At 68.4% G+C, this 114,267-nt stretch carries 96 protein-coding genes, 1 tRNA gene and 4 pseudogenes (2 of these 101 only partly in view); 53 read left to right on the plus strand and 48 right to left on the minus strand.

The genetic code is table 11. The annotated features are described in order from the left end of the window. Positions 1-252, minus strand: partial view of a redox-regulated ATPase YchF gene (ychF, locus tag IEW34_RS21385; protein WP_188611262.1) — the 5' portion only. It extends 846 nt beyond the left edge of the window; 252 of the gene's 1,098 nt are visible here — the first part of the coding sequence; the start codon lies at positions 250-252; its stop codon lies off the left edge, out of view. Positions 253-560: 308 nt separating this feature from the next. Here ychF and IEW34_RS21390 point away from each other — a divergent pair, with 308 nt between their 5' ends. Next, complete coding sequence (locus IEW34_RS21390; protein ID WP_188611263.1) at positions 561-980, plus strand: response regulator; 420 nt, start codon at positions 561-563, stop codon at positions 978-980. A gap of 13 nt (positions 981-993) precedes the next feature. After that, positions 994-1,683 (plus strand): MBL fold metallo-hydrolase, encoded by a 690-nt coding sequence (locus IEW34_RS21395; protein ID WP_188611264.1) that lies wholly within the window; start codon positions 994-996, stop codon positions 1,681-1,683. A gap of 173 nt (positions 1,684-1,856) precedes the next feature. On the opposite strand, the gene IEW34_RS21400 is transcribed toward IEW34_RS21395, so the two are convergent. Beyond that, positions 1,857-2,672: a uroporphyrinogen-III synthase gene (locus IEW34_RS21400; RefSeq protein ID WP_188611265.1), complete on the minus strand. Its 816-nt coding sequence runs from the start codon at positions 2,670-2,672 to the stop codon at positions 1,857-1,859. Between the two features lie 214 nt (positions 2,673-2,886). Between IEW34_RS21400 and IEW34_RS21405 the strand changes: the two genes are divergently transcribed. After that, positions 2,887-3,147: a DUF3297 family protein gene (locus IEW34_RS21405; protein WP_244642125.1), complete on the plus strand. Its 261-nt coding sequence runs from the start codon at positions 2,887-2,889 to the stop codon at positions 3,145-3,147. An 88-nt stretch (positions 3,148-3,235) separates the two neighbouring features. Continuing rightward, positions 3,236-4,480 carry a YbfB/YjiJ family MFS transporter gene (locus tag IEW34_RS21410; RefSeq protein WP_188611266.1) on the plus strand — a complete coding sequence of 415 codons (1,245 nt, stop codon included), beginning with the start codon at positions 3,236-3,238 and terminating at the stop codon, positions 4,478-4,480. A 122-nt stretch (positions 4,481-4,602) separates the two neighbouring features. On the opposite strand, the gene mutS is transcribed toward IEW34_RS21410, so the two are convergent. After that, positions 4,603-7,365: a DNA mismatch repair protein MutS gene (mutS, locus tag IEW34_RS21415; protein WP_188611267.1), complete on the minus strand. Its 2,763-nt coding sequence runs from the start codon at positions 7,363-7,365 to the stop codon at positions 4,603-4,605. A gap of 255 nt (positions 7,366-7,620) precedes the next feature. Between mutS and IEW34_RS21420 the strand changes: the two genes are divergently transcribed. Beyond that, complete coding sequence (locus tag IEW34_RS21420) at positions 7,621-9,909, plus strand: NADP-dependent malic enzyme (protein WP_188611268.1); 2,289 nt, start codon at positions 7,621-7,623, stop codon at positions 9,907-9,909. A 95-nt stretch (positions 9,910-10,004) separates the two neighbouring features. Here the strand turns inward: IEW34_RS21420 and IEW34_RS21425 are convergent, their stop codons facing one another. Further along, a complete protein-coding gene (locus tag IEW34_RS21425) occupies positions 10,005-10,331 on the minus strand; it encodes a DUF1236 domain-containing protein (RefSeq protein WP_188611269.1) in 327 nt (108 codons plus the stop codon). A gap of 723 nt (positions 10,332-11,054) precedes the next feature. Beyond that, positions 11,055-11,654 carry a tetratricopeptide repeat protein gene (locus IEW34_RS21430; RefSeq protein ID WP_210324554.1) on the minus strand — a complete coding sequence of 200 codons (600 nt, stop codon included), beginning with the start codon at positions 11,652-11,654 and terminating at the stop codon, positions 11,055-11,057. 301 nt (positions 11,655-11,955) lie between these two features. On the opposite strand from IEW34_RS21430, the gene IEW34_RS21435 reads away from it, so the two are divergent. Next, positions 11,956-12,309, plus strand: a complete 354-nt coding sequence (locus IEW34_RS21435; protein ID WP_188611270.1) for a DUF1428 domain-containing protein — start codon at positions 11,956-11,958, stop codon at positions 12,307-12,309. Between the two features lie 171 nt (positions 12,310-12,480). Here IEW34_RS21435 and IEW34_RS21440 read toward each other — a convergent pair whose 3' ends face one another. Both IEW34_RS21440 and IEW34_RS21445 read right to left on the minus strand, forming a co-directional pair. Then, positions 12,481-12,822, minus strand: a complete 342-nt coding sequence (locus IEW34_RS21440; protein WP_188611271.1) for an MmcQ/YjbR family DNA-binding protein — start codon at positions 12,820-12,822, stop codon at positions 12,481-12,483. A gap of 136 nt (positions 12,823-12,958) precedes the next feature. Beyond that, the gene (locus tag IEW34_RS21445) at positions 12,959-13,966 is read right to left on the minus strand and encodes a GntR family transcriptional regulator (protein ID WP_188611272.1); all 1,008 of its coding nucleotides are present in this window, start codon (positions 13,964-13,966) and stop codon (positions 12,959-12,961) included. A gap of 541 nt (positions 13,967-14,507) precedes the next feature. Here IEW34_RS21445 and IEW34_RS21450 point away from each other — a divergent pair. The 10 genes from IEW34_RS21450 to IEW34_RS21495 all read left to right on the plus strand — a co-directional run bounded on the left by IEW34_RS21450 (position 14,508) and on the right by IEW34_RS21495 (position 26,736). Continuing rightward, on the plus strand, positions 14,508-15,587 hold the full coding sequence (locus tag IEW34_RS21450) for an ABC transporter ATP-binding protein (RefSeq protein ID WP_188611273.1): 1,080 nt from the start codon (positions 14,508-14,510) through the stop codon (positions 15,585-15,587). 46 nt (positions 15,588-15,633) lie between these two features. Continuing rightward, positions 15,634-16,533: an ABC transporter permease gene (locus IEW34_RS21455; protein ID WP_188611274.1), complete on the plus strand. Its 900-nt coding sequence runs from the start codon at positions 15,634-15,636 to the stop codon at positions 16,531-16,533. 3 nt (positions 16,534-16,536) lie between these two features. Continuing rightward, complete coding sequence (locus IEW34_RS21460; RefSeq protein ID WP_188611275.1) at positions 16,537-17,385, plus strand: ABC transporter permease; 849 nt, start codon at positions 16,537-16,539, stop codon at positions 17,383-17,385. Positions 17,386-17,396: 11 nt separating this feature from the next. Further along, a complete protein-coding gene (locus tag IEW34_RS21465) occupies positions 17,397-18,161 on the plus strand; it encodes an SDR family NAD(P)-dependent oxidoreductase (protein WP_188611276.1) in 765 nt (254 codons plus the stop codon). 31 nt (positions 18,162-18,192) lie between these two features. Further along, on the plus strand, positions 18,193-19,425 hold the full coding sequence (locus IEW34_RS21470) for an ABC transporter substrate-binding protein (protein ID WP_188611277.1): 1,233 nt from the start codon (positions 18,193-18,195) through the stop codon (positions 19,423-19,425). Positions 19,426-19,515: 90 nt separating this feature from the next. Continuing rightward, positions 19,516-20,616: an ABC transporter ATP-binding protein gene (locus IEW34_RS21475; protein WP_188611278.1), complete on the plus strand. Its 1,101-nt coding sequence runs from the start codon at positions 19,516-19,518 to the stop codon at positions 20,614-20,616. Between the two features lie 93 nt (positions 20,617-20,709). Then, positions 20,710-21,933, plus strand: a complete 1,224-nt coding sequence (locus IEW34_RS21480; protein ID WP_188611511.1) for an ABC transporter substrate-binding protein — start codon at positions 20,710-20,712, stop codon at positions 21,931-21,933. A 121-nt stretch (positions 21,934-22,054) separates the two neighbouring features. Next, a complete protein-coding gene (locus IEW34_RS21485; RefSeq protein WP_188611279.1) occupies positions 22,055-24,160 on the plus strand; it encodes a hydantoinase/oxoprolinase family protein in 2,106 nt (701 codons plus the stop codon). Between the two features lie 21 nt (positions 24,161-24,181). Continuing rightward, complete coding sequence (locus IEW34_RS21490) at positions 24,182-25,975, plus strand: hydantoinase B/oxoprolinase family protein (protein ID WP_188611280.1); 1,794 nt, start codon at positions 24,182-24,184, stop codon at positions 25,973-25,975. Positions 25,976-25,989: 14 nt separating this feature from the next. After that, entirely contained in the window at positions 25,990-26,736 is a 747-nt protein-coding gene (locus IEW34_RS21495) for an SDR family NAD(P)-dependent oxidoreductase (protein WP_188611281.1), read from the plus strand. Between the two features lie 195 nt (positions 26,737-26,931). Here the strand turns inward: IEW34_RS21495 and IEW34_RS21500 are convergent, their stop codons facing one another. Continuing rightward, entirely contained in the window at positions 26,932-27,987 is a 1,056-nt protein-coding gene (locus IEW34_RS21500) for a DMT family transporter (RefSeq protein WP_244642126.1), read from the minus strand. 238 nt (positions 27,988-28,225) lie between these two features. Between IEW34_RS21500 and IEW34_RS21505 the strand changes: the two genes are divergently transcribed. The 4 genes from IEW34_RS21505 to IEW34_RS21520 all read left to right on the plus strand — a co-directional run bounded on the left by IEW34_RS21505 (position 28,226) and on the right by IEW34_RS21520 (position 33,128). Continuing rightward, positions 28,226-30,706 (plus strand): esterase-like activity of phytase family protein, encoded by a 2,481-nt coding sequence (locus IEW34_RS21505; RefSeq protein ID WP_210324555.1) that lies wholly within the window; start codon positions 28,226-28,228, stop codon positions 30,704-30,706. 205 nt (positions 30,707-30,911) lie between these two features. Next, entirely contained in the window at positions 30,912-32,084 is a 1,173-nt protein-coding gene (locus tag IEW34_RS21510) for a winged helix-turn-helix domain-containing protein (RefSeq protein ID WP_188611283.1), read from the plus strand. A gap of 150 nt (positions 32,085-32,234) precedes the next feature. Further along, entirely contained in the window at positions 32,235-32,618 is a 384-nt protein-coding gene (locus IEW34_RS21515; protein WP_188611284.1) for a PRC-barrel domain-containing protein, read from the plus strand. A 99-nt stretch (positions 32,619-32,717) separates the two neighbouring features. Further along, positions 32,718-33,128, plus strand: a complete 411-nt coding sequence (locus IEW34_RS21520) for a hypothetical protein (protein WP_188611285.1) — start codon at positions 32,718-32,720, stop codon at positions 33,126-33,128. Between the two features lie 54 nt (positions 33,129-33,182). Here IEW34_RS21520 and IEW34_RS21525 read toward each other — a convergent pair whose 3' ends face one another. The 5 genes from IEW34_RS21525 to pxpA are packed head-to-tail and all read right to left on the minus strand — an operon-like array spanning position 33,183 to position 37,471. Then, positions 33,183-34,154, minus strand: coding sequence for a 5-oxoprolinase subunit C family protein (locus IEW34_RS21525; RefSeq protein WP_188611286.1), 972 nt, complete (start codon positions 34,152-34,154; stop codon positions 33,183-33,185). Next, positions 34,144-35,019 carry a 5-oxoprolinase subunit B family protein gene (locus IEW34_RS21530; RefSeq protein ID WP_188611287.1) on the minus strand — a complete coding sequence of 292 codons (876 nt, stop codon included), beginning with the start codon at positions 35,017-35,019 and terminating at the stop codon, positions 34,144-34,146. The genes IEW34_RS21525 and IEW34_RS21530 overlap by 11 nt, the downstream gene beginning before the upstream one ends. Positions 35,020-35,078: 59 nt before the next feature. After that, positions 35,079-36,437 carry an acetyl-CoA carboxylase biotin carboxylase subunit gene (locus IEW34_RS21535; RefSeq protein WP_188611288.1) on the minus strand — a complete coding sequence of 453 codons (1,359 nt, stop codon included), beginning with the start codon at positions 36,435-36,437 and terminating at the stop codon, positions 35,079-35,081. A 28-nt stretch (positions 36,438-36,465) separates the two neighbouring features. Beyond that, the gene (locus IEW34_RS21540) at positions 36,466-36,708 is read right to left on the minus strand and encodes an acetyl-CoA carboxylase (protein WP_188611289.1); all 243 of its coding nucleotides are present in this window, start codon (positions 36,706-36,708) and stop codon (positions 36,466-36,468) included. Positions 36,709-36,733: 25 nt separating this feature from the next. Further along, positions 36,734-37,471 carry a 5-oxoprolinase subunit PxpA gene (pxpA, locus tag IEW34_RS21545; protein WP_188611290.1) on the minus strand — a complete coding sequence of 246 codons (738 nt, stop codon included), beginning with the start codon at positions 37,469-37,471 and terminating at the stop codon, positions 36,734-36,736. Positions 37,472-37,807: 336 nt separating this feature from the next. Between pxpA and IEW34_RS21550 the strand changes: the two genes are divergently transcribed. From IEW34_RS21550 to IEW34_RS21565, 4 genes are all read left to right on the plus strand, one after another. After that, entirely contained in the window at positions 37,808-38,719 is a 912-nt protein-coding gene (locus IEW34_RS21550) for a LysR family transcriptional regulator (RefSeq protein ID WP_188611291.1), read from the plus strand. Between the two features lie 47 nt (positions 38,720-38,766). Then, positions 38,767-40,131 carry an amidase gene (locus tag IEW34_RS21555; protein ID WP_188611292.1) on the plus strand — a complete coding sequence of 455 codons (1,365 nt, stop codon included), beginning with the start codon at positions 38,767-38,769 and terminating at the stop codon, positions 40,129-40,131. A 94-nt stretch (positions 40,132-40,225) separates the two neighbouring features. Then, the gene (locus IEW34_RS21560; protein WP_188611293.1) at positions 40,226-40,771 is read left to right on the plus strand and encodes a TetR/AcrR family transcriptional regulator; all 546 of its coding nucleotides are present in this window, start codon (positions 40,226-40,228) and stop codon (positions 40,769-40,771) included. Between the two features lie 284 nt (positions 40,772-41,055). Then, entirely contained in the window at positions 41,056-42,474 is a 1,419-nt protein-coding gene (locus IEW34_RS21565) for a dicarboxylate/amino acid:cation symporter (protein WP_188611294.1), read from the plus strand. 121 nt (positions 42,475-42,595) lie between these two features. Here IEW34_RS21565 and IEW34_RS21570 read toward each other — a convergent pair whose 3' ends face one another. Continuing rightward, positions 42,596-43,930: an MFS transporter gene (locus IEW34_RS21570; protein ID WP_188611295.1), complete on the minus strand. Its 1,335-nt coding sequence runs from the start codon at positions 43,928-43,930 to the stop codon at positions 42,596-42,598. Positions 43,931-44,055: 125 nt separating this feature from the next. On the opposite strand from IEW34_RS21570, the gene IEW34_RS21575 reads away from it, so the two are divergent. Then, complete coding sequence (locus IEW34_RS21575; protein ID WP_188611296.1) at positions 44,056-44,700, plus strand: TetR/AcrR family transcriptional regulator; 645 nt, start codon at positions 44,056-44,058, stop codon at positions 44,698-44,700. Between the two features lie 51 nt (positions 44,701-44,751). Here IEW34_RS21575 and IEW34_RS21580 read toward each other — a convergent pair whose 3' ends face one another. Both IEW34_RS21580 and IEW34_RS21585 read right to left on the minus strand, forming a co-directional pair. Next, positions 44,752-44,925 carry a DUF1328 domain-containing protein gene (locus tag IEW34_RS21580; RefSeq protein WP_188611297.1) on the minus strand — a complete coding sequence of 58 codons (174 nt, stop codon included), beginning with the start codon at positions 44,923-44,925 and terminating at the stop codon, positions 44,752-44,754. A 129-nt stretch (positions 44,926-45,054) separates the two neighbouring features. After that, complete coding sequence (locus tag IEW34_RS21585) at positions 45,055-46,146, minus strand: ATP-dependent DNA helicase (protein WP_188611298.1); 1,092 nt, start codon at positions 46,144-46,146, stop codon at positions 45,055-45,057. A 317-nt stretch (positions 46,147-46,463) separates the two neighbouring features. Here IEW34_RS21585 and IEW34_RS21590 point away from each other — a divergent pair, with 317 nt between their 5' ends. Then, positions 46,464-46,778: a hypothetical protein gene (locus tag IEW34_RS21590; protein WP_188611299.1), complete on the plus strand. Its 315-nt coding sequence runs from the start codon at positions 46,464-46,466 to the stop codon at positions 46,776-46,778. A gap of 33 nt (positions 46,779-46,811) precedes the next feature. Here IEW34_RS21590 and mepA read toward each other — a convergent pair whose 3' ends face one another. Continuing rightward, positions 46,812-47,714 carry a penicillin-insensitive murein endopeptidase gene (gene mepA, locus IEW34_RS21595; RefSeq protein WP_188611300.1) on the minus strand — a complete coding sequence of 301 codons (903 nt, stop codon included), beginning with the start codon at positions 47,712-47,714 and terminating at the stop codon, positions 46,812-46,814. Between the two features lie 427 nt (positions 47,715-48,141). On the opposite strand from mepA, the gene IEW34_RS21600 reads away from it, so the two are divergent. Next, positions 48,142-48,231, plus strand: a tRNA-Ser gene (locus tag IEW34_RS21600). On the opposite strand, the pseudogene IEW34_RS21605 reads toward IEW34_RS21600, so the two are convergent. The 8 genes and pseudogenes from IEW34_RS21605 to IEW34_RS21645 all read right to left on the minus strand — a co-directional run. Then, positions 48,202-49,830 (minus strand): annotated as a pseudogene (locus tag IEW34_RS21605) (recombinase family protein); the annotation flags it as partial. The gene IEW34_RS21600 and the pseudogene IEW34_RS21605 sit on opposite strands and share 30 nt — an antisense overlap. Before the next feature lie 43 nt (positions 49,831-49,873). Beyond that, complete coding sequence (locus IEW34_RS30685) at positions 49,874-50,206, minus strand: type II toxin-antitoxin system HicB family antitoxin (RefSeq protein WP_188611301.1); 333 nt, start codon at positions 50,204-50,206, stop codon at positions 49,874-49,876. Continuing rightward, positions 50,203-50,457 carry a type II toxin-antitoxin system HicA family toxin gene (locus IEW34_RS21615; RefSeq protein ID WP_113490294.1) on the minus strand — a complete coding sequence of 85 codons (255 nt, stop codon included), beginning with the start codon at positions 50,455-50,457 and terminating at the stop codon, positions 50,203-50,205. Before IEW34_RS21615 ends, IEW34_RS30685 begins: the two co-directional genes overlap by 4 nt. Before the next feature lie 16 nt (positions 50,458-50,473). Next, complete coding sequence (locus IEW34_RS21620) at positions 50,474-50,788, minus strand: hypothetical protein (RefSeq protein ID WP_244642127.1); 315 nt, start codon at positions 50,786-50,788, stop codon at positions 50,474-50,476. Further along, entirely contained in the window at positions 50,778-51,005 is a 228-nt protein-coding gene (locus IEW34_RS21625) for a helix-turn-helix transcriptional regulator (protein ID WP_188611302.1), read from the minus strand. Before IEW34_RS21625 ends, IEW34_RS21620 begins: the two co-directional genes overlap by 11 nt. 137 nt (positions 51,006-51,142) lie before the next feature. Then, positions 51,143-53,828 (minus strand): annotated as a pseudogene (gene traA / locus IEW34_RS21630) (Ti-type conjugative transfer relaxase TraA); the annotation flags it as partial. Positions 53,829-53,879: 51 nt separating this feature from the next. Then, a pseudogene (locus tag IEW34_RS30690) lies at positions 53,880-54,488 on the minus strand (MBL fold metallo-hydrolase); the annotation flags it as partial. 514 nt (positions 54,489-55,002) lie between these two features. Next, a complete protein-coding gene (locus IEW34_RS21645; RefSeq protein ID WP_210324556.1) occupies positions 55,003-55,896 on the minus strand; it encodes an IclR family transcriptional regulator in 894 nt (297 codons plus the stop codon). 598 nt (positions 55,897-56,494) lie between these two features. Between IEW34_RS21645 and IEW34_RS21650 the strand changes: the two genes are divergently transcribed. The 4 genes from IEW34_RS21650 to IEW34_RS21665 all read left to right on the plus strand — a co-directional run bounded on the left by IEW34_RS21650 (position 56,495) and on the right by IEW34_RS21665 (position 60,842). Then, positions 56,495-57,751, plus strand: a complete 1,257-nt coding sequence (locus IEW34_RS21650; protein WP_188611304.1) for a thiolase C-terminal domain-containing protein — start codon at positions 56,495-56,497, stop codon at positions 57,749-57,751. Between the two features lie 11 nt (positions 57,752-57,762). Further along, positions 57,763-58,281: a Zn-ribbon domain-containing OB-fold protein gene (locus tag IEW34_RS21655; RefSeq protein WP_188611305.1), complete on the plus strand. Its 519-nt coding sequence runs from the start codon at positions 57,763-57,765 to the stop codon at positions 58,279-58,281. Between the two features lie 68 nt (positions 58,282-58,349). Continuing rightward, positions 58,350-59,147: a VOC family protein gene (locus tag IEW34_RS21660; RefSeq protein WP_188611306.1), complete on the plus strand. Its 798-nt coding sequence runs from the start codon at positions 58,350-58,352 to the stop codon at positions 59,145-59,147. A gap of 492 nt (positions 59,148-59,639) precedes the next feature. Then, entirely contained in the window at positions 59,640-60,842 is a 1,203-nt protein-coding gene (locus IEW34_RS21665) for a M14 family metallopeptidase (protein ID WP_188611307.1), read from the plus strand. A gap of 225 nt (positions 60,843-61,067) precedes the next feature. On the opposite strand, the gene IEW34_RS21670 is transcribed toward IEW34_RS21665, so the two are convergent. Then, the gene (locus tag IEW34_RS21670) at positions 61,068-62,747 is read right to left on the minus strand and encodes an MFS transporter (RefSeq protein ID WP_244642153.1); all 1,680 of its coding nucleotides are present in this window, start codon (positions 62,745-62,747) and stop codon (positions 61,068-61,070) included. Here IEW34_RS21670 and IEW34_RS21675 point away from each other — a divergent pair. Then, the gene (locus tag IEW34_RS21675) at positions 62,631-64,061 is read left to right on the plus strand and encodes a helix-turn-helix domain-containing protein (RefSeq protein WP_244642128.1); all 1,431 of its coding nucleotides are present in this window, start codon (positions 62,631-62,633) and stop codon (positions 64,059-64,061) included. The two genes, IEW34_RS21670 and IEW34_RS21675, sit on opposite strands and share 117 nt — an antisense overlap. A 103-nt stretch (positions 64,062-64,164) precedes the next feature. Here IEW34_RS21675 and IEW34_RS21680 read toward each other — a convergent pair whose 3' ends face one another. Both IEW34_RS21680 and IEW34_RS21685 read right to left on the minus strand, forming a co-directional pair. Further along, positions 64,165-64,980 carry an MBL fold metallo-hydrolase gene (locus IEW34_RS21680; RefSeq protein WP_188611310.1) on the minus strand — a complete coding sequence of 272 codons (816 nt, stop codon included), beginning with the start codon at positions 64,978-64,980 and terminating at the stop codon, positions 64,165-64,167. 75 nt (positions 64,981-65,055) lie between these two features. Further along, the gene (locus IEW34_RS21685; protein ID WP_188611311.1) at positions 65,056-66,138 is read right to left on the minus strand and encodes an LLM class flavin-dependent oxidoreductase; all 1,083 of its coding nucleotides are present in this window, start codon (positions 66,136-66,138) and stop codon (positions 65,056-65,058) included. Positions 66,139-66,525: 387 nt separating this feature from the next. On the opposite strand from IEW34_RS21685, the pseudogene IEW34_RS21690 reads away from it, so the two are divergent. Continuing rightward, positions 66,526-67,423, plus strand: a pseudogene (locus IEW34_RS21690) (cation diffusion facilitator family transporter). A gap of 290 nt (positions 67,424-67,713) precedes the next feature. Here IEW34_RS21690 and IEW34_RS21695 read toward each other — a convergent pair. Together IEW34_RS21695 and IEW34_RS21700 are read right to left on the minus strand one after the other, a co-directional pair. Beyond that, positions 67,714-68,838 carry a patatin-like phospholipase family protein gene (locus IEW34_RS21695; RefSeq protein WP_244642129.1) on the minus strand — a complete coding sequence of 375 codons (1,125 nt, stop codon included), beginning with the start codon at positions 68,836-68,838 and terminating at the stop codon, positions 67,714-67,716. A 54-nt stretch (positions 68,839-68,892) separates the two neighbouring features. Beyond that, complete coding sequence (locus tag IEW34_RS21700; protein ID WP_188611313.1) at positions 68,893-69,633, minus strand: acetoacetate decarboxylase; 741 nt, start codon at positions 69,631-69,633, stop codon at positions 68,893-68,895. A 359-nt stretch (positions 69,634-69,992) separates the two neighbouring features. Here IEW34_RS21700 and IEW34_RS21705 point away from each other — a divergent pair, with 359 nt between their 5' ends. Next, positions 69,993-70,991: a DUF808 domain-containing protein gene (locus IEW34_RS21705; protein ID WP_188611314.1), complete on the plus strand. Its 999-nt coding sequence runs from the start codon at positions 69,993-69,995 to the stop codon at positions 70,989-70,991. A 97-nt stretch (positions 70,992-71,088) separates the two neighbouring features. Here IEW34_RS21705 and IEW34_RS21710 read toward each other — a convergent pair whose 3' ends face one another. After that, positions 71,089-71,868 (minus strand): SDR family oxidoreductase, encoded by a 780-nt coding sequence (locus IEW34_RS21710; protein WP_188611315.1) that lies wholly within the window; start codon positions 71,866-71,868, stop codon positions 71,089-71,091. After that, positions 71,865-72,191: a nuclear transport factor 2 family protein gene (locus IEW34_RS21715; protein ID WP_188611316.1), complete on the minus strand. Its 327-nt coding sequence runs from the start codon at positions 72,189-72,191 to the stop codon at positions 71,865-71,867. The genes IEW34_RS21710 and IEW34_RS21715 overlap by 4 nt, the downstream gene beginning before the upstream one ends. 187 nt (positions 72,192-72,378) lie before the next feature. On the opposite strand from IEW34_RS21715, the gene IEW34_RS21720 reads away from it, so the two are divergent. Beyond that, positions 72,379-72,654, plus strand: a complete 276-nt coding sequence (locus tag IEW34_RS21720) for a winged helix-turn-helix transcriptional regulator (RefSeq protein WP_188611514.1) — start codon at positions 72,379-72,381, stop codon at positions 72,652-72,654. Between the two features lies 1 nt (position 72,655). Here the strand turns inward: IEW34_RS21720 and IEW34_RS21725 are convergent, their stop codons facing one another. The 3 genes from IEW34_RS21725 to IEW34_RS21735 form a co-directional block, all read right to left on the minus strand. Next, positions 72,656-72,892, minus strand: coding sequence for a hypothetical protein (locus tag IEW34_RS21725; RefSeq protein WP_188611317.1), 237 nt, complete (start codon positions 72,890-72,892; stop codon positions 72,656-72,658). Between the two features lie 135 nt (positions 72,893-73,027). Beyond that, the gene (locus IEW34_RS21730; protein WP_188611318.1) at positions 73,028-73,654 is read right to left on the minus strand and encodes a hypothetical protein; all 627 of its coding nucleotides are present in this window, start codon (positions 73,652-73,654) and stop codon (positions 73,028-73,030) included. A 34-nt stretch (positions 73,655-73,688) separates the two neighbouring features. Next, positions 73,689-74,522 carry a TIGR00282 family metallophosphoesterase gene (locus tag IEW34_RS21735; RefSeq protein WP_188611319.1) on the minus strand — a complete coding sequence of 278 codons (834 nt, stop codon included), beginning with the start codon at positions 74,520-74,522 and terminating at the stop codon, positions 73,689-73,691. Positions 74,523-75,054: 532 nt separating this feature from the next. Between IEW34_RS21735 and IEW34_RS21740 the strand changes: the two genes are divergently transcribed. From IEW34_RS21740 to IEW34_RS21750, 3 genes are all read left to right on the plus strand, one after another. After that, positions 75,055-76,332: a metallophosphoesterase family protein gene (locus IEW34_RS21740; protein ID WP_188611515.1), complete on the plus strand. Its 1,278-nt coding sequence runs from the start codon at positions 75,055-75,057 to the stop codon at positions 76,330-76,332. Then, positions 76,332-79,853 (plus strand): ATP-binding protein, encoded by a 3,522-nt coding sequence (locus IEW34_RS21745; RefSeq protein WP_188611320.1) that lies wholly within the window; start codon positions 76,332-76,334, stop codon positions 79,851-79,853. The genes IEW34_RS21740 and IEW34_RS21745 overlap by 1 nt, the downstream gene beginning before the upstream one ends. A 129-nt stretch (positions 79,854-79,982) precedes the next feature. Next, the gene (locus IEW34_RS21750) at positions 79,983-80,564 is read left to right on the plus strand and encodes an AAA family ATPase (RefSeq protein WP_188611321.1); all 582 of its coding nucleotides are present in this window, start codon (positions 79,983-79,985) and stop codon (positions 80,562-80,564) included. 34 nt (positions 80,565-80,598) lie between these two features. Here the strand turns inward: IEW34_RS21750 and IEW34_RS21755 are convergent, their stop codons facing one another. After that, the gene (locus IEW34_RS21755) at positions 80,599-81,510 is read right to left on the minus strand and encodes a LysR family transcriptional regulator (RefSeq protein ID WP_188611322.1); all 912 of its coding nucleotides are present in this window, start codon (positions 81,508-81,510) and stop codon (positions 80,599-80,601) included. Positions 81,511-82,048: 538 nt separating this feature from the next. Here IEW34_RS21755 and IEW34_RS21760 point away from each other — a divergent pair. The 4 genes from IEW34_RS21760 to IEW34_RS21775 all read left to right on the plus strand — a co-directional run bounded on the left by IEW34_RS21760 (position 82,049) and on the right by IEW34_RS21775 (position 86,437). Beyond that, positions 82,049-83,533: a sodium:solute symporter family transporter gene (locus IEW34_RS21760; RefSeq protein ID WP_188611323.1), complete on the plus strand. Its 1,485-nt coding sequence runs from the start codon at positions 82,049-82,051 to the stop codon at positions 83,531-83,533. 78 nt (positions 83,534-83,611) lie between these two features. Then, positions 83,612-83,923, plus strand: coding sequence for a hypothetical protein (locus tag IEW34_RS21765; protein WP_188611324.1), 312 nt, complete (start codon positions 83,612-83,614; stop codon positions 83,921-83,923). A 43-nt stretch (positions 83,924-83,966) separates the two neighbouring features. Further along, the gene (locus tag IEW34_RS21770) at positions 83,967-85,049 is read left to right on the plus strand and encodes an LLM class flavin-dependent oxidoreductase (protein ID WP_188611325.1); all 1,083 of its coding nucleotides are present in this window, start codon (positions 83,967-83,969) and stop codon (positions 85,047-85,049) included. Positions 85,050-85,096: 47 nt separating this feature from the next. Next, positions 85,097-86,437 (plus strand): LLM class flavin-dependent oxidoreductase, encoded by a 1,341-nt coding sequence (locus IEW34_RS21775; RefSeq protein ID WP_188611326.1) that lies wholly within the window; start codon positions 85,097-85,099, stop codon positions 86,435-86,437. A 111-nt stretch (positions 86,438-86,548) separates the two neighbouring features. Here IEW34_RS21775 and IEW34_RS21780 read toward each other — a convergent pair whose 3' ends face one another. Both IEW34_RS21780 and IEW34_RS21785 read right to left on the minus strand, forming a co-directional pair. After that, complete coding sequence (locus IEW34_RS21780) at positions 86,549-86,926, minus strand: VOC family protein (RefSeq protein ID WP_188611327.1); 378 nt, start codon at positions 86,924-86,926, stop codon at positions 86,549-86,551. 25 nt (positions 86,927-86,951) lie between these two features. Then, positions 86,952-87,488, minus strand: a complete 537-nt coding sequence (locus tag IEW34_RS21785) for a hypothetical protein (RefSeq protein WP_244642131.1) — start codon at positions 87,486-87,488, stop codon at positions 86,952-86,954. 85 nt (positions 87,489-87,573) lie between these two features. Here IEW34_RS21785 and IEW34_RS21790 point away from each other — a divergent pair, with 85 nt between their 5' ends. Next, a complete protein-coding gene (locus IEW34_RS21790) occupies positions 87,574-88,446 on the plus strand; it encodes a helix-turn-helix domain-containing protein (protein WP_188611328.1) in 873 nt (290 codons plus the stop codon). Here IEW34_RS21790 and IEW34_RS21795 read toward each other — a convergent pair. Next, positions 88,408-89,640, minus strand: coding sequence for an NAD(P)/FAD-dependent oxidoreductase (locus IEW34_RS21795; RefSeq protein ID WP_188611329.1), 1,233 nt, complete (start codon positions 89,638-89,640; stop codon positions 88,408-88,410). The genes IEW34_RS21790 and IEW34_RS21795 overlap by 39 nt on opposite strands. Before the next feature lie 613 nt (positions 89,641-90,253). Between IEW34_RS21795 and IEW34_RS21805 the strand changes: the two genes are divergently transcribed. After that, positions 90,254-91,084, plus strand: coding sequence for a hypothetical protein (locus IEW34_RS21805; protein WP_188611331.1), 831 nt, complete (start codon positions 90,254-90,256; stop codon positions 91,082-91,084). Positions 91,085-91,347: 263 nt separating this feature from the next. On the opposite strand, the gene IEW34_RS21810 is transcribed toward IEW34_RS21805, so the two are convergent. Next, positions 91,348-92,004 (minus strand): ChrR family anti-sigma-E factor, encoded by a 657-nt coding sequence (locus IEW34_RS21810; RefSeq protein ID WP_188611332.1) that lies wholly within the window; start codon positions 92,002-92,004, stop codon positions 91,348-91,350. Then, positions 92,001-92,648 carry a sigma-70 family RNA polymerase sigma factor gene (locus tag IEW34_RS21815; protein ID WP_188611517.1) on the minus strand — a complete coding sequence of 216 codons (648 nt, stop codon included), beginning with the start codon at positions 92,646-92,648 and terminating at the stop codon, positions 92,001-92,003. The genes IEW34_RS21810 and IEW34_RS21815 overlap by 4 nt, the downstream gene beginning before the upstream one ends. A gap of 425 nt (positions 92,649-93,073) precedes the next feature. Between IEW34_RS21815 and IEW34_RS21820 the strand changes: the two genes are divergently transcribed. The 3 genes from IEW34_RS21820 to IEW34_RS21830 all read left to right on the plus strand — a co-directional run bounded on the left by IEW34_RS21820 (position 93,074) and on the right by IEW34_RS21830 (position 98,392). Then, on the plus strand, positions 93,074-94,333 hold the full coding sequence (locus IEW34_RS21820) for an MFS transporter (protein ID WP_244642132.1): 1,260 nt from the start codon (positions 93,074-93,076) through the stop codon (positions 94,331-94,333). A gap of 154 nt (positions 94,334-94,487) precedes the next feature. Then, positions 94,488-95,774 (plus strand): adenylate/guanylate cyclase domain-containing protein, encoded by a 1,287-nt coding sequence (locus IEW34_RS21825; protein ID WP_244642133.1) that lies wholly within the window; start codon positions 94,488-94,490, stop codon positions 95,772-95,774. 158 nt (positions 95,775-95,932) lie between these two features. Next, positions 95,933-98,392: a cellulase family glycosylhydrolase gene (locus tag IEW34_RS21830; RefSeq protein ID WP_188611334.1), complete on the plus strand. Its 2,460-nt coding sequence runs from the start codon at positions 95,933-95,935 to the stop codon at positions 98,390-98,392. A 60-nt stretch (positions 98,393-98,452) separates the two neighbouring features. Here IEW34_RS21830 and IEW34_RS21835 read toward each other — a convergent pair whose 3' ends face one another. Next, positions 98,453-98,956, minus strand: coding sequence for a hypothetical protein (locus IEW34_RS21835; protein WP_188611335.1), 504 nt, complete (start codon positions 98,954-98,956; stop codon positions 98,453-98,455). 648 nt (positions 98,957-99,604) lie between these two features. On the opposite strand from IEW34_RS21835, the gene IEW34_RS21840 reads away from it, so the two are divergent. The 6 genes from IEW34_RS21840 to IEW34_RS21865 all read left to right on the plus strand — a co-directional run bounded on the left by IEW34_RS21840 (position 99,605) and on the right by IEW34_RS21865 (position 106,893). Continuing rightward, positions 99,605-100,525 carry an AAA family ATPase gene (locus IEW34_RS21840; protein WP_244642154.1) on the plus strand — a complete coding sequence of 307 codons (921 nt, stop codon included), beginning with the start codon at positions 99,605-99,607 and terminating at the stop codon, positions 100,523-100,525. A 25-nt stretch (positions 100,526-100,550) separates the two neighbouring features. Continuing rightward, positions 100,551-101,513 (plus strand): DUF58 domain-containing protein, encoded by a 963-nt coding sequence (locus IEW34_RS21845; protein ID WP_188611337.1) that lies wholly within the window; start codon positions 100,551-100,553, stop codon positions 101,511-101,513. Next, a complete protein-coding gene (locus IEW34_RS21850) occupies positions 101,510-102,067 on the plus strand; it encodes a DUF4381 domain-containing protein (protein WP_188611338.1) in 558 nt (185 codons plus the stop codon). The genes IEW34_RS21845 and IEW34_RS21850 overlap by 4 nt, the downstream gene beginning before the upstream one ends. Beyond that, positions 102,064-103,101 (plus strand): vWA domain-containing protein, encoded by a 1,038-nt coding sequence (locus tag IEW34_RS21855; RefSeq protein ID WP_188611339.1) that lies wholly within the window; start codon positions 102,064-102,066, stop codon positions 103,099-103,101. Before IEW34_RS21850 ends, IEW34_RS21855 begins: the two co-directional genes overlap by 4 nt. Positions 103,102-103,250: 149 nt before the next feature. Beyond that, positions 103,251-105,056: a VWA domain-containing protein gene (locus IEW34_RS21860; protein WP_188611340.1), complete on the plus strand. Its 1,806-nt coding sequence runs from the start codon at positions 103,251-103,253 to the stop codon at positions 105,054-105,056. Between the two features lie 7 nt (positions 105,057-105,063). After that, positions 105,064-106,893, plus strand: coding sequence for a BatD family protein (locus tag IEW34_RS21865; RefSeq protein ID WP_188611341.1), 1,830 nt, complete (start codon positions 105,064-105,066; stop codon positions 106,891-106,893). A gap of 23 nt (positions 106,894-106,916) precedes the next feature. Here the strand turns inward: IEW34_RS21865 and IEW34_RS21870 are convergent, their stop codons facing one another. The 6 genes from IEW34_RS21870 to IEW34_RS21895 form a co-directional block, all read right to left on the minus strand. Then, positions 106,917-107,765 carry an amidohydrolase family protein gene (locus IEW34_RS21870; RefSeq protein ID WP_188611342.1) on the minus strand — a complete coding sequence of 283 codons (849 nt, stop codon included), beginning with the start codon at positions 107,763-107,765 and terminating at the stop codon, positions 106,917-106,919. A 177-nt stretch (positions 107,766-107,942) separates the two neighbouring features. Continuing rightward, positions 107,943-108,716: an enoyl-CoA hydratase/isomerase family protein gene (locus IEW34_RS21875; protein ID WP_188611343.1), complete on the minus strand. Its 774-nt coding sequence runs from the start codon at positions 108,714-108,716 to the stop codon at positions 107,943-107,945. A 32-nt stretch (positions 108,717-108,748) separates the two neighbouring features. After that, complete coding sequence (locus tag IEW34_RS21880; RefSeq protein WP_188611344.1) at positions 108,749-109,906, minus strand: acyl-CoA dehydrogenase family protein; 1,158 nt, start codon at positions 109,904-109,906, stop codon at positions 108,749-108,751. A gap of 13 nt (positions 109,907-109,919) precedes the next feature. Next, entirely contained in the window at positions 109,920-110,978 is a 1,059-nt protein-coding gene (locus IEW34_RS21885) for an acyl-CoA dehydrogenase family protein (protein ID WP_188611345.1), read from the minus strand. A 38-nt stretch (positions 110,979-111,016) separates the two neighbouring features. Beyond that, positions 111,017-113,179 carry an acetate--CoA ligase family protein gene (locus IEW34_RS21890; protein ID WP_244642134.1) on the minus strand — a complete coding sequence of 721 codons (2,163 nt, stop codon included), beginning with the start codon at positions 113,177-113,179 and terminating at the stop codon, positions 111,017-111,019. A gap of 88 nt (positions 113,180-113,267) precedes the next feature. Then, on the minus strand, positions 113,268-114,267 hold the 3' portion of the coding sequence (locus tag IEW34_RS21895) for a CaiB/BaiF CoA transferase family protein (protein ID WP_188611347.1). It continues 215 nt past the right edge of the window; 1,000 of the gene's 1,215 nt are visible here — the last part of the coding sequence; its start codon lies beyond the right edge, outside the window — the gene reads right to left on this strand; the stop codon is at positions 113,268-113,270.

Consider the following 114,267-nt stretch of genomic DNA (forward strand, 5'->3'; position numbering starts at 1 on the left):
GCCCTTGGAGGCGCCGCGCACCAGCCCGGCGATGTCGACGAACGTGAGCCGGGTCGGGATGATCTGCGCCGATGCGGCAATGCCGGCGAGGCTGTCGAGACGGGCATCCGGCACGGCCACGTCGCCGACGTTCGGCTCGATGGTGCAAAACGGGTAGTTGGCCGCCTGGGCGGCGGCCGTCTGCGTCAGCGCATTGAACAAGGTCGACTTGCCGACATTCGGCAGGCCGACGATCCCGCATTTGAAACCCATGGAAACTCCAGCGCTCCGCTCGACAGACGGCGGCGTTCAGTCCGGTGGCGCAGCCCCGGCGCCCCGAGGAACGGGGTGTCCCGCAGCCATCCGCATTTTGCAATAGCCAGGATGGCCGAAGGAGGCTACCCATAGGACGAGCGCGGCGGTGCCGGGCGATGCCGAGCCCGGTTCGCGTGGCCTGCCCCCGAACGGCGCAGCGCAAGAGTGCCGCTGATGGCCTTTTCGAGCCGTGCGCGCTCGCGGCAGTGGAGCCGTGCACCGACAACTCGAAGGTTTCGGCTCCCGGAACCGATTGCTGGACGAACATGGGCCGTTGGCGCCAATTGAGCATCCTGATCGTCGAGGATGATCCGGTCTTCGCGTTGGAGATGACCTACGCGGTCGAGGACGCCGGCCATCGCGTCGTCCGCCACGAATCACGCTTCGCCGACGCCATCGAGGCGGCCCATCGCCTCAAGCCGGACGTCGCCTTCGTCGATCTCAACCTGTATGAGGGCCTGATCGGCCCGACCCTGGCGCGCCGCTTCGCGCGCGAGGGTCGGCCTCTGGTCATCTTCGTGACTGGGCATCCCGAGCACCTGCCGCCGGACCTCGCCGGTGCCTACGGCGTGCTGCGCAAGCCGGTCTCGCCGGCCGACCTCAAGGCCACCCTCGCCTTCCTTGCGGCCAAGCTCGACGGAGGCGCGGGGGCCAAACCCAACCAGCTGCGGCTCGCCGCCGAATGAGCCAGGAGACTCCATGACCGCCCCATCGACCGAGAGCGCTACGGCCACCGCAGCGCCCGCCGCCGATGTCGTGCTGCGCGCCGCCATCGTGCCGGTCACGCCGTTTCAGCAGAACTGCTCGATCGTCTGGAACGACGCGACCAAGCGGGGCGCCGTGGTCGACCCGGGGGGCGATTTGCCCCGCGTCAGGAAGGCGCTTGAACACTCCGGCGTCAGTGTCGAGAAGATCATTCTCACCCACGGCCATATCGACCACGCTGGCGGCGCCGCGGAACTCGCCGAGGAATTCGGCGTGCCGATCGAGGGGCCGCACCGGGAGGATCAGTTTCTGCTCGATCAACTCGTCGCCAGCGGCGCCGGCTACGGCATGACTGGGGTGCGCAACGTGACGCCGAATCGCTGGCTCGAGGAGGGCGACGTCGTGACCATCGGCGGCGCGCCTTTCGACGTGCTGCATTGCCCCGGCCATTCGCCCGGCAGCGTCGTGCTGGCGAACAAGGCCCAGCGCTTCGCCCTGGTGGGTGACGTGCTGTTCCAGGGCTCGGTCGGCCGCACCGATTTGCCGCGCGGCAGCCACGAGACGCTGATCGCCGGCATCATCGAGAAGCTGCTGCCGCTCGGCGACGATATTGCCTTCATCTGCGGCCATGGGCCGATGAGCACCTTCGGCCAGGAGCGCCAGTTCAACCCGTTCCTGACCTGACCTGGCCCCTCATCCACCACGCCGCAACTCGCGCGTCTCTCTGATCAGATGCTTCCATCCGATCGCATTGCCTAGAGCATTTCCGCGTTTCTTCGAATCGCCGAAACGCTCTATCTGTTTGATTTGTCGCGTTTTCTTCACGCGAACCGGCGTCCACTTCGCTCGAAAACGCTCTACCCCACGGCCACGAAGGCCTGGGCGATCTCGCCGACGAACGGCTTGAGGTGGAAGTTCTCCTCCGGCATCGCCCGCACGCGCCAGCCGGCCTTCTCGACCGCGACCGCGGTGACCGGCCCGACGGCGGCGACGAGCGTGCGCTCGAACGCGCTGGTCAGGGCGTTCCGCCGGCCGCGCCGGTCGGCGACCTCGGCCAGACGGCGCACCTGCGGGGCGCTGGTGAAGGCGATCATGTCGACGGCGCCCGCCACGATCTGCTCGATCGTCGCGGCCACGAGTTCCTCCTCCGCGTCCGACGCGTAGCGGTAGCAGAGGATCGAATCGACCTCGGCGCCCGCCTCCTTCAGCCAGGTGACGAGGGTATCGGGCTGTTCGGGATAGAGCTGAACGCCCACGCGCCGACCGCGCAGGTCGAGATCGGCCGCCGCGGCGAGCACGCCGTCCGTGGTGGCGGGCTCCGCGATGATCTGCGCCGACAGGCCGACCTCGCGCAGGGCGCGCTGCGGCTTGGGCCCGCGGCAGACGATGCGGGCGCGGGCGAAGCCCGCCAGCACCTCGGGCTGCACGCCGGCCCGGCTGGCGAAGCCGATCAGCCGACGCACCCCCTCGCCCGTCGACAGGAAGAGGTCGTCCATGGCACCCTCGGCCAGGCGGCGGAGCCAGGCGACGACGGGCGCCGGGTCCTGGGCATCGTGGATCGACACCAACGGACAGCGCACCGCCTGCGCGCCCTCCCGCTCCAGCATGGCGCAGAAGAGATCGAGTGACCGGCTTTCCGGCACCACGATGCGCCGTCCATCCAGTTTGCCCATGGCGTCCATCCTGTGCGAGGCCGGGGCTTGGGATCCCCGGCGGCGATCCGGTCTTGACGTCATCATGCCCATGGGCGGCGCGGGACGCCAGCACCCGCGCCTTTCCATCCGGCCGCCGGGCCGCTATGGAGCGCTGCCGATCGCCCTCGCTCCCCGGGGTCTCGACGGGCCCGACTCAAGGAGTGAAAGCTCTGGCGAACGAAAGGTTTGGCGCATGAGTACCGATGCCGCATCCATGGCGACGCCGCCCGACCGCCTGGCGGTCGATCCCGAAAGCCCCTACCACGACGAGGCGATTTTGCAGCGGGGCGTCGGCGTGCGCTTCAAGGGCGCCGACAAGACCAATGTCGAGGAATACTGCGTGAGCGAGGGCTGGGTCCGACTGACCGTCGGCAACACCGTCGACCGCAAAGGCAAGCCCATGACGGTGAAGCTGCGCGGCACGGTCGAACCGTATTTTCACGATCAGGCGTAGGGGCCGCGCCCCGGCCATCGTCTAACGGAAAGGCAGCCATCGCCAGAATGCGGGTACCGCCGCGCTCACCTTGCGCCTAAGTCGGCGCATGGACGATCCCGCGCCCACCTCCTCATCGTTCGTCTCGGGCACCAACACCGCCGCCGGCCCGAAGCCGTGGCGCATGACGTTATCGGCGCTCTGCTGCTACCTAATCGCCGTCGGCCTGGCGCGCTTTGCCTATACGCCGCTGATCCCAGCGCTCGTGCACGACCAGTGGTTCTCGGCCGCGCAGGCCGCCTATCTCGGGGCGGCCAATCTGGCCGGCTATCTCATCGGCGCCGTCCTGTCGCGGCGGCTCGCCGCCCTGGCGCCGACGGCGGCTCTGCTGCGCATCGCCATGGTGATCGCCGCCCTGAGCTTCTTTGCCTGCGCGGCACCGGCCCCCTTCACTTGGTTCCTTGTCTGGCGCGCCACCGCGGGCTTCGTCGGCGCGGTGCTGATCATCCTCGCCGCCCCGTTCGTGCTGCCCCACATCGCGGCGGAGCGCAGAGGTCTTGCCGCCGGCATGATGTTCGTCGGGCCGGGCAGCGGTATCGTGCTGGCCGGACTGGTCGTGCCCGAGTTGCTGACCGTCAGCCTGACGGCAACCTGGATCGGCCTCGGCCTGATCTGCGCGGTGCTGGTCGCCGTCGCCTGGTCGGGCTGGCCGGCCGAGCACCGCGCTCCGCCTACCCCGACCCGCGCGACCGACGGGCCCGGTGCCGACGCCGCCGAACCAGCACTCTGGCTGCTTGCCGCCGTGTACGCGATCTACGCCTTGAGCTCGGTGGGCCTCGTGCCGCACATGCTGTTCCTGGTCGACTATGTGGCGCGCGGGCTGGGCCGTGGCATTGTCGTGGGATCCTACCATTGGGCGCTGTTCGGCCTCGGCGCCATGATCGGGCCGCTGGTGGCGGGCGGCATGGGCGACCGTTTCGGCTTTCGCCTCACCCTGCGGCTGTCGCTCCTGATCCAGGCCACGGGCGTCGGGGTGCTGGCGCTAACGCCCCATCCGCTGGCGCTGATCGGCTCGAGCTTGCTCATCGGCGCGTTCATTCCAGCCATCTCGGTGCTCACCCTCGGCCGGATCCAGGAGATCACGACGGGAGCCACCGCCGCCAACGCCTGGCGGGTCGCAACGATCGGCTTCGCCGTCGGGCAAGCGGCGGCGGCCTACGGCCTCTCCTATATCTTCAGCGCAACCGAGAGCTATCGGCTGCTCTACGGCCTCGGCGCGGCGACGATCCTCGTCGCATTCGCCGTCGATCTGCTCATGGACGCGCTGGCGCAGCGCCGCGCCACGCGGGCCTGATGCGCTGGAGCATTTCCCGACCAGATGGGTTCATCTGATCCGTTAGAGATGATCGAAGTCTTTGAATCTGAATCGCTTTTCCATGATGGGGTGGTTCCATCCGGTCAGGAAGCGCTCTCGGGTCAGCCCTCACGCGCCAGCGCCTGGAGGCGGTAGAGTGTATCCAGCGCCGCACGCGGCGTAAGATCGTCGACGTCGAGCCCCTCCAGCGCCTCGCGCAACGGGTCGGGGCCGGGAGCGGCCGGCGCGGCCGCGGGGCGGCTGGCGACGGCCGCGAACAGAGGCAGATCATCGATCAGCGCGGCGACCGGCTTCTCGCGCTCGCCCTTCTCGAGCTCTGCCAGGATCAGCTTCGCCCGCTCGATCACCGCCGGAGGCAGCCCGGCGAGCCGCGCCACCTGGATGCCGTAGCTGCGATCGGCGGCGCCGGCCACTACCTCGTGCAGGAACACCACCTCGCCCTGCCAGTCGGTGACCCGCATGGTGACGTTGGCGAGCCGCGCCAGCCGCTCGGAGAGCGCCGTCAGCTCGTGGTAGTGGGTGGCAAAGAGCGCCCGGCAGCGGTTGCCGTGGTGCAGATGCTCGATGGCGGCCCAGGCGATGGACAGCCCGTCGAAGGTCGCCGTGCCGCGGCCGATCTCGTCGAGGATGACGAGGGAGCGCGGCCCGGCCTGGTTGAGGATTGCCGCCGTCTCGATCATCTCCACCATGAAGGTGGAGCGCCCGCGGGCCAGGTCGTCGGCGGCGCCGACGCGGCTGAACAGGCGGTCGACGAGGCCGATATGGGCGGACCGGGCGGGCACGTAGGCGCCCATCTGCGCCAGCACCACGGCGAGTGCGTTTTGGCGCAGGTACGTGGACTTGCCCGCCATGTTCGGGCCGGTGACGAGAAGGATGCGGCCCGCTTCGGTCCCGGCGGGCGGCGACAGGTCGGCGTCGTTGCCCACGAATGGCTGGCCGCCGCGGGCGAGGGCCGCCTCCACCACCGGGTGGCGTGCCCCGTCGAGCACGAAGGCCAAGCTGGCATCGACCACCGGGCGCACCCAGCGCCGCTCGACGGCGAGATGGGCGAGCGCCGCCGCCACGTCGAGAGCGGCGAGCGCGTCGGCGGCCGCCTGGATCGCCGGCGCCGCCCCTGTCAACTGGGCGGTCAGCGCCTCGAAGACGGCGAGCTCGATCTTCAGCGACCGATCGGCGGCCGAGGCGATCTTGGCCTCCAGCTCGCCGAGTTCCAGGGTCGAGAAGCGCATGGCGCCGGCCATGGTCTGGCGATGCACGAAGGTGGCGTTGAGCGGCGGCTTGACGAATTCCTCGCCGGCCGTCTGCGGCACCTCGACGAAGTAGCCGATCAGGTTGTTGTGCTTGATGCGCAGCGTGCGACAGCCGGTGTCGGCGCCGTAGCGCGCCTGCAGCCCCGCGATGAACTTGCGGCTGTCGGCTTGCAGCAGCCGCGCCTCGTCGAGCCCGGCGTCGTAGCCCGGCCGCACGAAGCCGCCGTCGCGCTTCAGCAGCGGCAGTTCGTCGGCGAGGGCCGCGTCGAGCGCATCGGCGAGGGCCGGATCGAGCCGGCGGAGCGCGTCGGCCGCCTCCGTCAGTTCCACGGCGATCTCGGTCTCCGCCCCCAGCAGCGCGGCGATCTCGCCGGCCGCCGCCAGTCCCTGGCGCAGCGAGGCCAGATCGCGCGGACCACCGCGCCCGAGCGTCAGCCGCGACAGCGCGCGCGCCATGTCGGGCGTCGCCTTGAGGGCCGCGCGCAGGCGCTCGCGCAGGATCGTGTCATCGACCAGGCAGGCGACCGCCGCATGGCGGCGGGTGATCAGTGCGAGGTCCGTCGACGGGCCGGCCAGACGCTCGGCGAGCAGGCGGCCGCCGCCGGGGGTAAGCGTGCAGTCGATGGTGGCGAGCAGGCTCCCTGCCCGCTCGCCGCCGAGCGTGCGGGCGAGCTCCAGGTTAGCGCGCGTGGCCGCGTCGATGGCGAGCGTGGATCCGGCGGCGGCCCGCCTTGGCGGCGCCAGCGACGGCCGGGCGTCGAGCTGGGTGCGCGCCACATAGGCGAGCGCAGTGGCGGCCGCCACGATCTCGGCGCGGGAGAACGCGCCGAAGGCGTCGAGGGAGGCGATGCCGAAATAGTCCTTCAGCCGCCGCTCGGCGGAGGCGGGGTCGAGCCCGTCTCGGGCGATCGGCGTCACCAGCACCTTGAGGTCGCGCCACAGCCCGGCAAGCTCGGGATCATCATAGATGGTGTCGGCGACGACGACCTCGCGCGGATCGAGCCGGGCAAGCTCTGCCCCGAGCCCGGCGGCCAGCGCTTCGATGACGCTGAACCGCCCGGTCGAGATATCGACCGCGGCCAGCGCGTAGACGTGCGCATCGTCCGAGACCCGCCGCCGCGCCACGGCGACGAACAGGCTGGCGCGGGCCGGATCGAGTAGGCGGTCCTCGGTCACCGTGCCCGGCGTCACCAGCCGCACCACGTCGCGCTTCACCACCGACTTGCCGCCACGCCGCTTGGCCTCGGCGGGATCCTCGGTCTGCTCGCAGACCGCGACACGGTGGCCGGCGGCGATGAGACGTTCCAGGTATTCGTCGGCGCGGTCGACCGGCACGCCGCACATGGGGATGTCCTCGCCCAGGTGCTTACCGCGCTTGGTCAGCACGATGCCGAGGGTGCGCGACGCCTGTTCGGCATCACCGAAAAACAGCTCGTAGAAGTCGCCCATGCGGTAGAAGAGGAGCGACTGCGGATGGCCCGCCTTGATCTCAAGGTACTGCGCCATCATCGGCGTGACCCGCACGTCGGCGGCTGCCGCGGCGCCGACGGCGGGCGACTGAGGGTCCGCCTCTTGGCGGGTGGGAGCGGAGATCCTTGCGGTTGAGCTGGCCATGGCGCGACGACGCTAAAGCCGAGGCCGGCGCAGTGGCTACCCTCTTCGTGGGGCTCCGCGGCCGCCATCAACAGGCGCGTGCGGCCGGGATTTCTGTTGCAGTGCGCAACAAATTCATTGGTGCCGCCGCTTGAGGGCATTGCATCGCCTGCGTAAGGTCCGCGGCTCGCAGTCAGAGGGGCGCCGCCGGCGCCCGCTCTCCCCGTCCGCCCCCGCTCGCACCATCGACCGCGACAACGAGCACAGAACCGAGCCATGACCGATCAGCCCACGCGCCGACCGACACGCGCTACCTTCACCGACCAGGAAGCGCTGCTGTTCCACTCCCAGGGCCGGCCGGGCAAGCTCGAGATCATTGCCACCAAGCCGATGGCGACGCAGCGCGACCTGTCGCTCGCCTATTCGCCGGGCGTCGCGGTGCCGGTGCTGGCGATCGCCGCCGATTCGAGCAAGGCGTTCGACTACACCGCCCGCGGCAATCTGGTCGCGGTGATCTCGAACGGCACCGCGATTTTGGGGCTGGGCAACCTGGGGGCGCTCGCCTCCAAGCCGGTGATGGAAGGCAAGGCGGTGCTGTTCAAGCGCTTTGCCGACGTCGATTCGATCGACCTCGAGGTGTCCACCGAGGACCCCGACGAGTTCATCAACTGCGTGCGCTACCTGGGTGCCTCCTTCGGCGGCATCAACCTGGAGGACATCAAGGCGCCGGAGTGCTTCATCATCGAAGAGCGCCTGCGCGAATTGATGGACATCCCGGTCTTCCACGACGACCAGCACGGCACCGCGATCATCGCGGCGGCCGGCCTGATCAACGCCTTGCACCTGACCGGGCGCGACGTGAAGAGCACCAAGCTGCTGGTCAACGGCGCGGGCGCGGCCGGCATCGCCTGCGTCGAGTTGATCAAGGCGATGGGCTTCGCCCCCGACAACGTCATCCTGTGCGACACCAAGGGCGTCATCTACCGTGGCCGCACCGAGGGCATGAACCAGTGGAAGTCGGCGCACGCGGCGGAGACCGATGCGCGCACCCTGGAGGACGCCTTCGTCGGCGCCGATGCGGTCATGGGCCTGTCGGTCAAGGGTGCCTTCAGCGCCGACATGATTCGCTCGATGGCGCCGAACCCGATCATCTTCGCCATGGCCAACCCGGACCCGGAGGTGACGCCGGAGGAGGTCGCCGGCATTCGCGACGACGCCATCGTCGCCACCGGCCGTTCGGACTATCCGAACCAGGTCAACAACGTGCTCGGCTTCCCCTACATCTTCCGCGGGGCCCTGGACGTGCGCGCCACCGCCATCAACATGGAGATGAAGATCGCCGCGGCGGAGGCCCTGGCGGCCTTGGCGCGCGAGGACGTGCCCGACGAGGTGGCGGCGGCCTACAAGGGGGCCCGGCCGCGCTTCGGCCGCGACTACATCATCCCGGTGCCGTTCGATCCGCGCCTCATCCACACCGTGCCGCCGGCGGTCGCCAAGGCCGCCATGGAAACCGGCGTCGCCCGCCGGCCCATCGTCGACACCACCGCCTACAAGAACCAGCTCTCGGCCCGCCGCGACCCCGTCGCGGGCACCTTGCAGCGCATCTTCGAGCGCGTGCGCCGCTATCCCAAGCGGGTCGTCTTCGCCGAGGGCGAAGAGGAGCAGGTCATCCGCGCCGCCATCTCCTTCGTCAACCAGGGTCTCGGCACGGCCGTCCTGGTCGGCCGCGAGGACCGCGTGCAGGCGACCGCGCGCGCCGCGGGCATCGAGCTCGACGGCCGCGAGGGCCTCGAGATTCACAACGCGCGGCTATCCAAGCGCAACACGGCCTACGCCCAGTTTCTCTACGACCGGCTCCAGCGTCGCGGCTTCCTGCTGCGCGACTGCCAGCGGCTCATCAACCAGGACCGCAACCACTTCGCCGCGGCCATGGTGGCGCTCGGCGACGCGGATGCGGTGGTCACCGGCGTTACCCGCAACTATTCGCTGGCGCTCGAGGACGTTCGCCGCGTCATCGATCCCAAGCCTGGCCACCGCGTCATCGGCGTCTCGCTGGTGCTGACGCGGGGCCGCACCGTGCTCGTTGCCGACACGGCCATCACCGAGATGCCGGACGAGCGGGAGCTGGCGGAGATCTCGATCGAAGCGGCCAACGTGGCCCGCCGTCTGGGCTACGAGCCGCGCGTCGCCATGCTCGCCTTCTCCACCTTCGGCCAGCCGGAGGGCGAGCGCTCGGAGCGCGTGCGCGAGGCGGTGAAGATCCTCGACGGCATGCGCGTCGACTTCGAATACGACGGCGAGATGGGCGCCGACGTGGCCCTCAACCGCGAGTTCATGGCTCAGTATCCGTTCTGCCGGCTCACCGGTCCGGCCAACGTGCTGGTCATGCCGGCGTTCCACTCGGCTTCGATCTCGACCAAGATGCTGCAGGAACTCGGCGGCTCGACGGTCATCGGCCCGCTCATCGTCGGCCTCGACAAGCCCGTGCAGATCGTCTCGCTCGGCGCCCGCGACAGCGACATCGTCAACATGGCTGCGTTGGCGGCGTTCAACATCGGCGGCTGAAGCGTTCCCTGACGGCATGGAGCGGGGGCCGACGCTCCTGGCTCTCGCGTTGCCCACGGGATGGCGGGCGAGCATGCCCGCCATCCCTGAGCACATCAGCCGGTCCGCTCGATGATCGTGATGATCTTGCGCGTGCCGGGCTCGATGATGACGATCTGGTCCCGCACCACGATGTAGCGGTAGCGGCGCCATTCCGGCACGATGCGCACGATCTCGGCGGGGACCGCATGCAGCTCGATGGTCGTCGGCACGACTGTGCCGGTGGAGACCGTGAAGTTCACGTTCGTGGTCGGCTCGACCTTCACGCTCGAGAACGAACGTGTGATCTGGGTGCGCTGCTCGGTCGTGATGTTGACATCCCGTCCGATGCTGCCCGTCTGATCGCGAGGGCCCATTTGCCCGCGAGCACCCGGCTCGTCCATCGCCCCTCTCCTGTCGCCCCGACCGGCGTCACCCGATTGGCCCGGTCGCGTCTCGGCGCTCGAGGCCGGAGGACGACCAGGTTGCCCCCGGGCGGGCGTATCGGCGGATTTGGAGCCCGTTGCGCCAGTGTCGGCGCCCGGCTGCGCCGAACGCGGTGCGGGCGAGGCCGGATTGCTCCGCTCAGTGCCGGCGCCCATGCCGGGCGACCGTTCCTGGGCTGGGCCGCCCGGCCCGCCCATGGCAGGTGACTTCGGGCCTGAGCCACCGCCCACCCCTGACGATGCGGGGCTGCCGGGTGAAGCTGCCGGACCACCCGTGCCGGCGCCGCCGGCGCCTTATCCAAAACTCCCGGCCACGCTCAAAGATAAAGCCGCCAAAGCGACTGTCGAGAGAAGACCGTAACGCATATCGCTCCTCCTCTTGCCTATTTCGGCTGACCAAGGAGATGGCGGAAGATACAGGCACCAACTTAAGCCTGGCGTAGCAATCCCATATCTACCCCATCCAGGCGATGAACGCTGTCCAAATACATCTGTTCCGATTCTATCCCCTAAATGTGAAGATGAATTTGAGCTAAACAACAACGTTACATTCCATTTAGTAATGTTTGGCGATAGAGCATCGGGCCGTCTCTCGGACATTGGCCGGCACACCTCCGGAAGCTTCGGCCGAACGGCGAAGCTTCCGACCCCTGGTCCCGCTCATAGGCAACGGTGCTCCAGCTATAACTTCGCGGGCGCCCCGACAGCCTTCGCCTCTGCCGCCGCAAGGGCTGCGGCGAGGTCCTCGTATTCCTCGCTGTCCCTGCCACCGATCGCCTCGATCGCCGCCAGTTGCTCGCGTGCGAGGTCGATCTTGCCCTGGCTGACGTAGGCTTCGCCCAGGTATTCGCGCACCTGCGCGTAGCGGGGATCCAGCGCCACCGACTTGAGATAGTAGCCGATGCCCTCGTCGACCCGGCCCAGCTTGCGGGTGGCATACCCGCGGTAGTTCAGCACCTTGGGCGTGTTCTGATCCTTTACGAGCGCGAGCACCTCGAGCGCCTCGTCATAACGCTCGGCCTTCTTGGCGAGCACATAGGCGTAGTCGGCGAGCGCATCGTCACTCATGACCCCGGCCCGCGCCTTGACGCACTGGCGCGCGCCGGCGCTGTACACCTCGCCGCGCGGGCAGGTCTCCGCGTCACCGCCGCCACCTCCGCCTCCCCCGCCGGCCGCCAGGGCGGTGCCGCCCGCCAAGGCAAGTGCCAGGGCAGCTGGCCAGACGGCCGTGGCGCGCCAACCGGGGGCGCGCCGATACATCCCGTGCAAGGTCCTGCTCATTGTGTCCTCCATTGGAAGCTGTCGCTGGCGGAAGCCGCCGCGGGCGGCCTCGGGCCGCCGCGTTCCCGTCGGCCGCCCCGGGGGACAGACAGCGCCCGACCGCCCTCTATTCCATCGATAGCGACATCGTGAGCGGCGGGCGGCCGACGGGTGCGCTGGCGGCCCTTGCAGGGCGGTGACCGGCCACGATGCGCGCGCAAGCGCCTGCGGGCGACAAACGGGCGACAGAAATTGCGCGGCGCTTGTCGGATGCAGCCGGGGCCGCTCGTCCTTAGCTCAGCGATCAGGAGAGGAGACCTAGATGCCTTACGTCGACGGATTCGTGCTGGCGGTGCCGAAGGAGAAGCTGGAGGCCTACAAGGAGCTCGCACGGCGGGCCGGAGATGTCTGGAAGGATCACGGCGCCATCGCCTATGTGGAGTGCATCGGTGACGACGTGCCCTACGGCGAGTTGACGTCGTTCCCGCGGGCCGTGCAGGCCAAGGACGACGAGGTCGTCGTTTTCGCCTGGATCGTCTACGAGTCCCGCGAACAGCGCGACGCCATCAATGCCAAGGTCATGGCCGACCCACGGCTCAAGTCCGACCCTGCAGCCATGCCCTTCGACGGCAAGCGCATGATCTTCGGCGGGTTCAAGAGCTTCGTGGAGCTGTGAGCCGCTGGACGCCCGCTCTCCGGCTCTGACGAGCCGGGCGGCGTCAGCGCAGCGGGCCGGATGCCAGGCTGCGCTTGTTCTCTTCGTCGGCGCGAGCGCCGTGGCCCCGAACGGGCGCCGGCGCTCGTGGGGGCTCCCGGCACCGTAGGCGATGGCAAAGGTCCCTGCGCCCTACCGCCGCTTCTTGGACGGCTTGTTGGACGGCTTGGCGAGCGCGTGGACATGGGCTGTGCGCAGGGCTGCCTCGAGTTCCGCTTCGCTTAGTTCGGCCAGTTGCGCCGTCGTCCAGCCACGCCGTCCCCAGGCGTTCGGAATGGCCGAGAACGCCTCGGGCGCCACTAGGCACTTGAACTCCTGCTCGTCGGGCGAAAAGTTGAAGTTGGCGCTGCGGCCGTCGCCCGCAAGCGTCGCATAAATGCGGGCGACCTTGAATGCGGTCCGATCGAAATGCGGCGCGGCGGTCGTCCCGTCGAGCGCCAATGCCAGACGCCGCAAATCCTCGCCCGTCGCCACGTGATCCGCTCCCTGTCCGGACGCCTCGCGGACCATCGGCCCGCGAAGCGCAAGCGGAGGCGCCGCACGCAGACGGAGGGACCTTCGCTCCCGCGCTTGATCTTAGCATCGATTTGCCCGCCTTCGGGCCGGATGTCTATTCGTCGACGCGCGTCAGGTAGGACGCGACCGACTGCGGCTCGGAGATCATGGCGACGATCTTCATCTGGGCGATGTTGCGGTGGAGCGCTGCGCCAAGATGGGCCTCCAGCATGGCGGCTGCGGCGTCGATGGAGCCGCGGAGCAGCAGTTCGACGATCAGGCGGTGCTCGGTCAGCGCCGTGCGGTCGCCGGGAAGGCCCAGCCGCCGCAGCAGCCGCTCGGACGCCAGCACCGGCAGCAGGTTGTTGCGGATCAACTCGTTGAGCTTCTCGTTCGGCGTCGCCAGCACGCAGGTCTCGATCAGCAGCACGTCGAGCTCGGTGGCGGCGGCGCCTCGCGAGGGACCGGCGGCGGCCTCGGCCGCACGCAGCTCGTCGAACAGCACCGACAGGCGGCCGCGGTCGAGCCGCGGCGCGGCTGCGCGCAGGGCCGGGGGCTCGAGCATGTGCCGGATGGCGTAGTGATCCTTGATCGTCTGCGCCGTCAGCGGCCCGGCGATCCAGTGCGAGCTCCGGTTCTTGCGGACGAGGCCCCGCTCCTGGAGACGCCCGAGCACCTCGCGCACCACCGTGCGACTGACGCGGAAGTGCTCGGCCAGTTCGGTTTCGATGATGCGGTACTTGCCGAATACTACGCAGCCGGCGACATCCGCTTCCACGGTATTGTAGATGCGCGACCAGGAGGTGCGGCTGGCGAGCGCCTCGCCCGCACCGTGCGGCAGAACCAGACCGAGCGCCTTGATGTCGCGCCGGATCGGCGCGATGGCCTGGCCCGGCGCCCCGACGAGGTAGCCCCGCCCGTCGAAGCGATGCACCAGGCCGTCGGCGCTGAGGCGTTGCAAGGCGCGCTGCACCGGCGCGCGCGAGGTACGCATGATGGCGGCGATCGGCCCTTCCAGCAGCACCAGTCCGCGGGGCAGCCGCTGCTCCATGATGTTGGCGCGGAGCACCTGCTCGATGACCTCGTGGCGCGCCGGCGCCTTCGATGTTCTTGCCTGCGCCATCCCGCCTGAACCTGACCGATCGTGTCCCGCTAGGCCGTTCTGCGCGCCAACAGCCAAAAATGAATATTGCATACTATATGCTGTTTGGCGGCGGCCGTTCAAGCAAGCCGGGCCGCGGCTCCAGCGCCGCCTCCAGCGAGCACCAAGGGCTCTCCCGTATCCAACTCTTCGATAGCTTCTATTTGCTAAACAGAAGAGAGCCGGTGTCATCGCAGCGCGGATGGCACGAGCTGCCCCGGCCGGTCCCACGCCGCGCGTCCCGCCGGCGGCTTTGCTCGCGGATTGAGCGGGATGGTCGCTTTTTGTCGAGCGATGCCAAAACAAAGTCCATTGAATACAAAATGCACTCGTATTACGCTTTCCTCAGGTGAGGTCCAGAGCCTCGCAGCTGCACCAAAGGGTCGCCTGCCGGCGAATCTCCGGCGCGATTGCACGACAGTTCGTCGTCTGTCGATCCGCGACTGACGACTTGAATTTGCTTATCTGTGCGCATCGAAAGCTTGTTGATCGCTGACAACACCCGATCGACCAGGAGAGCCGCGTGGCGACAATCCTCAAGCTCGACAATGTCTCCAAGCTCTACGGCAGCTTGCGCGCCCTGGACGGCGTGACGCTGAGCCTGCCTGACAACGCCTATATCTCCCTGCTCGGTCCGAGCGGTTCGGGCAAGACCACGCTGCTGCGCGTCATCGCCGGCTTCGAGCGCCAGGACGGCGGCGGGGTCCTTCTGGCCGGCGAGAGCCTTGATGGCGTGCCGGCTCACCGGCGCAATATCGGGTTCGTCTTCCAGAACTTCGCGCTTTTCCCCCACCTGAGCGTCGCCAGGAACATCAGCTTTGGGCTGGAGAACAGCGAGGGCACAGCTCGGCCCTCGGCCGGCGTCATCGCCGCCAAGGTCCGCGACATCGTCGCGCTGACCGGCCTCGGCGGGCTGGAGGAACGCGGCGTTGCCCAAATTTCCGGCGGCCAGCGCCAGCGCGTGGCGCTGGCCCGCACCCTCGTCACAGAGCCTGGGTTGGTGCTACTGGACGAGCCCCTGGGCGCACTCGACGCCAACCTGCGCACCCGCATGCGCGACGAGCTCCGCGCCATCCGCGAACGCCTCGGCGTCACCTTTCTGCATGTGACCGGCAGTGAGACCGAAGCGCTGGCCATGGGCGACAGCCTGATCGTGCTGGACCGCGGCCGCATCGGCCAGATCGACGCCCCGGATACCGTCTACAACCGCCCCGCATCGCCCGCCGTCGCCCGCTTCCTCAACTGCTACAACCTGTTCGAGGGCAGCCTCGGCGAGGGCGCCTTCGTCGGCCCCGCCGGCCGCTTTGCGCTCGACGCGGCGGCAGCGGCGTCCAAGGGCGGCGGACCGGCCTATGCGGTGCGCCACGACCGTATCGAGGTGCGCCCGCCAGCGGCGCCCGCGGGCGCCGACGAGGTGCGCATCGAGGGCGCCTTCGTCGCCAGCGAATACACCGGCGCCACGCAGCTGTCGTTCTTCCGGCTCGACGACGGGCGCCTTGTCGAAGTCGAGGCCCACCTGAGCCACCGCAGCCCCGCCGCCTATGGCGCGGACGAGCGCTACGGCCTGGTCTGGAAGCGCCGCGACGCGCTCGTCTACGCCTGATGCTGCCTCGCCCTTGGCCGCGCGCCGGCAAGAGGAGCCCGACTGGATGACGATGACGGCCCTATCGGACGGACTGGCAGAGGCGCGGATCGAACAGCCGAAGCCGCAGCGCACGACGCTGTGGCTGGTGCTGCCGGGCGTCCTCTGGATGACGCTGTTCCTCGTCTTGCCGATGCTGATGATGGTCTACGTATCGTTCTGGACCCAGACGACGTTTGCCATCACGCCGGTGCTGACGACCAAGAGCTGGGTCAATTTCTTCTCCAGCGATACCTATCTCACGGCGCTCTGGACCACGATCCGCATCTGGTTGACGGTGCTGGCGGCCACCTTGCTCGTCGGCTACCCGACGGCGCTGTTCGTGGGCCTGTTCGTCAGGAACAAGACGCTGCAGACGGTCCTGCTGGTGCTCTGCGTCATTCCCTTCTGGACCTCGTTCCTGATCCGCGTGCTGGCGTGGCGGCCCATGCTCGGCAAGGAGGGCGCCATCAACCTCGTGCTGCAGGGGCTGCATCTGACATCGGCGCCGATCGAGGCGCTCCTGTTCTCCGAGCTCTCCGTCGTGATCGGCATGACGCAGATCTACTGCGTGTTCATGGTCGGGCCGATCGCCTTCATGCTCGGCCGCATCGATCCCAACGTGCTGGAGGCGGCGCGCGATCTCGGCGCCGGCTTCGGTCGCATCTTCCGCACCATCATCCTGCCGTTGTCGATGCCCGGCGTCGTCGTCGGCGCAATCTTCGTCTCGGTGATGGTGCTCGGCGAGTTCGCCACCTCGGCCGCACTGTCCGGCCGCAAGGTCAACCTGCTCGGCAACATCATCGTCACCCAGGTCGGCTCGCTGAAATGGGCCTTCGCCGCCGTCGTCGGCGTGGTGCTGACCGTAATCATGGGCGTGGTGGTGGCGGCGCTGCTGCGCGTCGTCGATCTCCGCAAGGAGCTCTGAGCCGTGCAGTCCACCCTCATCAAGCCGGCGCTCGCCACCTACACCGCGCTGTTCCTGCTGTTCCTCTACGCGCCCTTCGTGGTGCTGGCGATCCTGTCGTTCCAGACAGGGCCGGAGGGCGGGCCGCAGTTTCCAATCATCGAGTGGTCGACCTACTGGTACCGCCACCTGCTCGGCCTGGTGCCGCCGTCGCGGATCGCACCGCTGCCGATCGACGAGAGCCTGCTGCGCTCGCTCGGCCTCGCCTTCATGACCATGGTGGTGTCCACGGTGCTCGGCGTCGCCAGCGCCCAGGCGTTCCGCACCCGCTTCGCGGGCTCGGGCATCGTCTTCTACCTGATCGTGCTCGGCATGATGGTGCCGGGCGTGCTGGTCGGCCTCGGCATGTCGCTCGTCGCCAACGCGCTCGGCATCGACCGGCACTGGTGGAGCACCGCCTTTGTGCTCCATGTGGTCTACACCTTTCCCTTCGCCTTCCTGGTGATGCTGGCGATCTTCAACCGCTTCGACGAGAGCGTGGAGGAGGCGTCGTGGTCGCTCGGGGTGCCGCCGGGGCGCACGTTCCGCAAGGTCACGTTCCCGCTGATCTTCCCCGGCGTGCTCTCGGCCATGCTGTTTGCCTTCACGCTGAGCTACGACGAGTTCTCGCGCACGCTGTTCGCCTCGGGCCGCGACCTCACGCTGCCGCTCGCGATCTACGGCACCTTCTCGGTCGAAATCCATCCCAACGTCTTCGCCTTCGGCGTGCTGACGACGCTGTTCTCGTTCGCGCTGCTCGCCGTCTACGCCGCGCTGATGACGCTCTCGATCCGGCGCGCCAAACGCGTCGCCCTGCAGGAGGAAGCCGCGTGAGGAGCCCAGCCATGGCTGACCAAGCCCGTACCGTCCTGATCACCGGCGCCGGCATCGGCATCGGCCGCGCGACCGCGAAGTCCTTTGCCGCCGCCGGTGACCACGTGGTCGTCACCGACGTGCTCGAAGCGGAAGGTCGGTCGGTCGCCGCCGAGATCGTCGCGGCGGGCGGATCGGCCGAGTTCATGGCGCTCGACGTGCGCTCCACCGAGCAGGCCGATGCGGTCGTCGCCGCGCTCGAAGCGCGGTGCGGCGCCGTCGACGTGGTCGTCGCCAACGCCGGGATCGCCCACCGGGTGCCGCTGGCATCGCTCAGCGACGAGAAGTGGGATGTCACGCTCGACATCGACCTCAAGGGCGTCCTGCGCGTGGTGCGCGCCGCCACGCCGGCCATGCGCGCCCGGCGGTCGGGGGCGATCGTTGCCGTCTCGTCGATCATGGGCGTCGCCTACGGCTGGGACGAGCACGTGCACTATTCCGCCGCCAAGTCCGGCGTCGTCGGCCTCGTCCGCGGCCTCGCGGTCGAGCTCGCCGGGGACGGGGTGCGCGTCAACGGCATCGCCCCCGGCTACATCCGCACCGCTCAATTGCTTTCGGAGGAGCACTCGCTCGGGCCCAAGGGTGCCGAGGCGGCGGGCGCCTTCATTCCCATGGGGCGCATCGGCGAGCCTGAGGAGATCGCCGACGTCATCGCGTTCCTGGCGTCGGCCGGCGCCCGCTACATGACCGGCCAGGTGGTGGTGGTGGATGGCGGCCTGCTCGTGGGTCGCTACTGAGCCCAAGCAAGTACAAGACGGAGGTGGGACAATGTCGAAGGAAGATCTGACGCGGCGGTCGATGCTGAAACGTTCCGCCGGCATGATGGCGCTGGCGATGGGCGGCGGTACGCCGTTCCTCGGCTCGAGCCAGGCCTATGCCAAGGCCGGCGACCTCGCCAAGGAGCAACTGCGCACGATCGGCCTGTCGGTCACCGTGCAGGAGCGGATTCTCGCCGACTTCAAGAAGGAGTCCGGCGTCGGCTCCACCTCGGGCACGGCGGCGACCTTCCCCGATGCGCAGACCAAGATCATCTCGGGATCCAAGGACTTCGATTGCTGGGAGACCATCGGCGAGCGCCTCCCCGCGGTGATCCAGACCAAGAACATCGAGCCGATCGCGGCCGCATCGCTGAAGAACTGGGCCAACATTCGCGACACCTTCACCAAGCCCGATCCCAAATGGGACCCGAAGGCGCAGATCACCGGCCAGATCTGGGACGATGATGCCCACACCAAGCTCTGGCTGGTGCCCGCGGTCTACAATTATGATTCCGTCGGCTACAATCCGGATGTGCTGTCGGCGGAGGAAGCGAATACCTGGACGGCGCTGTTCGACCCCAAGTGGAAGGGCAAGTCGGGGCTGAACACCGACCCGCTGATCGCCTTCGGACAGGCCATCATGGCGATGAACACGCTCGGCATGAGCGCCGTGAAGAACCCGGGCAACCCGACCTTGAAGGAGATCGACGAGGCCAACAAGTTCCTCATCTCGAAGAAGAAGGACGGACAGTTCCGGGCGCTGTGGGGCGACTTCGGCGAGCTCGTCAATCTGCTCGCCTCCGGAGAAATGGTGGTCTGCGACGCCTGGCAGCCGGCGGTGATGGCCGTCAAGGCGCAAGGCAAGCCCTGCAAGTATGCGGTTCCCAAGGAAGGCTACCGTGCCTGGGCCATCGGCCCGTCGCTGATCACCGGCTCGCCCAACAGGGACGCGGTGGCCGCTTATGCCGACTACTGGCTGTCCGGCCCGCCCGGCATCACCGTGTCCGAGCAGGGTTACTACTCGCCGACGACCAACATCCAGAAGGTCATGCCGCCGGCCAAGTATGCCTTCTGGTACGAGGGCAAGCCGTGGGTGGGGGCCGCCGAGCGCGGCATCAAGGAGGGCGACCTGCGCGACGGCGGCTCGCTCGCGGAGCGCGCCAGCCACGTCGCCTACTGGCACCAGTGGCCCGACGAGTACGACCATCTGATCCAGAAGTGGGACGAGTTCCTCAGCGCTTGAGGCAGGCGAAGCGTCCTGCATGGCCGGAGCGGCGCCGCCGCTCCGGCCGCCCCCTCGAAATGTCCTAGCGCAGTCACTCGGGCGAACCCCATGCTCTACGATCTCGAGCTGATCAAGGTCGGCAAGATCTACGACAACGGCACACCGGCGGTCGTCGACTTCGACCTGGCAGTGGTCAAGGGCGAATTCATCGCGTTCCTGGGCCCCTCGGGCTGCGGCAAGACCACGACGCTGCGGATGATCGCCGGCTTCGAGCAGATCAGTTCCGGCACCATCCGCGTGCGTGGCTCGGCCATCAACGACCTGCCGCCCGAACGGCGGCCGACGTCGATGATCTTCCAGAACTACGCGCTGTTTCCGCACATGACGGTGCGCCGCAATATCGGCTACGGGCTGGAGGTGAAGGGGCTTTCGGCCAAGCAGCGCGCCGCGAAGGTCGATCATCTCTTGGCGACGCTCAGTCTGGAGGACGTCGCCGACAAGCGCCCCGACAAGCTCTCGGGCGGCCAGCGCCAGCGCATCGCGCTGGCGCGCGGGCTCGCCGTCGAGCCCGAGATCCTGCTCCTCGACGAGCCGCTCGGCGCGCTCGACGCCAACCTGCGCAAGACGATCCAGGCCGAGCTCAAGATCCTGCAGAAGACGCTCGGCATTACCTTCGTCTTCGTCACCCACGCCCAGTCGGAGGCGTTGTCGCTGTCCGACCGCATCGTGGTGATGAACCAGGGTCGCATCGAGCAGATCAGCCCGCCCCACCAGCTGTATACGCGGCCCGACACGCCGTTCGTGGCGCGCTTCATCGGCCGCAACACCATCCTGGACGGCACGGTCAAAGGCGTGGTCGGCGACCAGGTCCTGCTGGAGACGGCGCTCGGCAGCCTCAGTGGCCGCGCCAACGGGCCGCTGGTGGGCGGCCAGGCAGCGAAGATCGTCATTCCGGCGGAGGCGATGGAGGCGCGGGCCGCCGGCCCCGCCGGCCCCGTGTCCCGGTCCAGCGTCAACGTGGTCGGCGCCACCGTGCGTCGCTCGGACGTGGTCGGCCACGTCTCCCATATCGCCGTCGCCCTGCCGACCGGGACGCCGGTCGCGCTGGAGGGGCACGTGGACAAATACCCGCCCGACGCCTTTCCGGCAGGCGGCGACATCGTGCTGACCTGGAAGGCCGCCGAAGCCACCGTCATCCCGGCCGCATGATGCGGACCAACGACAACGGCGATGGGAGGAGCAGATGAGAGCGATGTGGGAGACCCGTGGCCGGACGGCGGGCACGGGCGTGCCGCCGCGACGGTGAGGCCGGTGGCGTCGGCAGAGGCCGGACCGTCGGCCCCGGCGGTGCGGACCAGCGGGCGGCCCAGGCTGCGCGTGCTCGGCACCGAGATCACGTTGCTCGACGAGATCCGCCGTCGGGCCGAGGCCGACCTCGGCATCGACATCGTTTTCGAGACGCACGAGTTTCTGACGGCGCAGCATCGGGCGGCGACCAGCCCGGAGAGCTACGACGTCTACGATCAGTGCTTCCACAACCTCGACATCGTCTGGTACTGGCGTGCCATCCAGCCGATCGACCTCAAGCGGATCGCGCGCTGGGACGAGGTGTCCGACCTCTCCAAGACCGGCCGGATCAATCCAAGCGCACGGATCGGGCGCGGCGACGCCCCGGTCACCAAGCTGTTCGTGCAGCCGGGCCAGGCCTTGGGGCCGACGCCCTCCCGCTGGATCTCGATGCTGCCGACGGTGCACAACCTCGACAGCTTCGCCTTCCGCCCCGACATCGTGAACGGCGACACGGCCCAGATCGCCTCGTGGGGCGCGCTGCTCGATGTGCGCTGGCATGGCCGCGCCGCCCTCGTCGATGAGCCGGCGATCGGCATTTTCGACGCAGCGCTGGCCGCCCAAGCGCTCGGCGAGGTCCGGTTCGACGACATCGGCAACCTGTCGATCGCCGAGATCGACCGGCTCATCCACGTGCTGGCCCAGCGCCGCAAAGCCGGTCATTTCCAGGGGTTCTGGCGCACGACCATCGAGGCCGCCGATCTCATGGCGAACGGCGGCACGGTGATCCAGAGCATGTGGTCGCCGGGGATCACGGCGCTGGGGCGCATGGGCGTCGCCGTGGCGGAGGCGGTGCCCAAGGAGGGCTACCGCGCCTGGCATGGCGGCCTGTGCGTGTCCAACCGGCTCAGCGGCCGGGCGCTGGATATCGCCTACACCTACCTCAACTGGTGGCTCGACGGCTGGGCCGGTGCCGTGGTCTCGCGCCACGGCTACTACATGTCGGTGCCGGGCCGGGTGAAGGACCATCTGACGCCGGCCGAGTGGGCCTATTGGTACGACGGCGAGCCGACCCCGGTCGACCTGCCCGGGCCGGACGGCGCGGTCACGGTCAAGGCCGGCGCCAGCCGCAGCGGCGGCTCCTACTGGCAGCGCGCCAGCTCCATTGCCGTATGGAACACCACGATGGACGAGCACAACTATCTCGTCCGCCGCTGGACCCAGCTGGTGGGACGCTAGTCATGGGCGCCGCAGCGGCCTCCAACCCCCTTACGCGCCGGCCCGCAGGGGTCGGCGGCCGCGCCGCCGGCCCCTCCAGGGACCGCCGGCCCACGTAAATCCGAACCTAGGGAGCGAGCTCATGTTGCGGGTGGGAGTCGACGTCGGCGGCACGTTCACGGACATCGTCCTCGAGCGCACCGACAGCAGCGGCCAGCAGGTCGTCGTCCACAAGGTGCCGAGCACGCCGGCCGACCAGTCCGAAGGCGTCGTGCGCGGCATCGTCGAGATCTGCGGCCTGGCGGGCGTCGCGCCGAGCCAGGTCGACGCGGTCTTCCACGGCACCACGGTCGCGACCAACATGGTCATCGAGCGCAACGGCGCGGAGGTCGGCATGCTGACCACCCGCGGCTTCCGCGACATCCTGCACATGGCCCGCCACAAGCGGCCGCACAATTTCTCGCTGCAGTTCGACGTGCCCTGGCAGTCGAAGCCCCTGGTCAAGCGCCGAAACCGCCTGCCGATCACCGAGCGGCTGATGCCGCCGACGGGCGCCATAGAGGTGCCGCTCGCCCTCGACGAGGTGAAGGCGGCGGCCGAGCTGTTGGCCAAGCGCAAGCTCGACGCCGTCATCGTCGCCTTCCTGTTCTCCTTCCTCAACGACGAGCACGAGCAGACGGCCAGGGAGATTCTCGCCGCGGCGATGCCCGACGCCTACATCTGCACCTCCTCCGAGGTGGTGAACGTCATGCGCGAGTACGAGCGCTTCTCGACCTGCGCCATGAACGCCTACATCGGCCCTAAGACGGCGCTCTACCTCAATCGGCTCGAGGCGCGCCTGCGCCAGAGCGGCATCAGCGCCGACGTGCGCATCATGCAGTCGAACGGCGGCATCTCGACGGTGGAGAAGTCGAGCAAGCTGCCCGTCGGGCTCCTGCTGTCGGGGCCGGCCGGAGGCGTCATCGGCGGCCGCTGGACCGGTCAGGCCAGCGACACCGGCAACGTCATCACCATCGATATCGGCGGCACCTCGGCCGACATCAGCGTCATCCAGGGCGGCGAGTTGCGCATCAAGAACCCGCGCGACACCGAAGTGGCGCATCTGCCGGTGCTGGTGCCGATGATCGACATCGACGCCATCGGCGCTGGCGGCGGCTCGATCGCCTACCTCGATCCGGGCGGCGCCTTCCGCGTCGGCCCGCGTTCGGCCGGCGCGGTGCCCGGCCCCGCCTGCTACGGCAACGGCGGCACGGAACCGACGGTCACCGACGCGCAGGTCGTGCTCGGCCGGCTCGACCCCGAGCAGTTCCTCGGCGGCGACCTGAAGCTCGACCGCGCGCTGGCCGAGCGGGCGATCAAGACCCACATCGCCGACAAGCTCGGCCTTCCGGTCGTCGAGGCGGCGCTCGGCATCCTCAAGATCATCAACAACAACATGGCGCTGGCCATCAACGCCAACTCCGTCGCCAAGGGCATCGACCCGCGCAATTTCACGCTGATGGGCTTCGGCGGCGCCGGTCCCCTGCATGCCAACGCGCTCGCCGACCTCATCTCCGCCAAGGATGTCGTGGCGCCCCTGCACCCCGGCATCACGGCGGCCATGGGCCTGCTCGTGACCGAACTCAAATATGAATACACCCGCTCGGTGCTGCTGGCCCTCGACAAGCTCGGCGAGGCCGAGTTCGCGGCGGTGAACGCCCAACTCGAGGCGCTGATGGCAGAGGCCGCGGCGCAGTTCGACCGCGACGGCATCGTCGCCGACAAACGCCATTTCGCCCGCATCGCCGAATGCCGCTATGTCGGCCAGGGTTTCGAGCTGCGTGCCGCCATGCCCGACGAGCCGCTGACCGCGGCCAACTGGCGGGCTGTCGCCAAGAGCTTCTTCGCCGTTCACAAACAGGTCTACGGCCACGCCTTCGAAGACCAGTCGATCGAGGTGGTGACCTTGCGCGTCGTCGCCACCGCCACGGTCGAGACACTCAAGCTGCCGGACCTGCCGCGGGGCGGTCGCACCAACCCGGACGCGGCGCTGATGTATGAGCGCGAAACGATCTTCGACGACGGCCACGCCGTCGACACGCCGCGCTACCAGCGCGCCAAGCTGCTCGCCGACGATGTCATCGTAGGCCCGGCGCTGATCGCGCAGCACAATTCCACCGTGCTGGTGCCGCCCGGCCGCAAGGCCGTCGTGCTCGGCCACGGCGATATCCGCATCACCCGGGCGCCGGCTTCGCCGGGCGCGCTCTGAACCGTTCGGCAGGAGAGCTCCATGACCACGCCGTCCGACAGCAAGACCGTCGACCCCATCACGCTCCAGGTCATCTCCGGCGCCCTGCACTCGATCGCCGAGCAGATGGGCAGCGTGCTCTACCGCATGTCCTATTCGTCGATCATCCGCGAGAGCCAGGACCTCGGCGCCGGCCTGTTCGACACGCGCTTCAACACCTTGTGCGAGTCGGATTCGACGCCGATGCACATCGGCTCGCTGCCCGGCTATCTCCGCGGGATCGAGAAATCGATCCCGTTCGACGCCTGGAAGCCGGGCGACTGCGCCATCCACAACCACCCCTATTTCGGCGCGAGCCACTCGCCCGACATCGCCATCGTCATGCCGGTGTTCTTCGACGGCGACCTCGTCGGCTTCGCCGCCAACACCGCCCACCACGTGGACATCGGCTCGGCGACGCCGGGCCTCATCATCGACGTGCCCGACGTCTTCGCCGAAGGCATGCTGCTCAACGGCGTCAAGCTGTACGAGGAGGGCAAGCGCAACGAGGCGCTGTGGAAGTACATCCGCGACAACACGCGGGTGCCCGACCTGGTGATGGGCGACCTGGAGGCGCAGATCGCCTCGGCCGAACTCGGCGTGCGCCGCTTCGGCGAACTGCTCGCCAGCTATGGCAAGTCCACCGTGCTCACCGCCTGCGACCAGCTGATGGACTATTCCGAAGCGATGCTGCGGCGGGAGATCGCCAAGATCCCCGACGGCGAGTACACGGCCGAAGGCTTCCTGGATGACGATGGCCGCAATCGCGGCAAGACTCTGCCGGTCAAGGTGACCGTGCGCGTCGCCGGCGACGGCGTCGAGGTCGACCTGACCGGCTCCTCGCCGCAGGTGCCGACCGCCTTCAACGTGCCCTTCGAGGGCTCCACCAAGGTTGCCTGCTACTTCATCTTCCGGGCCCTGCTGCTCGACACCTACACCAACCACGAGCACATCCCGCAGAACGAGGGCTCGTTCCGGCCGGTGAAGGTGACGGCGCCGGAAGGCACCATCTTCAACCCGATCATGCCCGCGGCGGCGGAGGCCCGCTTCTGCCAGATTCAGCGTGTGGCCGATCTGGTGATCAAGGCGCTGGCACCGGTGCTGCCGGACAAGGTGACGGCGGGCAACAGCGCCACGCTCTCCTTCGCCGCCTATTCCGGCGTGCGCCCGTCCGGCGACTATTGGGTGTTCCTGGAGGTGAACGAGGCGGCCATGGGCGGCCGGCCGCGCTCCGACGGCCCGGACACGGTCGAGGAACTGATGCGCAACACCCGCAACAACCCGCTCGAGGATCTCGGCATGCACCTGCCGCTGATCTGCGACCGCTACGAGGTGCGCGACGACGTCATGCCCGGCGCCGGCAAGTTCCGGGGCGGCTGCGGCGTGGTGAAGTCCCAACGCTTCCTGACGCCGGGCTTCATGACCCACGAGTCGGATCGCCACGAGGACGTGCCGTGGGGCATCTTCGGCGGCGGCCCCGGCTCGGTCGGGGCGCTCACCATCCACAACGCCGGCGCGCCGGCGGATGTCCACCACCACCCCGCCAAGTTCTCCGGCCTGCGCGTCGAGGCGGGCGACGTCGCCACCTACATCTCGCCGGGCGGCGGCGGCTACGGCGACCCGCTGGAGCGCGACCCGGGCAAGGTGCTGGACGACCTGCTCGACGACTTCATCACGGTGGAGCATGCCCATGACGTCTACGGCGTCGTCTTCGACGCGGTCGACGACGGCTACGGCTTCACGGTCAACGGCGCCGCGACGGTCGCGCGCCGCGCCGCGTTGAGCGCAGAGCGCTGAGACGGGGGCGCACCATGGGCAAGCTCAGCGGCCGAGTCGCCGTCATCACCGGCGGCGCCAGCGGCATCGGCAAAGCGATCGCCCTGCTGTTCGCCGCCGAAGGGGCTGCGGTGGGCATCATCGACCTGACCCTCGAGCGGGCCCGGGCGGCGGCGGCCGAAATCGCCGCGGGGGGCGCCACGACGGCGGCGGCCGGCGCCGACGTCGCCGACGAGGGGGCGGTCAGGGCCGCCTTCGCGGCGCTGATCGAAGCGCTCGGCCCCGTGGACATCCTCGTCAACAACGCCGGCATGGACACCACCTCGCCGGTCGATGGCATGGCGACCGAGATGTTCGACCGCATGATGGCGGTGCACATGCGCGGCACCTTCCTGTGCACGCGCGAGGTGCTGCCGGCGATGAAGGCGGGCCGCTGGGGCCGGATCATCAACATCTCGTCCCAGCTCGCCCACAAGGGCAGCGCCGGCATGGCCCACTACTGCGCCGCCAAGGCGGCGATCATGGGCTTCACCCGGGCGCTGGCCTACGAGGTGGCCCGCGACGGCATCACCGCCAACACCATCAACCCCGGGCCGATTCGGACGCCGCTGCTGGACGCGCTGCCGGCCGACTGGCTCGCGGCCAAGAAGGCGGAGCTGCCCATCGGCCGCTTCGGCGAGGTGGGGGAGATCGCTCCGGTGGCGCTGCTGCTCGCCTGCGACGAGGGCTCCTACTTCGTCGGCGCCAGCCTCAACCCGAACGGCGGCGACTACATGATCTAGGGTTTTCGAGCGAAGTGGACGTCGGTTTGCATGAATAAAACACGACAAATCAACAGATAGAGGCTTTCGGAGACGCGAAGAACGCGGAAATTACCTCAAATATATATGGCCTTGGCTGAATTCATCCAGATGCAGATAAAATACTCCCGCCCGTGACGCTGGAGCGCTTCGCCCTCATCGAGTGGTTCCACCCGATCAAGATGCGCTCCAGGGCGAGGAGCGAGCGGATGTGCGCCGCGCCGCGGGCTGACGCGTTGCGGCGCCGCCCGCATCCCGGCGCAGCAGCAGGGCGACCGCCACCATCACGAGCAACGCACCGGGCAGCCAATGCCAGGATATGCGCGCCGGCTCGGCCGCGAACAGCAGCAGCATCGCGATGAACGGCGTCAGGTACGTGTAGGCGGTCACCGTGGCGGGCGTCAGCGCGGCGGTCGCGCGCTGCATCAGCCAGAAGCTCACGCCGCTGGAAACGACGCCGAGATGGGCGAGCAGCAGCAGGTCGGACACCGTCGCTCCAGCGAGTGCGCGCGGGGTTTCCTCTATCAGGCCCAAGACACTGACGAGGAGCGCACCGATGACGAGGCTCCAGAAGGTGCGCAGCGCGGCATGCTCGGAAAGCCACCGCCGCGCCAGTCCCCACTTGCTCAGCACGGGATAGAGCGCAGACGCGAGGCACCCCGCGAAGTACACGGCCTCGCCGACGCCGAACTGCAATCCGTCGAGCCGGCCGCCGGTCTCCGCCCAGGCCAGGCCCAGGGCTCCGGCCGCGCCGAGCGTCAGGATGACTAGCAGGCGCCCACCCGGAGGCTCCACCCGCAAGCCCAGGCCCAGGCAATAGGCGAGCAGCGGCACGCTGACATAGAGCACGGCCATCGACAGCGCCGTGGTGCGATGAGCGGCCCAGAACATCGCTCCGAAGAACGCCGCCTGACACGCACCCATGATCGCGTAGAGCGCGAGCCCCGGCCCGCCGGGCCATCGATCGGGCGCGCGCCACACCAGGGGCAGCAGCGCCATCGCGGCGATGGCAAAACGGAGCGCCGTCAGGAGGAGCGGCGGCAGCCCTTCGCTCACCAGGCCCACGAGCGGGAAAGACAGACCCACGATCAACGCCCAGAGCAGCATTCCCAGGTGGGCGCGCGTCACGTCCCGGTTCATGTCCGTCATCACCTGTGGCAGGTCGCCCGCAGCGGGCGAGGCGCGAGCTCGCGACGCTCGGTTCGCACCATCCTGATCGCACAGATAGTTCATCGCCGCCCGCGGCGCAGCGTGTGAGCGGATGCTCCCGATGTGGCGGCAGCATGCGGGATCGCTGCAAGGGGAGCCGCCTGGCCCCGGCAGACGTAACTGTGGCCGGAATGTGACGAGACCGCCGCAAGTTGAACGGCGGCCGCTCCTGTCATGGAGCTGTTACCGACAGGGCCGAACAGTCCGCCATCTTCCTGACTCGGGGCTGATGATGTTTTGCCGTGCACTTCTCTTCGCATCCGTGTCGTCGCTTGCCATCTGCGGCGCCGCGCGGGCGCAGACCTATACGACGCCGCATGTCGCGATCACTGATCTGCCCGCGTCTATCAGCGTCGGCGGCATCACCTTTACGAACCAGGGCCTGGTCGGCGCCGGCCGGTTTCCGGCCACGGCGCGCGATTTTCTGGGCGATACGCTCGGCTCTTTCTCGGGCCTTGCCGTCGACCCCTATTCGTGGCGGATGACGCCCGGCGGCGCCTACACGGCGACGCTGCTCGCCCTGCCCGATCGCGGCCGCAACGACCCGGCCGCCAATCCGCCCATCTATTCGGATTATGCGGCGCGGCTGTTCAAGTTCCAGATGGCGTTCTCCCCTTACGCAGGGGCCAATCTTCCCGCTGCGACCAGTTCGCAGAGCCAGGTTCAGCTCACGGCAAACGGCGGCGTGGTGCTTCTGGACAACCAGGGCCGGCCCTTCACCGGCGCCGACCCGGGCGGCGGGACCACGCTCCTCTACGGCCGCCCGGCGCCGAGCCCGGCACCCGGAAGCCTCGGAGGCGGGCGGATCGCGGTCGATGCGGAGGCGGTCGCGTTCAAGACCGACCGGTCCTTCTATGTCAGCGACGAGTACGGGCCCTCGATCTTTTATTTCGATGCCAACGGCAATCTGAAGGGCTCCATCCCCGTCCCCGAGGCGCTGATCCCGCGCACCAACGGCACCGTGAACTTCAACTCCATCAACGCTCCCACGACCGGGCGCCGCAACAACCAGGGCCTCGAGGCGATCGCTCTCAGCCCCGATGGCAACAAGCTGATCACCATCCTGCAAAGCGGGGCCATGCAGGACCTGACCGACGCCCAGCAGCAGACCCGCCTCAATACGCGCATCCTCGTTTATGACGTCTCCAAGACCGCCACGCCCACCGCCCCGGTCGAGTCCTACGTCCTGCAGCTGCCGACCTTCACGCTGTCCGGCAACGGCAGCGCGGCCAACCGGACGGCGGCGCAGAGCGAGATGGTCGCGCTCAACGACCGGCAGTTCCTCGTGCTGGCGCGCGACGGCACCGGCCAGGGGGTCGCCCCCGGCACGCCGATCATGACCAAGTCGGTCTATCTCGTCGATGTGAGCCAGGCCTCGAACATCGCGGGCACAGCCGCGGAAACCTCGCCCTCGGGCCAGATCGCGACGGGGGGCAAGCTCAGTCCCACGATCACGCCCGCGCGCTCGGTCGAGCTCGTCAACATGGTCAACTCGACCCAGCTGGCGCGCTTTGGCCTCAGCCTCAACAACGGCGCGCCGGGGCAAGGCGCGCAGTCCAACCTGACGATATCGGAGAAGTGGGAAGGCATGGCGCTCGTGCCGACCCTCGTCGAAAGCCGGCCGAACGATTTCTTCCTGTTCGTCTCCAACGACAACGACTTCGCGACGACGGATGGCTCCATGCAGGGCCAGCCCTACAATTCGGGCCAGAACAACGACAACATGGTCCTAGTATACAAGCTTACCCTGCCGACGGCGGTCGACCCGCTGTTCCTCAAATCGATGCGTGAGACCGCTCCGCTCATCCTGGGTCGGGTCAGCGCCGGCGCTCTCGGCCTCGGTCAGGGGGCGGCGGCGGCCGTCGGAGACCAACTGCGGGCGATCCGTCGGGCGGAGAGCGCGGCCTGGGCCAGCCAGGGCCTGTCGGCATGGGTCGGCGGCCGCGCCGAATTCGGCGCCGGCCTGATCCAGCCGGAGTCTATGGGCGCGGACCGGACACTCTTCGGCGGCACCGTGGGCTTCGACTACGGCTGGAACGAGTTCCGCGCCGGCGTCGCCGCGACGGTCCAGGGCGGCCAGCTCGGCGACGGCGCGCGCGGCCAATACGATATCTCGGCGTCGATCGCGCCTTCGCTCTACGCCGGCTACTTCGGCGACCCCTTCTACATCTATGCCTCGGCCAGCGCCGCACCGAACGTGAGCTTCTCGGACATCCGGCGCCTGGGCGCCTACGACCTGGTCGGCGTCGGCCGGACCCGTGTGGATGCCTACGCCATCGACGCGGAGGCCGGCTTCAAGCTGAAGATGGGCGCCCTGCGGCTCACGCCGTTCCTCGGCCTGACCTATGCCGCCGCGAACATCCGGGGCTTCACGGAAGTCGGCGCGGCCGGCGGCAACGTTGTCTATCCCAACCAGAGGGTGAACGCGACCACGGTGCGCTTTGGCGGCGAGCTCGCGACGACGTTCCATGGGCTGATCCCGTCGCTGCGCGTGGCCTACAACTACCTCGTGGACGGCGACACGAAGCTCGCCTCGGTCCGGCTCGCCGGCGTGCTGAGCCCGATGGCGACGCAGGCGGTGGCCATCCCGGCATTTGATACGAGCTCGGTGTCGGTGGGGCTCGGCCTGCAGGGCGACATCGCGCCGAACGTCGGCTGGCGTGTCGGCTACGACGCCAACATCGCGACGACGGGCGGCAATGTCGCCCACGCCGTGACCGCCGGCCTGCGCATCGGCTTCTGAGACGGCCGGACAGACAAACAGACAGACCGCCGGTGCTTCACAATCGGGCTCTGCCCCAATCGCAAGCTTCGCGCGCGCCCCGCGATCGTGCGGACATGGCGACGGGCCAGAGACCCATGCTGCCGACCGGCTGGATGCCCCACAAGCCCCAACGGCCTCGACGGCGGCGCCCCAACCCGTCAAAACGGGTTCAGCCTGCCGAATCATGGGGCGATCTTTGCCGCAGAGGCCCGTTTCACTCACATCGGCGCAAGCCCGTGCGCTCTGGCTTCGGGCCCAGCGGCTCGACGATCCGGCTCCCTTCGGCGATGGGCCGCAGGCCACCGCGCGCGCCGTCGCGCATCTCGGCTACGTGCAGATCGATACGATCAACGTGATCGAGCGCAGCCACCACCACATCCTCTACACCCGCATTCCGACCTATGCCCGAGGCGACCTGGAGCAGGCGCAATCGGCAGAGAAATCGGTGTTCGAGTATTGGACGCATGCGCTCGCCTACATCCCGACGGCCGACTATCGCTTCTTCGTGGCAGCCATGGATCGCTTCCGCGAGACGCCGCGCAGTTGGTTCGCCCCGGTCAATGCGGACGACTACGGGGCGTTGCTGAAGCGAATCCGCCGGGAGGGGGCGCTCTCGATCCGCGATATCGAGGATGAGGTGCTTGTCGAGAAGACCCACCCGTGGGCCAGCCGCAAGCCGTCGAAGCGCGTGCTCGGCCTCGCCTTCTTTGTCGGCGATCTGACCATCGCCAAGCGCGATGGCATGCTGAAGAGCTACGAGCTCACCAACCGCCATTTCGGCTGGCGCCGCCGGCCGAAGGCCGCCACGGACGATCAATTTGCCGGCTACCTGGCAGCCCGCGCCCTGCGCGCACAAGGCATCGTCAGCCTCGATTCCATCTGCTTCGGCAATCTGTCCGCGAAGAATGCGGTGTCGGCCACGATCGCCGCGGCCGTGCGGCGCAGGCGGCTCGTGCCGGTGAAGGTCGAGGGCCACGACAAGGTGTCGTATTGGGCCGAGCCGGCGGCCTTGGATTCCATGCCCGCGGCGCCGTCCGGCACACTCGTCCACATCCTTTCGCCCTTCGATCCGCTGGCGATCCAGCGCAAGCGCCTGAGCCAATTCTTCGACTACGAGCATCGCTTCGAGGCCTACGTGCCGCCCGCCAGGCGCATTCTCGGGTATTTCGCCCTACCCGTGCTGGTGGGCGATGAGATCGTGGCCGCAATCGATCTCAAGACCGACCGCGCGGCCCGCAAGCTGCTGGTTCAGCGATGGACCTGGATGACCGAGGAGCGCCCCGAGCTGAAGGTGGCGATCGAGGCGGCGCTTCACCGCTTCGAGCAGTTCCAGCTGGCCGTGACGGCCTCGCCCTGACAAGGCAGCCGGCGCGGCCCGGGAGGCGCACCCGGGATTGCGGACCGCTATGTCGGGCGGCGAACACAGGGAACAACGGTATTCGGCCCTGGTTGAAGTCGTGATTGGCCGGGCAGCACCGCCTGGCGTACCGATCCCAGGAGAGCCGACATGGTCGAGCATCAACACGTCGCGACCGACGAGACGCGCAGCCTCATCGCTGCCAGCAAAGTCGAGGGCACCGACCTCTACAACAGCCAAGGCGAGAGTATGGGGTCGATCTACGACGTCATGCTCGACAAGCGCTCCGGCCGCGTGGCCTACGCGATCGCTTCGATCGGTGGATTCCTTGGCATGGGCGCGGACTATCATCCGGTGCCGTGGGAGCGGCTTCGCTACGACACGCAGCTCGGCGGCTACCAGCTCGACGAGACGATCGATCGCCTGAAGGCCGCGCCAACCATCCCAAGCGATTATGCCAGCGATTCCGATTGGGGGTCGACGGATCTGGGCTGGCGCGGACGCGTGGACGACTACTACCGGCCTGTCATCTGAGCAGCCCCGGTGGCGCGCACGAGCGGGCCTTGTGATCGGGCTGAAGCCCGAACACGGGCGCGGCGATGGGCCATCGATAGCCGGAGCGCTATCACCGGATTGGATGCCATTTCCCAATCCGGTCATGCGCCGGTTGACAGGGGGCCGGGCGGCGGACACCGATGTCTCGTCAAGTGCCAGCGGCACGCGTGGGTCATCGCGGCGGCAGCGTCGTTCGGCTGCCTCGCGACCGCGCCAGTCCGCGCGCAGGTTCCGCCCGAGGTCGAGGCGTGCCGGCTCGCCGGTCAGGCCACGCTGAAGAAGCGGTCGCCCAGCCTGGACCAGATCACCGTCGCGCCGGACACGCTCGCCGTCTCCAAGGCGGAGTCCCAGGTGGGCGACACTTCGATCAAGGGCGTGGTCATGGGAGAGGCCTATCTGCGGCGCGACACGACCGACAAGCCGGTGCGCTTCGTCTGTCTGCTGGGCAGCGACAACGCGGTCGTATTCACGTTCTTTACCGAACAGTGAGCGCGACTCAGCCTGTGCCGGCGCCCCCGAAGGGCGCCGGCACAGGTCAGCTCATCACACCGCAGCCTTGAGTTTCGCCAGCGCCGCCGCCCGCTCCCGGCGCGCAGCCAGGGCCTCGGCCATCTCGACCGCGCGAAAGCGCGCCTGCTGATGCGGCTGCAGCTGGCCGATGAGGTCCAGATCCGCCGAGACCACCGTCCCGATCATGAAATAGCCGCCGCCCGACACCGCATCCCGGTGCAGCACGATCGGCTCGGTGCCGCCGGGCACCTGGACCGAGCCATAGGGGTAGCAGCTGTCGACGATGTTGGATGGGTCCGAGCCGGCCCCGAAGGGCTGCTCGCGCGGCAGGAAGTCGAGTGGCCGGCCGCCGCGGAAGCGATAGCCGATGCGGTCGGCCTCCGGCGCCACCTTCCAGACGTCGTCGAAGAAATGCCGGCCGGCCGCCTCGGTGATGCGGTGCCAGTAGAGACCGGGGAGCATGCGCAGTTCCACGTCGCGGCCGCCGGGGCGGCGCAGCCCCGGGGGAACGAGTGCGCCGGGCTTCGGCTTGCGCCTGGCCGGACCGAGGGGGAGCACGTCGCCGGCCTTGAGCGCCCGGCCCTCGTGGCCGCCCAGCGCGCCGAGCGGATAGGTCGAGCGCGAGCCGAGCACCATCGGCACATCGATACCCCCAGCCACGGCGATATAGGCGCGGGCGCCGGCCTTGAGGAAGCCGAAGCTCAGCACCTGCCCCGCCTTGATCAGGAACGCCTGCCACGTCGGCTGCTCGACGCCGTCGACCTTTGGCGGCAGCTCGGCGCCGGTAACGGCGACGACCGCATCCGCGGTGAAGCGAATCTCCGGCCCCATGAACACGGCCTCCAGAGCGGCGTCGCCATCGTCGTTGGCCACCAGCGCGTTCGCGGCGATCAGCGCCTCGCGGTCCATGGCGCCGGAGAGCGGAATGCCGAGGTGGTAGTAGCCGGGACGACCCAGGTCCTGCACCGTGGTGGAGAGGCCGGGTTTGAGGATCTCAAGCGCCATGGAGAACCCCCAGCAGCTTGGCGTTGGTGGCGGTGGGATCGGCGTGGAACGCGGCGAGCGAGAAGTCGACGTTGCGGATCAACGGTGCGAACGTGCCCTTGTCCACCTCTTCGACGGCCGCATCGTAGCCGGCCCGATCGACGGGCTTGAACTTCACGATGTCGCCCGGCCGGAAGAAGATCATGAACTCGCGGAGATATCCGATCTCCTGCTTTGGATCGTAGATCGGCATGGGCGTGATGCCGAACATCTGATAGCCGCCGGCGCCGCGCACCGAATAGATACAGCCGAAGCAGCCACCGTGACCGACCGTCAGCCTCGGCGTGTCGGTGCGCGGGCGCAGATACTTCGGCACTTCGATCTGCTTGGCGCGTTCGACCATCTGATACATGAACGGCAAGCCGGCAACGAAGCCGACCATGGAGACGAACCAGGGCGAGCCGGCGTGAGCTGCGACGAAGGCATCGACGCCGGCGTAGCCGTTGACGCGGGCGGCGTAGTCGAGGTCGGTACCGTCCGGCTCCTGGTGGCGCTCGCGAAAGCGCATCAGGGTCTCGTGCGTCCACGGGTCGCCGTAGAACACCGGGATCTCGACGATGCGTGTCGCCAAGGTCGAGTGGCCGCTCCCCGTGGCCGCCTCGATGCGCTTCAGTTCGGTGAGCAGGTCGTCCGCGGCGATGACGTCCGGGTCGAACTTGATCTGGAACGAGGCGTTGGCCGGACAGATCTCGGTGACGCCTCGGATGTCGCTGTCGCGCACCGCCTGGGTGATCGACAGGCCCTTGAAGAAGGCATCTAGCGACATCTCCTCGGCGACCTCGACGAAGATATGCTCGTCGCCTCCGAACGCGTATCTCGTCGTCATGGCCCCTCCGATGGAATGACTCACTGGGCGACCGACGGCCACGTCGAGCCATCGATCGCTCAACTCAATCCGCCGCGCTCCAGCCAGCCTTCCAGCCAGCGCGTATGAACATCGCCAGCGAGCACCGCCGCATCGCGCGCCAGCGCCCGGTGCAGGGGCGCCGTGGTGACCAGCCCCTCGACATGCAACTCCTCCAGGGCCGCGGCCAGGCGGACGATGGCTGCCGCGCGGCTCTCGCCCCAGACGATCAGCTTGCCGAGCAGGCTGTCGTAGAAGGGCGGCACGGCATAGCCCTCATACAGCATGGTATCGAAGCGGATGCCCGCCCCCTCCGGCACGGCGAGCGCCGTGGCCACGCCCGGCGACGGCATGAAGCCCTTGGCCGGATTCTCGGCGTTGATGCGCACCTCGACCGCGTGGCCGTTGAGGACCACATCGGACTGGGCGATGGCGAGCTTCGCCCCGCCGGCGATCTCCAGCATGGCCCGCACCAGGTCGATGCCGGTGACCATCTCGGTCACCGGGTGCTCGACCTGGATGCGCGTATTCATCTCGATGAAGAAGAACTCGCCGGTTTCGGGGTCGTAGAGATATTCGAGCGTGCCGGCGCCGCGGTAGCCGACGGAGCGGGCAAGCCGCACCGCCGACGCGCACAGCGCCTCGCGCACGGCAGGCGCGAGACAGGCGGCCGGCGCCTCTTCCCACACCTTCTGGCGCCGCCTTTGCAGCGAGCATTCGCGCTCGTAGGCGTGGATGACGTCGTCGCCATCGCCGAGAACCTGCACCTCGATGTGCCGGGCGCGGCCGATGAAGCGCTCCAGGTAGAGGCCACCGTCGCCGAAGGCCGCCTTCGCCTCGGAACTTGCCTGGGGGATGAGGGCGTCGAGCTCCGCCTCCGTGGCGGCGACGCGGATGCCGCGCCCGCCGCCGCCGGCGGAGGCCTTGATCATCACGGGATAGCCGATGTCGCGGGCGATGCGCCGCGCCTCGTCCGGCGTCTCGACCCGCCCTTCGCTGCCCGGCACCGTGGGCACGCCGGCCTTGGCGGCCATGGCGCGGGCGGTCGCCTTGTCGCCCATGGCACGGATGGTCTGCGGCCGTGGCCCGACGAAGATCAGGCCCGCCTCCTCCACCATGGCGGCGAAATCGGCGTTCTCGGAGAGGAAGCCGTAGCCGGGATGAACGGCATCGGCGCCGCTCGCCACCGCGGCCTGAACCATCACGGTCTTGTCGAGATAGGATTTGCTGGCATGGGCGGGGCCCACTTCGACGACGGCGTCGGCGAGCCGGGCCGCCAGCATGTCGCGGTCGGCGGCGCTCACCGCCTGGACGGTGCGGATGCCGAGTTCGCGCGCCGCGCGAATGATGCGGACCGCGATTTCCCCGCGGTTCGCGATGAAGAGCGCCTTGATCGCCATATCAGCCTGCGATGTCAGCTTGGGGCGATCACGCCTCGAGGTCGTAGAGCGGGTCGCCCGCCATCACGGGATCCTCGTTCTCGATGTGGAAGGCGGCGAGCTTGCCGCCTTCTTCGGCCACCACCGGCATGAACGACTTCATCACCTCGATCAGGCCCACCGTGTCGCCGGCGGCGATGATGTCGCCTGGCTCCTTGAACACCGGCTGGTCAGGCGAGGGCTTGCGGTAGAAGGTGCCGGGGATCGGTGCTTGGATCGTCTTCAGGGCCATCGGGCGGTCTCGTTCGGTGTGAGCGTCATTGGGCGGCGGCGAGCACGCCCGCCTGCGCCAGCCGCTCCTGCAGGACCCGGGCCAAGGTGTCGGCGCCCGGCGTGTCGGAGTGGATGCAGATCGTCTCGGCCCCGACGGCGACGTCGTTGCCGGCGAGCGTCTGGACCAACCCCTCGCGCACGGCGCGCAGGCACTTGGCCGCCGCCGCCTCCGCATCCACGGGCGGGTGCTCGCGCGTGATGATCAGCGAGCCGTCCCCGGCGTAGTCGAGGTCGGCGTAGAACTCGGCCATGAAGCGGTGGCCGCGCGCCGTGTAGACGCGCTGGTGCTCCGTATTGATCATGCCGAGCAGCGGCACCTTGAACACGTCGGCGGCATCGCAGACCGCCGCGGCGATGTCAGGCATGCGGGAGGCCATGCCGTAGAGCGAGCCATGGGGCTTGATGTGGTTGAGCACCATGCCCTCGGCGTCGAGGAAGCCCTTGAGCGCGCCGATCTGGTAGATCAGGCAGTTGGCGAGCTCCTCGCGGCCGATCTTCATCTCGCGCCGACCGAAGCCCTGCAGGTCCGGCAGGGAGGGATGGGCGCCGACGGCGACGCCGTGGCGCTTGGCGAGGCGCACCGTGGCGCGCATGTGGTTGAAGTCGGAGGCGTGGAAGCCGCAGGCCACGTTGGCGATGTGGATCGCCGGCATCAGGGCCTCGTCGTTGCCGAGCCGCCAGATGCCGAAAGCTTCGCCCATGTCGCAGTTGAGGAGGACCATCAGGATTTCCCGGCTGTCGCGCTCGCCCCCATCGGCTTTTCCGATTGGTAACGCCGGGCCTCGAAACTTGTAAAAGTCAAAAAAGCATTACGGTGCATTTGAAAACCAGATACAAAGAGGGAAACTGAGGCTAGCAAAGGCCGCGAGAGTGCCAGCACGACCGGGGCAGGCGGTTTCTCCTGGTTCGAGCGAGGCATGGCGCGATTCATGCGTGGTATTTGAATTTGGCTTGCAGTTGCGCCTGTGGTCCACGCCGCGGCGCGCGCCACAACTCCGCGGTAGCCGTTCCATCTGGTTTTTCGATATGAACAGTGGAGGCGATCCACCGAGGCCCCCATGTCCGTCTCGCTGAAGCAAATGCGCTACTTCATTGCCGCGGCCGAGAGCGGGCAGATCTCGCAGGGCGCGATCGAGCTCAACGTTTCGCAGTCGGCGGTCACCTCTGCCGTCCAGCAGCTGGAGCAGACCCTCGGCGTGCGCCTGCTCGAGCGTTACCCCACCGGCGTGCGCGTGACGCCCGAGGGCAGCCGCTTCCTGTCCCACGCCCGCGACATCATCGCGGCGGTGGAGGAGGCGCTGCGGGTGCCGCGCTCGTTCCACGCCGCGGCCGCGGGCGGCGTGCGGGTCGGCGTGACCTACACCGTCGCGGGCTATTTCCTGCCGCGCCACCACGCCCGTTTCGCGCGCAGCTTCCCGAACGTGACGGTGCAACTCTATGAGGCACCGCGCGACGTCATCGAGCAGGCGCTGCTCGACGGTGCGCTCGACATCGCCGTCATGCTCGTCTCCAACCTGGCCGCCCGCGACCGTTTGCAGGCCGAGCCGCTGCTGCGCTCGCAGCGGCGCCTGTGGCTGCCGGCCGAGCACCCGCTACTCAGGGCCGAGCGCATCGGTCTCGGCGACGTCGCCCAATTCCCCTACGTCATGCTGACCGTCGACGAAGCCATGCACACGGCCCGCCTCTACTGGGACAAGACCCCCTACCGCCCCAACATCGTCTTCCGCACCATGTCGGTGGAGGCCGTGCGCAGCATGGTGGCCGCCGGCATGGGCCTGACCATTCTCTCCGACATGGTGTTCCGGCCCTGGTCCCTGGAAGGCCAGCGCATCGAGACGCGCCTCCTCGACGACGACATCCCGACCATGGACGTGGGCCTCGCCTGGCGCCGCGACGGCGAGCCGAGCGCCGCCACCAGCGCCTTCCACGATTTCCTGAGCCTCGCCCATGGCGGCGTCGGGCCGCCCTGAGCCGCACGCGATCACCCTGCCCCTCCTCTGAAACCCCGGTGAAGCCCATGGACAATCCGTCGACGCTCGCTCAGTTGCTGACGCGCGGCGAGACCACCGCCGAAGCCGTGACCGCGGAGGCGCTCGCCCGCATCGACGCCGCCAATCCGCACCTCGGTGCCTTCGTCCAGATCGCCCGCGAGCGCGCGCTGATCGACGCCGGCCGGCTCGACGCGCTGACGCGGGCAGGCAGTCCGCGCGGCCCGCTGTTCGGCGTTCCGGTCGGCGTCAAGGATATCATCGACGTGGCAGGCCTCGTGACCGGCGGCGGCTCGCTGACCCGCAGCGATGTTGCCGTCGCCGCCGCCTCGGCGGTGGTCGTGCGGCGCCTGGAGGCGGCCGGCGCCGTCGTGGTCGGCAAGACGGCGACGGTGGAATACGCCTTTGGCGGCTGGGGCACAAACGAGACGCTGGGCACCCCGGTCAATCCGTGGGATCTCGGAGACAGGCGCGTGCCCGGCGGCTCCTCCAACGGCTCCGGCGTTGCCGTTGCCGCAGGCCTGGTGCCGCTGGCGCTGGGAACCGACACCGGCGGCTCGGTGCGCCTGCCGGCGGCGTTCTGCGGCGTCGTCGGCCTCAAGACCTCCATCGGCCTGGTCGACCGGGCCGGCGTGCTGCCGCTGTCCGTCGTCCTCGATACCGTCGGACCGCTGACACGGACGGTCGCCGATGCGGCGCTGGCGCTGACGGTGATGGCCGAGACCGGGCACCTGCGCGGCGCTCCGCTGGCCGAGCTGGCGCGCGGGATCGTGCCGCCGCTGACCGGCGTGCGGATCGGCGTCGCCGACCTCGGCGCCCCGCTTGACCCGGACGTCGCCGCCGCCTTCGACCGCGTGCTCGGCCTGCTGGCCAATGCCGGCGCTGAGATCGTCGCGGTCGAGCTCGAGCAGCCCGTGGCGGGTTATGTCGGCCCCTGCGGGCTGCTGATCGCAGCCGAGGGCTACCGCTATTACGGCCATCTCGCCGAAGCCGAGCCCAACCGCCTGGGGCCTCCGGTGCGCGAGCGGCTGCTGTCCGGCAAGGCGATCTCCGCGCCCGCCTACCTCGCCGCCCTCGACGAGCGGCAGCGCGGCAAGGCCAAGCTGGCCGCGGTGTTCGACCGCATCGACGCGCTGGTCACGCCGACGGCCGCCACCCCCGCCCCCACCGTCGCGGCGCACGACGAGGATGCGAGCCCGGGCGTCTTCACCCGCTTCGCCAATTTCTTCGACCTCGCCGCCCTGTCGGTGCCGGCCGGGCTGTCGCGCCAGGGCCTGCCGATCGGCTTCCAGATCAACGTGCCAGCGCTGCACGAGCCGCGGGCCCTGGCGATCGGCGCGACCGTCGAGGCCGCGGTCGGGCGCTTCACCTGCCCGCCGGTCGGCGGCGGCTGACGGCCCGCGGCGCGCCAGCCCCCCGGGGCCGCCGCGACCTTGATGCATTCATGATCATCATCATGTATGCATGGGTGGAGCAGGAGGACGAACCATGAAAGTCAGCCGCGAGCAGGTGGCCGAGAACCGCCAGCGCATCCTGGATGCCGCCGCTCGCCTGTTTCGCGAGCGCGGCTTCGACGGCGTTACGGTCGCCGAGATCATGAAGGCAGCCGAGCTCACCCACGGTGCCTTCTATGGTCACTTCCGCTCCAAGGAGGAGTTGATCGCGCAGACCTGTGGCCACGTGCTCGGCGCGGGCAGCGGCAGCGAGGCGCCCCCCGCGCTGAAGGACTACGCCGCCGCCTACCTCAGCCCGCGGCACCGCGACGATGTGGGTGGCGGCTGCCTGTTCGTCGGCCTGGGCAGCGAAGCGGTACGCGCCTCGCCGGACGTGCGCCACACCCTGACGGACGCCATCCGGCGCAAGGTCGAAGCCCTGAGCCGCACGGCGCCGGGCAAGACCGCGGAAGCGCGCCGCCGCGCCGCCATCGGCAGCTGGGCGGCGATGGTCGGCGCCGTTCTGCTGGCGCGCCTCGCCGACGACGAGGCACTCGCCGACGAGCTACTCGCGGAAACCCGCGCCTGGCTCGGCGCGTGAACCCGCCGTGAGGCTGCTCCGGCAGCCGGCAGCGCGATCTCGAACCGGCGGTGCGGGCACGCCGAGATGACCGCGACGCACATGGAAAGGCTGCACGAGCGTGCGATGTGGCCTCGTTTTCCGCGTGTTAAACCTGCGCCACCTATCGGTTGCGGCGCCCGGCGTTCGGTTCGCGAGAGCGGATGGGGCCGGACCTCGGCCGACAGGCGCACGGCAGCGTGTGGCGCTCGGCTCCATGGACCGACCGCTGCAAGCGACAATCCCGCCGAAGCTCTGAGGCGAACATGGCAAGCAACGACAGGGTAGTTTCGGGCGCCGCGCCCCAGGCCAGAGCGGGCGTCGAACCGCAGCGCACCGCCCAACCCTGGTACAAGGTGCTCTACATCCAGGTGCTGATCGCGATCGCCCTCGGCGTCCTCGTCGGCCACCTGTTCCCGCATACGGGCGAGGCCCTGAAGCCGCTCGGAGACGGCTTCATCGCGCTGATCAAGATGATGATCGCGCCAGTGATCTTCTGCACGGTCGTGCACGGCATCGCCTCGGTCAGCGACCTGCGCAAGGTCGGCCGCGTCGGCATCAAGGCGCTGGTCTATTTTGAGACGGTGTCGACCATCGCGCTCGTCATCGGCCTCCTCGTCGGGCGGACGGTGCAGCCGGGCGCCGGCTTCAACATCGACGCCAGCAGCATCGATGCGGGAGCCGTCCAGGGCTTCGTCAGGCAGGCCGCCTCCGACAGCTTCGTCGGCCACCTGATGGCGATCATCCCCTCGAGCTTCCTCGACGCGCTGGTCAAAGGCGACCTGCTCCAGGTCTTGCTGATCGCTATCCTCACCGGCGTCGCCGCCGCCAACATGGGCGAGGCCGGCCGCAAGGTCGAGCACGTGGTCGACGTGGCCGGTAAGCTGTTCTTCCGCATCATCGGCATGATCGTGAAGCTCGCGCCGATCGGCGCCTTCGGCGCCATGGCCTTCACCATCGGCAAATACGGCCTGGGCTCACTGGTCAACCTCGGCCAGCTGATCGCCACCTTCTACCTCACCAGCGCCCTTTTCGTGCTCGTCGTGCTCGGCACCATCGCGCGGCTGGCCGGCTTCTCGATCCTGCGCTTCCTCGCCTACATCAAAGATGAACTCCTGATCGTGCTCGGCACCTCCTCGTCGGAGACGGTGCTGCCGCACATCATGCGCAAGATGGAGCGGCTGGGCGCCTCCAAGTCGGTGGTCGGGCTGGTGGTGCCGACCGGCTACAGCTTCAACCTCGACGGCACCAACATCTACATGACGCTGGCGACGCTGTTCCTCGCCCAGGCGACCAACACGCCGCTGACCATATGGCAGGAGCTGTCGATCCTCGGCATCGCCATGCTCACCTCCAAGGGCGCCTCCGGCGTCACCGGCGCGGGTTTCATCACGCTTGCGGCGACCCTCTCCATCATCCCCGACATCCCGATCGCGGCCCTCGCCGTGCTCATCGGCATCGACAAGTTCATGAGCGAGTGCCGCGCCTTGACCAACCTCATCGGCAACGGCGTCGCCACCATCGTCATCAGCCGGTGGGAGGGGGAACTCGACAAGGCCGCCCTGCAGGAAGCCATGGCGCACCCCTTCGAGCTGTCCGATCGCGTCGAGGCGGAGATCGCGCGCAAGGGCGCGGAGGTCGCCATCGACGATCCGCCAGCGGCGACGCCCCGCCCGGCGAACTGAGGGCGGCGCCCTGGGGCCTGTCCCGGTCACCATGGCAACGCCGGCTCTCGCGCATGAGAGCCGGCGTGGCAACATTTGGACGGGTGCGACGCCGCGACGGCCTCCGGCGTTGTGCGCCGTCCTACGCGGCCGCCGGTGCGGTGGCGGGCACCGGCGCGGCGGCCGGCTGCCTAGCCTTAGGCTTCAGCAACAGCACCAGGCCCGCGGCGATGAGGCAGGTGAACCCCGCCGCGTAGAAGGCCGGCAGGTAGGTGTCCCAAGCGGTGCGCGACAGGCCGGCGCCATAGGCGGCGACGGCGGCGCCGATCTGGTGGCCGGTGAAGATCCAGCCGAACACCAGCGGCGCCTTGGCCGCACCGAAAGTCTGGCCGGCGAGCTTCACCGTCGGCGGCACCGTGGCGATCCAGTCGAGCCCGTAGAACAGCGCGAACAGCGACAGGCCGTAGAACGAGAACGTGGAGTGCGGCAGCCACAGCAGCGAGAGACCGCGCAGACCATAGTACCAGAACAGCAGCCAGCGGTTGCTGTAGCGGTCCGAGAGCCAGCCGGAGAGAATGGTACCGACGAAATCGAAGGCCCCCATCATGGCCAGCGTCGCCGCGGCGTCCGTCTGCGGCATGCCGAAGTCGGCGCACAGCGACACGAAGTGGGTCTGGATCAGCCCCGCCGTGCTCAGCCCGCAGATGAAGAAGGTTGAGAACAAAATCCAGAACGCCGGGCTCCGTGAGCTTTCCGCCAGGACCGAGAAGGCGCGGCCGACGGCGGCGAACACCGAACCGCCGGGCGCGGCGGCGGCCGGAACGACGCCCCCCGCCGGCTCCGGCGGCGCGCCGAAGGCGGTGAGCCCCACGTCCGACGGCCGGTCACGCAGGAACAGCGCCACCAGCACGGCGGCGAGCACCAGGCCGGCCACGTTGGGCACCAGCGCCAGGCGCCAGCCGACCGCCTCGATCAGGTGTGCGGCGAGCGGCAGGAAGACCAGCTGCCCCGTCGCCACCGCGGCGGTCAGGATGCCCAGCACCAGGCCCCGGCGCTCCACAAACCAGCGGCTGGCGACGGTGGCGCCGAGCACCATGGCGGTGAGCCCGGTGCCGATGCCGACGACGAAGCCCCAGAGGACGACGAGCTGCCAGAGCTCGGTCACTGCGGTGCCGAGCAGTAGCCCGACGGTGACCAGCGCAAGCGCCGTGAGGATGACCCGCCGCAGGCCGTAGCGCTCCATGAAGGCGGCCGCGAAGGGCGCCATCAGGCCGAACAGCAGCAGACGGATGGCGAAGGCGCTGGAGATGGAGGCGGTGTCCCAGCCGAACTCCTTGGCCAGCGGTGCGATGAACACGCCGGCGAGCCCCACCGCCCCGGCGGTGCTCAGGCTGGTGAGGAAGGTGACGGCGACGATCACCCAGCCGTAGTGGACGCCCCGCCTTGAGAGCGTGCGCGCCGTGACCCGTGCAACCATGTCCCGATCCTCGTTCGCGCCGCGCTTGCCGCACCGTCGCCATGGGCTATGATGTTACTTATCATCGAACAATGATGACATATATCATCGTAGTCAAGGATGTCGACGCCGGGCGGGATTGTGCGATGCGCATAACGAAACAGAAGGCTGCCGAGAACAGGGCTCACGTGCTCGAACAGGCCGCCCGTCTCTTCCGCGAGCGCGGCCTCGACGCGCCGAGCGTCGCCGACCTGATGCGGGCCGCCGGCATGACGCACGGCGGCTTCTACAACCACTTCGCCTCGAAAGCCGAGCTGCAGGCGGGCGCCCTGGCGCTGACCTTCGAACATGCTGTGGAGCGGCTCGACGACATCACCGCGGCGCCGCCCGGGCCGGAGCGCCAGGCGGCGCTGCGGCGCTACGTCGAGCGCTATCTGTCGCTGAAGGCGCGCGATGCGGCCGGGGCCGGCTGCCCGATGGTGGCGTTCAGCGCCGATGTCTCGCGCGAGGAGGAGGGGGTGCGTGCCGCCTACGCCGCCGGGCTCGGGCGCTATATCACCAGGCTGACGGCGATCTGGAGCAGCGCCCCGGCAGGCTCCGCCGAGGCGGTCGCGGCACGCCGGCGCGCCCTGACGCTGCTGGCGCCGCTGGTCGGCGGCCTGTCGCTGGCCCGCAGCGTGGCGGCGGCCGACCCTGCCTTCTCGGACGCGATCCTCGGGGACGTGCGCGAGGGCCTGATCGAGGCTCTCGACGCACTTCTTCCCGCTGGAACCGACGCCGATCGGACATGATCGATGGGGCGGCGCGCCGTACTCCGATCTATCGATCGACGGCGCGGAACGTCAGAACAGGACCTCGCCGGCAAACAGGCCGAGGATGAGCAGAACGGCGAAGATCGCGACCGCGACGAAGAACAGGATCTTGGCGATCTGAGCCGAGCCCGCGGCGATGCCTGAGAATCCCAGCGCACCGGCGATGATCGAGATCACGAAGAAGATCAGGGCCCATTTCAACATCGAAAACATCCTCTCCCGTGAACGCGGTGCACCGCATCAACGGGGTGAGGTGGGGAGAGTTCCGCCGCCGGGATCACGCAAAGCGGCAGCGTCGAGCGCCTCGGGCGGCCGCGGCCCGCCACCCGTTGCTTAGCGCACCACCGTGAGTTTGCGGGCGGCGCGCGTCACGCCGGTATAGAGCCAGCGGTGCCGGTGCTCGCGGAAGGCGAAGCTCTCGTCGAACAGCACGATCTCGTCCCATTGCGAGCCCTGGGCCTTGTGCACGGTGAGCGCATAGCCGTAGTCGAACTCGTCGGAGCGCCGGCGCAGCTCGTAGGGCAGCGCCTCCTCGCGGCCCTCGAAGAACTCCTTGAGCACGCTGACCTTGGTGGCCTTGCGCCCGGCCTCGTCCTCCGGGGCCACATCGAGCTTGACGAGTCCCTTGGCCTCGCCGCGAACCGCCGTGATCTTGAACGTGCCGCCGTTGAGCAGTCCCTTGGTCTTGTCGTTGCGCAGGCAGACGATCTTCTCGCCGGCGCCGGGCAGGCTGTCGCGGAAACCGAGCAGTTCGCGGATGCGGCCGTTGTAGAGCCGGCGGGTGCGGTTCATGCCGACGAGCACCTGGTCGGCCGCCAGGATCGCCGCCGCGTCGATGTCCCGGCGGCTGATGACGCGGCTGTCGCCATACTGGCCGGGCTCGATCTGGCCACCCTCCCGCGCCACCATCGACAGGTGCACGATCGGATCGTCCTTGGCCTGACGGTGCACCTCGGTGAGCATCACGTCCGGCTCGGCCTCGGTGAAGAAGCCGCCGCCCTTCACCGGCGGCAGCTGTGCCGGGTCGCCCAGCACCAGGATGGGCACGCCGAACGACATCAGGTCGCGGCCCAGATCCTCGTCCACCATGGAGCATTCGTCGATGACGACGAGCGCCGCTTTCGAAGCCGGGCCGGCGCGGTTGAGCACGAAGCTCGGCGCCTCGTCCTCGCTGCCGCGCGAGCGGTAGATCAGGCTATGGATGGTCGACGCCTCGGGGCAGCCCTTGCCACGCATGACCAGGGCCGCCTTTCCGGTGAAGGCGGCGAAGGCGACGTCGCCGTCGACCCCTTCCGCGACGTGGCGGGCGAGCGTGGTCTTGCCGGTGCCTGCATAGCCGAACAGGCGGAACACCTGCGGCGTGCCGGCGGCGAGCCAGCGCGCCACCGCCTTCAACGCGTCATCCTGCTGCGGCGACCAGGCCATCGGCGCTCTCTCACTCCGGAGCGCTCTCTCGGCCGGGCGGCTCCAGCCACCGCAGACACGGGCGCTCTGTATCGATCCGGTGGAGTGTGGACCGGCTAGGCCCAACCTCTAGGTGATCACGATAGATAGATCGATTCGGCGCCGGTGCACGGTCCGATCGGATCGGTATCGACGCATCCCGACGCGAGAAGCTCCGAAACGTAGCGGGCAACGCCCCGCCCGGCCGAGGCTTGTCAGGGCGGTGTCGGCGGCTTAACCCTCGTCGAGGAATTTGAGGCTATTGTGCGCGGCGACCTTGGCGCGACGGCGGCGTATCGATGCGGTTCATCCTTCGACTGATCGGCTTCCTGTGCGTCGCGGCCGGCTTCTCGTCGCTCGTCATCGACGGCGCACGCGCCATCGCCAACACCGCCTGGGCGCCGACGCCCCTGGCCGAGGTGGCGCACGCCACTTTCCCTGCCTGGTACGCCGGCCTCGGCCCGGCGGTTTCGGCGATCCATCCCTGGCTGTGGAGCCCGCTGCTCACCGGCATCTTCGCCGCGCCGGCCTTCGCCGTGGCGATGATCGCGGGCTTCCTGCTGATGCTCCTCGGGCGGACGCCGCGGGAGACCGTGGGCTTCTACGCCAACTGAGTGAGGCCCGACCCGCGGTGCCGGTCCGTGCGGTCAGGGCGCCCTGAGGATCTGCGTGCAGGCCGGCGGCAGGTCGGCGAGGGTCAGCGGCCGCCCAGGCCGGCCGGGCTTGGGATTGAGGACCTGCGGCGTGAACCACCAGTCCAGCTCCTTGCCGCAGCCGTCGCCCTGGGGCGGCGGCTCCTGGTCCCGGCACGTCTTCTCGCCGGCCGGGCAGGCGAGCCGGACGTGGAAGTGGTAGTTGTGCCCCCACATCGGCCTGATCTTGCGCAGCCAGCTGCGGTTGCCGCCGGCATCCCGGCACAGCGCCTTCTTGATCGCCGCGTTGACGAAGATGCGCGTCACCTGCGGCTCGCTGGCCGCGGTCTTGAGCAGCGCTACATGGGCGGGCGAATAGACCGAGGGGTCGATATCGAGCCGGTCCGGCCGCACCAGATTGTCGGAGGACACCTCCTCCCGGTCGGAGGCACGGTAGCGGCGGTTGGGCATGGGCTTCAGCCAGATGTCCGCCTCGATGCCGAGCTGATGGGAGGCATGGCCGGTGAGCATGGGGCCTCCGCGCGGCTGCGACATGTCGCCGATCAGGAGGCCCGGCCAGCCCGTCGCCGCCGCTGACTTGGCGCTGAGGCGCTGGAGGAAGGCGATCAGCCGCGGCGTGCCCCACGCGCGGTTGCGCGACAGGCGCATCACCTGCCAGGTGTCGCCATCCTGCGGCATCTGCACGCCACCGGAGAAGCAGCCGCGCGAATAGAAGCCCACAGGTTCGGCCGGCCCATGCGAGCCCGTCTTGACCTGGCCGAACAGGCGCCGGGCGGCATCGGGCGGCAGGCTGGCGATGGCGTGAGCCCGCCGCGCCGCCTCCTGCCGCGCATTCTCCTGCGCCGCCGCCGGGACGGCGCAGAGTAGCAGAATCAGAAGCGTGAGCAGCGGATACATGGCCCGACGCTCTCACGTCCACGCCCGAGCGGCAACCTGGCCGCGCGGTTGCGAATCGCTTTCCAGACGGCGCGCGAACCGGGACGCGCGCGTAGGCTGAGGCCTGCTCTCGAAATGGCTCTGGACGGCCAGTGTCCGATGGCGCCAATGCCCCGCCCTAGGTCCAAAGCCGGCCCGCCCCTTGCGTTCGGCCGCCGGCCGTTCTACATCGCCGCCCTTGCATGCACCGTAGCGCGTGCTTGCGGAGGGGTGGCCGAGTGGTTGAAGGCGCACAGCGCGCCTTTGGGCGCGCGTCCCTCCGGAGAGAGTTTGCGTGCGCTTTTGGCGTGCGCGTGCGGAGGGGTGGCCGAGTGGTTGAAGGCGCACAGCGCGCCTTTGGGCGCGCGTCCCTCCGGAGAGTTTGCGTGCGCCTTTGGCGTGCGCGTGCGGAGGGGTGGCCGAGTGGTTGAAGGCGCACGCCTGGAAAGTGTGTATACGGGAAACCGTATCGGGGGTTCGAATCCCCCTCCCTCCGCCACTTCAGTCCCTGAGTGGGCACTGAGTTTACGCCACTTCCCGCCACGAGCGTCTGTAGCAGCCGGGACTTCGATCCCATGATTCGGACCTCGCCCTCGGCAACCTCGACGCGCTGCGCGAGCGCACGCAGGTGGTCGCGGCGATAGCCGCCGCTTTCCAGCCGGATACGCTCACGGGCGGTTGTGGCGAACTTGCGCAGCATCTGCGGAGTCACGGCCTTCTGTCCTGTGTTCTGAAGCATGGCCTGTGCGCGCTCGGCATCGGCTTTGGCCTGATCGCGGATGGCCTTGAGGCCGTCGATACGATCTTTCAGCGCCGGATCGTCCAGATCGGCCACGCCCGCCTCGATGGCGTCGTAAAGCCGCTTGAGGCGCAATTCCGATTCGGCGGCGCGCTTGTTCAACTCGGCGATATGCTCGCGGCGGCGCTCGGCATGTTCTTCCCTCCGGTCGAGTGCGGCGGCAAGAACAGTTTCCAGCCGCTCGGGCTGGAGAAGCTGTTTCTCAAGGTGATTGACGACAAGATCGTCCAACTTTTCCATCGGCACGGCCATGCCTTCGCAGGCGGTCGGACCCTGCCGGGCTTTCATCGAGCAGGCATAATAGCGATAGCGCCCGCCCTTGCCGGTGCGGATGGTCATGGCCCCGCCGCACTTGGCGCAATGGATCAGGCCGGTCAGCATGGTCGGGCCGCTGATCACGCGAGCGGGCATGACCTTGGGATTACGAGCTTTGAGTAGTTTCTGAACCGCCTCAAATGTCTCTTTGTCTATGATCCGCGGGACCGGAACCGTCACGATCTCACTGACCGGCTTCAATTCCTTGGTCTTGCTGCGCTTGTTGAACTCATGCTCGCCCATATAGGTGCGGCGTGTCAGGATGCGGTGAACCTGACCGATGCCCCAGCGGCCACCGTCGCGGGTGAAGATGCGGCGGCTGTTGAGATAGGAGATGATATTCTTGACCCCCATCTGGCCGGTGGTGCCATCGCCTTCCAAGGCGAGCCGGTAGATCAACCGCACCGTGTCGGCGTGCAGCGGGTCGATTTCCAGCTTTTTCTTGGTTTTGGCTCCACGTTGCTCGGCGGCGACGGTGCGATATCCGATAGGGGGAAGCGAACCATTCCAGAAGCCTTGCCGCGCGTTCTCCTTCAAGGCCCGCATGACGTGCTTGGCGTTCTCCTTGGACTGGTATTCATCGAACAGCGCCATGATCTGTCGCATCATGACGTGCATGGGGTCATCCCCCATTTCCTGCGTGATCGAGACCAGTTTCACGCCGTTCTTCGCCAGCTTGCGGACGTAGAACTCAAGCTCGAAATGGTCGCGGAAGAACCGGCTGAACGAATGAACTACGACAACATCGAAGGGCGCGGGCTTGGACGTCCCCGCCTCGATCATACGCTGAAACTCGGGGCGACGGTCATTGGTCGCCGATGCGCCCGGTTCGATGAAGGTTTCGACCAGTTGCAGCCCGCGTGACTCGCAATAGGCTTCGCCCTGCCGCTTCTGGTCGGGAATGGAAACGTCATGCTCGGCCTGCCGCGCCGTCGAAACACGCAGATAGAGGGCGGCGCGTAGCGGCACGGAAGAAGCGGTCATAATCAGTCTCCTTTCAAAGCCGGTCGTGCCCCGAACGGGGCCGCTACTCAGCGGCCTCCCTGATGGTCCCGACGATCCATTCATTCAGGCTCTTGCCCGATGCTGCTGCGGCAATGACTGCGGCGGCATGGTCGTCAGGCGTGAGGCGGACATTGAACTTGCCGGAGAACTTCCGGCGCGGCTCGATGCCCTTCTCCCGGCACATTTCGAGATAGACGGACAGCGACTTGCGGCCTTCCTCGATCAGATCGTGGACGCTTTCGGCATAGAAGTCGGCCCCGCCATTGAGGCCGACAAACTCGCCGCGCAGCATCTGAATCTCGGGATCGAAAGCGATAACCGCCTTCTCGCCATTGATTTCAACGACATTGTTCATGGCTTTACTCCGTGTTCGTCCAGCCATTTTCGGATGCTGGCAACCGCACCTTTGTCCGTATCCGGTGAGGGATGCGGGCGATGAAAGACGCGCACTTCGCCGAACAGGAACACGCCCACGCGCGAACCTTCCCGCTCGCTGACTTCCGCCCCGAGGCTTACAAACAGCGCCTCTATGTCGGCCCAGCGGATCGAGCCGTTGACCGGGCGGGCGAAGATCAGTTCCAGCGTGGCTCTGTGACGCTTTTTCATGGAGTATCCAGTATCATTATTTAGTACCGTTTTCAAGGTCAATCTCAGCCCCGGCGTCGGGAGATCCGATGTCAGGGGCAAAGAGTTCATCGAAGAAGTCGCCGAACCATCGCTCGAACACTTCGATCTCGGCTTCCGTGACCGGAACGGGATCGGGCCAGTCGTCAGTCACGGTCCATGTAGAGAGGTCATGTTTGGGCGGCCTACCGGGGAACGGCCACGGATAGCCCAGCAGTTCCTCAAGCTGCTCCGACGCCGTAGGCGGTGGCTTGTTGCGCCGGGAACGGGATGCCGTCACCGGCTTGCGGTCGTCGCTGCGGTCAGAAGTCATCGAGGAAATCAAATTCGTTGAACGAACGCTGCCGCCATCCGGCAGGGTTGGCGACCCAGCGGTTGATATCGGATTCCTTCCAACCCGCGCCGTTAGTGCTGATCTTGATCTGGGTTGGAAAGGTGCCTTCGGCGATCTTGCGATAGATGGTGGACCGGGACAGCCCGGTGCGGGCGAGAACGGTCTTGAGACGGACGATACGGTCTGGTTGACGCATGGCTGCGCTGCCTCCTGCTGGTTGTTTCTGACGATTGCAGAGACCAGACAGGGCAACGAATTATCTTTGTGCAACTGATATTTAGGTAGCGTAGGGCTATGGCGTAGAAACGGCGGCAAATAGGAAAGTTCTACGCCTTACAGTCCGATGCCCCGGCCTCTGCCGAGGCCATGACTGAGGGAAAGTTGCCGGCCCAGCCTCATCCCCGAGTCGAAATCCATGTCGATGCCGAGTTGCTTCTTGCGACCTTCGAGCAGGGATTCCATCTGGGGATCGCGCTCAAGGCTTTTTGCCATGTCGCCCATCTCTGCCCGCGCGGCCTTGTAGCCGGAATAGTTGCCTGCCGCATACTGGCGGTCGCCGCTCTGCTTGAGGTCCCGGAACCGCTCCACGAAGCGGTCGGCGCGCAGTTCGGGATTTTGGCGCATCTCGGTTTCCCGTTGCACGGCGTGCCTTGCGGGCATGGCTCGCTCTCGATCACCAGAAGCCACATCAGCCGCAAAGCCGGGGGTCCGCTTGTAAACCGCCTCGGCGTCGTGGGAACCGTGGGGCCGGAGATCGTTGAAGGCCGCACGGGCCTCGTTGAGTTCCTGCACCTGCTTGGGCGTCACGGTGATGCCCCGGTCCTGCGCCTTGAAGATCGCGTCCACGGCACGGGCATGACGGACAAAGGCCCGGCCACGGGCACGGCGCAACGCGGCCTCCGGGTCTTCCCCGATCTGCTGCTCCACCACCGGCTTCCCGGTCCTTTCCCTTTCCCGGCCCGTTCCGGCTTCGGGGCCAGGCACGCCGTCGCCCGGCGGGCGCAATCTGTCGAGCATGTCATCGACGGCATCGCGCACACGCTCCGGCATCAGCCTGCGCATGATCTGGGCAACACGGGCGCGGAAGGTGATGCCGCGCCGCTCGGCATAATCCTGTGCGGGGTCGAACTGCTGTTCATAATCCGTCGCCATGTCCTTGGCGCGATCCCGCGACAGGGTATTCACCAGTCTGTCCTGACCAGCGAAGTCGTCGCGGCCATAATGCAGGTCCATGCTGTCGCGGTGCCGCGACAAGGCGACATAGCTGCCATGGGCATCCATGCCCGGCGTTGCCAGAACATGGGTTCGGTCCACGGTCATGCCCTGCGCCTTATGGATGGTCGCAGCATAACCATGGTCGATGCGGTCGTAGTCTTTCAGATCAAAAGAGATGCCGCGTCCGTCATCAGTCTGCACGGTCATGCTCTGCGCGCTGACCTGCTCAATGGTCCCCAATGTGCCGTTCTTCACGCCAAGGCCGCGCTCGTTTTGCAGGAACATGACGCGATCCCCAGCGGCGAAGCTGCGTTCTCCGCGCTCGACCGTGACGCGGACGTCTTCGCCAAGATCGCCAGCTTCCCGCATCCGGTCGCGGGCGGCCTCGTTGAGTTCCCGCACCTCAGCATTGGTGTGCGTTAGAATGATCCTGCTGCTGTCGGGCGATGCCTGACGCTGCCGGTCCCAACGGTCAATAAGGTCGCCGCGCGCTTGTTCGCGTGTTTCGGCGGAATGCACCATGTCGTGCGCGTTATAGGCATGGATCGCAGCGCCGGTTCGTCCGGTCGCCAGATCGCGGGTGGCGTCCCGCTGCCAGTCCTCGCGCTGGCGACGAACCTCGCCGATCTCCGCCGTGTCGGTCATGAATCGAGCGGAAGGCGGCACCCGCCTCTATGGATTGCAACTGCTGCGGATCGCCAACCAGCACGACCTTGGCCCCAGCTTCTGCCGCATGGGACAGGACGCGCTCCAACTGCCGCGTGCCGACCATGCCCGCCTCGTCTATGACAAGCACATCGCGCGACGTGAGCATGTCGCAGCCCTGTTTCCAGCCATGTTCCATGCTGGCGATGGTGCGCGAGGCGATGCCCGATCCGCTTTCCAGATTCTCGGCAGCGATGCCGGACAGGGCAACGCCGCGCACCTCGAAGCCAGCCGCCTCCCATGCCTCTCGCGCCACGCCGAGCATGGCGCTCTTTCCCGTTCCGGCATAGCCGACGACAAGGCCAAGTTCGCGTCCATCGGTGACATGCGCCAGCGCGTCGGCCTGCTCCCCCGACAGGACAAGGCCGCGTTGTCCGGCACGGGCTAATGCCGCCTCTCTGTCCCTGCCGCTGACCTCGTGCCGCTCCTTCTCGGCCATCATCTCTGCGGCGCGGTGCAGCCGCTGTTCTGCCTCGATCATGTCGCGAGTGGTGAATCGGTCCTCGCCGCGTCCGTCCTGTCCAAGCTCGACCAGATCGGGCGAGCCGCGCATCGCGCCCATCACCTCGTTAAACTGCTCGATGCCGTCGCTGTGGCGATGCGCGAACATCGCCATGTCGCGCCGCGTGAAGGTCGATTGCTGCTGCGTGATCGCGTCCAGCGCCAAGGATGGATCGTCGATGATGCGCGCGCCATTGTTGCGGGCAATCTCGCGATGCAGTTCCGCGCGGTCGGCGGCCTCAATCCCTTCACTCTCGATCCGCTGCGCGGATGCGCCGATCTGGCTCTGAGGCTCAAGCCCGATCCCCTGCGCTTCAAGGCTGCGATGGTCGATCTGGGCGTCAATATCGAGTTCGGCCAGGCGTTCGTTGACGTGCTCGGCCCAGCGTTCGCGCCACCGCTCGACCATCTGCGTAGCATTCCACTCCCGCACCTTCTGGCCGAAACCATCCTCATCGACTTCGCGCATGGTGAGCATGACATGAGCATGGGGTTTGGGCATCCCGTCCTCGCCGATGTCCCAATGCACATTCAGGTCGGCGATCATGCCCTGATCGACAAATTCGGCTTGCGCGAAGTCGCGGGCAATGCTGTGCCCAGGGGTGTGACCACCGGTGCGTTGGACCACCACCCCCGGGGCAACTTCGTGTTCTTCCTCGAACGGGCGCAGAAAGCGCTGATATTCTCTCAGGAATTGCCCCGCCGCTCTCCTTGCAACTTCGGCAAGCGCGGGTGGCATTCCCGTTCGCGAGAAGTCGGGAGCTTTCCAGAACTCAATCTCGGAGGCAGCCACGTGAATTCGAAGATCTGGTCGCAGCCGCGCTTTCACCCCGTCGAGAAGCAGCCCACCAACGTGGTCAAAATGCATGTGCGTCAGCACTACGTCGGTGACTGAGGCGAGCTCAATGCGGGCAGATTCAAGTCGGTGAAACAGATTTCCGGCTCGTTTGAAGTCGGGAACCTGCTCCCCTATACCGCTATCGATAAGGATTGTTTGCTGGCCGCTGCGCACTACGATCTCGTTGAGCGCCCAGTCAAACTCGACCCGAGACAGGAACATGTCGTCTAGCCAGGCGCCCCGAACTGTCGGGTCCGCGTTAGTGGCCATTGACTCGGCGGGCGGCGTCAACACGCCATCGCTGAACACCACGACCTCAATTTTCCCGACGGTCAGCGCATAACGGGATGGAACCATCTCGTCCGGCACGGCTCGGACGGGCTGCGTAGCGCCATGTAGATTCATTGGACTATCTCCCATTGCAGGTATCCGTGACACTACGTGGAGGCACCTGAGCGGACGACTGGATCGAGGAAGAGGAGAGCCTGTCCTACAGCATAGGTCGCTCCTACGCTTGAACAGCGTCAAGATCTATTTGGTCGGACATTCGACGTTGCCACTGACGAGCTCGAGCGGATCGCGTCATGCCATTTGGGGACAGCTAGGAGCGTGTCTGGATAGTCATCTCGACGGCTGGGTGGAATTTTGATTCAGTCTAGCCATGAGCAAGACGTTTCGTGCGTGGGACGCGGACCAAAGCTGGCTGCTGCCGGCGTCGGTTCACGATTTTGTTCCGGCTGGTCATCTGGCGCATTTCGTGCGGGAGACGGTACGTGAAGGGCTCGATCTGTCGGCGATCCTTGGGAGCTATGAGGTGGATCGCGGCAAGCCGCCGTATCGCCCGGCGATGATGGTGGCGCTGCTCACTCGGGAGCTGCAGCCGCCAGCCCGACGATCGAGCTCTCGTAACCGATCCGCGCAGACCGCTCAGCGCCTATCGACGTGCAGCGGTGCCGTCCTGATGCGCGGAGGTCTCCCGCAGCCTGGCCTCGATCTCGCGCACCGCGTCCGCCATTTTCTCGAGGACCATCCGCAAGCGCGGCTCCTTCAGCCTGGACGAAATCGCCGCGAGGCTGAGCGAGCCGACCGGCTCGCCCTGGGGATTGCAGATCGGCAGGGCCACCCCTCCGGCGCCGGGCACGAAGTCCGCGATCAAAGCATAGCCGCGATGTCGTGCGGCGCGGATGCGATCGCGCACCACGTCTATACTGCATCCCGACGCCGCCAGGCTTTCGACAAGCTCCGGCATGGTCAGCAAACGCTCGATATGCGGCGTCTCCACAATGAACGCGAGGAGCGCGATACCGCCGGCGTTCAGCCCGAGCGGAATGCGGGCGCCGGGCTCGACGGCGAGCGCCTTGATCGGATACGACCCGACGACACGGGAGAGGCACACGGCCAGATGTCCGGATCTGACCGAAAGGTAGACGGTATCCCCCGTGAGCTCACTCAAGCTCTCCATGGCAAGGCGCGCGACGTCGCCGAGCCCGAAGCGGCTGGCCGCGCTGCTCGACCATCCGAACAGCCGTGTCCCGAGAAAGTAGGCCCCTTTGCCGCCCTCCTGCTCGATGTAGCCGTGGGCGGCGAGGGCCGTCATCATGCGGTGAACGGTCGTCTGGCTGTAGCCTGTTTGCCGCACGATCTCGACGAAGCGCATCCCGCCGTCGCCGGCGGCGGCGATGTGATCGAGGATGGCAGCCGCCCGGCCAAACGACTGCTCCAGGCCGCGCTCATTCGGCGCGAATACGCGCACTGCTCTCGTCGACGATGCTGTGGCCGGCCTTTTGCGCATGGAAACATGCTCTTTCCAAACCAAACGACGATCCAAGCTCCTGCGGCTCATTGATCGGCCAGACGCCTTCGGTCGGACGCAGAGCCCACTCACCTCGCCCGCACCCTCTATCGGCATGACCGCAATTGCATCGATCCGCCGACAGGCTGGGCGTGGCAGGCATCGCTTGACGCCCTCGATATCCCGTGCTTCCGTCAAGCGCAACGAAATTTCCGTTAACGGGAATTCTTCGATCAGCCAGATCGAGACTTGGGATGGAGGACGCCGTGAGACTTCGCCGGATACGAACGGCGCCTACAGGTTCGCCGCCGCCAGTCGACCGTCGATGCCGGCCGGCATAGTCCGCCTGCGCCCACCTTCCCCGACTGCGACGCTCCAGTTCGAGAGTAGAGCTTCAAGATGCTCCGACCAATGCATCCGCGGCCGATCCCAATCTTTGTTTTGCTTAGCGACGACTTTCCAACTGTCAGCCCTCTAAATCTCATCGCGGCGGTGAAGCCATCTCCGCGCATGCGGCTCGTAACGCCGCCGAGTTGGCAGGCTACGCCGCCCGGATAAGCCGGCGCACGAGGCGGAGAGGTAGCACCTAAGGCCGAACGGCTTCCGAATGAGCTTTACCCAGGACGTTCCGCACATGCCGATGCAAACAGAGGCCGATGTCACGACCAATCCGTTCCTGCGCGATCGCTACGCGATCGCCGGGGTGGGCGAGACCGAATATCTGCGCGGCGGAGGGCGAACGACGCGCGCCATGGCGACGATCGCGGTGCGCCGCGCCATCGAGGACGCCGGGCTCGAGCCCTCCGATGTGGACGGCATGCTGTCGTACCAAGGCGGCGACTCGACCTTCGCCCCGTTCGTGGCGGGCGACCTGGGCATACGCCTGAATTTTTATATGGACGTCTTCGGCGGCGGAACCTCCACCGAGGCCCTGATCGGCATCGCCATGGGCGTCATCGAGGCCGGCATGTGCCGCACGGTGGTGATCTTCCGGTCGATGAACGGCTTCTCGCAGGTCCGCATCGGCGGCACAGGGGTGCGGGCGGCGGAAACCGTGAGCGGCGACATGCTGCACTCGCGCCCCTACGGCTGGATCAGCGCCGGCCAACACTTCTCCTTCACCTTCATGCGCCACATGCACGATTACGGCACCACCCCGGCCCAGGTGGCGGCCGTGAAGGCCATTCACAGCGAGCATGCATCCAACAATCCCAAGGCGCTCTACCGTAAGCGCGTGACGGTGGAGGAGGTGCTGGCGAGCCGGATGATCTGCGAGCCGCTGCACCTGCTCGACTGCTGCGTGGAGACCGACAATGCCACAGCGATCGTCGTGACCAGCCTCGAGCGGGCGCGCGATTGCCGCCATGTGCCGGCCGTCATCCGCGGGGTTGTCGGCCGCGTGAACAAGCCGCGCATGGACATGCACTACCAGCATGGACCGATCTCCGACGTGGCCGCGAAATACGCGCGCGAGCGCCTGTGGAGCAACGCGGGCGTTGGCCCCGATGACATCGATGTCACCGGCAGCTACGACGCCTTTACTTTTACGACGATGCTGCTGCTTGAGGACTACGGGTTCTGCAAGAAAGGTGACGGGGGTGAGTACGTCAGTGACGGAACCATCCGCCTCGGCGGCCGGCGCCCCAACAACACCAGCGGCGGTCACCTGTGCGAGGGCTACACCCACGGCGTGAGCATGGTGGTCGAGAACGTTCGCCAGTTGCGCCACGACGCCGACGATAGCTGCCCGATCGGTCCCGACGGCCGCCGGCAGCACACCTACGACTACCGGGAGGGTGGCTGCCGGCAATGCCGCAACGTCGAGCTGACGGCCAACCTGAGTTGGGCGGGGGCGCAGACCACGTCCGGCCTCGTGATGCGCCGCGGCTGACGGAGAAAACGATGACTGTCACCGCCGACTATCTCGGATTGAGGCTGCAGATTGCGGACGTCGATCACGAGAACCTTGCCTTCTTCAAGTCCTGCGCCGAGGGCAAGCTGCGCTTGCAACGATGCTGTGCTTGCCACCTTCTGCGCTATCCTCCGACGACAGCCTGTCCGTTCTGTGCGGAGCCGGCGGCCGAGTGGAGCGAGGTCGAGGCGCGGGGAGTGGTGCACTCCTACACGCGGGTTCACCACGCCATCCAACCCGGCCTCAAGCCGCACACCCCTTACGTCATCTTGCTCGTGGAGCTCGACGCCCAGCGCGGCCAGCCCGGTCCCGGCGACGCCCTTCGGCTGGTGGGCAATCTTGCGGATGAAACAGGCCGGCTGGCCGACCCGGAGACGACCGACAAGGTCGGCATCGGTTCGCGCGTCCGTATGGTCCTCGCGCACCTCAACGATGACCTGGCCATCCCCCACTGGACATTGGACGGGGACGCCGAGACCTGGCGCTATCCGGGCGACGGTCGACGGTAGCCCAATCGGCAGCCTGGGCGCAAAGCAGCGCCGCGGCTTCGCGGGATCGAAGAGAGGATTGACGGTCGATGTCGGACTACTTTCGTCTACGCCACGTGGTGCTGGTAACCGATGATCTGGAACGGGCCAAGCGCGATGTTCCGTTCGTCTTCGGCGTCAAGCTGGCGTTCGAGGACCCCGGCGCCGCCGTGCTCGAAGTCGTCAACGCGATGTTCCCGTTCGGGCTGGCCTTCATCGAAGTGATGGCACCGATGCACGACGGGGCCCCTTCGGCGCGTTTCCTCAAGCGCGAGGGGGGTCTCGGCGCCTACATGGTCGCCTTCAACTGCTCCGATCCGGAGCAGCGCGCGGCCCGCGCCGAGCGGCTCGGCGTGCGCCTGGCATGGCGTTCCGATCATGACGATTTCCTGTGCTTCCAGCTTCATCCCCGCGACTGCCGCGCCACGATGATCGAGTTCGATCGGTCCGTCGGCGAGGAACTGATCCACAACCGCCTTTACGCGGCGGGCGGCTACGCCTGGCAGCAGGCCGTGCGGATGGATGAGACCTACGGCATCGACGAGATGGTGCTGTCGAGCCCGGATGTCGTCGGCCTCGCGGCCCATTGGGCGCAACTCCTCGAGCGTGACGCCGTCCCGCTCGATGACGGCAGTTTTCGCATTGCGACCGACATGTGCGCCCTGCGCTTCATGAGCGCGCCAGCCGCCTCGCGAGAGACGCTGAGCACCCTGCGCCTCACGGTCCGCGACCCGGCCTCGATCGTGACAAGGGCGCGCGAGCGCGGCTACCCCGTCGCTGCCGACCGCGTCGAGATGTTCGGCATCGTCTTCGAGTTGAGGGCGCCTCCGCATGCCCAGAGTGCGTGACGAGGCGCAAGGCGCCTTCGACCACGCCCCGACGGAGTGACGCTACCGTCGCCTCACGCGCCATGATCCACGTCGCGCAAGATCAGCTCGCTTGTCCGACGCATCTCCCACCCATACTCGTGACCGCAGCTTCTTCACGACCATCCTTGGGCGACTGAGCTGGCCGCGCGCTCATCTCATGCGACAGCGTCGGATGGATCGCGTCCGACCCGCTCCGCGCTTTCATGGAAGCCTTCGATCGACAACCACGACCCCATCGACATTCGCGCACAACGCCATCTCGCTCCGGCTTCTCCAGCGACCGCCAGCTCATCACAACGAGGAGACGGGCAACCGCCGGCAGGCGCCGGGCTGGGACCGCTTGCCGGTGTAGCACTGCCCTGAAATCCCGCGACCCCATCTAGCCACGAGGCGCCTCTCAACGGATAAAGCGCTCATTCGCGCTCCGAGAGGCTCCGAGCCCTCGGATGCATGCACGTAGGAGCGCTCGCCATGCCGGACGACTCGAAGGACGGGCTCGATCGCCGCGATTTCATGGTCGCGACCGTGGCCTCGGTCGGCGCGGCGGCGGCCTTCGCCCCCGGCACCGGAGCGGCGACAGCGCAAGGCGCGCCGGCGCGGGCCGCCGGCGCCGCCCAGCCGACGCCGCAGGGAACCGTCTACACGGGCGACGTGATCCAGGGAAAGAAGGTCGTCAGCGCGCTCGACGTCGGCGACCTGCCTCCCGGCAAGCACTACTTCTATTTCCGGGGGGTGCAGATGCCGACCGGACAGCACTGGTATGTGTCCGTCGTCGTCGCCAAGGGAGCAGAGGCCGGCAAGCGCGTCGTCCTGGTCAGCGGCGTGCACGGCGACGAGATCAGCCCGGTGCATATGATCCAGACCGTCATGAGCCAGCTCGACCCTGCCGCCATGTCCGGCACAGTGACGGCGGTTCTCGACGTCTCCCGGCCGGCCCTGGAGGGCATGGCGCGCCGCTGGCCCAATTCTGGCCGGGGCATAGATCTCATCGACATCAATCGCGAATGGCCCGGGAACGAGAACGGCGCCAGCGCGCCCAGCCGGCACGCCGGGCTGCTGTTCAACCGGCTGCTGCGGCCGAACGCCGACTATGCCATCGATTGCCATACGGCAGCGACCGGCATGGATATTACGGCGTTCCATCTGGCCCGCATGGACCTGCCCGAGGTGCGGGCGATGGCCGAGCTCTATCCGATCGACCAGATCTTCGACGATCCCGCCTATCCCACGCTGCTGGCGAATGCGTTCATCGATGCGGGGATCCCTGCGTTCACGCCCGAGATCGGTGCGCCGCGGGTGCTGGATCACGCCATGATCCCGCGCTTCGTGGAGGGCACGACGAACGTGCTGAAGCACCATGGCATCATCGCCGGCCCGATCGGCCGCACGGGGCGCGACTCGGACGTGTTCGTGGCCGACAGCGGCCACATCGTGCTGGCCACGCGAGGCGGCTTCGTCGAACTCCTGGTCAAGCTGAACGACAAGGTGGACGTCGGCCAGAAGCTTGCCATCCAGCGCAACACCTTCGGCGAGGTCGTGGCGGAGTACACGAGCGGCGTCGCCGGCGAGGTGTCGGGCTACCGCACGGATGCGACGGCAGAGCCGGGCACGCCGCTGGTGTTCATCTTCTACAACCGCACGCCCCCGGAACGGCCGGCCGACTACCCCGAGTGAGTGCTGGCGTCTGACCATATCATGCCCCCCGGGTCCGCGACCGGGTGAGAGGGCGCTGTCGGCCCCCTGTCCTCCGGCCCCGTCACCGGTCACGCGCGGCTTAGAGCGTTTTCCAGCGAAGTGGACACCGGTTCGCGTGAAGAAAGCGCGCCAAATCAAACAGATAGAGCATTTCGGCGATTCGAAGAAACGCGGAAATGCTCTAGGGAGGTCACATACGCCGCTTCACACGCCGCTGACGACGTTGGCCTGGGCCGGCAGCAGGTCGGGCGCACGATCGGGCGTCTCATCCTTCCAGCGGACCGATCCGAACGGCCGCTCCAGCATGCGGCGCACCCGGATCGGCTCGATGCCGAGATGGAAGTCGGACGCCGTCTGAAATAGCTGCCGCTCCAAGCGCGTTGCGCGACTGCGCTGGCGCAGGAAATCGTTCCAGGTGGGGCAGTGATAGCGCTCGGTCCACAGATGGGTGTCGCCGAGATCGCGGGCGATCGACCAGCCGTAGGCGCCGTTGCGCTGCCGGCTCGCCTGCACCTCCTGCATCACGCCATAGAACTCCCGCGCCCGCTGCGGATCGACCCGGTACTCGATCTCGATCACGATCGGCCCGCTGCGGCCTTTGATCGAGAGCGCCACCTCGGGGTCCGCCAACGGATCGACCGTCTGCTCGTCGCGGCTGCCGGCGGCCGGCATGCGCAGCCACAACCCGAGCAGCGGGGTGAGCAGCAGGGCCGCAGCAGAGAACAGCAGCGCATAGTCGGTGCCGAAGCCGTCGGCGATATGGCCCCAGAACCAGCTGCCCATGGCGATGCCGCCGGAAATCGCCGCCTGGAAGGTGGCCAGCGCGCGACCGGCGACCCAGCGCGGCGCCGAGAGCTGGATGTTGATGTTGAACAGGGTGATGGCGAGCATCCACCCGGCGCCGGCCACCACCAGCGCAGCCGCCGTCAGCACCGGCGCACGGCTCACGGCGACGATGGCGAGCCCGAGCCCCATCGTCACCACGCTGATGCGGATCGCCGTCTCGCTGGTGATGAACCGGCGGACGGTCTCGATGTTCAGCGCGCCGATCACGGCGCCCATGCCGAATGCGCCGAGCATCATGCCAAAGGTCTGCGCCCCGCCCCCCAGCAGGTCGCGGGCGATCAGCGCCATCAGCGCGAGCACCGAGGAGCCGCAGATGCCGGTGGCCAGGGTCCGCCACAGCACGATGCGGAGCGAGGGCGAATGCGAGATGTATCGCACGCCCGAGACGATGGCACGGCCGAGGCGCTCCGGCGGCAGCCGCGACGGCTCGACGTCGCGCCGCCACAGGAAGAATACGACGAGCAGCGGAAGGTACAGCACGGCGTTGCAGACGAAGGCCGCCACCGCCCCTGCGGTCGCCACGATAATACCGCCCAGCGCCGGTCCGAAGCTACGGGCGATGTTGTAGCTGATGCCGTTCAGGGCCACCGCGGACGGCAGCGTGTCCGGCGGCACCTGCTCGCTCACCGATGCCTGCCAGGACGGGCCGAACAAGGCCATGGCGCAGCCGATGAGGAAAGTGAAGATCAGGATGACGTTGGGGGTCAGAAGGTCGAGATGCGTCAGCACCGAGAGCGTAGCGGCGCTCGTCAGGCCGAGCGACATGGCCAACAGCCCGACGATGCGCCGATCGAACATGTCGGCGACGGCGCCGGCCGTGACCGCCAGCAGCATGACCGGCAACATCAGCGCCGTCTGCACCAGAGCCACCATGTCGGCCGACGAGGTCATCCGCGTCATGGCCCAGGCAGCGCCAACGCCATGGATCATGAGGCCCAGATTGGACAGGAGGCTCGCCGACCAGATCCGCCGAAACAGAGGGATGCGCAGGGGGGCGCCGATACCGTTGAGCAAGACAAGACCTTTCCAGACCGACAGCTGAAGCGCATCGCCGACATCACCACGGGCACAGCCCGCAAACCATCTGTAACCCGTAGAAATGAACGAATTCCGGGCAGGATGGGGCCTTCTTCGGGGCGGCGGCAGCGGCCGGGCGCCGCCCGCGATCGCGAGCACGCTCGGCATTCGCCTCGAGCACCGCGCACGACCGGCCTGGATCTCTGCAACAGCCGCGGTTCACCAGTCCGACGCCCGGTGAAAGCGGTTCGGAGAGCGGCGGCCCAAATCTTGCTCGAAAGGCTCTCAGTCCTGCATCCGTCGATCGAGGAGGCTGCCTCCATGATGAACGAATACAGTGCGGCGCACGTTCCTCATGCCGAACGCGCTCGCTATTGGTCCCAGTCCGTGACCGCGACGCTGTTTCCGCTCTCCGCCGACATTCGTGAGCCGTCGCGGTTCAACGGCCGCCTGCGGCAATGGGATCTCGCCACGACCTCGCTGTCTCACTTCCTGACCGAGGGGGTGCGCTACCGGCGCGAACGACACCACCTCAAACGCATTGCCGATGAGGATCTCCTGATCACCTTCGCCCTGCGGTCGGGGACCGAGTTCAGTCAGGGCGGCGTCTCGCTCACGTGCAAAAAGGACCACTTCATCGTGCAGCGGGGCAGCCTGCCCTACGAATTCGGCCATGCCGATGCCAACGAGTTGCTCGTGCTCAAGGTGAGGGCGGGCGATCTCACCCGGCATGTGCGCTCGATCGACCGCTTCTCCTCCTGTGCATTCGATGCCGGGCGCGGCATCGGCCGGCTGCTGCTCGACACCCTGCGCTCCCTGCCCCGGCATCTCGGCCAGAGCGATCGACGCATGCACGCCCGACTCGGCAGCCATGTGGTCGAGTTGGTCGGACTCGCGCTCGAAGGCGACGAGCGCATCGTCGCGAGCGGAGAGTCGACCGTGAAGCGCGCCCATCTGGCGCGGATCGAGCGCTTCATTCGTCAGCATCTCCACGAGCGCAGCCTCGCGCCGGAGACGATCGCGGCGGGATGCGGCATCTCGGTGCGCTATCTTCACGACCTGTTCAGCGGGGACGGGTTGACGATCGGGCGCTGGATCCGCGAGTTGCGGCTCAAAGCTGCGCGCGAGCAGCTCTCCGATGTAGCTCGCCGGGAGACCATCGCCGAGATCGCCTATCGCTGGGGATTTGGCGACCAGGCGCAGTTCAGCCGGCACTTCCGCGCGCAATTCGGCGTGACCCCGCGCGAGGTGCGACGCCGCGCCGGTCTGGGCGGCCAGGATGGATCGGGGCCAGGGGGCACCGAGACGCTGCATCTCCTGCCGCGGCCCGGATGACCGCGGTCCAATCGCCCCGATGCGGCTTGCCTGTCATGTCGCCGGCCGGGTGCTTGATCTCCATGATCGCGTCCCTTCCATGATCGCGTCCCTGGGGCCGCGGTCAGATATCGTCGCGCCCGAGCCAATGGATGTGGCGCGCGACGGACCTCGCCATCGCCGCCTCGGCCTCGGCCGGGATGACGCGGTCCCACCACGCGCCGTAGATCGCGTCATAGGACCAGGCGCCGATCCGCGCCGCGAGGCTGCGAACGGATGCCGCGCCCAGCGGGATGAAATTGGGATAGGAGCGCATGAAGGCGACGTGGCGCCCATCGGGCACGACTTGGAGAACGTCGCCGGAGAGAATGGCCCCCCTCCCGCCCGCCGCCTCGGCGACATGCAGCACCGCGCCGCCCTCGAAATGGCCGCCCGCGCGCAGCAAGGTGAGCCCCGGCAGGACTTCCCGCGCGTCGCCCTCCCAGAACGAGATGCACGGGTCGGGCCGCATCACCCATTCCCGGTCCGCCGCGTTGAGGTACACGGGCACGTCGCCAAACGCGCGGCTCCATTCCACCATCGCCGTGTAGTAGTGGGGATGCGAGATGGCGATGGCCGCCAGCCCACCCAGCCCGTCGATCAACTCTATGGTCGAGCTGTCGATGAGGGCGATGCAATCCCACAGCACGTTGCCGGCGGGCGTGCGCACCAGGAGCGCGCGCTGGCCGATGCCCACTTGAGGAACGGCGCCGATGCCGATGAACTCGCCCTCCTGACGGAACGCCGTCATGTGCGAGCGGCGCAGCTTTCGCAGCGTCGTCCAGGCCTGCCCGGAGGGCAGGACGAACTGGCGCTCGTCATGGCAAATGACACATTGCGCCGGCTCCGCCTCCGCCGGGGCATACTGCGTGCCGCAAGTGGTACAGATGAAGGCATCCACTGAACTGTCCCGACGTTGCGCCTGCCAGCCGCCTCGACGACGGCAGGCCCCCATGTCGCCGTCCTCTTTTGACGGTCAGGCGACCATCTCCGCCGGCGTCGCCTCACGCAGCAGCGGCAGGGCGGACCTGCCGAAGGCGCGTACGCCGTCGACGAAATCGGGGAAGGTCAGCAGCATGCCGCCGATGCCGGTCCGCGCTTCGATTTCAAGGATTTGCCGGGCGATGCTCCGCCAGGAGCCGTGGATCACCGGAAACCCCATGAAGGCAAGATTTCCTTCGGTGACATCGGCGGTCATGCCGTCGCGGAAATGCTTGCTGGTGCCCCCTGGATTGCTGTCCATGGAGGCGCTCCTGACGATGTTCATCAACGCCTCGCCATCGGCCCCGTCGACGATGTGCTGACAGCGCCGGGCGGCGGCCTCGTCGGTCTCGGCACCGATGATCGTCACCAACGCCAGCGTTCCGACCTTGCGGCCGAGTTTTGCCGATTCCGTCAGCACCGGCTGGGCGATGTCGCGTAGCTTCTCCGGACCGCCGAAGACGAAGTTGTACTCGGCATGCTCGGCCGTGAACTTCACGCCCTTCGGCGACTGGCCGGCACAGACGATGGGGATCTCGCGGCCCGGCGTCGGGAAGCATTCGCAGTCGTCGAGCTGGTAATACTTGCCCTTGAAGTTCGAGCGCCCGGTGCGCCAGAGCTCGCGCATCACGTGGATATATTCACCCGTCAGCTCGTAGCGCCTGTCGTGATAGTCGGCCGATGGCCATAGGCCCATCTGCGCATATTCCGGCTGGTTCCAGCCGGTCACGATGTTCACGCCGGCGCGCCCGCCGGAGATATCGTTGAAGGTCGTGATCATGCGCGCAGCAATGGCCGGATGGACGCCGAGCACCGGGACCGTCGCGTAGAGCTCGATGCGGCTGGTCGCCGCCGCCAACCCCGAAGCGAGCGCGATGGAATCCAGGCACGAATCCCAATAGCCAGTCTCGCCGCCGAAGCCCCGGTACTTGATCATCGAGAGGATGAAATCGAGGCCGATCTCCTCCGCGGCGCGCGTGATGGCCAGGCAGTGCTCCCAGCTTGGAATGTACTGCGGGCTGTTCTTGGAGATCACATAGCCATTCTGGCCATTGGGAAGAAAAACGCCGAGTCTCATGCGACGCATCTCCTAATTCGATCACTACCTGCGCCGCTCGAAAGAAGGGCGGGGTTCGCTCGTAATGGCTCGCATCGGCGGCATTGCCCGGCAATCGACAACCAGACGCAATGCTTCGACGATCAAATTCTTTCGCGCGGAGCGACAATGTCTCGGCCTCGTCCCGGCGATCGTCGGCCGATGGGACCATGGGCGGGTCCCGGCTCGCCGACGATCGGGCCCGCAGATGACGCGGTTCGAGCTCGGGTTCTCTTCGACGTCCGCGCCCCAACGGCAATCCCGGTCCTCGCAACAGCGACGAAGCTCGCTATCGGATCGCGACAGGTGCGGTCCATAACGGAACCGGCAGGCTACAGAACGAATCGGGATGGATCAGGAGCCCGCAGGATGACGACGGAGCAAGGTGTCCTTCGCATTTCGATTGCCGTCACGCTGGCCCTGGCCGGCCTCGGCATCCTCTTCGGCCTGCTGTCGGGCTCGTCTTCGATCATCTTCGACGGCGTCTACTCCCTGACCGACGCGACCATGACCATCGCGGCGCTGCTGGTGTCGAACCTCATCGTCGCCTCGACCAGCGGCGACCCCGCCAGAAGCCGGCTGGTGGAACGGTTCACCATGGGCTTCTGGCACCTGGAGCCCATGGTGCTCGGTCTGAACGGCGTCCTGCTGATGGGAGCGGCGACTGATGGCGGGCGGGCGGCCGCTCGCCTTCGACCACGCCATCGCCTACGCGGCGGTCACCGTCCTCGCCGCGGTCGGCATGACGATCTTCGGCACCAGCGCAAACCGCACCCTCAACTCCGCCTTCCTGGCGCTCGACGCGCGGGCCTGGCTCATGTCGGCTCTGCTGACCGCGGCGCTGCTCGTCGCGTTCATCTTCGGCTACCTGATCCAGGACACCCCCATGGCCTGGCTGTCGCCCTATATCGATCCCGCCGTTCTGGCCATGGTATGTATCGTCGTGATCCCGATGCCCATCGGGACGGTGCGGCAGGCCCTGGCCGACGTCCTGCTGGTCACGCCCGCCGACCTCAAGCAGCATGTCGACGAGATCGCGCAGGAGATCGTGCGCCGCTACGGCTTCATCTCCTATCGAGCCTATGTCGCACGGGTCGGCCGCGGCCGGCAGATCGAACTCTACTTCATCGTCCCGGCCGGCGGGCCGCCCAAGCGGTCGGAAGACTGGGACCTGATCCGCGATGACATCGGCGAAGCGATCGGCGGCGAAGGCCCTGACCGCTGGCTGACGATCGTCTTCACGACCGACCCGGAGTGGGCGGAATGAGCGGCGCCCCGGTGGCCGTGACACGAACCGAGGCCCTTCCCGGTCGCCGGCGGCAACGTACCCAAGGCCGCTGTGCGCCGCGATCGTCTGCGCCGGGCCGGGCGGCAAGCGCCGAGAACGAACCGCCGGGAATGCCCGGACGCCATGCCGCGCTCCGCCTGTCCTGTCGGCGGCGGCAGGCGTCCGACAGCCCGCACCAGGGCTCAACCTCAGCCCGCGGTCGGTCGCGGGTGCAAAGGGCCCCCTCCGCCGATCGCCGCTACGCGCAGTCAAGGGGCCGCCGGGACGGATCAGCTCGGGTCGTCGCGGTGGACGTCGTGCACCGCCATGCCGATCGATTCCGGCGGCTTCACCAACCAGGCGCGATGCTGCAAGGTCTTGCGCGTGTCCTCGTAGCCGGAATGCCAGTGCTCGCGCATAGAGGTACCGGAAAACTCGTAGTCCTTGGCGTCGCTCTCGTAGATCTTCTGCTGATAGATGAGATGGACGATGTTGATCTGCGGCACATCGGCCGCCATAACGGCGAGGAATTCCCGATCGTCATCCGTCAACGCCTCGGGCGGCACGCGCAACAGCGCCTGATATAGCTTGAGACGCAGATTGTGCATGCGCCTGAACGCATCGGTGTTGTTGCGCGTGCGGCTCGAATACATGATGTCCTTGTGGCGCGCGACCACATCCGCCATGTCGCGCGGGATGATGCCGCGCGCGCTGAACAGGTCGACCTGGAACACCAGGGTATCGCGCACGTCCTCCTGCTCCAGCAGATACTGCAAGGGCGTGTTGGAGACGATGCCGCCATCCCAATAGTATTCGTTCTCGATCAGAATGGCAGGGAACGCCGGCGGCAGCGCACCCGAGGCCATGATGTGCCGCGGCCCGATCACCTCGATCTCGCTGTCGAAATAGCGGAAGTTGCCGGTGCGGACGTTGACCGTGCCGACGCTGAGCCGGCGCTCGCGCTCGTTCAACACCTCCCAGTCGATCAGGCGATCGAGCGTCCGCTCCAGTTCGGCCGTGTCGTAGAAGCTGGTGGCGCCCGTGGCCCCGGCGAGTTGGAGCCACGGGTTGATCTCGCGCGGCTTGAAGAAGCCCGGCAGGCCCGACGACATCGTCAGCAGCGCGCTCGCCTGGTTGCGCAGCTTGCGGAACACGTCGCCCTCGGGGGTGAAGTGCCAGACCCTGCGGCTCGACACGGTCTCCCAAAAGTCCCGCAGCCGGTCGATCTGGTTCCCCGGCCGGTTGCCGGCGATGATCGCCGCGTTGATGGCGCCGATCGACACGCCCGACAGCCAGTTGGGACTGATGCCGGCCTCGGCGAGCGCCTGGAAGACGCCGGCCTGATAGGCGCCCAGCGCACCGCCGCCCTGGAGAACCAGTGCCACCGACTGATAGGAAGCCAGCAGCTCCGCCATGGGAGGCAACTCGCTTCTGCGCTTTCGCGCCGGGTTGGTCATGTCCATTATCGCTCAGCCCTGGCTCATATAGTCGTGCACAACTTCGCCCAGACCGAGCGTGAGGTCAGCAATGAAATGCACGGCAGAGACGACCTCTAGCACGGGAAGCCGCGCCACGTCCGCAATGACATGCCGGAACAGCTGAAGGTCGGCCGGGCCGGACCATGCCCCCTTCACACTGATATCCTTGAGATGGTAGCGCACCAGTTCGCAGATGCGCGGGCGCGCATCCACGTGCGGGATGATCTTGACGAGAAAGTTCGGCTTGGCCAGCGAATGGGCCACCTCATCCGGGTCGAGGGCACGGTGCTTGTAGCCCATGGTCGCGGTGGCGCAGAGCACCGTGCCGTAGTGCAGCGTGCCGACGATCACCTCGCCCTCGTGGACGAGCTTGGGAGACGCGAGCTTCTTGGGAAAGCCCCAGATCTCCCGTCCGCCGGCGATCGGCGCGTCGTCGTCGAGATACATGGCGTGGACGTAGACCCCCTCCTCGCCGCGGAAGCGGACGGGTATCACCTGCCCGGTCTCGGTATAGTCGCCGAAGCCGGTCGAGTCCGGCATCTTGATGAACTCGTACTTGACCACCGGCTCGGCGATCTCGAGCGGCTCGGGCACGACCGCTCGCAGCGCCTCCGGATCGGTCCGGTAACTGACGATGACATACTCCCGGTCGATGAAGCGGTAAGGCCCCTTGGGATAGGCCGGATTGGCGAGGGGCATTGCATAGGCGCGGCGAACGTCTTCGGTCTTCATGTCTGCCCTTCCGCGTGGGAGAATCCGGCCACCGGCGTTCAGCGCGCTGATTGCACCGCGGCTGCGCGTAATCTATCGTCGAGCGTGACAAGCCGATGACGCTGCGCCTGTTCAGAATAATGCGTATGCAACCTTGGCAAAGGCAAACTTAGCATTGGTCGCCCCGCGCCCTATTGAGATCATTTTGACGATCGCGCAAATATCTTTGTTCCCGGCGCTGAGATCTGATACTTCGTCATACAAATGTTAGACATCGACGCTAGCTACGGATTCACTTCTCGGGACGACGTGCCGCGCCCCGGGCCGCAGGCCGGCACCGATCTGCTCGACCCTTCGCGGCACGCAACCCGGAGAAGCCCATGAGCGTCGGCCTGATCGCCCTTCTCGACGACGTCGCCGTGCTGGCCAAGGTTGCGGCCGCATCGCTCGACGATGTCGCCAGCCAGGCGATGCGCGCCGGCACCAAGGCAGCCGGCGTGGTCATCGACGACGCCGCGGTGACGCCGCGCTATGTGACCGGCTTCTCCGCCGCGCGCGAGTTGCCGATCATCGGCCGAATCGCGGTCGGTTCGCTCAGGAACAAGCTGCTGATCCTGCTGCCGGCGGCGCTCGCGCTCAGCCTTCTGCTGCCCCAGGCCATCATGCCGTTGCTCATGATCGGCGGCATCTATCTCTGCTACGAGGGGGCCGAGAAGGTCTACCAGCTCGCCTTCCCCCATGCCGCCCACGCGCATGAGGCCGACATCGAGACGATCAGCCTCGACGCCAAGTCGTTCGAGGACCAGAAGGTCGCCGGCGCCATCCGGACCGACTTCATCCTCTCGGCCGAGATCATGACCATCGCGCTGGGCACGATCCCCGATGCGCCTCTGGCGACCCAGGCGGTGGTGCTGGCCGTGGTCGGCGTCCTCATCACCGTGGCCGTCTACGGCGTCGTCGCCCTGATCGTGAAGGCCGACGACCTCGGGCTCGCGCTCGCCCGCGCCGCGTCGCCCTCCCCGCTCGGCGCGCTGTCGCGGCTGATCGGCCGCGGGCTCGTCCAGGGCATGCCGTATTTCCTGAAGGCGCTCGGCCTGATCGGGACGGCGGCCATGATCTGGGTGGGGGGCGGCATCGTCCTGCACGGCTTCGAGAGCTACGGCTACGGCTGGTTGAGCCACCTCCTGCACGCGGCCGGCGAGCAGACGGCGCACGCTTTTCCCTCCATCGGCTCCCTCGCCTCCTGGCTCGTGCAGGCGGCCGGCGCGGGCCTCGCCGGCCTCGCCATCGGAGCGCTGACCATTCCGGCGATGAGCTACGGCGTCTCGCCCTTGTGGAGGTGGGTCAAGGCGCGGGTCGCGCCGGCCCGCGCGGTCTAACGCGCGTCATCCCTCCCTTCCCTCGGCGGGAGGACGCCCCGAGGCTGCGACTCGGGGCTGCCTCGTGGCTGACGACCAAGGGCAGCGGCCCCCTCACTCAGGCGGTCGGAACGGTGCCGCCGTCGATCACGTGTTCGCTGCCGGTGATGGCGCCTGCGCGCGGCGAGGCGAGAAAGGCAACGAAGTCGGCGACTTCCCGCGGCTGCGCCGGGCGGCCGAGCGGGATGCCACCAAGTGAACCCATGATGATCCGCTTACCGCCCTCGTAGTCGGTCCCGGCCTGCCGGGCGAGACGTTCGGCCAGTGCAACCGCAGCCTCCGTCTCCACCCAGCCGGGGGAAACCCGCACCACACGAACGCCCTTCGGTGTCACCTCCTTCGACAGGCTCTTGCTGTAGGTCGACAGCGCAGCCTTCGCGGCGGCGTAGGCCGTCGTCGATTCCGGCAGCGGAAGTTGGTGCTGGATCGACGTGACGTGAATGACGACGCCGGACCCTTGGGCGATCATCGCCGGCACCAGCGCACGATCGAGGCGAACCGCCGACATCAGGTTGAGATTGAGCTCTGCCCACCATTCGTCGTCGCCGAGAGCGGCGAAGCCACCGGCCGGCGCGGAGGAGCCGCCGAGCACGTTGACGAGGATGTCGATCCCGCCGAGCCGGGCGAGCACGGCCTCGGCGACCGCAGAGCACCCCGCCGCCGTGGTGATGTCGGCTGCGATGAAGCCACCCCCGCTCCTGGCGTCAGGTGCCGTACGGGCCGTCGCGATCACTCGCGCCCCCTGCTCGCGCAGGACGGCGGCGACGGCCGCACCGATCCCCTTGCTGCCGCCCGTCACCAGAGCCCGGGCGCCGCCGAGGCCGAGATCGAGGCTCATGGCGCGATCTCCAGGGAGGCGATCTTGTCGCCGGCGAGGACGAAGACATAACGCAGGTCGACGGGGCTGCCGGGAAAATTGCCCGTAACCCGGCTGGTGACGACGACCCGCGCCGGCTCGACGGCGACGGCGACCGGATCGCTCGTATAACTGTACCGGACCGATGCCTCCGTCCGCCATTTCGCGATCGCGGCGCGGCCGGCATGGGCGTGCCCTTCGTCCTTCACGACGGCCTCGTCGGTGAAGCACATGGCGATGGCGCCATCGGCAACTTTGTCAGCGGCGAAGTAGGCGGCGACGGGCGCCGGCAGATCGAGCGACATACGCGTTCCCTTTCAGTGGGCTCAAGCGGACGCCGCGTGCGGCCGCGCAACAGCGGTTGTTGCGCGGGAAAGATGCCCCTACACTTACCAAAGAACAAGAACGCACGAAAAAGTAGGGTACTAACCTTTGGGTAAGGTCGAATATACCGCCGCATCCGCGGCCGACGGCGTGGAACAGGCCTTCAAGATGCTGGAGGGCCGCTGGAAGCTCGTGATCCTGTTCCACCTGTTCGGCGGCAAGTTGGCGCGCTTCTCCGAGCTCGAACGCGCCATCCCGGGCATTTCGCAAAAGATGCTCATCCAGCAACTGCGGCAGATGGAAGGCGATGGCATCGTGCGCCGCATCGTGCATCATCAGGTGCCGCCCAAGGTCGAGTACGGCTTGACGGACTGGGGACAGGCGCTCTGCCCGGCTCTCGATGCGCTGCTCACCTGGGCCGGGCAGCGCGCGGGAGCGCGATGAGTTAGCTGCGGGGCCGGGCCCACGGCCGGCCCTTGGCGAGCTCGGCGACGGCTTCCGTGAGGCGCTGCCTGATCACCTCCTCGCTATGGCCGGCGTCACGCAGTGTCTCCGCCAGGGTCGCGACGGCCTGCGCGATCAACGCGTCGCCGGCGCTCAGCTGCGCGGCGAGTTCGTCCATCTCGGCCTCCGTCACGATGGAGATGGCCGCGGTGGTGGGATGGTCATCGTGCCCAGGCATGGCGCCCCCTCGCATGCAAGGTAACGCTAGTCGTCCAGCATACCTTTAGCAGGCCGCGCCCCTGCCGGCATCTACTGCTTGTGCTACGGGACGGAGCGGATGGCGCGGGGGCCCATGCAGAGGGGCTCCTCGGCATCAACACGAGGCCGGGGGGCACAACCTCGGAAACCCTTCATACTGGCCCGCGTGGCTACCTGCGGCATTGGGGAAGCCCGGCTTGGTCAGATAGCCCCTCGGCGGCACGAAGCTGTAGATCGTGCGCCGGGGCGCCTCGTGCCAGCCGATGTTGAAGGCGCCGAGCCTGGGGAAGAACTGGAGCTCGCTGTACGGCAGATGGTCGTGGATCCACCACGCCATGGCCTGCCACGGCGTCCCCTGCTCGAGCCGCACCGCAAACCAGGGCACGACGACGCAGGCCATGGCGCCCATGCCCTTCCCGTCGAGACGATCCCAGATGTGCCGTGCGCGGTTGCGCTCGTTCGAGGCGCAGCTCAACGCGTGCCGGTTGCCGTAGTCGTTGACCGCCGGGGAGCGGTAGGCGGATCGAATCGCGATCCGGCCGAAGGTCGCCTGCAAGGGCTCCAGGAGGTCCTGGCAGAGCCGCCGCCCTGCGGCGATCGCCAGATCGGGGTGGTCGGGCAGGTTGGGGATGCCGTGGACGTTGGCGATCTCGCTGTACAGAAAATCGCGCATGAAGAACGAAGGCGAGAGCTGGATACGGCCCAGCGCTTCGGCGCTTCGCACCGTCCGCGGCGCCCTCATGCCCGTTTCGCCCTTCGCTCGTCCGGCGCGCGCCTCACGCGCCGCTGGTCCAGAACGCCGGCACCGCGGGCTCGAGCCCGCCGCCGATGCGGACCGGCGCGATCCGCAGCGCCAGCCCGGTTTCGTCGTCGGTCTCGACGGCGACGCCGCACATGGTCGCCGCCCCGCTCGCCGGTTCGGGATGGCCGGACGGAATCCCGGTCGTGAAGCGCCGGAGCAGCCCGTCCTTGCGCATGCCGACGATGGAATCGTAGTCGCCGGTCATGCCGACGTCGGTGATGTAGGCGGTGCCGCCCGGCAGGACGCGATGATCGGCGCTCGGCGTATGCGTGTGCGTGCCGGCCACGAGGCTGACGCGGCCATCGCAGAAATGCCCGGCCCCTTGCTTCTCGCTGGTGGCTTCGCAGTGGAAATCGACAACGATGGCATCAGCCGAGCGGCGCAGCGGCCGCGCCCTGAGCTCACGGTCGATGATGCCGAAGGGGTCCTCCGCCGGATCCATGAACAGCCGGCCCAGAGCATTGATGACGAGCGCCCGCCGCCCACCCTTGGTCTCGACCAGCCCGGCACCCCGCCCCGGCGCCGTCGGCAGGTAGTTGATCGGCCGGATGAGGCGCGGCGCCCGGCCGATGAACTCGACGGTCTCCTTGCGCGCCCAGGTGTGATTGCCCAGCGTTACCGCATCCGCTCCCGCGGCGACGATCTCGTCGTAGGCCTGCTCCGTGATGCCGAAGCCGGTCCCAGCCGAGTTCTCTCCGTTGACGACAGTGAGATCGATCCTCCAGTCGGAGATGGCCCCGGGCAGATGCGCGGCGATCGCATCGAGGCCGGCTCGGCCGATGACATCGCCGATGAACAGGATTCGCAAGCTACGCCTCCCCATTGACCGCAACTGCGCTGCCGGCAGCAAGAGCATTTCGCAATCGGACGAGATCATCCAATTGGGAAACGCTCCAACCCCCTCGTTCCGGAGCGCTTCCTTTGCGATTGGGTGATTCCACCCGGTCGCAAAGCACTCTACGGGTAGGTCGAGGCACCACCTCATGCAAGGGCCCGACGTTGCCGAAGCGGCCGCGTCGATCCGGCAGCACCGCAGCTGGGGAAAGTCCGACTCGCGGCGCCGCATGCCGGGCCCAAGGGCTGCCGCGGGCGGTGCGCTGGCAGGGCAGGAGCCGCGCTGGTCAATCGGTTGGCCGGTTCGCTTGGGCGCGCGTCGGGCTGTCTGGTCCACTGCGGAGCAATTGGCCTGTCCGGCTTGCGCGCGGCGCCGGCCTGCCGCGCAGGCCGCTTGCCCGGCCTCACGCGCTTCGTCTCCGTGCGGTCGGCACACGACGGCCTTTCCAGCGCTGTGATATAGAGCCGTCCGCGCACCCACGCTCCGCGGTTCATGGGAGGCTCAGATAGCGGCGTTTCGATTCATCCACGCGGCGGACGTTCACCTGGATTCGCCGCTGCGCTCGCTCGCGATGCGCGATCCCGGCCTCGCCGCGTTGATCGGCAACGCGACCCGGCGGGCCTTCGTGCGCATCGTTGACCTCTGCCTCGAGGAGCGGGTCGACGCGCTGCTTCTAGCCGGCGACCTCTACGACGGCGATCAGACATCGATGAAGACCGCGCGCTTCCTCGCCGAGCAGATCCGGCGTCTGCACGAGGCGGCAATCCGTGTCTTCGTCATCCGCGGCAACCATGACGCGCTCTCGCGGATCACCACGGAACTCACCCTGCCCGAATCGGTCAAGGTCTTCGGCGGCCGGGCCGAAACCGTCCTCGTCGACCGGGATGCCGGCTCCCTCCCGGTCGCCATTCACGGCCTGAGCTTCGCCCAGCCGCGCGCGCCCGAGAGCCTGATCGCGAAATACGGACCGGCCGTGGCCGGCGCCGTCAACATCGGCATTCTCCACACGAGCCTCGCCGGGGCCCCGGGGCACGATCCCTACGCCCCTTGCAGCCTCGCCGACCTCAAGGCGACCGGCTTCCACTATTGGGCGCTCGGCCACGTGCATCGGCGCGCCGTCGTCGAGGGACCGTGCACGATCGTCATGCCGGGCATGCCGCAAGGCCGTGACGTCAACGAGGCCGGCCCCAAGTCCGTGACCCTGGTCACCATCGGCGACGACCGCTCGATCCGGATCGAGGAGAAGCCGACCAGCCTTGCGCAGTTCGAGCGGATCGCCCTCGACGTCACCGGCGTGGAGGATTGGCCCGACCTCGTCGCCCTGCTCGGCCACGCCATCGAACGCGCCCGCAAGCGCTGCGCCGCGGAGCATCTGGTGGTGCGCCTGCGCCTCGCCGGGACGACAGCGCTCGCCTGGCGCATGCGGCGCGACCTCGATCTGCTCAAGGCGGAAGCGGACGAGCGGGCCGCCGGCATCGGCGCCTCGTGGGTCGAGAAGCTGGAGGTCGACTGCCAGGCCCCTGGGGCCGACGCCGGCTCGTCAGCCGATCCGCTCGTGGAGCTTCACCGCCTCATCGGCGAGGACATCTTGCAATCCGACGCCTTCAAGGCCGAGCTCGTGGCCATCGCCGAGGAGCTCAAGGCCCAGCTCCCGGGGGGCGCCCGGGATGTCCTCGGCGCCGACGAGGCGCAGTTCAATGCCCGTCTCGCCAGCCTGGCCCGGGAGGGCACCGACGACGTGATCGCCCGCCTGCACGCAGGCCACAGAGGTGTCCAGCCCTGATGCGCCTGCAACGTCTCGACCTCACGCGCTACGGCAAGTTCACCGGGCACAGCATCGACTTCGGCGAGCGGGCGGCGAAGCAGCCGGACCTGCACATCATCTACGGCCCCAATGAAGCCGGAAAATCGACGGCGCTGGCGGCGTTCCTCGATCTTCTGTTCGGCATCAAGCCCCAGAGCCCGTTCAACTTCCTCCACCCTTACGCGACCATGCGGATCGACGGGGCGCTGGAGCTGGCGCACGGGGTGCAGGAGCTCGGCCGCATCAAGCGGCTGCAGAACAGCCTGCTCGACCGGCAGGGACAGCCGCTTCCCGAGAGCATCATCGCCGGGGAGCTCGGCATCGATCGCGACTCCTATTGCACCATGTTCTGCCTGGACGACGAGACGCTGGAGGCCGGCGGCGAGAGCATCCTGGCGAGCAAGGGCGATCTCGGCCAGTTGCTCTTTTCGGCCAGTGCCGGGCTTGCCGATCTGAGCCGCAGCCTCCTTGACGTGCGGGCGCAGGCCGACCGGTTCTACAAGCGGCGGGCGCACAATGGCGCGCTCGGTGAGCTCAAGGCGCGGTTGGCCGAGCTGAAGGCCGAGCGCGAGCGGATCGACACGCTGGCATCCGACCATCGACAGCTGGTGGACACGCGCGATCGCGCCGCCGCCCACTACCAGGATGCCCTCGCCTGTCGCGGCCAGACCCAGGCCCGGATTGACGAAATCCAGCGCCATCTGGGGGCCTTGCCGCGGCTCGCCACTCTCCGCGCTCTGCGCCAGCGGCTCCTGCCGCTGGCCGACGTGCCGGATGCTCCCCGCGGTTGGGCCGAGGACCTGCCGCGGCTGCGCGACCAGGAGATCGAACTCGACGTGCGCCTGCGGGCGGCCGCCACCGAGGCCGAGCAGCTGTCGCGGGACATCGATGCAATCGTAGTCGACGCGGCGGCGCTCGGCCTGGCGACAAAGGCCGGGCGCCTCGGCGACCTGCGTGCCCGCTTCGTCACCGCCGAGCAGGACGTGCCCGAGCGACGTCTGCAGCTGCGAGCGGCTGAGCTCGTTATCTCGGGGCTGCTGGCCCGCCTCGAGCGCGAGGCCGAGACGGATCCTCGGCGCCTGCTGCTGCCGGCGTCGACGACCGCCGCCCTGCGGTCGCTGATCGAGGCCCGCTCCGGCATCGACGCGGCCTTGCGAACAGCCGGCGCGGAACTGTCGGCGGCGCGGCGCCGCCTGCAGACCGCCCGCGCCAGGCTCCACGCGGCGGCTGGCAGCGATGGCGCCGCACGCGCCACCGACATGGCCGGGCTCGCGGCCGCCATGGCGGAGGCCCGGGCGAGCGATCATGCGGCTCGCGTCCGGCTGGCGAAGCGCGATCGCGATGCGGCGCAGGCCCTGCTGGCGGACCGCATACGAGGCCTCGGCCCCTGGCGCGGCGAGGCCGGCGAGCTGGCCGCCGCGCCGGCGCTTGACGCAGACGCCGTGGAGTACTGGAGACGGGCGCTTGACGATGCCGAGACGCGCCTGGCGCGGCACGACAGCGAGCTCGCGCGGCTGGACGCTGAAACCATCCGTCTCGAGGCTGAACGGGACGCCGTCGGCGGCGCCACCGGGATCGTCTCCGATCAGGACGCGGCGGCGATCCGGACGCAGCGCGAGCAGGCCTGGGCGGTCCACCGGCGCAGTCTCGATGCGGAGAGCGCCGACAAGTTCGAGGCAGCTTTCCGGCGGGACGACATCGTCACCGCCGCCCGCATGGGCCACTTGACGGAGCTGGCCCGACTGCATCGGCTCGGGCAGGCGCATGCCGTCGGCGCGGCCGCGCAAGCGCACGAGGCACGGCTGCAGGAGGCCGCTGCACGGCGCCTAGAGGAGCTGCGCCTCGGCTTTGCCGACGCGGTCCGGGGCCTGTCGTCGATGCTGCCGGACGATTGGGCACCAGCACAGCTGCAGGCCTGGCTGGCGCGTCGGAGCGCCGCACTCGCGGCCAAGGCCGCGGCCGAGACGGCGGAGCGGGATCTGCGCCAGGCGGAGACAGACGGCGCGGCAATCCAGGCGACCGTGTCTGCGGCGCTGACGGCGGCGAGCGTCCCCCACGCCGGCAACGCCGGCGTCGACGCGCTCCTGGCCGCCGCCCAGGCCGCCATCGAACGGCAAGCGGAGTTCGCCGCATTGCGGCATGCGGTCGTGGAGGCCGAGCGCGAGCTCGCCAGCCGCGATGCCGCCAGCCGACAGGCGGCCGCCGACGAGCGGCGCTGGACCATCGCGTGGGGCAGAAACTGCGCGCGCTGCTGGCTCGGCGAAGGCGGCGAGGCGCCGGCCCTCGCCGCGGTGCGCGAGATCCTCGGCGCGCTCGCCGAGCTCGGACCTGCCGTGACCACACGGGCCGGCCTCGTCGACCGCATCGACAAGATGGAAGCTGACCGGGCCGCCTTCCGCAGGGAGGTCGAAGCCGTTGCGAGCGCCATGGCCATTGCGGCTGCCGGCGCGGACCCGCTTGATCTGGAGACGCGCATCGCCGAGCGGATCGACGCGGCGCGGGCCGCGCAGGCACGAAGGAACGAGGTGAGCGCCAGACGCGCGGCGGCGCAGCAGCGACAGCAGTCCCTTGCCGACGATGCGGCCGTGCTCGGCCGGCGCAAGAGCGAGATGACGGCGCATTTCGGCGTCGCCGCCCTGGTCGACGTCGAGGCCAAGCTGCGCGCGAGCGAACAGCGGACCGCGTTGCAGGGCCAGGCCGATGACGCCGAGCGCGAGATCGTCGATGCGCTACGGTCGCCCACGCTGGCGCAAGCCGAGCGCGTGCTCGATGCGGCGGACCGGGCCGCGCTGGAGACGGAGCTCATCGAACTCAGGGCCCGCTTCGACGACTACGACCGGCGCTGCCATGAGCTCTTTGCCGCCCGCAACAAGGCGGCAGACGCCATCGAGGCGGTCGGGGGCGACGCCAGGGTCGCCGAGATCGAGGAACAGCGGCGCACCATCCTGCTCGAGGTCGAGGAGGGCGCCGTCCAGTACGTGCGCCTGCGGGCCGGAACCGCCGCGATGGAGCGTGCCCTGCATGCGTACCGCGAGCGGCACCGCAGCTCGATGATGGCGCACGCCTCCAAAGCCTTCCGTGCCATCAGCCAGGGCGCCTATGCGGGTTTGAGGACCCAACCGGTGAAGGACAGCGAGACCCTGATCGCGCTGCCCGCCGGCGGCGGCTCCAAGCAGGCCGAGGAGCTGTCGAAGGGCACGCGCTTCCAGCTCTATCTGGCGCTGCGCGTGGCAGGCTACTACGAGTTCGCCCGCGCCCGCCCGGCCGTCCCCTTCATCGCCGACGACATCATGGAGACCTTCGACGATTTCCGGGCGGAGGAGGCCTTCCGGCTGTTCGCCGAGATGGCGGAAGTGGGCCAGGTGATCTACCTGACCCACCATCGCCATCTCTGCGAGATCGCGGCGCGGGTGTGCCCGACGGTCAAGATCCACGACCTCTCCCGGCGCGCCTCCCCGTTCGTCAGCCGGCGCGAAGCGAAGGAGGGGCGGAACCGCTGAGGCTTTGGGCGCCGGGAGCATGATCCCAAAAAAGGGGCCACCGATCCGTGCCTTGCGGAAGCGGCAAGAAGGCTGAGAGTGCTGCCTCGCCAGTTGACCGCGTCGAGCTGACATTCTCACGGAGTAACAATGGAGCGGACAGCGGTTCACATCGCGCTGATCACCGGGCCTGCCGGCGTCGGAAAATCGACCCTGTGCTGGGAACTGGGCGCCCAGCTTGCAGCAGGCGGAATCGCTCACGCGGCGATCGAGACCGATGAGCTCGACCGGGTGCATCCTCGCCCGCGCGCCGAGGATCTGGATCGGATCAGCCCCGGCGTCCGCGATGTCAGCCAGATCAATCTGGCGGCGCTCTGGTCCACCTACCGGGCGCTCGGCCATTGCCGCCTGATCATGTCCGGGGTGATGCTGCATCTCGGCTTCGACCGGCGCTGGATCCAGGCGGCCATCCCCGAGGCCGAGATCTCCGTGGTCCGCCTGCGCGCGTCCGAGCCGACGCTGCTGGAGCGACTGGACCAGCGCGAGATCGGTTCCGGCCTCGACGACCAGGTCGAGCGCACCCTGCGCCAGGCCCGGCGCATGGCGTCCGAGGACACCGACGGCCTGATCGTCGTGCCGACCGACGGCCGCAGGCCGCCGGAACTGGCCAAGTCCGTGCTCGATAGACTCGGCTGGATGACGGATGCGCAAAGCTCGGGAGAGGCCGAATAGAGCCGCCACGGGTGAGCGGCGTGGCCACGTCGGCTCAATCTGCGCCGACGCCTGCCGCGGCCCGCGTCGCTTCACCCGCCGCCCGCGCCACCAGCGACGCGAACGGCTCAATCTCCCGCTCGCGCAGGGCGAACATCCAATAACGCAACGGAACCTCCAGCCGGCCGACCCGGCTCAGCGTCGCCGAGGCCAGCGCCGTGGCCGCTGCCCGTTCCGGCACCAGGCCGATGAACCGGCCGCTGCGCAGAGCGGTGAGAACCGCCATGGTCGAGGTTAGCCGCAGACGCGGATGAGCGATCCCGCGCAGACTGACGCGATGGCTGGCCAGGGCGGCGAGGATCACCGGAGTGAGGTCGGACTGCTCCCACAGCAGCGGCCCGTGTTCCGCCAGGTCCCCCCAGGAGAGCGCCGAGGAGATGCCGCTGGCACGTTCGGGCGCGGCGCACAGGATGATCCGATCGGCGAACACGCCGAGGTGGCGAAACTGCGGATGGCTCGGCATCGTCTCCGTCACACCGACATCGGCGGTGCCTCGCATCACCCAGGCGCTGACCTCGTCGGCGCTGCCGCGCAGCAGATCGACCTTCGGCATCGCGCTCTCACCACCGATGCGGGCGATCAACTCGGGTATCCACTGGTCATAGGCATTCTGCGTGCAGGCGACGATGGGATAGCGATCGGCCGGCGAGCGGCGGCTCTCGACGCGGCGGATGGTAAGCTCGACGTCCCTGAGGATGCGCTCTGCCTCGCTCAAGAGGACCTGGCCAGCCTCGGTGAGCACAAGCCGACGGCCGGACCGGTCGAACAGCATCACGCCATGCTTCTCTTCGAGCTTCTTGATCGAGATGCTGACGGCCGACTGGGTGAGGCCGAGCTTCTCGGCGGCGTGCGTAAAGCTGCCGTAGTGGGCCGCCTCAAGAAAGATCTTCATCTGCTCGAAGGTCATGCTGCGCCCGCCCTTCCGATCGAACCGATGCCGACCCGCCGCCCCATGCGCTCGGCCCGGCCACGATCGGCCGGCGTCGATCGCGTCGCCGGCGAGGAAAGCCAAGTCATATCAAAAGGTTAACCGACTGGCCACGGCTGCGCGCTGACGCGCACTCGCCGGCGATCGCAATCAAGAACCATGCCACGGGCGCCGCGCGACGCGGGCGGGAAGCCTCGCGCAAGGCAGAGGCGCAGCGCGGCTGACACCGTATGAGGCACCGGTCACCGGTCGCAGAAGTCCGGTTGATCGAGGGCCATCGGCGGCGAGAGCAGGCTCCGGCTTCCCTAAAAAGAAATCAGTCGCACTTCACGACATCAATCGATCGATCCGTCGCCGTTCGACTTACAAGCAATTATCTGCAAATACGTTAGTCAATACGTATAATACTGATTAAATATTAGACATTTGTGACAGACAGCCCGCTTGGCATCGCGTTTGCGGAGCGCCCCCAAAGGGCGGCCCTGGTCGCTCCGGCGTGGTTGCACAGGAGACCGCTATGCAGAAATCGGATCTGGTGTTGTCTCCGGGCCTGTCTCAGGGGCTCGGCCTAGCCCTCATGATCGGCACGGGCCTGCTCTGTCTGGCATTGGCGTACATGATCAAGACGAGGCTGGTCCGCAACACACACGACTTCATCATCTCGAACCGTCGTATCGGCCTCGGCTTCGGCGTCGGCTCGATCATCTCCGTGTGGACCTGGGCCATGGCGGTGATGATGAGCACGGCGATGACCTACCAATGGGGCCTGTCGGGACTGTTCTGGTTCGTCGTGCCCAATGGCTTCGCCGTCATGGCCGTAGTCCCGCTGGCTAAGATCCTTCGCCGACGCATGCCAGCCGGCTACACCATCAGCCAGTTCATCTTCAGTCGGTTCGAACAATCCAAGGTCACGTCCGGCGTCGTCACGATCACGATGATCTTCGGCATCATTCTCGAGATCTTGATTAACCTCAAGGGAACGGCCGTCGTCATGTCGACGGTGTTCTCCATAGATTGGCGCCTCGCAACGATGGTCACGGTCGTCGTCGTACTGACCTACTCCTATTTCGGCGGCCTGTGGACGAGCGTCATGACGGGCACGCTCAACACCTGGATGATCACGGTGCCGGCTGCAATCGTGATCGTGGCCGTCTTCGGCATGATCGACGGCGGCGCGACGGCGGTGTTCGACACCGTCGACGCGAGCAAGCCCTCGAACCTCTCTATCATGAACGCGGATGCCGCCGCGGGCTTCGGGATCACCCTGGCATTCGGCCTGCTCGCAGCAACCGTGGCGGACCAGACCTTCTGGCAGAAGGTCTGGGCGATCCGGCCGAACCAGGTGGCCCGCACGTTCCTGTGGTCGGGCGCCCTGTTCTATCCGATCCCTATCTGCTTCGGCATGCTGGGTCTCGTCGCGCTGGCATACGGGCTGACACCGGCCGACGTGGGCGGCGACATCGTGGCGGTCGGCCCCTACATCGTCTCCCACATTGGGCTGCCCCTCATCCTCATCCTCGCTTACGTCCTGGCCATCCTGGCGGCCTGCTACTCCACCATCGACGGCGCGAGCTCAGCCCTCTCGTCGATCGTGGCCGTCGACATCATCAAACGCTATGCGCCCAAGACCAGCGAGACATGGCTGTTCTATATAACCAAGCTGTCGGTGCTGATCGGCGGCATCGTGGCGGCGGCCATCGTTCTATCGGGCGCCGACTTCACCTCGCTGGTGCTTACGACTTACGCGCTCAAGACGTCCATCCTGCTGCCGCTCATCCTGGCCATCGTGTGGCCGCGAACCAACACCGTCGGCTTCGTCGGCGGCATCGTGCTGTCGATCCTGATCGGGATGCCCCTGCGCGCCATGTACGGCGAACTGGCCGGGACGCTCGCGATCGTCGGCATCAGCGGTGGCGCGGTCATCGTCGCGGGCCTGCTGTCTCGCCGCAGCTTCGACATGAACAACCTTGGCGTCAAGCAGGCCATGAGGCTGGAGGGCTGAGGCACTGTTACCTCAACACCGCGCCCCGACAGTCCCAACGGGCGCCGTCATCACTCCTCGACTGGACGGAATCTCTCCATGAGCACGCTCTTTATCATCTTCCTGGTATTGGCCGCGGCCACGACCGCACTGTTCTTTGCAGGGTATGCGCGCGGCGTCCGCATAGCACTCGCCAGCTACGCCGACGACCGGGTCGAGGTCGACGACAGCGGCGACCTCAGCACCTACTGGTGGCCCATCGCGCTAGCCGTGCTCGGCGCCGCCATGATCATCGCGCTCGTGGGCGTGAGCCCTGTCTTCATCTATGTCGCCCCGCTGCTCGCCCTGATCACGGCTGCCGGCAACGGTCTTGCTTTCTTCATCGACGACGACGCAACCGGCGCGGAGTGATCGATGCCACGCAAGGTCATCTGAACGCAACGGAAGGACTTCGATGCAATTCGGAATCTGGCTCCCCGTCTACGGCGGCTGGCTGCGCACGTCGGAGCAGCCGACCACCCCCGACATCGCCTCCTGCCTGGCCATCGCGCAGCAGGCCGAGGCGCTGGGCTTCGACTTCCTCTACGCCTCCGAAAACCTGCTCAACTGCATCCACGGCCCGCAGGAGAGCGTTGCCGATGCCTGGAGCCTGCTTGCGGCCATTGCCGCCACGACGAGCAAGGTGGGCCTGTGCGGAGCGGTAAAGCCCGGCTTCCGGTCGCCGTTCCTCGTCGCACGCATGCTCGACACCTTGACCAAAGTCGCTGATCGACCCCTCGCCCTCAATATCGTCTGCGGCTGGTGGAAGGAGGAGTTCGAGCTGTCCGGTGTCGACTGGCTCGACCATGACGGCCGCTACGACCGAGCTGCCGATTTCCTACGCTCGCTTAACGGCCTGTTCCAGCCGCCGCTCGATTTGACCCTGCCGGCCGACCGCGAGGATCCGGCCGTATTTCCACGCGGCCCGGACGATCCGACCGCCCGAGCGCCGAGCTATGGCCTCGACCAGGCGGCACTGCCGGACATCTGGATCGCCGGCCATTCCCGGCGCGCCATGCAGATGGCAGCCGAGTGGGGCCATTGTCTGTTCCTCAACGGTATGCCTGACGATCAGCTCGCGCGGCACGTCGAAGCGGCGCAGCAGGAAGCCAACCGTTGGGGACGCAGGCTGTCGATCGCGGCCAACGCCTATGTGATCGCGACCGAAAGCTCGGCACAAGCCAAGGAGCACTGGCGGCAGGTGCTGGCGCGGAGAAACTCGAGCACGATCGAGTTCTTCCGGACAGTCATCGCCAACTCTGGCGCCGCCGCTTGGGCCGAGCTCGATCAAGAGCAGATGGTCGATTCCAATGCCGGCGTCGAGCTCGGCCTTGTCGGCAGCTTCGACGAAGTGCGCGCGCGCATCCCCGAGTTGGCCGCACTCGGCGTCGACCGCATCGTCTGTCAATTCGACGACCCGATGCGTGATGCAGGGCCGTTCATGAAGCGGGTCATCCGGCCGCTTGCGGGTGCGGCGTCGATGGCCGCGGTCGCCTGAGCATTCGACGCCGTCCTGCGGCCACACCCCATCATCAGGAGTACCTCATGTCATCGCTCGCCAGGAAGAGGGCTCACTTGCTCGGCTTCGTCCAACATGGTGTCAACAGCCACGCAACAGGCATGTGGCGCAACACGACGGACAAGATCGGCTTTCACTTCGCACGACCGGAGTACTGGCAGCACATGGCCCGCACCATGGAGCGCGGCCTCTTCGACGCCATGTTCATCGCCGACGAGCTGGCACCCTATTCCACCTTCCAAGACAGCTCCGACGCCACTATCAAATACGCGGTGCAGTGCCCGACGCACGAGCCGTCGACCATCGTGCCGATCATCACCGGCGCGACGAAGCATCTTGGCGTCGGCGTGACGCTCTCGACCATGTTCACGCACCCCTACGCCATGTGCCGCATCCTCTCGAGCCTCGACCATCTCTCGGGCGGGCGGGTCGCCTGGAACGTCGTGAGCTCCTACTCCAAGAGCGAGTGGGAGGCGTACGGGCACGTCGAGATGACGCCGCGCTCGGAGCGCTACGAGAAGATGGAAGAGTACATGGACGTCTGCTACCAGCTCTGGGATTCCTGGGAGCCGGGCGCCATCGTCGCCGACAAGGCGAGCGGCATCTACGCCGACCCGAGCAAGGTCAAGCTCGTCGACCACGACGGGCCATACTTCAAGTGCAAAGGGCGCCACTTCTGCGCACCCTCGCCGCAGGGCCGTCCGGTGCTCTGGCAAGCCGGGTCCTCGGGCCGCGGCCGCGACTTCGCCGCCAAGCACGCCGAGGCCATCTTCGCCGTCCACCCGGGCGTGGAGCGCATGCGCCTCTACGCCGACGACCTGAACCAGCGGCTGGAGACGACGTTCAAGCGCCCGGCCGGCAGCGTCAAGCTGATCTACGGCCTGCAGACGGTGGTGGCGGAGACCCGGTCGGAGGCGCAGGAGAAATACGAGCGCATCAAGGCTTGCATCCCCCTGGAGGGCGCCATCGCCTGGATCTCCGGCCACTTCGGCCTCGATTTCTCCAAGATGGACTTGAGCGAGAACGTGCAGAACATCGAGGTGCCAGGTATCCAGGGGCTGTTCGAGTCGATCATCTACGCCAAGGACCCGCTCGGCAGGGTGCCGGTGACGGTGAAGGAGGCGGCGCTGATCTACGCCCAGGGGATGGGCATGCCTGTCGCCGTCGGCACCGCGCGGGACATCGCCGACCAGATGGAGACCTACATGGACGAGGGCGGCGCCGACGGCTTCATGCTGGCCGCCACCTATACGCCGGGATGCTTCGAGGAGTTCGTCGACCTGGTCGTGCCCGAGCTGCAGCGCCGTGGGCGCCTGCGTCGGGCCTATGAAGGCACGACGCTACGCGAGAATTTGCTCGCCTCCTGATGCGGACCAACGATGGCCGATTCCCGTCGGCCCGCACGATGGCGCGCCCGCTTGGACCACGGGCGCTGGCGCGTCCGTGACTACGCCCACGCTTGCCATCCGGCGGCGAGGTCAACCGGGCCCCTCGCGATAGGCCTCCAGGCGGTAGCCGTCGGGATCGACCACGAAGGCGGCATAGTAGTTCGGCCCATAGTCGGCCCGGACGCCGGGAGGGCCGTTGTCGCGCCCGCCGGCCCCCAGCGCGGCGGCGTAGAAGGCCTCGACGGCCTGGCGGCTGGGCGCATCGAAGCAGACATGCAGGTTGGAGCGCCCGTCCGCCGGCACCGGGTGCTCCGTCGCGCCCACCCAGAAGGCGACCGCCCTATCGCCGTAGCCCAGGGAGGTGTCGTCGGCGCTCAGGCAGCGATAGCCGAGCGCCGACAGAGCTTCGTCGTAGAAGCGCTTGGCGCGCGCGATGTCGCGCACGCCGATCGAGATGTGGTTGATCATGGATGGCTCCTGACGAAGGTTCTGGTCACGCCGCCGTGCGTGTGGCGCGGACGTCGAGCTGCAGCATCCAGCTCACGCCGTTGTCGAGCGAGCGCTCGCCGCGCCAGCGGAAGGACGCCGCGGAGATGTCGGTGAAACTCCAGCGCAGCACGACGCCGTTCTCGGCGGTGCCGACCTGGACGATGCCGCGCGGGTCGGCCCTACCGATCTGCCGTGTGTAGACCTGACGCAGCGGGTCGGACCACAGGATGTGCCAGGCATCGATGCCGGGGTCGTACACGCGCAAGGTGGTGCCGTAGAAGACGCCGGGCAGGATCCACACATCCTGGATGGCCCGTCCCGCCAGAACCAGCCCGGCGTGGATCTCGCCTCGGCCGGCGTGCACGGTGCCGTCGTCCTGGTGGAGCGTGGCATCCATCACCCATGAGCCGACCAGCCAGCTGTAGAGCGCGAGCTTGTCGGCCCGGTCCGCCGCGGGGCGGTCGGCGGCAAGTGCCTGCACGAAGGATGGCACGGACGCCGCCGGTGCTGCGGCGAGCGGAGTGGACTTGATCATCTGCATGGCGGCCCTTTCGGCTGGCGCTCGGGCCTCCTAGCTAGAGGCACGGGCGCCGTGGGCGCTTGGGAAAAACTGACATCGGTGTCCAATGGGATCCATCATCGCCCATGCCCTTGCCGAAGGCCCCGGGTGGCGGGCCTTCGACGTCGTCTGCACCGCCGGCCCCCACGACCGGCCCTACGAGGAGTGCCACGAGGGCGTCTGCGTTGCCGCGGTGATCGAGGGCACCTTCCGATACGGCAGCAGCCAGGGCGCCGCGACGTTGGCGCCCGGCGCGCTGCTGCTCGGCAACCCGGGCTCCTGCTTCCGCTGCGGGCACGAGCACGGCGCCGGCGACCGCTGCGTCTCGTTCCAGTTCACGCCGCACTATTGGGAAGGCGTCCTGGCGGACATGCCAGGCGCGCGACGGTTCGATTTCGCCGGGCCGCGGCTGCCGCCGCTGCCGCAGTTGGCGGCCGTCGTCGCCCATGCCGCCTCGGCGCTCGAAAACCCGGTCGATGGTGATGTCGAAGAGCTCGGGCTGCGCTTGGCCGGTGCGGCAGTGGCCATCGCCCATGCGTGCGGTGCCCGCCGCGAGCCCAGCGCCCGCGACCGGGGGCGCGTCGCCGATACGCTCCGGATGATCGCCCGGCGATGCCATGAGCCGCTGAGCGTCGGCGCGCTGGCTGCCGCGGTCGCCATGACGCCCTACCATTTCCTGCGCACCTTCAGACACGTCGTCGGCGTCACGCCGCACCAATACGTCCTGCGCAGCCGCCTGCACCGCGCCGCGATGCGCATCCGCCGGACCGAGGAGTCCGTCTCGGCCATCGCCTTCGACGAGGGCTTCGGCGACCTGTCGACCTTCAATCGCCGCTTCCGCAAGCTGTTTGGCGTCAGCCCCACCGGCTATCGGCAAACAGCCACGGCCGCCCCAAGTGCTTCAGTTCCTAGCCGCTGGCCGTCCCTGGATGACCGGTGATGCCGCGGCGAGGATCGCCGGCGCGTCGCCGCCGCGCGGCGGATAGATGCGGCTGCCGTTGATGGTGCGCTTGACGGTCTTGGCGTCGGCGCCCTGAGCGACGATCGTCTCCCGGTTCCACCCGGAGGTGTAGAGCGCTCCCCACGGCCCGAGGTCCAGGATCGTGACGTAGTCAGGCGCGGCGAAGGCCACGCGGTCCTCGTTGCGGCCCAGCAGGTCGCACGCGGCATTGTGCCCGGCGAGGCGCCCCATGGGCCGTGCGTGCTGGCACGACATCACGGTCGGGTGCCCGGCCTCGTCGGCGCGCGCGGCGGCAGCATCGCCCGCGGCGTAGACCCCCCTCGCCCCTTCGACCTGGAGAAACGCGTCCACCGGCAAGCGGCCGAGCGCATCGCAGGGCACATCGAACGTCTGCGTCAGCGGGCTCGCCCGCATCCCCGTCGCGAGGACCACCGTGGCGGCGCCGATGCGCTCGCCGCCCTCGAGCGTCACGCCGCCCGCATCGATCGCGCCGACCCGCGCATGGGAGCGGGTCTCGACCCCGAGCGAGCGCAGGGCCTCGACGATGACCGGCTGAGCCGCCGCCCCCATGCCGGCGCCGACGTCGCCGTGATCGAGCAGCAGGACCCGGACGGGCCCGGCGCCTCCCAATGTGCCGCGCAGACGCTGCGGCAACTCGCAGGCGAGCTCGATGCCGACCAGGCCCGCGCCGATGACCACCGCCATACGCGTCGCCGCCGTCGGCGCAGGCGCGGCGGCCAGGGCCGCCAGATGCCGTTCCAGACGCGCGGCGCCGCCATAGGTATCGACATCGAGCGCCACGTCGGCGCCTGTGACCGCGGGCGTGAGCAGCGCGCTGCCGAGAGCGAACACCAGGCGGTCGTAGTGCAGCTGCCTTTCCGCGCCGTCCGGCGCCTCGATGCTCACGCTGCGGCCATGCGGATCGATCGCGACGACCTTCGCGTCGATGCGACCGACGCCGATTGGTGCGAGAACGTCATCCAAGGGAACGCGAACGGGCCCGAGATCGGTTTCGTAGCAACGCACGCGAATGACGTGATACGGGCCTGACGACACCAGGGTGATGTCCAGTTCGTCATGCGCCACCCCGAACAGCTGGCGCGCCCGCGCGGCGCTGGCGGCGCTCCACAGCCCGGCAAAGCCGCCGCCCAGCACGACGACCCTCTGTGCCATCGCCTTGCCCCTCCCGGTGAAGTCGCCAGCGTGGCACGCTTCGCGCCGCGCTTGAAAGCCCTTCGCTGGAAGGTGTCGCTCGGCCCGGCGGCGATGGCTCACCCGGCCAGGAACGCGACGATACAGATCGCCGCTCCCACGATTGCGAGCAGGGTGAAGAGCGCGCGCCCATTGTCATAAGCGCGCCGGAGCCGCTTCACCCGGGCGACGGCCGAGTGGTCCGGACGCTGGGGCTCAGGACGTCGCGCCATGCACGTTGTCCAGCTCGACGAGGGCTGCCGCGACGGCCAGGCCCGTCCACATGATGGGTCGGCGTGGTGACGGCGGAGAATGATTGATCATTGGCGTGCTCCTTTGTCTTTGATGCAGTGGTAGCCAAGCATCTGCAAGTCGACCAACTAACCAGAAGGAGCAAAAAGATGAAACAAACTCAATGGAGGCTGACGGAGCGCGCGAGGGCGCTCGCATTCCGCAATTGCGCTGCGCCGACGCCGCCGCGATCTGCAAACGCATGGGCGGTCGCGGCGGACTGCGCTTAGCCGGCCGCGAAGTCGGAACATGAGCCCGTGCCCAGAGTTCATCCCCCGCCTCATTCGTGGGCATGGAGGGCGACATGGTGGATGTGATAGCCGTTGAAACGACGGCAACGGAGCGGCAAGTGGGTCCATCCTGGGGGTCGATCTTCGCCGGCGCCGCAGCCTCGGTGGCCTTGACCATCCTGCTGCTGACGCTCGCCGCGGGGGTCGGCTTCTCGACCGTGTCGCCCTGGCCGGGCACGACCATGTCTGCTCAGACCTTCGGCATCGTCACTGGCCTCTATCTCATCGTGATGGCGATGCTCGCCTCGACCATCGGCGGCTTCCTCGCCGGTCGCTTGCGGCCGCGATCGAGCTCCACGGGCGATGAGGTCTATTTCCGCGACACCGCTCACGGCCTGGTCACCTGGGCATTGGCGACCATCGTGACCGTCGGCATTCTGGGCTCGACGCTGGGCAGCCTTGCAGGCGGTGCGGCTTCGGCACTGTCGAGCGCGGCGTCGGCCGCCGGCAGCACGGCGGCCGCCAACGCCTCGGACGGCCTCGTCGACACCCTGCTGCGGCCCGGCCCCAACACCCCGCCCGCCTCGGGCGCGCCCAACGCCTCGGGCGGGGATCTGCGCGCCGAGATCGGACGCATGGTCACCCGCGCGCTGAGCCCCGGCGGCGCCGGCCTCACGGCGGCCGACAAGACCTACGCGGCGCAGGTTATCGCGGCCCGCACCGGCCTCAGCCAGGCGGACGCCGAGCGGCGCATCGACGACACAATCAACCAGGCGCTCGCCACCGCGGACGCGGCTCGCAAGACCGCAGCCACCCTGTCGCTCTGGTTCGCGGCGGCCCTGCTGGTCGGTGCCTTCTCGGCGAGCCTCGCCGCAGCGGCCGGCGGCCGCATGCGCGACGAATAGGGCGCTGGCTCATCACCAACACGGCGAGCCGCGCATGGTGGCGCAGGTTACAGTTGCAGGAGAACGCACATGGGACGTGGCATTTTACTTTGGCTGCTTGGTATACCGATCCCGATCATCATTCTGCTGGCGCTGCTGCGCTGACAGGGTTTCGGAACCTCGGGACCGTGTTCAGGTCGGGAGCCGTGACGTCGTGGCGTACCCTCGCCACGGCCGTCACGGCACCGCTGGGCTTCGTTGCAGCCCACGGCAAATGGCTTGCTTCAGAAGCGTATGAGCGGCTGGAGCAACCGTCCCAAGAGGCCGCCCAGGCGCATCTCGCCCTCCAGCGCCGCCAGGCAAATGCACTCGCCATCGGGGTCCGCGACGGGCTGATGGTCCACGGCCGAGTCCACTTCGGCCAGATCGCCGGGCCGATAGTGGCCGAGGCGGTCGGAAAATGATCCGGAGAGCACCTGCGTGAGCTCCAGGCCCGCGTGCCCGTGCTCGGGCAGCTTCCGGTTCGCACCGACGCGGAGCAGGTTCAGCCTGGCGGCGGGATCGCCGGGAATGGTGACCCTGCTCACGCGGATACCCGCCCCGAACCATCGCCATGGCCCGAGGTTGCAGACCAGAAGGGGGGCGGGCAGCGCGTGGCCATCGGGCAGCAGAGGCGGCTCAGGGCGCCTGCGTTCGCCTGGCCGCGGTCGCGGCGGCCCGTCGATCGCCGCCAGCACGCGGGCGAGCGCTTCGGGCGCCAGGGGCGTCGGCGGCATCTCCTCGAGGAGCGCGCCCCCGACCGTCTCGAACGCCGCGACCCGGTCGCGGCAGGCGGCGCAGCCGCTCACGTGGGTGGCGACGACGAACGCCGGGCCGGACGGCAGACGCCCGGCCGCGAAGCGCAGGAGCGTCTCGTCGCTGGGATGATGACTGATCGTCATGTCTCGCCGTCCAGCAAGGCGCGCAGCCGGCCGAGGGCAAGGCGCACGCGCGATTTAACGGTTCCGAGTGGAAGCCCCAGCTCGCGGGCGATCTCGGAGTGGGCTTTGTCGTTGAAAAAGGACAATCGCACGATCGCCGCCTGTTCATCGGACAAAGTCCGTAAGGCGCCTTTGACTCGCGCTTCGCGCTCGGCGGCCAGGAGCAGGGCCTCGCCCGACGGCGCATCGTCCTCCTCCTCGAGCATGTCGGGCCCGCCTGCGCGGGGCAGACGCTCGCGGCGCAGGTGGTCGACGCGAAGATGGCGCGCGATGGCAAAGATCCAGGTCGATGCACCGGCGCGGGTGGGATCGAACGAGGAGGCCTTTCGCCAGACGGAGATCATCGTCTCCTGGGCCAGTTCCTCGGCGACCCCGGCCGGCAGCCCAGACCGTAGCAGGAACGTCTTCAGCCGCGGCGCAAAATGCTTGAAGAGCAAAGCGAAGGCCTGCCGGTCACGCTGCGCGGCGACCACCACGAGCAACCGGTCCAGTTCTTCGCGCGTCGGCAGCGGCGCGGCGGGGGACGCCGTCACCAGCGCACCTCGCCGGCGTACCGACCGCTGGGGTCGAACGATGTCGCGGGCATGCTGCTCGGAGGCATTCATGCATCCCGTTACGGCGCGCGGGCGAGGTTGGATCATCGCCATCGGAGTGATCGGCCGGCCGCGGCCGGCCGCGGCCGGGCGCGACCTTAGCGCATGATGGCAAAGAAGTGAGCAACCACACGGGAGCTTCAATGACCGCCGTCGCCCCCCACGCGATTGCGTGACACTCATCATGAGACCGACAGACGGTCACGGCGGCACCCTCGAGCCGGCGCGGTCGCCAAGCGGGCTTTTCGCGCCGCCACCATCGCCGGAGCGTCCATAGATTGAGGAACCCTGCCGCCCTGCCCAAGGGCGGCATGCAGCGCGCGGAGGACAGAACAGCTGTTGCAGGCGTCGCCTGGAGTATAAAAATCTGCTTAAGGTCCGGGCACGCTGCCTGCCTGTTGCCCTGAAATGGGCGACGGCGCAGCCGGAGACATCTCGTGAACACGTCCGTGCCCCCCTCCACCCTCCATCCGCTCACCGTCATCGACGGACCGCCGGCGTGGAAGCGGCTCGTGGTCGCCGTCCTGCTCAGCATGGTCGGCGGCGTCGGCATGTGGTCCGTGGTGGTGGCCCTGCCGGCGGTCCAGGCCGAATTCGGTGTGGCGCGGGCGGAGGCGAGCCTGCCCTTCACGCTCACCATGGTGGGCTTCGGCCTCGGCGGCGTCGCCATCGGCCGCATGGCCGACCGCATGGGCATCACCATTCCTTCGCTCCTCGCCACCGCTGCGCTGGCGTCCGGCTATCTGCTGTCGGCGCTGGCGCCGAACATCACCGTGCTGGCGGTGATCTACGGGGCGCTGATCGGCTTCGGCGCCTCGGCCGGCTTCGGGCCGCTGGTCGCCGACATCTCCCATTGGTTCGCCAGGAGGCGCGGCCTCGCCATCGCCATCTGCGCCTCGGGCAACTACCTCGCCGGCACGTTCTGGCCGCCGATCGTCGAGCGCGCCATCGATGCCTACGGCTGGCGCGCGGCGCACGTGGGCGTCGGCCTGTTCTGCGCGGTAGCCATGGTGCCGTTGGCGCTGCTGCTGCGCCGGCGACTGCCGACCACTACGGCGGACGGCGCCGCCGCGGCCAGCTTCGTTCCGCCCGAGCGCGCCTTCGGCATCACGCCGGGGACCTTGCAGGCGTTGCTGGTGGTGGCGGGCGTCGGCTGCTGCGTCGCCATGTCCATGCCCCAGGTCCACATCGTCGCCTATTGCGGCGATCTGGGCTACGGCGTCGCGCGCGGCGCCGAGATGCTGGCGCTGATGCTGGCCTGCGGCATCATCAGCCGCATCGGCTCCGGCTTCATCGCCGACCGCATCGGCGGGCTCCGCACGCTGCTGCTCGGCTCGGTGCTGCAGGGGCTGGCCCTGCTGCTCTATCTGTTCTTCGACGGACTGACGTCCCTCTACGTGATCTCGGCCCTGTTCGGCCTGTTCCAGGGCGGGATCGTGCCGAGCTACGCCATCATCATCCGCGATTTCTTCTCGCCCCGGGAGGCCGGCGGCCGGCTCGGTCTGGTGGTACTCGCCACCGTCTTCGGCATGGCGCTGGGCGGCTGGCTGTCCGGCAAGATCTTCGATCTGGCCGGCTCCTATCAGGCCGCCTTCCTGAACGGCCTGGGCTTCAACCTGCTGAACGTGGCCATCATCGTCTTCCTGATGGTGCGCTCGGCGGGCCAGCGCCGACACCTGGTGGGCGCGCCCGCCTGACGCGCGCCCGGCATCACCCAGCAGAGAACCCGGCCGAGCAGAACCTGGCCGAGCAAAGCGTGGCCGACTTACAACGCGGCTCGGCCCCGCTCTGGCTCACCTTGCCGACGCCTGCGCAAAAGCCCACATGTGGCGCATGCGAGCGAACGATCGATTGAAGCTGGCCGACACCAGCGGCCCACCGCCGAGCGTGGGCAGCAAAGCGGAGGACGGCAGCGCGATCTGTTCCGTCACGAGTTCGTCGTTCCAGCTGGCCAGCGAGCTGTGGCCCGTCCTGGGCGAGGACGGGGTGAAATCCAGCGTCGCCATCCGTGACTGGCTGCTCGTGGAGGCGCGGCAGACCCGCGATCCCAACCTGATCCTGTCAGGGCTGAGCGAACGGCTGAACGGCGCCGGGATTCCGGTGGACCGCGCGTCGCTGGTGATCGAGACGCTGCACGCCCAGCACGCCGCCGTCGGCCGCGTGTGGATCAAGGGACAGGCGACCGTCGAGGCCGAGGAGTTCGCCTACGTCCGCGACGCCAGCGACAACTACATGCGCAGCCCGTTCTACGCCGTGCACCAGACGCGTGCGCCGCTGGCGCTGCGGCTCGACGAGATACCGGACGACCTCTACAGCATCGTGCCCTCGCTCAAGGCGAGCGGCTACGTTCACTACCTCTGCTTTCCCATGTTCTTCGCCAACGGCGACGAGAACGGCATTTCGTTCGCCACGCGCGACGACACCGGCTTCACCGAAGCGCACATCGCCTTCCTGAAGCTGCTGATGCCGGCTATCGCCGCGGTGGTGGAGATCGTCGCCGGCTATCTTTCGCTCGACTCGCTGCTGCGCATCTATATCGGCGACGAGCCGCACAAGCTGGTTCTGAACGGGGACGTGCGGCGCGGCCAGGTGAGCCGGATCCGTTCGGCCATCCTGTTCGCCGACATGCGCGGCTACACGCACCTGTCGTCCGGCATCAGTCCGGAGGAGACCGTCGACCTGCTCAACGCCTATTTCGACTGCCTGGTCCCGCCGATCGAGCAGGAGGGCGGCGAGGTGCTGAAGTACCTGGGCGACGGGCTCCTGGCCATCTTCCGGGACCGCGGCGACGACACCGGCGGTGCAGCGCGCGCCGCCCTCGATGCCGCCCGGCAATCCCTGGAATTGCTCGACGCCCTCAATCAGGGGGGCTCGCTGCCGGTGCGCATCGAGGCCGGCATCGCCCTCCATCATGGCGACGCTGCCTACGGCAACGTCGGCTCGGGCGCCCGGCTCGACTTCACCGTGGTAGGCCGGGACGTGAATCTCACCAGCCGCCTCGCCGGCCTGAACAAGGTGCTGAGCGAGCCGCTGATCATGTCGGAGGCCTTCACCAACCACCTGTGGGGCGACCCGATCCTGCTCGGCCGCTTCGCTCTCGACGGCATCACCGACGAGATCGCCGTCTACAAGCCGTAGGCATTTCCCGGAGCCCCGGGTCGGATCAAGCTCAAGCCCAAGTCCGAGCCACGCACCCTTCGCAACACATTTCCGCCACATTTCAACTGAGAGCTGCTGGCGGGGCGATGTGTGCGGGCCTCGCATAAGGTCCGCCGTCGAGCGATGGGGGTGCGACGATGGCCTATGGGGCCGATTTCAGCGTCGCGAGCAGCTGGGACTCAGGATTTATCGGGACGGTCGTCGTCCACAACGCCAACACGACATCCATGGACGGCTGGCTCGTCGCCTTTGATGCGCCGTTCGACATCACCAACCTGTGGGACGGCGAGATCGTCAGCCACGTGGGCGATCACTACGTGGTGAAGAATGCCGTCTGGAACGGCTCGGTGCCGGCCAGCGGCTCCGTGAGCTTCGGCTTCCAGGCCGGGGCGGCGGGGCCGCCGACCGCGCCCACGGGCTTTTCCGTGAACGGCCAGCCGATCGGCACCCCGCCGCCGGACCTGCCCGTGATCTCCGCCCTCGACCGTCTCATCACCGAGACCGACAGCGGCGCCACGCAGCGGGCGTTCAAGGTGACGCTGTCGGAGGCCTCGTCCGAGACGGTCTCCGTGGACTACAAGACCACCGACGGCACCGCGACCGCGGGGTCCGACTACCGTGCCAAGTCCGGCACGCTGACCTTTGCCCCGGGCGAGACCAGCAAGACGGTCATGGTCCTGGTCAATGGCGACACCCGCGCCGAGGCTGACGAGACGTTCTCGCTCACGCTGGCCAACGCCGCGCATGCCGCCATCGGCAAGGCCAGCGGTGTCGGCACCATCGTCAACGACGACGCGGTGCCCCGGCCGACGCTGAGCGTCGCCGACATTTCGGTAGCCGAGGGCAACCCGGTCACCACCGGCGGCGGGGTCGGCTTCTTCCACACCGTCGGCAGCCAGATCGTCGACGAGGCGGGCGATCCCGTGAAGATCGCCGGGGTGAACTGGTTCGGCATGGAATCGAACCGCTTCGCGCCGGACGGGCTGCATGTCCGCAATTACGAAGACATGATGGACCAGATGGTGGAGCTGGGCTTCAACACCATCCGCCTGCCCTACTCCGACCAGCTCTTCGACGCCGGCAGCGTCCCGACCGGCATCGACTACCACAAGAACCCGGACCTCGTGGGCCTCAACGGCCTTCAGATCATGGACAAGATCGTCGCCTATGCCGGCGAGATCGGTCTCAAGATCATCCTCGACCATCACCGCTCCAGCGCCGGGGCCAGCGCTTCGGAGAACGGGCTCTGGTACGACGAGACCTACAGCGAGCAGACCTGGATCGCCAACTGGACGATGCTGGCCGAGCGCTATGCCGGCAACAGCACCGTCATCGGCGCCGACCTGCATAACGAGCCGCACAACGGCACCTGGGGCGGCGGCGGCGCCACCGATTGGGCGGCCGCGGCGGAGCGGGCCGGCAACGCGGTGCTCGCCGCCCATCCGGACTGGCTGATCTTCGTCGAGGGCGTCGCCGCCTACCAGGACAACTACTATTGGTGGGGCGGCAACCTGATGGGTGTCGCCGACCGGCCGATCGAGCTCGACCTGCCGGGGCGCGTCGTCTATTCCGCGCACGATTATCCCAATTCGGTCTACGGCCAGCCCTGGTTCAACGACCCGAACTTCCCCGACAATTTGACGGCGAAGTTCGACCAGATGTGGGGCTATATCGCCCGCGAGAACATCGCCCCCGTCTTCATCGGCGAGTTCGGCAGCAAGCTGACCGATCCCAAGGACGTGGCCTGGCTCTCGAAGCTCCAGGCCTACCTGGCCGGGGACTACGATGCCAACGGCACGATCGACCTCGCGGCGGGGCAGCAGGGCTTCAGCTGGACGTGGTGGTCGTGGAACCCCAACTCGGGCGACACCGGCGGCATCCTGAACGACGACTGGACGACGGTTCAGGCGGGCAAGGTCGCCAGCCTCGAGCCGCTGATGTTCGATTTCGACGCCGACGGCGGCACGACCGTCGACGGGACGACGGCGGCGCGCTTTGCCGTCGAGCTCTCCGCTGCGTCGGCGAGCGTGGTCAGCGTCGACTACACCACCGTCGCGTTGACGGCCGATGCGACGGATTTCACGCCGACGAGCGGCACGCTCACCTTCGCGCCGGGCGAAACCTCGAAGATCGTCACCGTCCCGGTCCGCGGGGATGCCATGGCCGAGGCGAACGAAACCTTCCGACTGGCATTGTCAGCCCCGCGCAACGCCGATCTGTCAAAAGCCGCGGCGACCGCGACCATCGTCAATGACGATGCAAGCGCGCTCACGGCGTCCACCAGCCTGGCTCACACCGCCGCCGCCGCGCATCTCGCCGTCTCGACCGAGATCGTCGACGACTGGGGTACGGGTGCCGTCGCCTCGCTCCTCGTCGAGAACGCCGGCGCGACGGCAGTTGACGATTGGACGATCGAGCTTCAGACGCCTCTCGACATCGCGAGCATCTGGAATGCGCAGATCGTCGCCCACACGGACGATGTCTACGCCATCCGGGCGGCCGACGGGAACCACCACCTCGACGTCGGCAAGAGCGTCAGCTTCGGCTTCCAGGTCGTCGGCCAGGCGGCGCCCGGATCGTTCGAATGGCTGGTGTGACGGCTGACCCGCGCAGTGGAGGGGCAGCGGCGGATCGCCCGCGCCCCGCCCTGCGCGAGCTCAGGCCTGAGCCGTCCCCAGCGCCTTGCCGACCTCGGCGAGCGTGGCCTTCTCGGCCTCGCTGATCTGGATGCCGCCGAAACCAAGGAAGCCGCCCTCGCTCGCGGCTTCCGCCGTCTTCTGGGCGACCTGCTGCAGCCAGGCCTTGAAGCCCTGGGCGTCGGCGGCATCCTTGGCCGACACGATGGCGCCGACCTGGGTGAGCGCGGCGAGCACCTGCTGCTTCATCTCGGCCGGCGACTTGCCGGTGAGTTCGGCCTTGAGGCCCTCGCGCGCCGCGGCGCGCCCCTCCGACGTCTCCATGTCGCCGGCGATGGCCTTGGCGAGCGCGTTGGCGCCGGCATCGTTCTTGGCCGCCAGCAGCGCCAGGCCACTCGCCATGCCTTCCTTCATCGTCCCCCACAGGCCACTGGGATCGGCCAGCGTAACCGCCAGGGACGCGAGCATCGGGCTGCCGAGCACGAGCTTCCACTCGTCGGCGGTGAAGTCTGCTTTCGTGACCATGGTGTCCTCGCCTCATCGGGTCGGCGGAAGGTCCAGGCCTTTGCGCCGGGGCGTCGAGCCTAGCATGCGCTCGGCACGGATGGAGCCGGCGCCGACACAACCTGCATGCGGTCTCGTCCTGACAATGCGGTGACACACCGGTCGCGGCACACCTTCCGCCGGCAGGCGGTTCGAGAGCCCTCGCCGGGCGCCGCGGCTTCTCGTCGCGGCTGCGTTGCCGGCACGCGGGGGCAAGCCGCCTCTGGCAGGGCCGAAATGCCCGGATGACACCCGCTGAAGCGCCGAGGCCCCGCTCGCTTCGTGGGAGCGGGAACCGGCATGGCGGCCCGGCCGGCTGTTACCTCTGCGCTCGCGGTGCCGCGAGGATGCTGGTCGGCGGCTTGACCTGCACCGCAGCGGCGCGGGCGGCCAAGTTGGATGACCCATGTCTTGCCGCTGCGGACCGCTTGCGCCACGCCTACATGACCGAAAAATAACCTGCGGGACGGTTCGGCACGAAGCCGGGGCGCGCTATAGGATTGCCAGCTGAAAGCCGAGTGGAATGGCCTTTCGATGAACCCAACCGATCAAGCCGCCCGGGCGCGCGTGGCGCCGGCGCCCGCCGCGGCGGCCGACCCGCGTGACGAATTCGACCGTCTCGCCGAGTATATGAACAGCTGTATCCTCGGCCAGAGCGCGTTCGTCGATCTGCTGCTGGTGGCGGTGCTGGCAGACGGCCACCTCCTGGTCGAGGGGGCGCCGGGCCTCGCCAAGACCAAGGCGATCAAGGCGCTGGCCCGGGCTATCCATTGCGAGGACCAGCGCATCCAGTTCACCCCCGACCTGCTGCCGTCGGACCTGACCGGCACCGACATCTACCGGCCCGAGGACGGCAGCTTCCGCTTCCAGCCGGGGCCGGTGTTCCACAATTTCATCCTGGCCGACGAGATCAACCGGGCTCCGGCCAAAGTGCAGGCCGCGCTGCTCGAGGCCATGGCGGAGCGGCAGGTGACGGTCGGCGGCGTCACCTATGTCCTGCCCGAGCTGTTCCTGGTGATGGCGACCCAGAACCCGATCGAGCAGGAGGGCACCTATCCGCTGCCCGAAGCGCAGCTCGACCGCTTCCTGCTGCACGTGAAGCTCGACTACCCCGACCTCGCGGCCGAGCGGCAGATTCTCCGTCTGGTGCGCGGCGAGGCCCAGGGCGAGGTCGTGGCCTTCGGCGAGCCGATCAGCCAGGCCTCGATCTTCGCCGCGCGCCAGGACGCGCTGGCGTGCTACATGTCGGAAGCCGTGGAGGAGTATCTGCTGCAATTCGTCTTCGCGACGCGGAGCCCCGAGCGCTACGGCAAGGAACTCGCCGGCGTCGTCGCCTTCGGTGCCAGCCCCCGCGGCACCATCGCGCTCGACCGCTGCGCCCGTGCCCAGGCCTGGCTGGATGGCCGTGACTACGTAGTGCCGGCGGACGTGCAGGCGATCGCCAAGGCGGTGCTCCGCCACCGCATCCTGCTGACCTTCGAGGCCCAGGCCGACGGCATGACGGCCGACCAGCTCCTCGATGCGCTGATCGCCCGCGTGCCGGTGAGCTGACACCCGTCGCTGCCTGGGATAGCCGATGACCGACCGCCCGGCCGATCCACCCTACGGCCTCGTCGCCCGCCTCGACGAGCTGATCGCCGCGCGCCCCACCGGCATGGCCAGCGGCTTTGCGCCGAGCGGCACGGTGCGCACCCATCATCACGGCGGCTACAAATCGGCCTTCCGGGGCCGCGGCATGGAGTTCGACGAGGTGCGGGCCTACCAGCCCGGCGACGACATCCGCACCATCGACTGGCGCGTCACGGCGCGGACCGGCCGCACGCACACCAAGCTATTCCAGGAGGAACGCGAGCGGCCGGTGCTCATCCTGCTCGATGTCCGCGCCTCCATGCGCTTCGGCACCCGCGACACCTTCAAGTCGGTGCTCGCGGCCAGGGCCGCGGCGGTGCTAACGTGGGTCTCCGTCGACAACGGCGACCGGGTCGGCGGGGTCATCCTCGCGCCCTCGCGGATCCGCTCCCACCGCCCCGAGCGCAGCCAGGGGCGCATTCTCGGCTTCATCAAGGCGATGGCGGATGCCACCGCGGACCGCTTCGGAACGGAACCAGCGGCGCCGGAACCCACTCTGGCGGACGCGCTCGTGCGCATGCGCCGGGCGGCACGGCCGGGAACGCTGGTCTTCGTCATCAGCGATTTCCGCGATCTCGACACGGCAACGGCGCGCGAGCTCGGCCGGCTGTCGCTGCAGGCGCAGGTGAGCAACCTGTTCGTCTACGACCGCCTCGAGGCGGCGATGCCGGGCCGTGGCCGCTATCGGCTCAGCGACGGCGCCGACGTCGCCGTGCTGGATGGCGACAGCAAGGCGGCCCGCGACGCCTATGCCCAGCATCTGGCCGGCCGGCGCGGCGCCGTCGAGCTGCTGTCGCGCCAGCGCGGCATGCTGTTCGTGCCCTTGCAGACCGGCCAGGATCCAGCCGACATCCTGCATCCGGAACGGCTGCGGCACGGCTGGTCGGCCGCGCGCCGGACCGCCGCATGACGGCGCCGGCCCCTGCCCCGCCGGCAACACCGCTCACCCTGCCCGGCGCCCTGCCGGCAACGCCACTCGAGCTGCCCGGCACGCCGCCGGCCGATCCACTGGCCGAGCTGCGCGACATCCATCTGCCGGATGCGGTGCCATTCTGGCCGCTGGCGCCCGGCTGGTGGCTCGCCGTCGGGCTCCTGGCGCTGCTGCTGCTCGTGGCGGCCCTGCTCGAATGGCGCCGGCGGCAGACCCTGGGCTATCGGGCGCTCAAGGAGCTCGAGGCGATCGAGCGCGACGGGGCTCGCTACGCCGACGCCCATGCGGTCGCCAGGGCGGCGGCCGTGCTGGTCCGGCGCATCGTGATGACGCGCGGCGACCGCTCGCGTCTCGCCCTGTCCGGCGACGACTGGCAGCGCTTCCTCGCCGGCGGCAAGGCCGGCCTGCCGCAGCCCATGGCCAGATTCATGGCGCTGGCGCCCTACGTGCCCCCCGCCGCGGCGGCGGCCGCCGGCATCGACCGCGCCCAGTTGCTCGCCTCCCTGCGCCGCTGGATCCGGGGCAACGCATGATCCAGTTCGAATGGCTCTGGGCCCTGGCGCTGCTGCCGCTGCCGCTTCTCGTCCGCTTCCTGGTGCCGGCGGCCAAGCCGCCGCGGGCCGGCGCCCTGCGCGTGCCGTTCTTCCACGCGCTGCGTCAGCCGGGCACGCCTGCCGGCGCCTGGTTCGGCCGCCGCCTCTGGATGCTCGCCGCACTGACGCTGATCTGGCTGCTGCTGGTGGGCGCCGCCACCCGGCCGACCTATGTCGGACGCGCGGTGCCGATCCCGGTCGACGGCCGCGACATGGTGCTGGCCGTCGACCTGTCCGCGTCCATGGCGCGGGAGGATCTCACCCGCGACGGGGTGCCCACGGACCGTCTGTCGGTGGTGAAGGCCGTCGCCGACGATTTCATCGCGCGGCGCGAGGGCGACCGCATCGGCCTGATCCTGTTCAGCGGCAACGCCTACATCCAGGCGCCGCTCACCTTCGACCGCAAGGTCGTGCGCGAGTTGCTGGACGAGGCGACGATCGGCCTGACCGGACGGGAAACGGCCATCGGGGACGCCATTGCGCTGGCCATCCGGGTACTGCAGAGCCGCCCGATCGACCATCGCGTGCTGGTGCTGCTGACCGATGGGCTCAACAATTCCGGGGTGCTCGAGCCGCTGCAAGCCGCCGAGCTGGCGCGCGAGGAGCATGTCAAGATCTATGCGATCGGCGTCGGGGCCGACAGCCAGGCCGTGGGACAGCAGGTCATCAATCCATCGCTCGACCTCGACGAGGTGTCGCTCGCGAAGATTGCCGAGATGACCGGCGGTCGCTATTTTCGGGCGCGCGACGAGAGCGGCCTGGCGGCGATCTACCAGGACATCAACCGGATCGAGCCCGCCGCCGGCGAGCCGCTCTATCTCAGCCCCACTGTCTCGCTGTTCCAGTGGCCGCTGGGCGCGGCCCTGGCCCTGAGCCTGCTCGTGGGAGCCATGCGGCTGATGCCGATCGGATTTCGACGTCGAGCGACGACCACCGACACGGCCGACGCCGCCCGGCACGGAGCGCCGCCATAATCCCGCAGCAGTTCCATTTCCTGCGGCCGGAATGGCTGCTGGCCATCCTTCCCGCCGTCGGCCTCTGCGCCCTCCTCTGGCGGCGGCTCGGCGCGGGCCAGGACGATTGGCGCCCGTTCGTCGACGCCCATCTGCTCCGGCATCTCGCGGTGCAGGGGAGCACGCGGGGCCGCCGCTGGCCGCTTGGCGCCCTGCTTCTGGGCTGGACGCTGGCGGCGATCGCGATGGCGGGGCCGACCTGGCAGAAGCTGCCGACGCCGGCGCTCGACCGCTTCGACCCGACGGTCATCGTGCTGAGCCTCGCCCAGTCCATGAACGCGACCGATCAGAGCCCGAGCCGCCTCGCCGCGGCCCGCTATAAGATCGACGACATCCTCGGCCGCCTGCGCAGCGGCCAGGTCGGGCTGGTGATCTTCGCCGACGCGCCGTTCGTCGCCGCGCCGCTGACCGAAGACGGCCGCGTCGTCGCCCAGATGCTGCCCGAGCTCGCCTCCAACCTGATGCCGGTGCTCAACGACCGCCCGGACCTTGCCATCGAGAGGGCAGCCGAGCTGCTGCGCAATGCCGGCGCGCCGGCCGGGCGCATCGTGGTGCTCGCCGACGGGACCGGCGAGCAGCCGGATCGAACGTTCGCAGCCGCCAGGGCCGCGGCGCAGGCGGGTTACATCGTCAACGTCATCGGCGTCGGCTCCGCCTCCGGCAGCCCGCTCATCGATTTCAACGGCAACCCGGTGAAAGGCGGCGACGGCGCGCCGGCGACGACCAGGCTGGACGAGCAGCGGCTGATCGAACTCGCCGCCGCTGGCAACGGGCGCTACACGCCGATCACGGCCGACGACCGCGACCTCGGCGTCGTTCTCGCCAGGGGCGCCGGCCCGCTGGCAAGCAGCGCGCTGAAGGACAGCGGTCTGGTGGCGGACCAGTGGCGCGACATGGGCCCGTGGCTCGCCATCGCCGTGCTGGTGCTCGCCTCCCTTGCCTTCCGCCGCGGCTGGGTGGCCGTCCTCGTCCTGGGGGCGCTGCTCGCCCACGGCGCCGGCACGGGCGAGGTCAAGGCCGCCGAACCCGCAGCCGCTGCGCAGGGCTGGAAGAACCTGTGGCAGCGGCCTGACCAGCAGGGCGCCAGCGCCTTCCGGGGCGGCGCCTACGGCGCCGCCGCCACGACCTTCGAGGACCCCGCCTGGCGGGCGAGCGCCCTCTACAAGGCCGGCAGCTACCGGGAGGCCGCCGACGCGTTCTCGCGTCTTCCCGGCGAAGACTACAACCGGGGCAACGCGCTGGCCCGGGCCGGCGAGCTGGAGGAGGCGGTCAAGGCCTACGACAGCGCACTCGAGGCCGACCCGGCCGATGCCGACGCGCGGCACAACCGCGAGCTCGTGCAAAAGCTCCTCGACCAGCAGAAGCAGGACCAGAAGCCGCCCGAGGGCGGCCAGAGCAATGACCCCGCGCAGGACCAGCAGCAGGGCGGCCAAGATCAGCGCGAGCAGCCGCAGCAGGACGGCAAAGGCCAGGCACCGCAGCAACCGGAGCAAAAGCCGCCGGAGCCCAAGCAGCAGAACAGCGATCCGGCCAAGCAGCAGCCGCAGCAGGGATCGTCGACCGGCGGCCAGCAACCCAAGGACAAGGACGCGCCGCCGAAGAAGGACGGCCGGCCGGCCCCGCCGCCGAAGGACGACAAGCCGGACGCCCCGCCGCAGCGCGGTGCCGACGGCAGCAAGACGCCGCCCCCGGCCGACCCGCCCGACCAGGGCAAGCAGGCCGATGCGCCGGCCGCCCCCAAGGACGAGGCTCCCCCCGGCGAGGCGCAGGCGGGCGCCGCACCGGGGCAGATGAGCGAACAGGACCAAAACCGCGAGCAGACTCTGCGGCTGGTGCCAAACGATCCGACCAGCCTTTTGCGGGCCCGCATCCGCATGCACTATGGCGCGATGGGGATCCCGACTGCGAGACGATAGCGACGACATGGATCAACGCAGGCGGATCACCGGTCTCGCGGCAGCGCTGGCCTTGGCACTGGCCCTGGCGGCCAGCGGGCCGGCCATGGCCGCAACCCTGACGGGCGCGGCGGACCAGACCACGGTCGATCTCGGCAAGACGATCCGCTACGTGGTGCGCCTTTCGGGCGCGGGCGGCAATGCAGCGCCGGATTGGACACCGCTCACGAGGGATTTCGACATCGTCGACCAGCGCCAGCAGCGCCGCGCCACGGCCGTCAACGGCAGGCGGGCGGAAACGGTCGAGTGGACCCTGACCCTCGCGCCGAAAGCCGCCGGCAAGCTGACCATTCCCCCCCTGACGGTGGCGGCGCTGCGGACCGCGCCGGTGGCCATCACCGTGAACGGCGGGGCGGCGGACCAGGCGCTCGACGGAGCCCTGTCCGTCCGCATCGAGGTGGGCAAGGCTCCGATCTACGTGCAGAGCGACGTGCCCATCGTGCTGCGTGTGCACGACGCCCTCGGCATCCGCGACGGCTCCTTCGGCGACCTCTCCGCCGACGGCGCCACCATCACGCCGCAGGGGCGGCCCGGGCATCGCTTCGAGACCATCAAGGGCCGCAAGTATCACATCATCGAACAGAATTACGTGATGCGGCCGCAGCGCAGCGGCCAGATCGAGATCCGGCCGGTCACGGTGGAGGCCAACGTGCCGACGGGCAACGGGCTGCTCTCGTCCACCGACCCGCAGGTCAACCTGAGCAGCGCGCCCCTGCCGCTGAGCCGCATCATCGATCCCGGCCGCGACGTGACCCTGCGCTCGCCGCCCGTCCTGGTCGAGGTGAAGGCGCGACCGGCCGCCATAGACGGCTGGTTCCTGCCGGCGCGGGGCGTCACCTTGACCGACACCTGGTCGTCGCCGCTGACGACAGCCAAGGTGGGCGAGGCGCTGACGCGCACCATCAGGCTCGAGGCGCGCGGCGCCAGCCCCAACCAATTGCCGGCGATCACCCCGGCCGACGCCGACGGCGTGCGCCAGTACGAAGAGGCCAGCCGCTCAGACGCCGCGACGATCAAGGGCGAGGCGGCCGCCGTCCTCGTCAAGACCGTCTCGGTGGTGCCGACGCGGGCCGGCGAGGTGACCTTGCCGGCGGTCGAGGTGGAGTGGTGGAACATCGATGGCAACCGCCCCGAGCGCGCGGTGCTGCCGGCAGAGACGTTCACGGTGGCGCCGGACGTAAGCGCCACGGCCGCGGCGCCCCCGCCAGCCGCCGAGATCCCGGCCGCCTCGCCGGATGCCTCCGAAACGACGGAACCTCGTCCCGGACGGCTTCTCGCACTCTTGGCGATGCTCGTGGAGCAACTCGGCGCCACGCGCGTGGGAGCCGGCCTCGCCGCCGCCATCGCCATGGCCGGGGTGGCCTGGTGGCTGCCCCGCCGCCTGGCGCGGGCAGCCCGGCGGCCCCAGCGGGCGGCGGTCCGATCGGTCTCGGCCAACGCGCCGACCGCGCCCGTCGTCCCTGCGCCGGCCGCCGAGCTATCGGCGCAGGCTGCCGAGAGAGCCCTCAAGGCCGCCTGCAGGGCGAACGATGCGGCCGCCACATACCGGGCCTTTCTCGTCTGGGCCCGGCTCGACACCGGCCCGCCCGCCCGCCCGGCTGAAGCGATGCGGAGCGCAGAGATGCGCCGCGCCGTGGACGAGCTGCAGCGCCACCTCTATGGCGGGCCGCCCGGCGGCTGGACGGGCAAGGGGTTTCTCACCGCCCTGCGGGCCGAGCAGCAGGCCAGGCGCCGCCGCGAGCGTCGCCCACGCGGTGCACGCCTCCTGCCACTCTATCCGGAGGCCGGCGCGGCCTGATCGCGCCGCGCGGTCGGCGTCCTTCAGAACCCGTAGAGGCGCGCGGGATTGTCGACCAGGATCTTGCGGCGGATAGCGGCGTCGGGGACGCAGCGCTCGAACAGGTCGACCAGCACCGCATGCGCCGGAAGCGTTGCCGGCGTGTGGCCCACATGCGGCCAGTCGGTGCCCCACACGAGCCGGTCCGGGTTGGCGCTGACGAGCGCCTGCATGAAGCCTTCGGTATCGGCGTAAGGCGTGCCCTGGCGGGTGTTGCGGTCGGCCCCTGAGAGCTTGCACCAGTAGCGCCCGGTCTTCAGGCGCTCACAGAACCACTGGAATCCCTTATAGGTGACGCCCTTGTCGGTCATCGTCCGACCCTGGTGGTCGATGACGAAGTCGAGTGGCAGCTTTTCCAGCTCGGGCGCCAGCTCTTCGAGGTCGCCGGTCTCGATCCAGAGCTGGGCGTGCCAGCCGCGCTCGGCGAGGCGCGGCGCTAGTGCCTTGAGGTCGTCCAGATCCATGCCGCCCGAGGAGACCGGCTTGCCGTCCTGCCGCAGCAGGTTGATGCGCACGCCCTTGAAGCCGGCGTCGGTCAGTTCGTCGAGGCGGGCATCGGTGACATCGCGCGAAACGATGGCGATGGCGCGCAGCTTGTCAGGAAAGCGGCGCAGGGCCGCGAGCGTCACCGCGTTGTCGGGCCCGGCCCCGAGCGCGTGCACGATGACGCCCCGTGCGATGCCGATCGCCTCCCACATGGCGAAGAGCCGCTCCACCGGGAACTCCTCGCCCGGCGTGAAGCGCCCCTCCGACTGCCCCGGGAAACGAGCGAACGGACCATAGATGTGCACATGGCAATCACAGCTGCCGGCCGGGAATGGGGTGGCTGCCATCGGCTTTCCTCCAACGTTGACGAGATGTTCTTTTGCTTTCTTGATGGATGGTCGGGCCAAGCCCGACCATGACGGAGTGGGACGGCCTCAAAACAATCTCAGACGTCATGGTCGGGCTTGACCCGACCATCCATCCACTCGAAAAATACGTCCGTACACCGTCGCCGGCAGCGACGCCTATCGTCCCTTGAAGTCGGCGACGCGGCGTTCCGCGGTGGCCTTCACGCCTTCCTTGAAGTCCTCGGTCTGGCGCAGCCGATTCTGCTCCGCGAGCTCATGGTCGGTGGCCGCTCGCACCCGCTCGGCCAGCCCGTCGCGCACGGTGGCGCGGGTCGACAAGAGCCCGAGCGGCGAGCACTCGGCGATCTCGCCGGCGAGTTTCTGGGCCGCGGCACGGACCTCGTCCTGGGGCACGAGCACGTCGGCGAGGCCCATGGCGAGGGCCTCCTCGCCGGTCACCCGGCGGCTGGTGTAGAACAGCAGCGCCGCCTTGGTCTTGCCGATGGTCTCCGGCAGGGTGACGGTCAGCCCGAAGCCCGGATGGAAGCCGAGCTTGGTGAAATTGGCCGAGAAGCGAGCCTCCGGACAGGTCACGCGGAAGTCGGCCGACATGGCGAGGCCGAGCCCGCCGCCGATGGCAGCGCCCTGGACGGCGGCGACAATCGGCTTCTTGTTGCGGAAGATGCGCACGGCCTCGATGTAGAGGTGGCCCGTGTCGCGGGGCCGCTCCTCGAAGCCGCCGCTCGGGGGGGCGGTGAAGTTGGCGCCGGCGCAGAACGCCTTGCCCTGGGCCGCGAGCACCACCGCCCGGATGGAGGGGTCGGCATCGATGGTGTCGAGCGCATCCGCGATGTCGCGGATCAGCACGATGTCGAAAAAGTTCAGCGGCGGCCGCCGGATCTCGATGGTGGCGACGTGGCCGGCGTGCGAGACGTCGATGTCCTTGCTCATCTTGGAGGCTCCTATCGGTTTACTTGATTATCCTACCTGAGCCCCAGGCCACGGGCGATGATGCCGCGCAGGATCTCGGTCGTGCCGCCCTGAATCGTGAGCTTCGGCGCCGTTTTGAGGTAGAATGCGAGCCGCTTCTCGAACGACTCGTGGTTGGCATCGTCGGGCTCCAGAAAAGCGGAGAGCTCGCGCGCGCGCTGCGGCAGGGCCTGCTCCCACAGCGTGCCGACATCCTTGACGATGGCCGCCTCGACCACGGGTTCGCGCCCGGCCTCGAGCATCCCCGCCACCGACACCGACATGCGCCGAAGCGTGTGCAGTTGCGCCACCAGCCGCCCGATGCCGGCGGCGGTGCGGACGTCGGGCTCCGGCCCGACGGCCCGGAGCAGCGCATCGAGCGCGCCGTAGGTCTCCAGGAACCGTTCGGGCCCGCTGCGCTCGTAGGCCAGTTCGCTGGTCGCCTGCTTCCAGGCTCCGTCGAGCTCGCCGATGACATTGTCGTCGGGGAGGAAGACGTCGGTGAAGACGACCTCGTTGAACTCCCGGTGGCCGGTCATCTGGCCGATCGGGTTGCAGACGATGCCCGGCGTCGTCATGTCGACCAGGAACGAGGTCAGCCCGTGGCGGCGGTTCTCCCTGGTCGGCTGTGAGGTGCGGAACAAGCCGATCATGTAGTCCGACTGGTGGGCGTTGCTGGTCCAGATCTTGGTGCCGTTGATCAGCCAGCCGCCGTCCGTGCGCGTCGCCTTGGTCTTGGCCGCGAAGAGGTCCGATCCCGACCCTGGCTCGCTCATGCCGATGCAGAAGGACACCTCGCCGCGCACGGCCCGCGGCAGGATATTGCGCTTGATGGCTTCGCTGGCGTAGCGGATGAGAGTCGGCCCGCTCTGTCGGTCGACGACGAAGAAGCGCCGCGTCGGCGCGTTGGCGACGCGCATCTCCTCGGTCACCACGTAGCGCTCGAGGAAGCTGCGCTCCTGGCCGCCATACGCCTTGGGCCAGGTCATGCCGATCCAGCCGCGCGCGCCGACGCGGCGGCTGAAGGCGTCGGCGTTGGCGGCACCGCCTTCGGGATGGTGCGGATCGAACGTGCCGGCGGCGATCTCGTCGGCCAGGAAGGCCCGCACCTCCTGTCTCAACTCCTGGCAGTGGGGGGGCAGGCGGAGGGGATCGAAACGGAGCGCGGTCATGGGTCTGTCCTCCCTACCGTGACGCCAGCAGCGGCCAGAGTTCGTCGGCCCCCTGCCGGGCGACGAACTCCCCGAGCCGGACGCTCCAGTAGCTCTCGTTGCCGAAATCGTCGCGCCAGCCGAGGGCCCGCAGGGTGAAGCGGTGCAGTACGTGCTCGTCGGTAAAGCCGATGGCGCCGTGGACCTGGTGGGCGATGGCCGCGCCGGTCTCGGCCGCCTCGCCGCCCCGGATCTTTGCCGCCGCGACCTCCAGCAGCGCCGCCTCGCCGGTGAGACCGCCCTCGCGCACGGTGTCGGCCGCCGAGGCGGCGGCGGCGACAGCGGCCGCCACCTCGCCCCCGAGCTTGGCCAGATTGTGCTGCACGGCCTGGAACTTGGAGATCTGCTTCTCGAAGGCGACGCGCTCCGTCGCATAGCGCACGGAGAGGTCGAGCATGGCCTCGAGGGCGCCGGCGATCTGCTGGGCGCGCACGGCCGCCCCCATCAGCAGCAGCCCATCCCGGTCGACATCGGTCGTCGCCGCCTGCACCGGGGTCACCCCCGGGAAGTCGATGGTGTCCGACGGCTCGCCGGCCAGGTTCACGTCGTGGCCGATACGGACGTCACTGGCGCGCACCAGGCAAACCAGCGGCCCGTCCGGCCCGGCGGCGAGCACCGCCAGGTGGTCGGCATCGCGGCCGAACGGCACTTTCCGCGCCGTACCGGACAGACGCCGGGCGCTGTCGACGACCAGGTCGTCCCGGGGCCGGGACGGGGCGACGCTCATGGCGCCGGCAGGGGCCGCGATGCCGGCCCGCGCCAGGAGCCAGCCGGCCACCAGGGTCTCGGCCAGCGGCACCGACAGGGCGGCCCGGCCGGCGGCGCGGAGAATGCCGAACCCCTCGTCCAGGGAGACCCCGGCGCCGCCCTGTGCCTCCGGCACCCAGGCGAGCGTCAGCCCGACCTCCTGCAAGCGCGGCCAGAGCGTGCCCTTCCAGTCGTCGGAGCGCGCGTGGATGATGGTCTGCGGATCGGCAAGATCGGCAAACATGCGCTCCGCCGTTTCGACGATGAAGCTGTCCGTGTCCGGCATGTGATGTCCTTCCCTCGATGGACCCGAGACCCCGGCGCTCACGCCGGCGGCCGAGCGGGCGCGGACCGCACGATCAATGCATCGGCTATGGTCAGGCCTTGGCCGGCCGGGTGGACGAGCACCGGGTTGAGCTCGATCTCGGCCACCTCGTCCTTCAGGGCGGCGGCGATGGTGGAAACCTGCGCCACCAGCGTGCAGAGGGCGTCCGTGTCCGCCAGCGGCGCGCCACGGAAGCCCTCGAGCAGCGGGGCCGCTTTCAGCTCGGCCAGCATCGAGGCCGCCTCCTCCGGCGTCACCGGCGCCGGCCGGCAGGCCAGATCCTTGAACAGCTCGGTGGTGACGCCCCCGAAGCCGACGGTCACCATGGGGCCGAAGGTTCGGTCGACGAGCGTGCCGACGATGATCTCGACGCCCTTGGCCGCCATCGGGCTCACCAGCACGCCCTGCAACACCGCGTCGGGCCGCTGGGCCGCCACGTCCGCGAGCAGCGCCCGGTAGGCCGCGCGGCCAGCGACGGCATCGGCGATGGCGAGCCGCACCCCGCCCACCTCGCTCTTGTGCTGGATCTGCGGCGACTGGACCTTCAGGACCAGCGGAAAGCCGACGGCGGCCATGGCCTCGTCGAGGCCCTCCGCGGAGGCGACCAGCCGCTCCCTCGCCATCGGCACCGCGCACGCGCCCAGCACCCGCTTGGCGTCTACCTCCGACAGCGCCGGACCGAGATCCGCCAGCAGGCGTGCCGCGGCCGGCGCAATCGCCGCTGGCGCCGCCGGTCGCGGCGGCGTGTAGGCTCCGCGCTCGGCCAGACGGCGCGCCGCGATGCCGAGGTTGGTAAGGTTGGCGAAGACCGGCAGGCCGGCCTCGGCGATGCGGCGCCGCGCGAAATCGGACGGCAGGGTGTAGGAATAGACGAGGATCGGCTTGCGCTGGGACCGAGCCAATTTGCCCATCGCCTCCACGTCGAAAGCGATCCTGTGCTCGCTGGAGAGCGAGTTGACGAGCACGACGAGATCCACCTCGTCGCTCTCGACGAGCCGGTCGACGCTCGCCTGCAAGCCGCCGGTGTGGACGCCCTGGGCCGTCACGTCGATCGGGTTGCCCGCGGCCCCGTAGGATGGGATCAGCGGCCGGATGGCGGCCTGGAACTCCTGTGACAGCTCGGGAACCTCGAGGCCGTTCGCCGCCAGCGTGTCGGCCACCCAGGCGCCGCCGCCGCCCGAGACGGTGACGATGCCGGCGCGCTGGCCGCCGGCGAGCGGCGCGGTGGTCAGCGCCGCGGCGATGGCGATGGCTTCATCGGGATCGGCCGCTTGGATGAACCCGTAGCGGGCGAAGACGGCGCCATAGGCGGCATCCCAGCCGCTCATATTGGCGGTGTGCGAGGCTGTCGCCCGCTCCCCGGCACCGGAGCGGCCGACCTTGCAGACGATGACGGGCTTGCCGGCGGCCGCAGCCTTGGCCGCGGCGGCGACGAATGTCGCGGTGTCTCGCACGCCTTCGAGGAAGAGCAGGATGACGTCGGTGGCGGGATCCTCGACCATGTAGTCGAAGAAGTCGCCGGCCCCCAGGTCGGCTTCGTTGCCGGAACTGACCACGCAACTGAAGTTCAGGCCCCAGGCCTTGCCGTGATTGTAGAAGGCGAAGCCGAGGCCGCCGCTCTGGGAGACGATGCCGACGCGGCGTGCGCCCAGATCGATCGGCTGGCGGTCCGGCTTGACGTCGACGGTCGGGCTGAAGGTGGCAGCGACGTGGCCCGGCTCGTTGTGGAAGCCTTGGGCGTTCGGCCCCGAGACGCGCAGGCCGGTCCGCCGCGCCAGCGCCGCGATCTCGGCCTGGGCCTCGGCTGCCGCCCCGCCCTCCTCGGCGAAGCCCGAGGTGATGATCACCGCGTGGCGCACGCCGGCTACGGCGCAATCCTCGAGCGCCGCGACGACGCCGGCCGCCGGAATGGCGATCAGCGCCAGATCGACCGGCTCGCCGATCGCCGCAACGGAGGCGTAGCAGCGCACGCCGGCGATCTCCTGGTAGCTCGGGTTGATCGGATAGAGGCGGCCCGCATAGCCGTTCTTCGCCAGCATGCTCTGCAATTGGCCGCGGATCTTCGTCGTGTCGGGCGAAGCGCCGATGACGGCGATGCTGCGCGGCTTGAAGAAGTGATCCAGCGGATGCCCGGCGTCGGCCAGCTGATCCGTCTGCGCCACGTTGTCCTCCCGTATGTCTTTACGCCTACCGTGTTTAGCCTGCGCCGCCCCGTCCGGGCAGCGACCTGGGCGCCGGTCAGTCATTCGCTCAGGCGCCTTCGCCGATCACGCCCTCGTCGCACAGGGCGGCGATCTCGGCCTCCGACAGCCTCAGCCGCGCCGCCAGCACCTCCTGGGTATGCTGTCCGAGCCGGGGCGACGGCGACGCCGGCAGGCGCTCGGCGCCGTGGAAGCGGATCGGATTGTTGGGCACGACGATGCGGCCGAACTCGGGATGATCGATCCATTCCAGCATGCCGCGCTCGTGCATGTGGCGGTCGTTGGTCACCTCGATCAGATCGCGCACCGGGGCGGAGGGCACCTTGTGGCGCCGCAGGATAGCGGCCGCCTCCTCCCTGGTCAGCGTGGAGGTCCAGTCGGAGATGAGACGATCGGTCTCCGCCAGGTTGCGGACCCGGGAGACCTTGTCGGAGAAGCGCGCATCGCCGGCGAGGTCGCCGCGGCCCATGGCGGCGAGCAGGTTGGCCCAATGCGTCTCGTTGATGCCGATGATGGCGATATAGCCATCCCTGGCCGGATAGACGTTGTAGGGCGCCGCCGACAGGCCGCCGTGGCGGTTGCCGGTGCGCGGCGGCGTCGTGCCGGCGTCGTACATGAAGGTGAGATTGGAGGCGAGGGTCGGGTACACGGTCTCCTGCATCGCCACCTCGACCAGGCGGCCAACGCCGGTGAAGGTACGCTCGTAGAGCGCCGTGACGACGCCGGCATAGAGATGGATGCCGCTGAGGAAATCGACCAGCGCGGGACCTGCCTTCACCGGCGGCCCGTCGGGAAAGCCGGTGACGCTCATCAGGCCGGAGGCCGCTTGCACGGTGACGTCCATGGCCAGGTTGTCCTTGTCCGGCCCCGAAAGGCCGTAGCCCGATCCGGAGGCATAGACGAGGCGCGGGTTGATCGCATGCAACACCGACCAGCCCACGCCGAGCTTGTCCATGACGCCCGGCGCGTAATTCTCGAGCAACACGTCGGCGTCGGCGACCAGCTGCTTCAGGATCTCCGTGCCCTTACGCGCCTTGAGATTCAGCGTG

Source organism: Chelatococcus reniformis (assembly GCF_014640075.1).
Classification (GTDB): domain Bacteria; phylum Pseudomonadota; class Alphaproteobacteria; order Rhizobiales; family Beijerinckiaceae; genus Camelimonas; species Camelimonas reniformis.

Excerpts from the sequence above, each read along its gene's own strand:
- IEW34_RS21575 (WP_188611296.1), top strand. The coding sequence starts at position 44,056 with ATGCGCATAACGAAACAGAAGGCTGCCGAGAACAGGGCTCACGTGCTC.
- IEW34_RS21435 (WP_188611270.1), top strand. The coding sequence starts at position 11,956 with ATGCCTTACGTCGACGGATTCGTGCTGGCGGTGCCGAAGGAGAAGCTG.
- IEW34_RS21705 (WP_188611314.1), top strand. The coding sequence starts at position 69,993 with ATGAGCGTCGGCCTGATCGCCCTTCTCGACGACGTCGCCGTGCTGGCC.
- IEW34_RS21675 (WP_244642128.1), top strand. The coding sequence starts at position 62,631 with ATGGATCATGAGGCCCAGATTGGACAGGAGGCTCGCCGACCAGATCCG.
- IEW34_RS21815 (WP_188611517.1), bottom strand. The coding sequence starts at position 92,648 with ATGAATGCCTCCGAGCAGCATGCCCGCGACATCGTTCGACCCCAGCGG.
- IEW34_RS21515 (WP_188611284.1), top strand. The coding sequence starts at position 32,235 with ATGGTCGAGCATCAACACGTCGCGACCGACGAGACGCGCAGCCTCATC.
- IEW34_RS21835 (WP_188611335.1), bottom strand. The coding sequence starts at position 98,956 with ATGGTCACGAAAGCAGACTTCACCGCCGACGAGTGGAAGCTCGTGCTC.
- mepA (WP_188611300.1), bottom strand. The coding sequence starts at position 47,714 with ATGTATCCGCTGCTCACGCTTCTGATTCTGCTACTCTGCGCCGTCCCG.
- IEW34_RS21665 (WP_188611307.1), top strand. The coding sequence starts at position 59,640 with ATGCCGGACGACTCGAAGGACGGGCTCGATCGCCGCGATTTCATGGTC.
- IEW34_RS21465 (WP_188611276.1), top strand. The coding sequence starts at position 17,397 with ATGGCTGACCAAGCCCGTACCGTCCTGATCACCGGCGCCGGCATCGGC.
- IEW34_RS21750 (WP_188611321.1), top strand. The coding sequence starts at position 79,983 with ATGGAGCGGACAGCGGTTCACATCGCGCTGATCACCGGGCCTGCCGGC.
- mutS (WP_188611267.1), bottom strand. The coding sequence starts at position 7,365 with ATGGCCAGCTCAACCGCAAGGATCTCCGCTCCCACCCGCCAAGAGGCG.
- IEW34_RS21475 (WP_188611278.1), top strand. The coding sequence starts at position 19,516 with ATGCTCTACGATCTCGAGCTGATCAAGGTCGGCAAGATCTACGACAAC.
- IEW34_RS21715 (WP_188611316.1), bottom strand. The coding sequence starts at position 72,191 with ATGTCGCTCGATCTGCCGGCGCCCGTCGCCGCCTACTTCGCCGCTGAC.
- IEW34_RS21830 (WP_188611334.1), top strand. The coding sequence starts at position 95,933 with ATGGCCTATGGGGCCGATTTCAGCGTCGCGAGCAGCTGGGACTCAGGA.
- IEW34_RS21755 (WP_188611322.1), bottom strand. The coding sequence starts at position 81,510 with ATGACCTTCGAGCAGATGAAGATCTTTCTTGAGGCGGCCCACTACGGC.
- IEW34_RS21625 (WP_188611302.1), bottom strand. The coding sequence starts at position 51,005 with ATGCGTCAACCAGACCGTATCGTCCGTCTCAAGACCGTTCTCGCCCGC.
- IEW34_RS21855 (WP_188611339.1), top strand. The coding sequence starts at position 102,064 with ATGATCCAGTTCGAATGGCTCTGGGCCCTGGCGCTGCTGCCGCTGCCG.
- IEW34_RS21745 (WP_188611320.1), top strand. The coding sequence starts at position 76,332 with ATGCGCCTGCAACGTCTCGACCTCACGCGCTACGGCAAGTTCACCGGG.
- IEW34_RS21885 (WP_188611345.1), bottom strand. The coding sequence starts at position 110,978 with ATGCCGGACACGGACAGCTTCATCGTCGAAACGGCGGAGCGCATGTTT.
- pxpA (WP_188611290.1), bottom strand. The coding sequence starts at position 37,471 with ATGGTCCTCCTCAACTGCGACATGGGCGAAGCTTTCGGCATCTGGCGG.
- IEW34_RS21550 (WP_188611291.1), top strand. The coding sequence starts at position 37,808 with ATGTCCGTCTCGCTGAAGCAAATGCGCTACTTCATTGCCGCGGCCGAG.
- IEW34_RS21655 (WP_188611305.1), top strand. The coding sequence starts at position 57,763 with ATGACTGTCACCGCCGACTATCTCGGATTGAGGCTGCAGATTGCGGAC.
- IEW34_RS21840 (WP_244642154.1), top strand. The coding sequence starts at position 99,605 with ATGAACAGCTGTATCCTCGGCCAGAGCGCGTTCGTCGATCTGCTGCTG.
- IEW34_RS21775 (WP_188611326.1), top strand. The coding sequence starts at position 85,097 with ATGTCATCGCTCGCCAGGAAGAGGGCTCACTTGCTCGGCTTCGTCCAA.
- IEW34_RS21720 (WP_188611514.1), top strand. The coding sequence starts at position 72,379 with ATGCTGGAGGGCCGCTGGAAGCTCGTGATCCTGTTCCACCTGTTCGGC.
- IEW34_RS21845 (WP_188611337.1), top strand. The coding sequence starts at position 100,551 with ATGACCGACCGCCCGGCCGATCCACCCTACGGCCTCGTCGCCCGCCTC.
- IEW34_RS21765 (WP_188611324.1), top strand. The coding sequence starts at position 83,612 with ATGAGCACGCTCTTTATCATCTTCCTGGTATTGGCCGCGGCCACGACC.
- IEW34_RS21540 (WP_188611289.1), bottom strand. The coding sequence starts at position 36,708 with ATGGCCCTGAAGACGATCCAAGCACCGATCCCCGGCACCTTCTACCGC.
- IEW34_RS21770 (WP_188611325.1), top strand. The coding sequence starts at position 83,967 with ATGCAATTCGGAATCTGGCTCCCCGTCTACGGCGGCTGGCTGCGCACG.
- IEW34_RS21700 (WP_188611313.1), bottom strand. The coding sequence starts at position 69,633 with ATGAAGACCGAAGACGTTCGCCGCGCCTATGCAATGCCCCTCGCCAAT.
- IEW34_RS21495 (WP_188611281.1), top strand. The coding sequence starts at position 25,990 with ATGGGCAAGCTCAGCGGCCGAGTCGCCGTCATCACCGGCGGCGCCAGC.
- IEW34_RS21400 (WP_188611265.1), bottom strand. The coding sequence starts at position 2,672 with ATGGGCAAACTGGATGGACGGCGCATCGTGGTGCCGGAAAGCCGGTCA.
- IEW34_RS21870 (WP_188611342.1), bottom strand. The coding sequence starts at position 107,765 with ATGGCAGCCACCCCATTCCCGGCCGGCAGCTGTGATTGCCATGTGCAC.
- IEW34_RS21525 (WP_188611286.1), bottom strand. The coding sequence starts at position 34,154 with ATGGCGCTTGAGATCCTCAAACCCGGCCTCTCCACCACGGTGCAGGAC.
- IEW34_RS21570 (WP_188611295.1), bottom strand. The coding sequence starts at position 43,930 with ATGGTTGCACGGGTCACGGCGCGCACGCTCTCAAGGCGGGGCGTCCAC.
- IEW34_RS21430 (WP_210324554.1), bottom strand. The coding sequence starts at position 11,654 with ATGAGCAGGACCTTGCACGGGATGTATCGGCGCGCCCCCGGTTGGCGC.
- IEW34_RS21580 (WP_188611297.1), bottom strand. The coding sequence starts at position 44,925 with ATGTTGAAATGGGCCCTGATCTTCTTCGTGATCTCGATCATCGCCGGT.
- IEW34_RS21530 (WP_188611287.1), bottom strand. The coding sequence starts at position 35,019 with ATGACGACGAGATACGCGTTCGGAGGCGACGAGCATATCTTCGTCGAG.
- IEW34_RS21510 (WP_188611283.1), top strand. The coding sequence starts at position 30,912 with ATGGGGCGATCTTTGCCGCAGAGGCCCGTTTCACTCACATCGGCGCAA.
- IEW34_RS21585 (WP_188611298.1), bottom strand. The coding sequence starts at position 46,146 with ATGGCCTGGTCGCCGCAGCAGGATGACGCGTTGAAGGCGGTGGCGCGC.
- IEW34_RS21760 (WP_188611323.1), top strand. The coding sequence starts at position 82,049 with ATGCAGAAATCGGATCTGGTGTTGTCTCCGGGCCTGTCTCAGGGGCTC.
- IEW34_RS21390 (WP_188611263.1), top strand. The coding sequence starts at position 561 with ATGGGCCGTTGGCGCCAATTGAGCATCCTGATCGTCGAGGATGATCCG.
- IEW34_RS21485 (WP_188611279.1), top strand. The coding sequence starts at position 22,055 with ATGTTGCGGGTGGGAGTCGACGTCGGCGGCACGTTCACGGACATCGTC.
- IEW34_RS21615 (WP_113490294.1), bottom strand. The coding sequence starts at position 50,457 with ATGAAAAAGCGTCACAGAGCCACGCTGGAACTGATCTTCGCCCGCCCG.
- IEW34_RS21790 (WP_188611328.1), top strand. The coding sequence starts at position 87,574 with ATGGGATCCATCATCGCCCATGCCCTTGCCGAAGGCCCCGGGTGGCGG.
- IEW34_RS21650 (WP_188611304.1), top strand. The coding sequence starts at position 56,495 with ATGCCGATGCAAACAGAGGCCGATGTCACGACCAATCCGTTCCTGCGC.
- IEW34_RS21730 (WP_188611318.1), bottom strand. The coding sequence starts at position 73,654 with ATGAGGGCGCCGCGGACGGTGCGAAGCGCCGAAGCGCTGGGCCGTATC.
- IEW34_RS21710 (WP_188611315.1), bottom strand. The coding sequence starts at position 71,868 with ATGAGCCTCGATCTCGGCCTCGGCGGCGCCCGGGCTCTGGTGACGGGC.
- IEW34_RS21470 (WP_188611277.1), top strand. The coding sequence starts at position 18,193 with ATGTCGAAGGAAGATCTGACGCGGCGGTCGATGCTGAAACGTTCCGCC.
- IEW34_RS30685 (WP_188611301.1), bottom strand. The coding sequence starts at position 50,206 with ATGAACAATGTCGTTGAAATCAATGGCGAGAAGGCGGTTATCGCTTTC.
- IEW34_RS21405 (WP_244642125.1), top strand. The coding sequence starts at position 2,887 with ATGAGTACCGATGCCGCATCCATGGCGACGCCGCCCGACCGCCTGGCG.
- IEW34_RS21695 (WP_244642129.1), bottom strand. The coding sequence starts at position 68,838 with ATGGCGGAGCTGCTGGCTTCCTATCAGTCGGTGGCACTGGTTCTCCAG.
- IEW34_RS21420 (WP_188611268.1), top strand. The coding sequence starts at position 7,621 with ATGACCGATCAGCCCACGCGCCGACCGACACGCGCTACCTTCACCGAC.
- IEW34_RS21875 (WP_188611343.1), bottom strand. The coding sequence starts at position 108,716 with ATGAGCAAGGACATCGACGTCTCGCACGCCGGCCACGTCGCCACCATC.
- IEW34_RS21620 (WP_244642127.1), bottom strand. The coding sequence starts at position 50,788 with ATGACTTCTGACCGCAGCGACGACCGCAAGCCGGTGACGGCATCCCGT.
- IEW34_RS21805 (WP_188611331.1), top strand. The coding sequence starts at position 90,254 with ATGGTGGATGTGATAGCCGTTGAAACGACGGCAACGGAGCGGCAAGTG.
- IEW34_RS21500 (WP_244642126.1), bottom strand. The coding sequence starts at position 27,987 with ATGAACTATCTGTGCGATCAGGATGGTGCGAACCGAGCGTCGCGAGCT.
- IEW34_RS21590 (WP_188611299.1), top strand. The coding sequence starts at position 46,464 with ATGCGGTTCATCCTTCGACTGATCGGCTTCCTGTGCGTCGCGGCCGGC.
- IEW34_RS21810 (WP_188611332.1), bottom strand. The coding sequence starts at position 92,004 with ATGACGATCAGTCATCATCCCAGCGACGAGACGCTCCTGCGCTTCGCG.
- IEW34_RS21490 (WP_188611280.1), top strand. The coding sequence starts at position 24,182 with ATGACCACGCCGTCCGACAGCAAGACCGTCGACCCCATCACGCTCCAG.
- IEW34_RS21560 (WP_188611293.1), top strand. The coding sequence starts at position 40,226 with ATGAAAGTCAGCCGCGAGCAGGTGGCCGAGAACCGCCAGCGCATCCTG.
- IEW34_RS21865 (WP_188611341.1), top strand. The coding sequence starts at position 105,064 with ATGGATCAACGCAGGCGGATCACCGGTCTCGCGGCAGCGCTGGCCTTG.
- IEW34_RS21785 (WP_244642131.1), bottom strand. The coding sequence starts at position 87,488 with ATGCAGATGATCAAGTCCACTCCGCTCGCCGCAGCACCGGCGGCGTCC.
- IEW34_RS21445 (WP_188611272.1), bottom strand. The coding sequence starts at position 13,966 with ATGGCGCAGGCAAGAACATCGAAGGCGCCGGCGCGCCACGAGGTCATC.
- IEW34_RS21725 (WP_188611317.1), bottom strand. The coding sequence starts at position 72,892 with ATGCCTGGGCACGATGACCATCCCACCACCGCGGCCATCTCCATCGTG.
- IEW34_RS21535 (WP_188611288.1), bottom strand. The coding sequence starts at position 36,437 with ATGGCGATCAAGGCGCTCTTCATCGCGAACCGCGGGGAAATCGCGGTC.
- IEW34_RS21850 (WP_188611338.1), top strand. The coding sequence starts at position 101,510 with ATGACGGCGCCGGCCCCTGCCCCGCCGGCAACACCGCTCACCCTGCCC.
- IEW34_RS21555 (WP_188611292.1), top strand. The coding sequence starts at position 38,767 with ATGGACAATCCGTCGACGCTCGCTCAGTTGCTGACGCGCGGCGAGACC.
- IEW34_RS21410 (WP_188611266.1), top strand. The coding sequence starts at position 3,236 with ATGGACGATCCCGCGCCCACCTCCTCATCGTTCGTCTCGGGCACCAAC.
- IEW34_RS21780 (WP_188611327.1), bottom strand. The coding sequence starts at position 86,926 with ATGATCAACCACATCTCGATCGGCGTGCGCGACATCGCGCGCGCCAAG.
- IEW34_RS21795 (WP_188611329.1), bottom strand. The coding sequence starts at position 89,640 with ATGGCACAGAGGGTCGTCGTGCTGGGCGGCGGCTTTGCCGGGCTGTGG.
- IEW34_RS21455 (WP_188611274.1), top strand. The coding sequence starts at position 15,634 with ATGACGATGACGGCCCTATCGGACGGACTGGCAGAGGCGCGGATCGAA.
- IEW34_RS21395 (WP_188611264.1), top strand. The coding sequence starts at position 994 with ATGACCGCCCCATCGACCGAGAGCGCTACGGCCACCGCAGCGCCCGCC.
- IEW34_RS21565 (WP_188611294.1), top strand. The coding sequence starts at position 41,056 with ATGGCAAGCAACGACAGGGTAGTTTCGGGCGCCGCGCCCCAGGCCAGA.
- IEW34_RS21880 (WP_188611344.1), bottom strand. The coding sequence starts at position 109,906 with ATGACCGCGCTCCGTTTCGATCCCCTCCGCCTGCCCCCCCACTGCCAG.
- IEW34_RS21685 (WP_188611311.1), bottom strand. The coding sequence starts at position 66,138 with ATGAGACTCGGCGTTTTTCTTCCCAATGGCCAGAATGGCTATGTGATC.
- IEW34_RS21425 (WP_188611269.1), bottom strand. The coding sequence starts at position 10,331 with ATGGACGAGCCGGGTGCTCGCGGGCAAATGGGCCCTCGCGATCAGACG.
- IEW34_RS21660 (WP_188611306.1), top strand. The coding sequence starts at position 58,350 with ATGTCGGACTACTTTCGTCTACGCCACGTGGTGCTGGTAACCGATGAT.